The organism is Vibrio sp. 2130-1 (assembly GCF_033339515.1).
This window is the reverse complement of record NZ_JAWOUT010000007.1, coordinates 115,343-230,685: the sequence shown is the minus strand read 5'-3', so window position 1 is coordinate 230,685 and position 115,343 is coordinate 115,343. Positions and strand designations below refer to the sequence as shown.

The following is a 115,343-nucleotide window of genomic DNA, read 5'->3' as shown; positions in this document are numbered from 1 at the left end:
AGAAAAGGCTCAGCCCGAAACGTTGGGCTGAGCAAACTTTAGAGTCCCGATGGGATTAGTTAACTGAGATGTAACCTTTTTGGTCAACTAGCGCTTGCGCTTCGTCAGTTAGCATCCAGTCTAGGAATTTTTGCGTTTCTGTTGATGGCTTGCCTTCTTTGTAAAGAACAAGGAATGGACGCGCTACTTTGTAAGAACCGTTTTTAACGTTAGCTACCGTTGCATCAACGCCGTCGATTGCTAGCGCATTAACAGTGTTGTCTACAGTACCAAGAGAAATGTAGCCGATTGCGTATGGGTTAGATGCAACCATTGTTTTCAGTGCGCCGTTACCGTTTGCAACTTGAGCACGTTGAGAGATAGCTGATACTTTCTTACCAGAAATCTTCATTTTTAGAGACATGATGTCTTCAAATGCGCCACGAGTACCAGAAGCTGTGTCACGAGTAATGGCTACGATTGGCTTGTCTGCACCACCGACTTCTTTCCAGTTTGATACTTCGCCTTTGTAGATTGCAGTCACTTGCTCGGCTGTTAGACCTGGCAGTTTGTTTTGTGGGTTAACAACCACTGCGATACCATCACGAGCAACCACTTCTTCGATTAGTGTTGATTCTTTTTCAGAGTCTTTTAGATTACGAGAAGACATACCAAGGTCTGCTGAACCATTTTTCGCTGCTTTTACACCAGCTGAAGAACCAGGACCTTGAACTTCGATAAATACGTTAGGGTTCTTCTTCATGTACGTTTCAGAGAAAACTTCCATCAGTGGAGTTACGCTGCTAGAACCCACTGCAGAGATAGTTTCTTTAGCAGAAACAGGAGTCACTGCCATTGCGCCTAGAAGTGCGATTGCACCGATTACTGTCTTTTTCATCACAATTTCCTTAAGTGGCTTTATTGCCGTTGTGTTTCACTTGAACGGTGCTCACTTTAGAATTTGAATATGACAGTTGTGTTTCACTTAGTTGAACCCTCTATGACACGTTGTCATTTCTAACTATTAATTCCGCGACTTATCCCTCACTCAATTTGAACGTAACGTTTTTATAACGTTGCCTCATGTTCAAGATGATAACCCCATCGATTTTGGTACATTTCATAACAATTAGATATGAGTAACTCATTGATTTGACAAATATAACAATTAAAATCGAAATGCTTATTTATAAAAAAGATAATAATCAAACCGATAGAGGGTCAATCTCATGCGTCAATTTCTTAGTACGCTTTCTATTAAACTTCAGGTTTTTCTGCCTGTTCTATTCACAGTTATATTACTCATCATTGGACTGAGTGTCGGAATCGGTAAACTCGATCAAGCATTCAATAAGGTTTCGGCTTCCACCCATAAGCTAATCATTCACAAAGAGGAACTTAGCGGCATCGTAGACAACACTTACGCCATGCGCATCAAAGCCATTTATAGTCTATTTAGAGCCGAAGATGTTCAGTCTCTCAACCAAGAGCTTTCTGAGCGACAAAACAAAAACCGCGATTTTCTTAACTCCATCGACAATCTCCCTGGCGTTCAAAATGAAGTCAATGCTATGCGTAAGGCCATGAATCACTATGTTGATTTCACTCGCGTTACCATGACACCTCTGCTCACCACTAAACACACTTCTGATTACACCACCTCTGATTTCAATCAAAAGTACGAATCTGCAATGGCTGAGTATCGATTAGCTGGCGAAGCGATGATCAACGCCATCGACAAACTATCTAAACAATTGAATCAAATCGTCACCGATGAAGTCGAAACGAATGGCGAACAACATTCAACCACGCTAACTTACAGCGCCGTCTCGCTTGCGGTGATCTTGAGTGCCGCTTCACTTATTAGTTGGGTACTCGCCAGCTACATCGTTGCGCCGATTCGTAACCTTCAAGTAACGATGCAGGAAGTCGCGAAGGGAAACCTACTAGTTAAGGCCGAAGCCATCGGGAAAAACGAAGTGTCTCAGCTGGCTCGAGATGTAAACCAGACCATAGAAAAACTACGTGAAACTGTAAGCGCATTGGTTCGCATTAGTGAAGATGTGGCATCAGCATCAACCGAGTTAGCAACTGTTATGACTCAAAGCAGCGTCAACTCGGATCAAGAAAAGCAAGAAGTTGAGCAAGTAGCCTCGGCGATCAATCAGCTAGAGTCGACCGCAGCTGAAGTATCGACCAATGCACAAGAAGCTGATAGTGCATCAAATCAAGCACGTACGTTAACCTCACAAAGTATAAGCATGTTTGGGGAAAGCACTCGCGCAAGTGAAAAGATGGCGGAACAACTTAACGAAGCCGCTGCCGTCGTAACTTCGCTAAAAGATCAATCAGAACACATTGGTCGCGTGATCGAAGTGATTGAAGGTATTTCTGAGCAAACGAATCTACTTGCACTGAATGCAGCGATTGAAGCTGCACGAGCGGGCGAAAGTGGCAGAGGCTTTGCGGTAGTGGCCGATGAAGTACGTATGCTGGCAGCACGAACTCAGGAGTCCACCAAAGAGATCCAAACCATTATAGAAGAGCTACAGCAACAATCTGGTCACGCAAATGAAAGTATGCATTCCAGCTTAGCCATGTTGTCAGACAACCAAGCTCTGACACAAGAAGTTAGCCAATCACTTGCTAATATCAGTAATGCTATCGCCGATCTGAACTCAATCAACACTCAAGTTGCAACCGCATCAGAAGAGCAGAAACAGGTCACGGCTGATATCAACAACAACTTAACGAACATCTATGAACTAGTGAGCCAGAACGTAACTGGTATCACTCAATCCGCCGCGGCAGCGCAAGAGTTGTCTGGTTTAGCAGAAAACCAAAAACATCAGCTTAAGCAGTTCCAAGTTTAAATCTCTGAACAACACGATAAGCTCCAAAGGTCAGAAAAGAAAAAGCTCCGCACTGGCGGAGCTTCTTATAAAGGCAAAGCTATCAACCCTTATTAACGTAATAATTATTATTCATCTGTCACTAACAAGAGAGAACTTTTGAAACTTGAGTTTAACGGATCTCTATTGAAAACCTCACCATTAGTCGTATCAAAAGTTGCAACATGCTTACCGTCGCCATTAGGTGTGTTGCTCCAGACATAACGCCCTAGAACATCATCTCCATCTGTCAGACTATAGCCGCTAGCAAACCCTGTACTATTTATGGCTGGGCTGTGGCAAGCTCGCTCAGTTAGAGATACCAGCTCTTTGATATTTGCTAGTCGCCAATTTTTTTTGTCAGCAAAATTGTGAAGAGGATGGTTGCCGTCCTTATTACGAATTTGTTTGGCTGTGGAGAGAGCGAGTTGCCATGACATTGTAGATCGCGTCCCCTGGCATTCTTGATTTCCTACATTCCATGTCATACCAACTGGACAGCGCATCCATGTAAGACCTGTTTTTAAGTCAGTTACGGTACCGTTATCAGAATATGTATAACGCGTGTTAGGTGCCGTTTTAGCAAAGTCAGTAGAACACTCTTGTGCAGCCATTGCAGTTTGAGAAGCCAAAGCAAGAGATAGTACAGTTATTAATTTCTTCATCTTATTGGCCCTTTACTGCTACTAGACGGATTGGGAATTGGTATGAGTCATCGGCGTCTGCACTTGTGTTGCTTGAGCGAATATCGACGAGTGAAATAGTGCCTCTATCTACGCCCCGAGAGATAATTGCAGGAAAATAAACCTCAGCATCAACGAGCTGTGATGATGTATTCACAAACGTAAAGTCGCTATGCCAAAACGCACCATACTCTAAATAAGGACTGCCTATCGTTTGCTGTGGGAAGTATTTAACATTGAAACCATACACGTTGTGTGGCGCATATTCCTCGTTCGGAGCGAACCGCGTTTGTTCACCAAAATCTAATAAGTCATATGTTTCACGGTAAGTAGGCAAGCGCCAACCATTGATTCCACATAACGATTGTTTGTTTATGTACTCAACATATTGGCTAGTGGTACAAACTTCATCACCAGCGTCTTTACAACCTGCAAGCTCTACATCTTTGCTAAATGGCTTAAATGTTTCAGACTCAAACGCAAATAGGCGATCTTTAAATTGAACCGAGCTCGCATCCGCACTCTTATTTTCCCAAACAAGACCAGTACGTTCGTCCATAGTACAAGCCCACTTAGTCGCATCTGCTGCTAAAGCTGCACCTTGTGAATCTAGCTTAACGAACTTAAAGCCAGCGCCTGTCGACGTTTGCTTGTCCTCTTTGTCGAAGCCGTATTCCGCATCTTGACCAGGGTAAGACGCTTGAACCTCTGCTACGTCTGCTGCTCCTTCAGCAAAATAAAGAACGGCGCCCGTATCGTTACTACCAACCGTTTGTTCAGCAACCGCTACAATTTCTTCAGCAAATGCACTCACTTCCACTTCAGACAGAAGATCAGAGGCCAATGATTTACCCTGGAAGCTAAGGCTTTGAGCAAGCAGCGCTACGCCTTGGGTCATTTGTTGTGGCTGCATTGCAGCTAATAGTGCAACCGTGTTTTGCTCTAGCTTATCTAGCTCGCTGGCTTCTGCGTTAGACATTACCGTTCCAGACAGAGAAACACCGGCATCGGTGAGTTGTGCTTTCACAATCTCCTCAGCTTGAGCAACGGTTTTACCGTCAACCACAAGACCTGCGAGCAACGTTGTTACACCATTGACCGTGTTACCCGTTGCTAAGTTTTGGCCCGGAGCCGCAAGACGCAACGTTTGGTTCGAACCTTGATCAACTTGAGCAAGAATGGTGCTGGTTAGTACGTTTTTGTCGCTTGAAGTCAGGCTAAATTTACCGGCATTATCCGTTTTAGCACTCGGCTCGGTCGTATCACAAACGTAGTTTTGGTTTAAATCGATGCACACTGGCGTATCAAGAAGTGTACCTGCAGAAACGATGGTGCCAGCTACATCATAGGTCGGTGCCGACGTGTCACCACCAGAACCACCGCCACAGCCAGCTAGGGCTAGTGACATAGCAACGAAAGAATATTGAAACTTCATAGATTTTATCTTCTTTTGATTTTAATTAACGAGAGCGAATCACTCTCACCATTGAAAGCAGGACAAGTCCTAACAAGGTCCAAGGCGAACCACTGCCACCTGAATCACCGCCACTGCTTTCTTTAGTGGTATCAGCACTACACTGATACTGAGCAAAGTGACTCACACCCCACTCTTTCAACACCCCAGAATTCCCTGACACGCGGTCAGACACTTCGAGACGCCAAGTACCCCAACTCGGTTGACCGACAAGTGCTCGTAACTCCTCGTCATACTGAGCGGTGAAGTAACCTTTAAGTCCTTTGGTATTGCTTGATTGATGGCTAAGTAGCACGACCGATTTGCCTTGTGGAGACACTAGCGTCACTTGCAGATCTTGCAGTGAGTCATGCTCGATGTTCAGGTAAACCGCAAACGAATCATCAATCGTGCGTGACTTGTCCGATAGCGTCTGAGAGAACAGTCTGTCGCCCTGTTCCGGCAAAGCGGAGTTCACTGGTTGAGGCTGGATATCGAGCTCTGGCGTACCATTAACCAGCATCACCTTATCACTCCACTGGTGAGTCTTTAGGCCTTCAGCAAATTGATAATCCAATGAAATAGAGGAATCGAATTGCGTGCCACATGTTAGACCGCTTGGTAACGCCACCTTCATTGAGGTCGAGTCAGAAAGCGTTTCATCAAAGTCGAAAACAGATGCGTTGTTTAGCTGCCATTGCCCTTTGATGCTCGCTTCGCGACCAGTTTGGCTCAGGCTCACACCAACGTCTTGACCTTGTGCGATGTATCGAGCGTTATAGCGAACGCGAAGAGGCGCTTTGAGTAAGTTGTGTTTGTTGAAGCTGTCCGTCAGGAATTGGGCGTAATCTTTATTTGGGAACAAGGTGTTTGCGGCAAACACGGTCGATTCCGCCAGATCATGCATTTTCACGCCACGACCAATGCCGTACATGCCTTCAAGTACAATGGCGTCAAACTCACGGAACACGTTATCGGTATCATCACCGTATCGTTCAACCGATGCTTTAAGTGCTTGGAACAGTGGCGTTGACCATAGCTCGTCGCCTAGTTCACCGCCCACACTAACGTGCGCTGGATACTCTGAGCCCTCGAAGTAACGCGCTCTTTGGTTCCATAAGCTACGAGTTGTTTTGCGTGTTCCGAACACACCGTCCCAGTTGAACACCGTATCTAACTCGAATTCTTGACCACGACGCGAAGCATCCAAATATTGAGTGCGGTAGCTCGCGCTGCCCGCCCAGTAATCAGCAAAACCTTCTGCGATAGCCCCAGTGTGACCGTACGCCCAATCCGGTACTATTTGGTAATGAATGCCATGCCCAAGCTCGTGTATCACCACATCAGCATCAACTGCATCTGGAGAAACACCACCGACACCTAACATGAGTGCTTTCGGACCGTAATAGTAAGTAGAGTTATCTTTTGATAAACCGCGAGCATCAAAACGAAGCGGTTCATCAAACAAGTCGTAAGTCAGGCTTGTCAGATATTGGATCGAGCTATCAAGATGATAAAAAGCCATCAACTGTGGAAACGCATTGTCACCAAACTCGGTACTTTGCATCTCATCAACACTGTCAAATGCTTGAACCCCTTCTGCGCTGAGAAAATCCAACGTATCAAGTACAGGCGCTTCACCAGGTGTTGGGGCTGCAAATAAGCCCGTCGCATCCACTTGCTTCAATCTTGGGTTAGACAAATAGAACTTACCGCCGGACTGTAAAACCTCAATCGACTTGGTGACGTACTCGATCGGCTGAGGGTAATCGGATAGTGCTGACCACGTCGATTCTGGTGCCGCTTGCTGTTGCATGGTGCGAAGATCTGGGTTGAACAAAGAAACCTCAACATCAACCAGACTTCCAGAGCTCAAAGCAGGTGGCTCTTGTGCTTGCAGTTGGCGAGGTGATTCCAATTCCATTGCAACCGTTGGTTTGCCGTTACGAATGATCGTATCTTCAAGGCTCTTAAACACTCGCACAACGTGATGATTTTTATCGGTTGTTACTACGAGGGTGCGCTGTGCTTGATATTCACCGTTTACCCAAACATCAAAATTGTAATGCTCACCAAGCTGAGACTGGGTTTTGTAACGGAACTTAAACTCGCCCGCTTCCGAGTAGTGGCTGTCTAGATAAGTTTTCGCTTGCGCTTCATTCGTTACCACAGAGTCCGTTGCGGGATAATCCCACTCTGCAGCCTGTGCCGCAGGGGTACAAGCAATAAGCAGCGAAAACGCCAATGGTTTTAGCTTCATGATTTCGTCCTAGAATTCGTATTTTGCATTTAGCGTGAAGTAGCGCCCAGGCTCAGTTGAGTAACGCTTACTTTCCTCAGCGATACCCGCTACGTCTTGGTATCGGATGTATTCTTTGTCGAACAGATTGATGATGTTTGCGCTAACACGAAGGTCTTTGGAAACGTGGTAAGTTGCGCCAATATCAAACGTATTCCACGCACTTGTCTGCGCGCAATCTGTCGCTAGACCAAGCGTGGTCTGGCATTTAGGAACGCGATCCATGGCCGCGGCCCAGTTCCAAGCCACGTAAGCATTGAAGTCTTGGTTGACGTATTTCAGTTGAGCGTTACCTTCGAATGGCGTAATGCTTCGAACGTATTCACCTTCCGCGTCTTTGCCATCTACGTAGCCAAACTTGGTGCTGATGTTCCATCGCTTAGTGATCGCGTAACCCGCAGAAAGCTCTGCACCATACGTCTCAACACCATCGAGGTTTTGGTATTGTTTAATGTAATTACCATTGCTTGAGTCAAAGCCCGTGGTCACAACGTCGATGAAGTTTTCAAACTTGTTGTAGAACAAAGACGCATAGACATACGCACGACCGTTATCGAACTTGTTACCGATTTCAAATGAGTCGGAAGTTTCAGCTTCTAGATCCATGTTTGGTGCAATGACAAACGGCGTGAGCGGCACAAAGTCGTGGCTTACGAAGCCATACGCTTTATCGTATTCCGGAGCACGGTAACCATGGTTATAAGATACATAAGCAATGTTGTTGGCAAATACTTCACGCGAAACCGACAGACTTGGAGATACCTCTGAGCTATCCATGTCTTTTAATGGGAAGCCGCCCACTTCACCCGCACCGTCTGGCGTGAGACGGTGGGCATCAAAGCGTAGGCCACCTGTGATGGTCCATTTATCCAGTTCCACCATGTCTCGAACATACAAGCCAATGTTATAAGCACGAGCAGGAGCGAAAGGTTGTTTGGTCGAAGGTGTTACTCCGTTCCAATCAATCTTGGAGTCGCTATCTGTGCGTTCGTAATAGTCTGTAGAAAGCTCAACACCGTAAGCCAATTGGTGCTCAGCATTTGCTGCATAAATCGTATTGGTGAAATCGCCACGGAAGCCAATTGTTTCGTCAATGAAGGTTTTGTGTTCCAGCTCGCGACGCTTGGTGATCAAACCATTGTGATCCACTTGGCGCATTAAACGGTTGGTGTCTTCCACCACTTCGGTGTGACGCCAGTAAACTTTGGTATCCAACTCTTCGAACCAAGTTGGATTAATCGGTGTCACCTCTGCACCAATGTAAGCGCTGTACTCTTCGGAGGTTTCATCCTCAGCAAAGTCTTCAATATGCCAAATTCCATCAGGTTGAATGGACGGCGAACCCTCCAAACGCTCTTGGTTCTGGGTGTAGAGTTCCGCTTTGGCTTTCAACATCACCTCTTCATTGAAAAAGTGGTTGATCGTATAAGCACCGCTGTAACCATCGAGGTCGCGGTTATACAAATCTTCATCAAAGTTACGTGTTTCTTGTCCTTGCCAGTATGAAACGTTAAACAAACTCTCTGTATCACCGGAACGAAAAGCTAGATTACTCGTGCCTTTGTACTTGTTGCTGATATCGGTGTAAGTACCGGAAACATCGGTGTAGAAGTCTTTGTCTTTTAAGAAATCACCCGGCTGACTGGATTCTAAAATCACCACACCGCCGATCGCGCCAGAGCCATGCACCGAAGAGCTTGCACCCTTAATGATTTGAAGCGATTCAAAATTGGATAAATCAAAAGTATCTCGCCCAACCGCATCATTAATGTCATTCGCACCGAAGCCATCTGCAGAACGAATGCCATCACGAACGATCATAATGCGGTTACCTGTCATACCACGGATGGTAATGTTTTGCGGACGTCCTGCACCGCCCGTCACGCTTACACCAGGTTCGTTACGCAGCACGTCATATAGCTCGGTCTCGCCTCTTTCTTCGATTTGCTCGTTTGTGATAACCGCGACACTACCTGCCACTTTTGACAATGGCTGATCGATTTTATTGGCGGTTACCACCACCTCTTCCATTGAGAAAACCTTAGATTCGGCGTGCACTTGACTGGCAGCAAGTACCGAAAGTACTGCCGCTGACACTGGGGTAAGCTTCATTTACTGCTCCGCTTTAGATATTTTAATGAGTGATAGTAGAAATGCGTATTCTTTTGCTTGTTGTTCTTGCGCTTGTCGTGGGTCCATTTGGTGGCCCGAATTAAAATCAGTTTGCAACAAGTACGGCCCGTTGCGCTCACTTAACGCTGAAACTTTAGCGAGATACTTAGCGCCTTCCCAATATGGCACGCGCTGATCGATTAAACCGACTTGAACAAACATGGGTGGGTAAGCGTCTTTATGGATATTGAGAATCGGATCGTACGCCTTCATTAACGCCAATTGTTCAGGTTTGGTTGGGTTACCCCATTCGCCATACTGCTGTGTGGTAAGCGGAAGTGAGGTATCCGACATACTTGCAACCACATCAACAAAAGGCACTTTAAGTACGACACCTGAAAACAATTTAGGATCTTGATTAACCGATCCGGCCACCAACGTGCCACCAGCACTAGAACCGATGGCGAAAACCTCTCTATTGCCACGTTCGAATGTTTGCAGCGCCTTCGCGGCCGCGACAAAATCACCAATAGAATTGGCTTTTCGCACACCACGGCCTTGCTCGTGCCATTCATCGCCAAAGTACCCACCGCCACGGACATGGGCGATAGCGTAAATCACACCTTGGTCGAGTAAACTGATAACCTGAGGCATAAAGTACGGTTTCATCGTAAAACCATACGCGCCGTAACCGTAAATCATCACAGGAGATTGTGGGTGCAATTTGTCTTTGCGATACGCCAAAGAGACCGGGACAGAAACGCCGTCGTGCTTAATAAAAATACGTTGGGATACATAACGCTGACTATCAAAGTCTTGGTAAGCATCTTGAGAGTACACGGATTTATTCAGCGTTTTTACATCAAACTCTTCCCACTGAGGAGGCGTAGTCATCGACATGCTTCGGATACGAATCTTGTTTGATTCAAAATCGCCCAACGTGCTTAGCCAAGCGACATTACCATCGTGCTCCAATGGCAGTATCACTTTTTCCTGCCCTTGGTAAGAATACACCGTCAATGTCGACAAGTTGTTTGGCTTACTAAGTGCCACAACTCCTGCATCATAAAGGTAGAACTGTTCAAGCGGCTCACGAGGATTGGTAAAGCGTTGCCATGTTGCGCCAAGCGGTGCGAGTTCGGCTTGGTAAAGGGCGAACTTTCCTTCCAGGTTGCTTTTAAGATAAATGTAACCTTTCGCCACATCCGCGTAATATTCCACACCCACTTCAGGCTTTCGCAATGAATCTGAGACAGTGCCCGTTTCTAGATCGACAAGCTTCTGCTCTGTTGTTGACTCGTTGTTGCTTTGCAGCACAGCATAACGGCTATCTGCCGCACGATAGAAAGAAAGTAACCAATCTGACTTGGGTTCATTCCATAGGACTGTTTTTGCCAAAGATTCAGTGGAGATACGTAAGATCTGATGAGGTCGCTGAGTGCGCTTTTCCTTTGCAACGAGGAATGCCACTTTCCCGTTAGGTGACAACAATACGCCACTATCGACGTGCGTCGCCAGTTCCGTAGATTGGCCGGAGAGTAAATCAACAACCACGGCGCGATATTGTTCGCTGCCGTCGATATCTTCCGTGAAAAGTAGCGTGTCACCATTCACTTGCCATTGACCAAGTTGGTAGTACTGATGCGCAGATTGTCGTTCATCGAAATCGAACACCACGTTTTCTGGTGCATGTTGACTCGCACGGGATAATAGTAAGTAACGACCATCGCGACGCGTTAGCGTCCACTCTCTTCCACTCATGATCGGCCATGGCTTATCACCTTTGTCTGCCACCATGGTACCCCACTGGGTGAGTAGGTTTTTTGTCAACGTCTGATAACTTTTTTGGTGCTGTTCAGTTTTGTGGTTTTGTTCTGTTAGGTAGGTAAGAACTCGCTCATCTTTACGAGCATCATCTCGAAGCCAGTTGAAATCATCAGCAGCAAAGCCAGAACTAGAGGTAATTATGAGCCCTAAAAAAACATGAGTAAATTTCATATAGAGAGCGAATTCATTTATAGGATTAATACAATGGCGCGTATTCTGCCCTTAAATAAAAATGAGATCAATTATCATTTTCATAATCATGTAAGGTTTTTATCTAGTGTGTGAGGAAAAACGTTTGCTTTGACCGAGGTAATAAAACTTAATAACTTTCTAAACTAGCGTTCTATGCTGTTTATATACAACCAGACAAATATAAAAGCTGACAAACGAGTGAGTATGGAAAAACGCTATTTCACCTAGCGACAGACATAAAAAAATCCGAGTGCGAACACTCGGATTTTTAAGAACTAAAATCAGTGGGAAACTACAGCAGCTTTTACTCTTCAGAGCTCGGTGCCGCTGGTTTTTTCTTAGGGATGAAGACATCATCACCCACAGATACGTTTTTGTAGAAGCTCTTGTCACGCTTAGCTGGTTTTTTCGCCGATTTTTTCGCTTGAGGGCGAGCTTTCTTTGCGGTCGCTTTCTTATTGCGGAAATCTGGTTTAGGTGGCTTAAGGCCTTTAAACTTACCTTTCAAATCTTCGAACACTGAAAACTCAAGATCTTGTTGTAGGTATGATTCTACACGTTTAAAGCTATCCCAGTCTTTTGGACCAACAAGAGAGATTGCATCCCCTTTGTTTCCAGCACGACCAGTACGACCAACTCGGTGTACGTATTCTTCAGTATGCTTTGGCATATCGAAGTTGATGACGTGTGTCACAGTTGCAATATCCAAACCGCGGGAAGCAACATCAGTCGTTACAAGGATCTTAAATACTGCGCGCTCAAACTGACTCATAATGGTGTTACGTTGAGTCTGGTTCAAGTTACCACTCAGTGCTACAGCCTTCAGTTTCTTTTCATTTAGCTTTTCTGTTAGTCGCTCAGTATCATCACGCGTTGCCGTAAAGATAATAACTTGACGGTATTCAGCCTCAGAAAGAACACGATCTAAAATTGCCTCTTTATGATCCAGGTGATCACACAAGTAAAATTTTTGCGTAATATCTTTATGTTCTTCGTTAGAAACGCCGATAGCAATACGCTTTGGCGCATTGAGCATTTCAGCCGCGATTTCATTGACGTCTGCATGATCTAATGTCGCAGAGAACATCAACGTTTGACGACGACGATGCTTGGCTGCTTTATGAATGCGACGAAGCTCTGGTGCAAAGCCCAAATCCAACATACGGTCTGCTTCGTCAAGAATCAGCGTTTCCAAACCATCCAGATAAAGCGAACGATGATCTAAGTGATCAGCCAAACGTCCTGGTGTCGCCACGATAAATTTCGGGTAACGACGCAGAGCTTTTACCTGATCGTTAAAGTTCTCACCACCCAAAATCAGTGCTGCTTCATAAGATAGGCCAGCTAGCATAGAACGAAGCTCACCATATACTTGTTTCGCTAACTCACGAGTAGGAGCAAGGATAACCGCGCGAGGGTCTTTCGCAGAAAACGATTTTGTCTTTAAAGACTTATGAAGCATTGGCAATACAAACGCCAAAGTCTTGCCCGAACCCGTTTTCGAAGATGCCAATAGATCCTTGCCTGCAATCGCAACAGGAATCGCCTGCTGCTGAATGTCAGTCGCTTTTTTAAAATCGTAGTGTTTTAGGTTCTTCAACAATCGGTTGTCTAGGCCTAGATCTTTAAATTGCAAAGTATTCTCCAATAAATCAGTCAGCGTCTGAGCGCTCTGTAGTGTCGTTTCCGCTCTAACGCAGCAAAAAAATAAAGCTCGGTATAATACCGCAAATCATAGGAGTATAGATAGAGATCACACAAACTAATTCCCTGTGGTGACGGTAAAACATCATTTGTGGCTCAGTTCAGAGTAAACCCTAGCCTTTTTGATGTGCATCTGAACGTGAAGTTTAATGAAAGGCCTTTCAGATATGTCTTCTATTCTTCAACAAAACGACGTAAATAGCAGTTATTTGGGCCAATAAACTTTCATTTGTGTCAATATCGTCTAAATTATTGATATCAGGAACGTGGCAAATACACCTGCTATGAAAACTGTTGTGAGAGCGAGGGAGAAGATAGACTATTCACCTTTGTTAAGCTCAGGTAAAAGTTGACGTCAGGTACTCCATGAAATTCTTGGGTTTTTTTGACTTTTGCTACATCATGTACTGATAAAATGTAACCACATTTAACCTCGCTACTGTATAAAATAATAGTTGGTGGCGAGACTTTCACTATAAGCAAGGAGTTCTTATATGAACAAAACGTTGATCGCAGCTGCAGCAACTTCAGTACTTCTACTAGCCGGTTGTGCTTCTTCTGATGACGCAGCTACAGCAAATGCAGCAAAATTAGACGAACTAAGCAACCAAGTTAGCCAACTAAGCCAAGACGTACAAGCTCTTCAATCTGACGTTCAAAAATCAGGCGCAGCAGCAATGGCTGCTCAAGAAGAAGCTGAGCGTGCTAACGAGCGTATCGATAACATCGCTCAGTCTTACACGAAGTAAGATTTGATACCGCGTCTTAACGCCCGTTAAGGCGCGGTTATTTCGACAGGAACCCCATTCTGTGCAGCGATTGCTGCTTTAGCCTTCACGTTTTTCATACCGAATTCATCCAGCCACCACTTTAACTCTTTCGGCACTTTGAGTTCATCTTTCTCGCCATTACTACGAGTCAAAGGCTCATGTGCTTCTAAGAACACACTTCTGTCAGGTTCAAGTGTCATTTTGATAGGCTGATTAATGATGTTAACGTCTTCGCCGTTACGAACCTTGTCAAATAACCACTCAATGTCACTTGGGTCCATACGAATACAACCCGCGCTGACTCGCATACCAATCCCAAAGTCCTTGTTGGTACCATGAATTAGGTATTCGCCATTCCCGTAAGCTAAACGCAATGCAAACATACCAAGTGGATTATCAGGCCCCGCAGGAACAACGGCTGGTAGGTCAATGCCCTTTGCTTTGTACTCGGCACGAATAGAGGCTGGAGGAGTCCATGTAGGGTTCGGTCGTTTTTGGCTGATACGCGTTGTCATTACTGGGGTATCGCGCCCTATTCGGCCAATTCCGACAGGAAATACATGGACAATATCTTCTCCTTTCGGAAAGTAATACAAGCGCAGCTCGGCTAGATTAATAACGATACCTTTATAAGGTACGTCTGGGAGGATTAGCTGTGTCGGAATAGTAAGAACATGCCCCTCTTCTGGTAAGAAGGGATCCACGCCTTTGTTTGCGGCCATTAAACCTAGCATACCCACATCGTAGAGCTTAGCGATATTTGCCATGGTTTCGCCTTCTTGAACGACGTGGTTTTCAAGGCGACCAATTAAACGGCTTCCATCCTCTGGTAATTCGTACATCTTAGCGAATGATAGACCACTCACTAAAGATAACGACACAGATAGCAGGGTACGTTTTGCGAAACTCATTGATCGCTTTTTGCTAAGCATTTCACTCTATTCCTTGGCACTTTTAAAGAGCTGTAAGGTTATCTCTCTTTCTGTCTTGTGATCAACCATCGGCTTGTGATATTCCAGTAAAGAAAAGCCATCCCAAGTCCAAGGTTTATGGATGTATTTGTTCGGTACACTTTTGATTTCTGGTACCCAGTGGCGCACAAATTCACCATTAGCATCGAACTTTTCGCCTTGGCTTATCGGGTTGAAAATACGAAAGTATGGCTGCCCGTCACAGCCCGTAGAAGCAGACCATTGCCAGCCACCATTGTTCGCTGCAAAATCGCCGTCCACCAGCTTACTCATGAAGTACGCTTCTCCCCATCGCCAATCAATATGTAAGTCCTTGGTAAGAAAGCTCGCGACAATCATACGTAATCGGTTGTGCATCCAGCCTGTTTGATTGAGCTGACGCATTGCTGCATCAACGATTGGGTATCCTGTTGTTCCTGTCTTCCATCGCTCAAAGGCTTTCTCATCATAGGACCACTGGATTTTATCCTCCCAATCGATAAATCCTTTGCCTTTGACGAGTTTTGGTTCGAAAACCAATAGGTGCTGATAAAACTCACGCCAAATGATCTCACTTAACCAAGTTGCTTTCCCCTCTGTAAGGTCATTTTGTTGATTTTCAGCATACAAACGAGCAATACACTGCCTGGGTGATAGCGCGCCAATCGCAAGGTATGGAGACAGTTGGCTAGTGCCATCGATAGCTGGAAAGTCTCGCTCGCTTTGGTACGCGTCACTGCGCTCCCGTGCAAATTCCCTAAGCTGTTTCAAAATATCATTAGTCGAAGCCAGCCAGTCTTCACTGGATTCTCGAGGATAGCTAAATGTGAAGCTTGAATTAAATCGAGCCGACTCTAATTGTTCGAGTACCTTTTTATTGAGTGGCGCTTGCTCGTGAGGTTTTACTACCGTCGGCATATGGAACTGCGTTAACCAAGCACGCTTGAATGGCGTAAATACCTTAAAATATTCGCCTTGCTTATTAAGAACCGTCGTTGGCGCGTGCACACATTTGTCATGAAACAGTTCAAATTCGATATCGTGAGAAGCTAACGCTTCACTTACTTGTGTATCGAGCTCTCGTTCGTTCACCTCATAGTGAATGTTTGCCATGACAGACGTAGCTTCAAGTGTTTCCGCCCACCCACTAATCACATCTGTACAAACGGAAAACGACGGCACCTCTTTGTACAAAAAAGGAATATTAAGGCTTTCAAGCTCCTCGTTAAGACAAGCTAAGCGACGAGCAATGAGGTCTGCCTGCATCGGCGCCATGTGATGCTCCCGCCACTGATCTGGCGTCGCGATAAAGCAAGCGACAACAGGCTGACCTGAATCCAATGCCGCTTTGAGTGCCGTGTGGTCTAACGTACGTAAGTCACGTCGAAACCATACTAAAATCATGGTAGCTCCTATCTTTTGTCTACTAAGTTAGGTGTAATTTCTCTATCACTTCAGAGCACCCCATCCGATCACCTAGTTGTGCGTGAAGTATTTTGATGGATGCCACTTGTTTAGCAGCTAGCGCTTTGTTGGAGAAAAGGTAGATAAACGAACCATTTTCAACGACCTCGTGATCTAGTAGACCAGAAACATCATCAACCTTATCGATCAAAGTCGTGTGATACCCTTGTTCACAAAGCTTCGCTGCTTGAATCCAACTCTCAGATTCTCTGTTTTGTTCAAAGCTAATGAGCAGACACTTTCCTTTGGAAGCGGCTTTGTTTTCAGAATCGATAACAAGGGCAAGTCGAGTGATTAAACAAGTCTGAAATAACCCCACCTGCAAGGATCGCAACGATCCTTTTACCATATCTAGCGCATCAAATACTGGGCTAATAAACTGATCAATAACGAGTTTTAGTGGGTACTCTTTAAGCACAGAGGCAAGTAAACTCTCTGCTTTTCCTCGATTCAGGGTAGACAGCGCAAGCAGCATGTTTTCAACTTCTTCGAGTGTGCGAACCTCGTTTTTGACTTCGACATCGGCGCTTTTTCCTAGCAGCCCCTTCACTTTACCAATCGAAATCCCCTTCGCGAGCCAACTCTGGACTTCGCGAATCGTATCGAGATCTTGCTGGCGATAGAGTCTGTGTCCTTTTTCAGTTCGCTGAGGTTGGATCAAGTTGTATCTTCGTTGCCAAGCTCTCAGCGTAACTGGTTTTACACCCGTGATTTCTGCGACATCTCGGATCGCGTATAGTTTTTCTTCTGAACTACAAACCATAGCGTAATCTCATCTCCTGCGGATACGGTTCTAAAAACTTCTGTTTTGCTAAATACTCGTCTGGGTAAGTATTTAAGTAATGCTTAATCAATGTAAGTGGTGCTAGCAGAGGCAGCATTCCGATGCGGTAGTCGTGAATCACTGTCGCTAACTCTTCTTTTTCTTCTTTAGTTAGTGAGCGTTTGAAGTACCCTTGTAAGTGCATCAACACATTTGTGTTGTTTTTTCGGCTAGCCCGATTCGTTAACGCCTTCATCAGTCCTAAACGATACTCTTGGTAAAAGTCTTCAATTTCATAATTAGCGACATCGGCAACTAAGCGGCCAAGGGAGCGGTATGACTCTGGGTGGTGTGCCATTAACGTCAGTTTGTAGCGCGAATGAAAGTCGATGATTTTGCCACGAGTAGGCTCACCATCCATCGAGTCGTAAAAGTCATTTAGACAAAATACTCGAGTAATAAAATTTTCTTTCAATACAGGGTCGTTAAGTCTGCCATCCTCTTCAACAGGCAACCAAGGCATTTTTTGCATCAATGTTTGTGTATACAAGCCAACACCTTCTTTCGCAGCACTGTTCTTGCTGTAAACCTTGACTCGCTCCATGCCACAAGTTGGTGACTTGGCACAAACGATGTAACCACAAAGCTGCTCGCTTTGAAGTTCATCTACTTTATTGGCCGAGTAAGTGAGCATATTGTCGGTATGATCATTTTCTGGATTTTTGGTTTCAACCAATGCAACACGCTCTTCATTAGAAACAAGACGAATTGTTGGACGGGGTACTGGCATACCTACGCCGACTTCAGGGCATACCGAAACAAAGTCAAAATACGGGCTGAGCTCTTTAGTCACAAAGTTGCTCACCTTATGACCAGAGTCAAAACGCACTCGTTCACCCAAAACACACGAACTGATACCTACTTTGATTGAAGATTCCATGATGACGCATCCCTATACAAAAAGTTTTGTTGTATAACTTATAGCAAGCCTTTCCAGATTGTACAAGAAAATAAGTTGTACAATTTAATCGTTTTACTTCACTCGAAAGTATTTCGATCAACCAGCTGTCAGAAAAAAGTTTGGCCCAAAAACAAAGAATTTGTGCGCGCAATCGACAAACTGCTCAAAAGCAAATCGATTGCTCTTTTGGTTTCAACAGATTTAGTTATCAATAGGGATTGCAGTTTCTAAATGCGTGGTTTTTGTGACTAAGCTCTCAAGGGGCTACTGTACGTCCCGATATTATTGCCTCAACGAAAACGAACAAGTTCAACAGAATTGGTAATAGCGTTCTATAATAGAGGCGTTTTATCAAAACAAAACTTTGGAGAGCACTTATGGCAACCCCACACATTAACGCACAACCAGGTGATTTCGCTGAAACAGTTCTAATGCCAGGCGACCCGTTGCGCGCTAAATACATCGCTGAAACGTTCCTAGAAGATGTGAAACAAGTTTGTGACGTTCGCAACATGTTCGGCTTTACTGGCACTTACAAAGGCAAAAAAGTTTCTGTAATGGGCCACGGCATGGGTATCCCGTCTTGCTGTATCTACGTACACGAGCTAATCGCTGAATACGGCGTGAAAAACGTTATCCGTGTGGGTAGCTGTGGTGCAGTACGTGACGACGTGAAACTAATGGACGTTGTTATCGGTATGGGTGCTTCTACAGACTCTAAAGTTAACCGTATCCGTTTCAACAACCACGATTTCGCAGCAATCGCTGATTACGGTCTTCTAGAAGAAGCAGTTAACCAAGCGCGCGCTCAGGAAGTGCCTGTAAAAGTAGGTAACGTATTCTCTGCTGACCTGTTCTACACACCAGAAGCAGACATCTTCGAGAAGATGGAAAAACTAGGCATCCTAGGTGTAGACATGGAAGCGGCTGGTATCTACGGCGTAGCAGCTGACCTAGGCGCGAAAGCACTGACTATCCTGACAGTTTCTGACCACATCATCCGTGGTGAAAAACTAAGCTCAGAAGAGCGTCAGAAGTCGTTCAACGACATGATGAAAGTTGCACTAGAAACTGCAATCAACATCTAAGAACAAATAGTAAGTAATAATTTGCAGCCAGAGTTATGCTGGCTGCCCGAATTATCCCGAGGGGGCGATTGTGTCTAACGGCGAACTGCCAAAAGACGCAGATGGGTTACAACTCAACTTTTGTAAAACATTGGCGTGTGACAACTTTGGATTGAGTGATGCAAAGCGTTACGTTCTGCAACATGCGAACCCTAAGCGTCCGGCGATGGTATGCCGTGAATGTGGAGCTTTCCCCCCCTTACTTAATAATCGCGATGTCGTGAACGAACTTCATCGCCTGCGGCACGTCCACAGTGACGGGTTGCCTGCTTGCCGTAATGATGATTGCGACAACTTTGGACTTTCTGTCCACACTCACAAACACCTCTATCACGCTTTCGGTTACAGTGGCGATCGCCAACGTTACCGCTGTAAAGTGTGTCAAAGTACCTTTGTCGACAAGTGGTCTGGTGCCAACAAGAAGCTTCAATTTCAAGAGAACTTGATGGGTTTATTGTTTACGGGATATTCCGTACGAGAAATCTGCCGCAAGCTTAGTATTAACCCAAAAACCTTTTACGATCATGTTGACCATATAGCTAGCCGCTGCCGCCGCAAGCTTGCAACCATTGATGCGCGCTGGGTAAACCACGCAACGCATTATGAATTGGCCTCAAACTATATTGCATTGCAACCGAACAGCAATAATGGTGTGTATTGGATTGTTTCTGGCGAAGCGCATTCTGGCTATATTCTTTGCCAGCACGTCAATTATTCCGCTGATGAAGAGCCAATCGCAACTCTCGATCATAATCCTTACGATGAGGTGTCTCGTTTTGTTTCCCAGGAGTACGTAGCGGAAGCAAGTGAGCCGCTTGCGGAACCTTCTCATCACCTCAGAGAGCGAATTGACCAAAAATACCAAACAATTTTGGCTCGCGGTAACGTAGAAGACCCTCTTGGTAATCTATCTGTATTTCATTACCCTTCAAAAGGGGCATTAGTCCGTCCGCCATACACCTCGTATGCACACTATTTGCACGTACTTGATATGTGCTGCCCAAACAAACGTGTATCTCTATACATGCCTCAAGATCCCCTACTACGTTCAGCTGCACTGAGCGTTTGTTTACCTCGTATTAAAGAGAAAAGTGTCGACTTGATGTACGTAGAAGAGGACGCTAGTTGGGACATGAGCACTCCCTTTGGCAAAGTCGATATCGCCTATATGAGTTGGTGGCGCGATCGTTGGGCAATCTCTAGTCAAAACGAAAACCACAAAGGCATTTGCTACCTCGCTGGCGATCAAAATGAGCCTGAAAAATGGTTTAACGTTGCGACAACTCGTCATGTGAAGTTTTATCAAAACCGCTTTCAGATCCTTTTCGAAAGCTTCATTAACGAGCCACGTCGCAAATTACGACCTGCTGGTATTTTACCTCTTTTAGATATATTCAGAGCTTGGCATAATTTGTGCTATCAGGATAAACAAGGTCTTACCGCTGCACAAAGGTTGGAAGTCTCTGATGCACCTTTGACAATCAAACAGCTCCTATCGTAGCTATTCTATTGGTAATTTAGATGTAGTAATTAGGGGTTGTAACGGTATACATTACGGCCCCTGATCGTTTACCAAAACGTTATCCGCATCGCTTTGGTAAAGAAACATGCATCTAACCACTTAATATTAGGTGTGATTTCCAGTTCGATAGTCATGGATGTGAACGTTGGATAAAAACCAAATTCAGCTAGAAGATGATCTCACTAAGCTTAAAGGCCAAATAAAATCGGCCCCTAAACATACCTTTAATGTTGCGCAGCAATATCGTATCCGCGCGGAACAAATTTTATTTGTGGACGGAGAGATCAAAGCCTTACTCATCATGGCGCAATGCTGTTGGTGCCTAATGGATTACCGACAAGGCTTAAAACTCGTCAAAGACGCTTACAGCAAACAAACACAGCTTGAAACCGACGATCATCTCCCGGAAATTCTCCATCTTTTTGCACTCCAATATTGGGGCCAAGCAAAGTATTATTCCGCGCAACAATATTGGATTAATGCGCTCGAACAATCTGCTCTTGTTGATGATGTTGAAATTCAAATCGAATCTCTAATTGGGCTTGGTAATGTATGGCGCATCACTAATGAACACCAACTTGCCGCTTCAACTCATGAGTTAGCCGTTAAAGTGGCAAACAATGTTCGTATTGCTTGGTTAGAAGGCAAAGCGCGCATCCTATTAGCTTGGGACTATTACTTACTAAATAAGTTTGTCGAGATGCTTACGGTACTGGATGGAGCAACCGAAGTATTAAAAGATCATGATGACAGTACATGGCAAGCCGAGATCTGGGACTTTAAAGGGTTAGCACTGCTTGGACTAGAACGCCTTGATGCGGCCGAAGAAGCCACCCAAAAAGCCCACCAGCTCGCCATTGAGCATGACCTCGTTTGGATGAAAGCACACTCTTTTATTAGCCGAGCAAGACTTGAGCTTTTGCGCCAAAATACAGACAGCGCTGCCAAGTTGCTACTTGCAGCAGAAGAGTCTGCACTCAGTTTCGACCACGGTGAGCTACTCAGCCAAATTTGCTTCCAACAATCACGAGTCGCTGAAGAACAAGGTGACTTTGAGTCTGCGTTTAACGCGTTCAAGAAATACCGTAAGCACGCACTCAAAATGCTCAAAGAACAAACTCATCGAATCAGCATGGATAAAGCAAGAGGCTCTAAACGCCAACTAGAGCAGCGAGCACGTAAGCTGATCAATCATATTCGCTCTCAACACGAATACGACCCTGAAAAACAGTTTTCTAATGTCGTTTCTGAGACCTACTGGTGGGAACAGTTAGTTTTGTTTAAAACGGAGCTCAAACGCTCTAACCACGCCATCATTATGATTCAGCATTCAAACCCCGAAGTTCTCGATGTTTGTACCGAGCTCGTTCATGCATTGACAACCTCCAGCGACCTCATCTCGAGAATTTCCAGTAACAGGCTAGCAATGTTAATTGCAGAAAAAGGTCAAGCAGCAGAAGAGGTCTACCGCACTGTCCAAGCGATGTTAGACATCTATCCATGGAAGCGACGCGGAATCAAAGGCCCGAAACCGATACTGTATTTGCAAGATATCCTGACCTTCCCATTCACGTTAGAACAGCTCGAAGAAAGTTATATTGAGGTAATGAAGAATGGAACAACTGCTTAGCAAGGTGACTGACGCAGGTATCGATCCTTCTTCCGTTTCAGGTGAAGAAGCGATTACGCTATGGGAACACATAGGGTTACATATTGCGTCAACAAACCGAGAGAAAGCGCATTGCTATATCATTAGCGCCGAGTATCGAAGAGAGATCAAACAGCTCAACGACAGCATTAGTGAATTGAAACAAGCCCTTGAGTTGCTTGTTTTACCAGAAGATGTGGAAGATATTCTTTCTGTGAAAGCAAGCTTGAGTGAGCGTTTAGTTGAATTAGGTGACTACAATGCGGCATTAACCGAGTATGTTGCTTCAACCAATATCGCCGTCGAGTACGGCTATATTGATGAGTACGTATTGGCCATTATTGGAATGGGTAATTTGTGCGATGCCTATGGGGATCACCAACGTGCATTACGTTATTATCAAAAAATAGATGCTATCGATCACGCTATTGGCAGTCGATCCCTACGCCTTCGTTACAAGCTGTACATGCTTGCCTGTTATATCAGCTTAAACCGTACCGCAGACGCCAAAGAGCTGCTGAGTGAATGTGAAGAACTGAGCATTCTCGTCAGTGATAAAAACCTCGCCGCACAAATTCACCTCTACCGAGCCAAATTACATCGTCTGCAAGAAGACTACCCCAATGCGTTGCTGGCTATTTCGAATGTTCAGTATACAACGGGTAGTGCCACGACATACTGGTTATCCACGATGGTCAAAATTGAGACTGCGTATTGTCTAAACGGTGTAGGGCACACTTCTTTAGCTAATTTAACGTTGGACTCCATCAGTAAAAGGATTCAAAAGCAGCTATCTCCTATCGTTACTCAGCATTTTTATAACGCGATGAGTCAAGTTTACGCCTCTCAAGGATTGTATCAAGAAGCATTAAATTGTGAAAAAAAAGCGCATAGAATCGAATCTGATCTTGTAAAACATATTCCGATCGGTGAGTTAGGATCTGCTCAACTACGCCGACTTTCACGCTTTGAGTTACAACTCAAACTCATTTTGTCAGAGCTAGAAAACAAAGAACTAAAAGAAACCACCAAGCAGCATAAAAATACTGTTGCTCAGCTACAGCAGGACGTCTTTACCGATCCACTTACGTCTTTACACAACCGACGCTGGTTAGAAGTTAAACTAAAAGATCTGCTGCTGCACGACACGCCATTTGCACTTATGGTGATCGACATTGACCACTTCAAATCCATCAATGACGAACTAAGCCACTTGGTTGGCGACAAAGCGATCAAAAGTGTGTCACAGGAACTGGCGTCCTACTTCAAATTTAAAAGCGCATCATGCGTTCGATTTGGTGGTGAAGAGTTCCTCGTGATCCTTGAGAATACCCAACTGGAACGAGCAGAAATGCATGCCGAGAATTATCGTGAACGGATTTATCAATATGGTTGGGACGATATTCTTGGTGAACGGGGGCTGACCGTATCCATAGGGATTACCTTGCATCGAGAAGGCGAGAATACTCAGCGAACTTTTTATCGTGCAGACAAAGCTCTTTATCGCGCCAAAGCCAATGGCAGAAACCAAGTCTGTACCGAACTTTAAACCATGCCCCGGTTGACACCTGGGGCTTTAGTATACTTTTTATTTATCCTTCCTATATCACTTCACTGCTTGTTTAAATAAGTACTCAGCAACACCTTAACTGCCAATAAACATCAGTGGATACTTACATCGCATAAACATAATTCCTACATAAAAACCGCTTGATTCATCTGTAGTTAAGACAAATACTTAAATTGTTAATTTACGTAGATTTTCCATTTCGCAATACGCACAGGTAGGTAAGATGTTTCTAGACTATTTTGCACTTGGGTTACTCATCTTCGTTGCTTTAGTGATCTTTTACGGAATCATTGTCATCCATGATATTCCATATGAAATCGCCAAAGAGAGAGAGCACCCGCACCAAGACGCAATTCACTACGCTGGCTGGGTCAGCCTTTTCACTTTGCATGCGCTGTGGCCATTTTTATGGATCTGGGCAACATTATGGCGCAAGGAACGCGGCTGGGGTTTTAAACAACTAGAACAAGAAACACACGACATTCATCACCGCCTTGAAGAACTCATCGATGAAGTCAACGAACTCAAAAACGAAGTATCGATGTTGAAACAACAAAAGATTCAGCAAAAGCCTTTGCCTGAACAAAGTAAAGAGGACGAATAATGGACTTATTGCTGATTCTGACTTACGCCGCTCTTTGTATTGCCATTTTTAAAATTTTCAATATTCCTCTAAACAAATGGACCGTTCCAACCGCCGTACTTGGCGGCGTAGTGTTAGTGGGCACACTCGTGCTGCTTATGAACTACAACCACCCATTTACTCAATTGGGTAACCAAGTGTTCCCGACTACGCCTATCGTCTCTGGCGTGCGTGGCCGCGTGGTGGAAGTGCCAGTCCAGGCCAACCAACCGCTCAAAACGGGCGATATTCTTTTCAAAATCGATCCTGTGCCTTTTGAAGCAGAAGTTGCTCGCCTTGAAGCGAAAGTCAAAGAAGCAAGCCAAGGTGCCTTGGGTTTAGAGTCTGATCTAAGAGAAGCAGAAGCTGCTGTATTGAAAGCGCAAGCGGACAGAGATAAAGCACAAAGGGAATTTAGCCGATATCAAAGGGGCTTTGATCGTGGCGCGTTTACTGAACAAGATTTGGATACTCGACGCCAAGCGTATAAAGCGGCAGAAGCCATGTTAGACGTTGCGATTTTGCAACAAGAACAAGCGAAAATCGCTCTGGACTCTGAAATCGGAGGCGAAAATACCCAAGTCGCGCAACTTCTTGCCGAGCTGCGTAAAGCAGAGTTTAACCTAGAGCAAACCGTCGTTCGTGCGCCAACCGATGGTTACGTTACGCAATTGGCTTTGCGTCCTGGTGTTATGGCTGTGCCGTTGCCACTTGCCCCGGCAATGACCTTCGTACATACCGAAGACATTACGTACACCGCGGCATTCAGACAGAACTCATTACAACGCTTGAAGCCAGGCTTTGAAGCAGAATTTATGTTCCGCGCAATTCCGGGCAAAGTGTTCCGTGGCGAAGTCATTGACGTGATTCCAGCCATTGGTGAAAGCCAAATTCAAGCGCGAGGCGCTCTGCTTGGGACTGATGCCTTGCGCACGAGCGGACGTGTTTTTGCGAAGCTGAAAATTACCGACGACTTGAGTGGATACCACCTACCAATGGGTACTGCGGTTGAAGTTGCAGTTTATTCAGACAGCTTTACTCACGTATCAGTGATGCGCAAAGTTCTTATTCGTATGAAGAGCTGGCAGAACTATTTATACCTCGACCATTAATGAACATATAGCGCATTCATTTATCGGTAAAAATAACATCAAACAGTGTAATCAGGGGCTGACGATCAGCCCCTGATTCATTCTAGCCATCCAGATAGATAGCATTCCCACTTTTATTAATATTCTGTATAATGCGCGCCTTATTTTTAATGCTTGCTAAAACCAAAGCCAGTCAAAGGGATGCGTGAATCAAATCACACATTTCCTGAAGAAAAATAGAGCAAACAATAAGCAGCTTGGTTGTTTTGAATATATGTTACACAATCAAATAACTAACGCTTTCCGACAAAACAATTAAACGTTCTTTAAAATCGACTATTGAACTGAGGTTATCTATGAATCTTTCCGCTAAAACTGTTGTGGTTATTGCAATCGGTGCTGCTCTTTACGGTATCGGCGGCTTACCTATGTTTGGCATCCCTGTGTTTGCAAACACAACGCTAAAACCAGCAATGGCAGTATTAGCATTGTTCTCAGTACTATTTGGACCACTTGTTGGCTTCTTGGTTGGTTTTATTGGTCACTGGGTTACTGACCTATTTGCAGGTTGGGGCGTATGGCTCACTTGGGTACTTGGTTCAGGTATTGTTGGTTTGATTATCGGTCTATTCCCTTCTCTAACGCGCTACCGTTTGGAGAAAGGTGATTTCAATATGAAAGACTTCGCGTTATTCGTAGTACTTGCGCTATTAGGCAACGTATTTGGTTACGGTTGCTCTGCATTCCTCGACACGATTTTATACGCAGAACCGTTCACTAAAGTGTTTACCCAGCTTTCTATTATCGCGATCGGTAACACCATTCTTATTGCTATTGTTGGCTTCTTCATTCTTAAATCTGTCGCTAAACGTAACAAGCAAAGCCGTAACTTAACAGAGGCTTAATGTCGAATGACAATCGAATTTTCTAACTTCTCTTTTAGATATGAGTCGCTGGACAAACCGACGCTAAAAAATATCAATCTAAGGATAGAGAAAGGAGAGAAAATCGTCATTATCGGTCCAAGTGGTAGTGGTAAATCTACCCTTGGGCAATGTCTTAACGGACTGATCCCACACGCAATCAAAGGGGAAACCAGTGGAACATTGACCATCAATGGTCAAGACACCGCCCCCTTCGACATGCACCAATACACTGAGCAAGTTGGCACCGTACTGCAAGATACGGACAGCCAATTTGTCGGTTTGAGCATTGGCGAAGACATTGCATTTGCGCTGGAGAACCAGCTAACTTCAAATATCGACATGTACCCATTGGTCAAAGCCACGGCCAAAATGGTCGACTTGGAACAGATGCTAGAACGCTCACCCCACGATTTATCTGGCGGGCAGAAACAGCGTGTTTCTTTGGCGGGCATTCTCGTCGATGATGTCGATATCCTTTTGTTTGATGAACCACTAGCTGCGCTTGACCCTAAAACGGGAAAAAAAACCATCGAGATCATCGATGATCTACACCGCGAAACGGGCAAAACCATCGTAATCATTGAGCATCGTCTTGAAGACGTTCTGCATCGCTCAGTTGACCGTATTATCTTGATGGAAAGCGGCGAAATCATTGCCGATACAACGCCAGATGAAATTTTAGCGTCGCCTCTGCTAGAAGATTACGGCATCCGCGAACCGCTTTATATTTCAGCACTGAAAGAAGCAGGCTGCGCGATTGAGGGCGATGCAAAACCTTCTAGCTTAACTACCTTACCGTTGGAGCAATATAAACCGGCAGTACAAGCATGGTTTGATGGTTCAAAAGCACAACCGCCCAAAACGCCAGCCGAGACTTTGCTTGAAGTCCGTGGCCTCACCTATTCTTACGACGGTGAGAAAAACGCGTTAGAAGACGTGAGTTTTGACATCAAGCGTGGCGAGTTTGTCTCTGTACTTGGCAAAAATGGCTCGGGTAAATCGACCATCACCAAACTGATTATGGGCGTTATTGAAGCGGATAGCGGCTCAATGAGCATGAATGGTCAAGATCTTAACGAACTGACCATCTTCGAGCGCAGCCAGAAAGTGGGCGTGGTGATGCAAAACCCGAATCACATGATTTCCCATCACATGATTTTCGACGAAGTGGCCTTCGGCCTCCGTAATCGTGGCGTTGAAGAGAAACAAATCGAAGCTAAAGTACTTGAAGTCCTTGAGCTGTGCGGTTTGAGCAAATACCGTCACTGGCCAATCGAAGCATTGAGCTACGGCCAGAAAAAGCGCGTAACCATTGCGTCAATTTTGGTATTGGAACCAGAGCTTCTGATCCTTGATGAACCGACGGCAGGTCAGGACTATCGAAACTACACGTCTATGCTGAGTTTCATCGAAAAGCTCAATCGCGAGTTGGGCGTAACCGTAATGATCATCTCTCATGACATGCATTTAGTGTTGGAATACACCTCGCGCTCTATCGTGATTGCAGACAGTAAATTAGTCGCGGATGCACCAATGACGCAGGTATTCAGCAGTCCAGAGCTACTAAACCAAGCAAACCTCACTACCACAAGTTTGTTTGAGTTGGCTACGAAAGTTGGTATCGAGGACACCAATGGCTTTATGCAGCACTTTATCAATGTAGAAAAAGCGCACCGCCAACAAAAAAGCGACGAAGTAAACCAACCAGAGAAAGCAGTGGCATGAAAGACAACAAAATGAAGTTTGGTATCAACTACATCGATACCCAATCGCCACTTCATAAGTTGAATGGCATTACTAAGTTCTTGCTTTTCATTGCTTGGGTAACGGTGGTATTGACCACATTTGACTTGCGAATCATCGCGCTGTTGATCGTGCTGGGTTTGGGCTTATTGAAAATGACCAAAGTGCCCTTTCATGTCTACAAACCGCTGTTATTCGGTACAGGCACGGTATTGCTGATCAATGCCCTGTTTATGTTCGCGTTAGCACCGCAACAAGGTACTGAGTTCATGGGTTCATCAACGGTTTTACTCTCGTTACCCGGTAATTACTCTCTCACTCAAGAGACATTGTTTTACCTAGTAACAGTGACGTTGAAGTACTTCAGCATGTTCCCAATCGCGTTGGTGTTTGTATTTACCACTCATCCGACAGAGTTTTCAGCCAGCTTGAACCGTTTAGGTGTGCCTTACAAAATCGCCTATGCTGTGAGCTTAACGCTGCGCTACTTGCCGGAAGTGAAAAAGGACTTTGTTAACATCATGCACGCGCAACAAGCACGCGGAGTAGAACTGAGTAAGAAGGCTCCGTTGCTCACTCGTATGAAGAACGTGGCAAAGATTCTTGGCCCTCTGATTTTCTCTAGTTTGGACAGAGCCGATCAAATCTCAAACGCGATGACGCTACGTGGGTTTGGTCGTCACTCCTCTCGCACTTGGTACAGCTTAAAACCACTGACCAAAGCCGATATGATCTGCATGGCTGGGATTGCGGTGATAGTGATTGCGGCGATCAGCAAGCGTGTTATCGACACACAACTGTTCTGGTATCCGTTCTAAATTCTTAAGTTTCAAACAGAAGATAACGTGCTTAGTATTGCGAACACGTTATCTTCCCGCTTTCCCCTCGATAACTCGCCTGTTGGCTTCTTGCTTGCAAGTATTCAAAAGAAGCGGTAATTTCAGCGGCTCGCTGATGTGCCAGAAAGTTGCTTATTCAAACGACCAACATGAACTAAACTCATCAGTTTTATCAGGGGCTTAATGATCAACTGCGCACTGCCCACGATGAAAAGCCAAGTACCACTTTCAATCAACGAATCATTCAAAAAGAAAAAGCTACCAATTAAAAACCAAATAGCAATGAGTAGGTCGTTTGCAGCACCTAACGCCTCATAGCGGCGCTGAATAACGATGTGACGGCTTCCTAGATCTAAATCCAACTCTCTGCCATGTATCTGCACTGTATAGCTCCCCTCTTATTGTTTCGCGTCAGTTATGCCCAAGTTATTTCGAAATACTTAGTTCTAAACCCTAACGGACGTGGCATGCATTGACAACCATTGGAGGGATTATCTATTTGCAATAAAAAGAAAAGGGCGCATAAGCACCCTTTTTAGCGAGTCTAATTACAGGTATTCGCTTTAACGATTAGATAGTGAGTACCAACTTAACTCCACTTCAACAAGCGAGTTTCGTTGCCTTCTTCCGGCTTCGCTGGAATATTGAGTGACAACAGCAAGCTCACTGCTGCCATACCAGCGCCGATGTAAAATACGCTCGCAGGTGAAACAAGCCAGATGACACCAAACGTAACAGGTATTACAACTGCAGCAATATGGTTAATCGTAAACGCAACGCCTGCGGTCGACGCCATATCGGCAGGATCGGCAATTTTCTGGAAGTAGGTTTTAATCGCAAGCGCTAACGCGAAAAATAAATGATCGACAACATACAATGCTGCCGCCCACTCTGCCGTTTGCACCAAACCGTACCCGACGAACACGAAGATCAAACCGACGTATTCAAACATCAACGCTTTGCGCTCACCAACAACGCCGATAAAACGGCCTATTCGCTTCGCAAACAAGAAGTTAAAGACATAGTTAATCAGGAACAGCAACGTAATATCTGCGGCGGAGTAACCAAACTTTTCTACCATCAAGAAACCAGCGAACACCGTAAAAATTTGACGGCGTGCTCCACTCATAAACGTAAGCGCATAGTATAACCAGTAACGTTTACGCAGGATGAGCTTCTTGTTCTGAGGCACTTTTGTCTTAAATTGTGGGAAGGCAAATGCCATCACCAAAATGAGCACAAAACCTAAACCACCAGCCATTAAATAGACCGTTTTAAAATCAAGTTTGAGCTGTTCGAGCGAAACCCAAATGGCGCCGTAGGTAAACAGAGAAGCCAAAGCTCCAACAGAAATAAACTTACCCAGCATTTCTGGCGCTTCTTCTTTAGATAGCCATTGTAAAGACAAAGACTGCTTGAGTGTTTCAAAGTAATGGAAGCCGGTGGACATTAACAAGGTTGTAAAAAGTAGACCGTACAAAGTGGGAAAATAACCTGTTAATGCCGTACCAAGCGTAAGCATCGCCAAAGAGACGAGCATAAAGCGTTGCTCTCGGATAAACAGCAATACAAACACGGTGGTAAAGGCCAAAAAACCCGGAATTTCACGCACACTTTGCAATAGGCCTATGTCTGCACCATCAAAGTTTGCTTTCTCGATAACAAAGTTGTTCAACAACGCCATCCAGGTAGAAAAAGCAATGGGCACGATAATGGAAATTAACAGGAGGAAATTTTGCGGCGTTCTCCAGCCGTGCGATGAGGTAGTCATGATGTTTCCTTTAAATATGAAGGCATCATCATAGCTTTAAATGTAACAAATTCGCAATATCATTATTATTTTAAGCCCAGAGCAAGCAGATATGGCTGAGGGATATTGTTATGAAGATAAACATCGCGCTTAACTCCTGGCTAAGCGCGATGTTCAAGTATCAAGAGAAATAAAGCATGAGTAAATGTGCTCAGTGGCTTAATCAATGACTTTTACTGATAGGCGATTTTTAAATTCAAACACATGTTCTGGACATACATCCAAACAACGACCACAACTAATGCAGTTTTGATCCATAACTCGACGATCTCCCTCTTTCAAAGGCTGCCGAAGCACTTCTGGTTCTGGGCAAACGTAAAAGCAATCCATGCATTTGGTGCAATCTTCGCGGCGAACAGCAGTAACGCGCAACAGGCTTTTTCGGCCTATCACGCCATAGGTAGCCCCCAGTGGACATAAGTGCCCACACCACCCATGCTCAACCAAGAGTAAATCCAACACGAACACTAGGGCGATCAACACCCAACCTGCGCCCATACCAAACACCAACCCGCGATGCAGTGCCGCCACTGGATCTAACCATGTCCAAAGAATTGCGCCAGACAGCGCACTGCCCAACATCAAAACAGGGATCAGCCAATAACGAATCACGGGAGACCAACGATAGCTCGCTTTAATGTTGAGCTTTCGACGCAACCACGCCGCCAAGTCTGTCACGATGTTCAACGGGCACACCCAAGCACAAAATGCGCGCGGCGCCAAAATCGCGTAAAACACCACGACAATCACTACGCCTAACAACGCATTAAACTCCGGAACATGCCCTGTCGCCAAAGCTTGAAGCACAATTAACGGGTCACTTAACGGCACGGTATCGAGCAACATACTTGATGACAGATTACCAGTTAGAATTCCCAGCGTCGGCCCAGCCATAAATAGCGCAATGATGGTGAACTGACATAGCCGACGTAAAATCAAAAACCGATGCGCGCGCCACCAACCAAGCTTTTCAATCGCTTCTTTGCCAGCATTTTGAGCTAAGTTCTTTGCCATTACTTACCTCCTTTTAGCGATTCAAGCGCACCTTCCGGTACAGGCGTCTCACTAGGGAGGATATTTTCGAGTGGTTTGTCGATCTCTTTCCAACCAAAATTGTAGTGGCTGCCCACTTTGCCTTTCGCCAAATCCGTCGGGACAACTTTAATAGCAGCGACATCCAACACGCACGCTTGTTCACACTTACCGCATCCGGTACACACTTCGGAATTCACTGTAGGGATAAGTTTGGCGTGATAGCCAGTTCGATCGTTGTGAACCATCTCTAACGTGATGGCTTCATCAATCAGCGGACAAACGCGATAACAAACATCGCATCGTAACCCTTGCCAGTTAAGGCAAGTTTCATGGTCTATAAGAACCGCTGTACCCATTCGAGCATCATCAATATCGGTTAATTTCGGATCTAGCGCCCCACTCGGACAAGCGACAACACAAGGAATGTCTTCGCACATTTCGCAGGGAATATCGCGTGCAGTAAAGTAAGGTGAGCCAGTCGCGACAGGTGAAAGTAATGTCGCAAGTTTCAAAGTATCGTAAGGACATGCCTGAACACACAAGCCACATCGAATACAAGCTGATTCGAAATCGCCTTCCGGCAGTGCACCAGGCGGACGAATAGGCACACCTTTGGTTTCTCGAGCTTGGCTTTGTAGCGATTGTAAGCCCAATACACACGCAGCTGCGCCAACACCAGCCGCAGTCCGAGCTGTATCACGCAAAAATCGGCGCCGACTTTGCGATATTTTAGACTGAGAGGATTTCATGCTATTTCCTCAACAAAACTCCCTTATCAAGTTAAGCATAAATAGCCCTAAACGTGTCGTTTCCCTATACCTCATAGGAGGTAACTCCATCCTCTATTGATTCAAGTCAACTGACGCACAGTGCCGTCGTCACAGTTTGACTAAATGCGTTTATTTACTGCGACATGAAATTCACCACGATACTCTGCAGTACGCGCCATTCTCAGTACAATAATTCAACACCTTTGCAATCTACTCGTTCAATTCGATGACAAATCACTACTAAAAATTCAAAAAAACACATCATAACAAGCTAATTTAAAAGGCATTTATCCATTAAACATAAAAAAACACTATCCAAATAAGAAAACTGTGGTTAGATTAAAAATTAAAACTAAAAAGCGAAGGAGAGAGGCATGGAAATTATCGTACGTCCAACGACCGTCGAAGACGCAGCGGCACTCGTAGAAATCTATTCACAACCAAAAGCACAACGTGAAACCCTGCAACTCCCAAAGCCTTCGCTCGCGATGTGGGTGGAAAGGTTGTCAAACATACCTGATGGTGTTTATAGCTATGTCGCTGAAATTGATGGTAAAATCGTCGGAAATATTGGCTTTCACCACTCTCTACGTCCAAGAACGATGCACACGGCATCGTGTGGCATCGGAGTACATGATAGTTTCCATGGACTCGGTATTGGTAGCAAATTGATAGAAACAGTCACTGAACTAGCAGATAACTGGTTAAATGTGAGAAGAATTCAGATAGAGGTCAATGCCGATAACGACGCCGCCATTGGGCTTTATAAAAAGCATGGATTTCAAATTGAAGGTGAAGCGATTGACGGTTCCTTCCGTGATGGTGAATTCATCAATACCTATTATATGGCGCGCATCAGACCAGGCCAAAGATAAAACAAAGCCTCCTACTAATTGGAGGCTTTTCTTTTTAAACTTCGACTCACTTTCGTAAGTAAGCCAACGCTCTGCGAGTCAATGCTTCTGTGTAGGGATTGATCTTCCAGTGGTCGGAACTCCAACCTTTCACAAAGCGCTGAAAGTCTGCCCAAGCCACAGCAAACAAAGGACGCCATTCACGCTCGACTTCATTAGGGTCAAGATTCGGTTGATAGACCATTAGCGCGTGTTGCAACTGAGCAAAATACGTATCCAAAACCCAAACTTCCATCTCTGCACAACGTTCTGGCTTAACGGCGCTACTCATAAACAGTGCCACATCTTTCATTGCACACCCACATCCAACGTATTGAAAGTCAACCGCAGCAACGCTTGATTCTTCTTCATCAAAACAGAAGTTCGCCAATTTGGCATCACCATGTACTAGTGTTTTAAACTTAGCTTGCGAAAGCGTTTGATCAATCAATTGAGCCGCATTTTGTAGCTCAGTGTCTTGCAATGCTTCAAGCTCGTCGGGTCTGGTTGCTAAGTGCCAGTATGTTCCGGTATGCCACAACTTATCCGAACGAACATCGATGTATCGCGCATGAAAGTTCGCCAACCAAGTGAGGCAGGCTTGTAGATGCTCTAGCTGTGCATCTGTGATGACTTTTGGAAAGCCCACCTCGGCGAGATCTTCCATCACAATGAGCCATTCATTCTCCGATTGGAACGTTTTTAGACCTTGTGGTACTCGGCAGCGAGTATCCACCCCTCCGGAAAAATGCTCATACCAATTCACTTCCACCTGATAAGAGTGCAGCTTTCTTTGATGAGAACGGTCCGTATTCCAGCCTCTAGGATGCTCTGAAGGCTTAGGGAGTTTTACATGCTTAATGATCACCGAACGAGTTGAATAAGTAACTCGGACTAACTCTCCATAGCCTCCCCATAGCGATTGTATGACTTCTACAGAGCGGTAATTACCTAGATTGAGTTCCTGGCCAATATTTTGGTAGCGTTGGTGGTTGTTACTCATCATGCGAGCAGATGTGACCACGTTTGGTTCTTCTCCATGTAGTGAATAACATATGGGCAAACTGGTTTGATTTGATAACCGAGTGACTCAATTTCTGGCAACACCGCTTCCATCATCACTTTTCCGTACCCCTTACCTCGCAGTGCTTCAGGAACAACCGTTGATGTAATGTGCATGACATTACCCTTAAGCTGATAAATTAACTTGGCTTTATAGCCCTGCTCTAAATCAACCCAGAATGTACTATTCGTGGCTTCATGAGTTACTTTATGCATATCTTGCTCTCTAATTTTTGTTACAGATTGATTGAATCAAACTATATCACTGAATAAAATCGATACCATGCGAGAGTGCTGCTTCGCCTCACGCGATTACCTTCTTACATCAGGTACGACAATTATAATGAGAAATATGAGCCCAATTGCCAGAGACGGCAAGCTACCTCTGCAAAGCAAGAAGGCACCAGAACGTCAGGCAAGTACATTAAATAGCACCGATGCAATGGCAATGGTCGAACATGGCAGTGAAGTGAGCTTAAACGTCACCACCCCCGTTGGTACAAAGTTTATTACAACCAGCACATTTGTTGGCTGTCACTCAAATAATACTGCATTGATAGAGGTTCCGAACATCTCCGATGAAGACTTGAAGTTCTATTTTCAAGAAGGCTTTTGGATCAATGTAAAAGCCTACTCTCATCGAGGTGAAGGGGCCGTTATCCCATTTCGGGCCCAATTACAGCATCGACTAGGCGATCCGTACCCAATTTTGGTGCTAGACCTACCCAACACTATGCAGGTCTTTCAGCTTCGCAAAGAAGTGCGTTACGAAGTAAATTTGAGAGCGCGTGTTTGTTTAGAAGCCTATCGAACTGAATGCGAAATAAGAGATTTATCTCGTAGTGGCTGTCGTTTTGTAACATCACCAATGAGCCGACCACTTCAGGTTGGTGACCACGTTTCATTGGATCTAACGATGCCCGGAGAAAGTCGTATGCTAGCGCCGTTGCGAGGTCGTATTTGTAATTTACAAAAATCAACGCATTATGCTCGCTACGGAATGGAGTTTGATGAGGTTGGTAAAAACAACGCTAAAAACCTCCTCAGTCACCTCAAATTTGATGGGACTAAGCTCACACTAAAAAGATAGATTTGATAACCCCTATCGCTTATCAAGAAGCTTTGAAGTGCTAGAAAACAAGAAACCCCTTACTTTTCAGTAAGGGGTTTTTATTTACTAAGAATAAGGCAGTATCTTAGATAAGAGTCATGACTTAGAAGTCGTAACGTAGACCTAGCGCTAGCTCATCTTTTTCAGCCGCGCCTTCGTTATCCATTAGATCGAAGTTGTATGATGCGTAGCCACGGAAGTTAGGCTTGAAGTAGTAAGTTACATCAACAGCTAGGTTTTCTACAGTATCTGCGTCTTCTAGTTCACCTTTGTTGAACGTAGAAGTGAATACAGTTTGACCCATAGTGTAAGCAGCGGCTAGTTCGTAGCCTTTGTAATCAAAAGTCTTACCTGCAACATCCATATCCGCGCCAGTGTAGTTACCAGCGAAGTAGAAGTCACCTACAGAGTATGCAGCTACCAGCATGAACTCATCGCTGTCGTTTTGATCTGCGTAACCAGCACCTAGTTCAAAACCAGTGTTAGCAAACGCGTAAACACCAGATAGAGAGAAGCCATCTTCCTCGTTGTCTGTAAAGCCTTGTGCATCTGTTGTGCGATCAGCAAAACGGTAGCTAGCGCGTACAGCTAGTTGCTCGAATTGGCCTTTGTAAGACAGCATGTTATCTGTACGGTCAGAAACAGGCAGTTTAAGTGCTGCTGTGTTACCGTGGTAAGCCATAATGTCAGTAAAGTCAGTAAGAACCACTAGTGCGCCGTCGTTTTTACCGTAAGTTACTTCACCGTATTTGCCACCCAGACCCGCATAAGCGTAACGAGTTTCAAGACTATCTGTCTCACCAACTTTGTTACCTTTAGAATCAAATACATCATAAGTTTTAGTTACAAACTCACCTTCCCAAAAACCAACGCCGTATAGGTTTTCATTGATTTCCTGTTTGCCTAGGAAGTTAAGACGGATGCGAGTACGGTCTTCTGCCTTACCATCCATCATAGAAAGACGCGCTTCAGCGCGACCGCCCATCTCAAGAGAAGTGCCATCTTGGTTGTATAGTTCTGAAGCGACAACTTGAGATCCTGATGCCATTAGCGCCACTGCTACAGCTAAAGTTTTTAATTTCATTGTTATTTTCCATATCATTGTTTTATATGTGTTTTCTCACCAGAAAAACAGGACTTTTCTGTACCAACGAGAAAACTGGCGGCATAGTAGCAGCTGTTATTTTTCACGCAACGTGTTGAATAAACAGCGCTTATAGAAGAAAACACCACTTAAAATGACGATATGAATACCTCTCAACCATCAAGTTATCGGTTGAGTTAAAAAAAATGTTCGCGTCAAAAAAAAATTGACGAAAAAAATGTAAAAACAATATCACAAAACGTGACATTGCCCGCAAAAAAAATCTTGTTAACTGACTGTTTTAGATAGACTTATTGATAATAAATCCGATTATTACAAACAAAAAAATCCCTGAGCATTCACTCAGGGATTTAGAGATTTGATAAGTAGATGATGAATTAAAGCTTAAAGAAACTTAATTGCTCTTTCTGCTTCTCTGCAAGTAATGAAAGCTCAGTACTCGCACTTGCACTCTGGCTGATGCCCGCTACGTTTTGGTTTACAAGCTCCGACATGTTAACCACGTTGCGATTGATATCTTGAGTAACTTGAGACTGCTCTTCGGCTGCGGTTGCTACTTGCGTGTTTGAATCGTTGATGTTGGCGACCGACTCGGTAATTCCAACCAACGCCTCATTCGCTTGTTGCGTCAGCTCGTTGTTGCGGCTAAGCATATCAAGGCTGACTTGCATACTGTCATTCGCAAGCCCAGACTGCGCTTGAAGCTCTTCAATGATCGTTTGGATCTCTTGTGTCGAGTCTTGAGTACGCGCTGCTAGCATGCGTACTTCATCAGCTACTACCGCAAAACCACGACCAGATTCACCAGCTCGCGCCGCTTCAATCGCAGCATTCAATGCTAGCAAGTTGGTCTGCTCAGATACGCCGCGAATCACTTCAATAACATCGTTGATCTGTACAGATTGCTCTTTTAGACGCAAAACAACTTGCGCTGCATCGTTCAATGCTTGAGACATTTGCGCACTTGCTTCCGCACTTTCTTGGAAGATAGCCAAACCTGATTGAGCAAGTCCATCAGCTTCACGCGCGGTTGCGTCAGCAGAGGTCGCGTTATCACTCACATTATTCGCAGTGCTTGCAAGCTCGTTAACCGCAGATGCAACTTGCTCGATCTCCGCTAACTCTTGTTGAGCGTTCGCTTCCGCTTGCGTCATTACCGCAGCTAATTCGGTCGATGCAGATGCAACTTCCTCACTAATACGGGTTAACTGGTCCACAGTGTTGTATAACTGCTCTGCGGTTTGGTTTACATCTTTGCTCAGCTTAGAGATCTCATTGTCCCCATCGACATCTGCACGTACTGATAGATTACCCATTGCTAACTGACGCATCACTTCTTGCAGCTTTTGGATTGGTGTAACAATCATGCCAGATAGGAACCAAGCGCCTATCAATGAGAAAGCAAATACCGCTAAAACCGTCAACATAGCGTTATTTTGCACACGTTCATTTTGCTGATGACTTCTGATAGTAGATTGTTCAGCTTGCTCGTTTACATGCTTTGATAGTGTGTTAATTTGTTGGACCATTTCTCGGCCAACATTGCGATACTCTTTGACAAATGCACGGTACTCGCTATCCGATTTCAAACCTTGATCGTATTGGTTGAAGAAAGCAACTGAGCGCTCTGAATATCGCACATAGGATTCAATTGCTTGGCGAACTTTAACGGCATCGTCACGGAATAGGTTTCGGGCTTCAATTGCGCTTAAATCGGCATCAACTTGCTTTAAGCCTTCTTTCAATTCGGTTAGAAAATTCTCACGACGAGAAGCATCGTAAATAGCGTAAACCGCGCTTATGCGCAGAGGGTAAATTTGGTCGTCAATACTCGCCAATGTGTCTTTGTGAAAAACCAAAGATTCTTGGTTGGAAGCAATAACATCTTGCTCTGCTTGAAGATTGTTTTTAGTAATCCAAAGAGCAATAAACAAAACAATCGCGGTAAATAATACCGGAACCAAAATTTGCGTTCGTACTGACAAATTTTTCAGTGATAACTGCATGACAGGGCCTCAGTTGTATGCGTGATGTCTATATCCAAACAAACTCGAGCAGTGCTTATAACAACGTTACTTTTCGGCAGTTTGAATATCTATGCTTCCTTGCGACGGGATAAATCCCAGACGAATAAACAAGTGGCGAATATTAGAGGTCGATCACACTTTTGTCTAGTACAAAAACTCTCCATTTTCAATCTGTTATTGACAATATCCCGACAGTGGCGTCGGGATATTGTCGTTATGATAAATTATGATCACTTATGATGAGATACATTCACATTTAGGACGGTTTCAGCCTATTTTCTCAACGAATTGAGCTTGGCTTGAGCAAGGCCAAAAATGGTATCGATTGGATAAGAGCCTTCATCGGTTGGCTCACCAGCAACTTTCCCCGTAAACAATTCGATAGCTTCAGTAACATGGTCAATCGCCCAAATATTAAACTCGCCTTTTTCGACTGCTTTCACGATGTCGGAACGAAGCATTAGATTGTGAACATTAGAGCGCGGAATAATGACCCCCTGCCCGTCATGACGACCTTTAATTACACACACATCATAAAATCCTTCGATCTTTTCGTTTACGCCACCAATAGGCTGAGCTTGACCAAATTGATTCATCGACCCTGTTATCGCAATGTCTTGTCGATTTGGTTGCTTTGAAAAAGCAGACACAACCGCACATAACTCAGCCATGCTGGCACTATCACCATCAACACCACCGTAAGATTGCTCAAAGGTAATGGTTGTCGTTAATGGCACTCGTGCCGTTTTACCAAATACGGAAGATAAGTAGGCAGACAAAATCATTACGCCCTTAGAGTGAATACTGCCTCCCAAATCCACGCTTCGCTCGATATCGATAACATCCCCATCACCGTAACACGTCGTCGCTGTGATGCGATTCGGTGCACCAAACATGTAGTCACTAGTGCTCAATACCGAAAGTGCGTTCACTTGGCCTACGGCTTCTCCTTCGGTGCGAATCAGCGTTGTGCCGTTAATAAAGGTTTCCATTACGTTATCGCGTAATCGGCTTACTCGCATTTCTTGGTTATTGAGCGCCTCTTCAACATGCCCAATACGGATCATGTTAGAGTTAGCTTGACGAGCCACGTAGTTCGACTCTCGAAGCAAGTTGGCGATATTAGCCGAATGTAGAGATAGCTTGGATTGGTCGCCAGACAAACGTGAGCTGTATTCGATGATTCGAGCAATGGCTTTGCGATCGCAATGCAGCATATTATTGTCATGCACCACGCTAGAGATAAAGCGCGCGTAATGCAGCTCAGACTCCGGCGTACGTTTCATTTCGTCTTCGAAATCTGCCGTCACGCGGAACAACTCGCTGAACTCTGGATCGTAATGTTGGAGTAATTGGTAAGTTCGGTAATCACCAAATAAGATAATTTTGATATCAAGCGGAATCGGTTCAGGATCGAGTGATACCGCCCCCGTCAATGTGACTTCTTTTTCTAGAGACGTAAAACTCAATTGACGAGCACGCAATGCGCGCTTCAAACCATCCCAAACGTAAGGCTGTTCAAGTACTTTCTGAGCATCCATTAATAGAACGCCGCCATTCGCCTTATGCAAGCTCCCTGCGCGAATCAGCGAGAAGTCGGTAAACACCGTTCCCTTGAAAGTGGCAGTCTCAATCGACCCGAAGAGTGAATGATAGTTGGGATTTTCTTCAACAACGATAGGAAATTCGCTGCTTTTACGGCTTACCAAGACGTTCACTTTATAACGACGTGGCAATTTTTTATCCAAGGATGCCGTCGCAATTTCGCCTTGCTCGCCACTTTGGTCAAGGAAGATATCTGCGTTTTCAACAATATCTTTTTGCAGCTCAGTTAAGTAGGTTTTGATTTCGGAATATTGCGCGTAATCCACTTTGAGTTTTTTGATGAAGTGAGTAATCACATCAAGCGTCACTTCATCATTGAGCTTTTTGATTTTATCGCTGTATGTCTCTTCCCACTCCGTAAGCTCACGAACCATCGAGCGCAATCGCACTTCGAGTTCATCAATAGCATCGCTGAATTGCTCTTGTTCTTTTTTGCTTAGTGCATCAAAAGACTCTTCCGTATGAAGCTCATCACCGTTCATGGCGACAAACTGATAATCCCCCTGTGTAGTCAGTGTTAGGCTGATGCCTTTTTCTTTTGCCTCTCGACTAATACGATCCAGCTCGTTTTGTTGCTTAGCTGCCAATTGATTTTTTAATCGCTCAGCGCGGCTAAAGTACATTTCATTGTCGAATGCTAGGGGTAAAGCATTCAATAATTTGCCCATTAAAGCTTCAATATCAACACGTAGCTTATTTCCGATACCACAAGGCAGCTTTAATACCTTTGGTGTACGGGTATCCTCAAAGTTCGCAACGTAACACCAATCAAACAGGGCTGCTGCATCGTGCTGGTGACGATTCAGATAGCGCAAGATCATGGTGCGTTTACCTAGCCCATTCTGACCAATGGCGTAGATGTTATACCCTTTCTCTTTGATGGACATCGCAAACTCGACCGCTTTTTGCGCGCGCTCTTGGCCCACGATTTCATCAATTGGAGGTAACTCCTTGGTCGACTTACATGGCATATTCTCTAGATCTGCTACAGAATATAGCTGCTTAGCTTCCAATCTTAGTATTGCCATATCCACTTCCTTTTTTCTTATTTTCGTTATTTGAGTGTAGAGATTATTTGCTTAATTTTAAGTGATTTACCTTCCACCCTAGATTGATTGGACATTTTATGAACACATAAGTGATATTAACACGCACTTGCAATTGATAATCAATTTCATTTAATATCTAAACAAATCAAATGTTGTGGAGATGGATATGAATATTGAGCAATGCTGGATGCGCTACTTAAAAGCAGAGCAACTGATGGAACAAGGCCATTGGCCAGAAGCTCATCGTTTATATGACGACGTGCTCAACAATCTACCCAACCACATTCATTTAGCGCTAGAAAATGCACAAACTAAACCTTGCCAGTTTGTATGTCTCATTACGGGGCTTAGAGATGCCAGCGTGACGCAATCAGAGATTCTCAACAAACTCGGCTTACAACATGATGCGTTCTCAATACTCAATCAAACTTACGCGCTATTTCAATTTTTGCAGCTAGAGAGCCATGAACTGATTGAGCGCGTAGCTCACCTACTTGGTCAACAGAGCGAAGACTTATTAGCTCACATGGCGGCATTTTGCTCTGCCCAACGTAATGCTCAATGGATGATAGAACTCGAGCACGTAACGCGCGCGCATGAGCAGTTCTTACATTTGCAAGCCATGAGTTCGGCAAAATCTTCGCCTTCTCACCTGTATAATTAATCTAAAGCTCAAGCATTGAGGACAACTAGGTTTGTGCTGTCCATTACTTGAGTATCATTTGCTTTATCAACCACAAGGATCTGTGATGTCTTCTAAAACCATTCTTTCGGTGAACAACCTATCAGTCAGCTTTACGACAAACGATGGGATCGTCGATGCAGTAAAGAATGTTAGCTTCGATTTAAAAGCAGGCGAGACGCTGTCCATCGTTGGCGAATCTGGCTCTGGCAAGTCAGTATCAACCAATGCACTGATGAAACTACTACCAGACAACGCTATTTTGCATGAAAACTCATCCATCATGTTTGAGGGTAGCTCCATCTTGGATAAAACAGAGCGTGAAATGCAAAGTATTCGCGGTGATCGCATTGGCATGATTTTTCAAGAGCCGATGACCTCACTAAACCCGTACATGCGGGTGGGTATCCAAGTCGCTGAGGCCATCATGTGTCACCGCCCGGTCGACAGACGAACAGCAAAAGCAAAGGTGTTAGAGCTGTTTGAATTGGTTCATATGCCAAACCCAGAAAAAGCGTATAACAAGTACCCACACGAATTTTCTGGTGGTCAATTGCAACGCATCATGATTGCGATGGCACTGATTAACGAGCCCGATATTTTGATCGCCGACGAACCTACAACAGCGTTGGATGTCACGGTTCAAGCAGAAGTGTTGCACCTGATTAAAGAAATTCAGGCTCAGATGGGCATGGCAATCCTATTTATTACTCATGATTTAGGCGTTGTAAAACACTTTGCCGACCGTGTCATTGTGATGTGTAAAGGGGAAGTCGTCGAAGAAGGCGAAACGCAAACACTCTTCGAAGACCCAAAACACGAATACACACGTATGCTGATCAACTCTATTCCAAAAGGCAGTAAGGACCCTATTAGCGAGAGTGCTACACAACTATTAAAAGCTGACTATATACGAGTCAAATTCTTGATAAAGTCGCATTTTATAGCCAGTAAAAATGAGTACTTCGAAGCCGTAAAAGGCATTTCTCTTGAGCTCAAACAAGGAGAGACCCTCGGGATCGTTGGGGAGTCCGGTTCAGGTAAGTCTACACTCGGCCGAGCTTTGATAGGTCTACTGCCCTCAACTGGCAAAATAGAATATAAAGGCCAAGATATGGCCTTGCTGACAAACAAAGAACGTTTTGAGCTGAAAAAAGACGTTCAGATGGTATTCCAAGACCCTTATGGTTCGCTTTCTCCTCGTATGACTATCGGCGAGATCATCACAGAAGGATTAACTGTCCACCAACCAATGTTGAGTAAAAAAGAACGTATGCAGAAAGCGCGCGACGTGCTCCGTGAGGTCCGCTTAGATCCCACGTCCATCAACCGTTATCCGCACGAGTTTTCAGGAGGCCAGCGTCAGCGTATTGCTATCGCGCGAGCACTGATCCTTGAACCTTCGTTTATTCTGCTTGATGAGCCAACCTCTGCATTAGACCGCTCGGTGCAACTGACAGTGATTGACCTTCTGAAAGATTTGCAGAAAAAACACAATATTGGCTACTTGTTTATTAGCCACGATCTATCAGTAGTTAAAGCACTCTCTGATCGTGTTCTAGTCATGCAAAAGGGCGAGGTCATGGAACAAGGTACGGCCGAAAAGATTTTCCAAAACCCTAAAAATGACTACACGAAAAAACTGATAGATGCCTCATTTGATCTTGAAAACAGTGAAAATCAGCACAATGCGGCTTAGGTTCATCACAGTTTCATATTCATAAACTAGGATTAAGAAAAGGTGATAAATTCATCTTGTCTTAAGAATGGCGTAGCTGCCTGTCGGTTTGGCCGCCGAGACTGGTTGGTTCAAGAGTCAGACTTAGTCAACCTGGCTCAAATACTGGCAAACAGTATGAATTGAGTTCCCCCAACCATGAAAAATGCCGCGACACTGTCGCGGCATTTTTTTATTCTCAGAAGCTTCGAACAACTAGGGCATTAAATCGACTCAATCCCCATATTATGTAACGTAAATGCATACACGTCTGTGGTGAGGTCAATTTGCTTACTCAGCGGCATTCCTGCACCATGACCTGCATTGACATCAATGCGTATTAATACTGGATTAGCGCCTTGCTGTTTGCCTTGCAGCTCCGCAATAAATTTGTACGAATGTGCTGGCACAACTCGGTCGTCGTGATCAGCAGTTGTCACCAAGGTAGCAGGATATTGCACGTTTTCTTTTACATTGTGAACAGGAGAGTAGCCAAGCAAGTATTGGAACATCGCTTCGCTTTGCGAAGACGTGCCATAGTCATACTTCCAGCCTTCTCCAGACGTAAACGTGTGGTAACGCAGCATATCAAGCACGCCAACCGCAGGCAGCGCGACTTTGAATAGTTCAGGGCGTTGCGTCATACACGCTCCAACTAACAAACCACCATTAGAACCACCGCGAATCGCTAGGCGATCCGAGCTAGTGTAGTCGTTTTCAATCAGGTATTCCGCCGCCGCAATAAAGTCATCAAACACGTTTTGCTTTTGCTGCTGAGTGCCTGCGTTGTGCCAGGCTTTACCGTATTCACCGCCGCCTCGCATGTTGGCGACAGCGTATATACCACCCAACTCTAGCCAGTTGGCTACATTGCCAGAAAACATTGGAGTGAGGCTGATGTTAAAACCGCCGTAACCATACAACATGGTTGGTGCTCTACCATCAAGTGCAATGCCCTTCTTGTATGAAATGATCATCGGAACTTGCGTGCCGTCTTTTGAGGTGTAAAACACCTGTTTTGATTCATACTCATTACGATCGAACGGTGCCTTTGATTCTTGAAACAGTGTCGATTCACCAGACTCAACATCAAATGAGAAGATCGTCGGAGGCGTCACGTAGTTAGTGAATGTGTAATAAAGTGTGGTTTCTTCTTTTTTACCCGCCAGACCATAAGCCGTGCCTTCTCCCGGCAATTGTACATCTCGAATCCACTCACCTTGGTAGTTAAACTGCTGCACTTTAGAAAGCACATCTACCATATAAGTCGCAAACAGATAACCGCCACCTTTGCTGATTTCTAACGGCTGTTCTTGTTCAGCAATCACGTCAGCCCATTGTTCTGTCTGAGTGTTGTAGCTGACAACTTTGCCATTCGGCGCGTCTAGGTTGGTGTAAAGCAGCAAGGTTGCGTCTTGGCTATCAATTAAGTAGGTGTCGCCTTGCGTTGTATCGCGCAGCGTCACAATTGCTTGGGAGTCAGACTGTAAATCGATATAAAACAGACGATTACCCGATGTAGATTCTGCGCCAGAAATAATGAGGAAGCGATCATCTGTCGTCGTCGTACCAGACACATAACGATGAACTTGCGTATCCAACTCACCAAAAATCACTTTATCTTCAGATTGAGGGGTACCAAGTTCATGATAATAAAGCTTGTGATGCTCAGTTCGAGCAGACAACTCGCTGCCTTGCGGCTTATCGTAGCTTGAGTAATAGAAGCCTTTGCTACCCAGCCAAGAAATCGACGTAAACTTCGCATCAACAATCTCAGGCTCTAACTGTTCTTTGGTTTCCGTATCAATGACAAAGATCTTACGCCAATCACTACCCCCTTCTGAGATGGAATACGCGACCAAACGGTAGTCTTTAGAGAAGCTGACTTCGCCAAGAGAGGTCGTGCCCTCTTCGGAGAAAGTATTTGGATCAAGGAAAACCTCGGCTTCTCCCTCGCCTTTACGTCGATACAATACGCTTTGGTTTTGCAAACCGTCGTTTTTGTAGAAGTAGGTGTAGTCACCACGTACAAATGGCTGGGAATATTTTTCGTAGTTTTGACTGTTCGCCACTAAGTCACGGATTTGTTGGCGGTACGGTATCTGACCAAGGAAATCGAAGGTGACCGAATTTTGACCCGAAACCCATTGTGCGGTTTCTTCACTGCGATCATCTTCTAACCAGCGATAAGGGTCGGCAATGTCGTGACCAAAATAAGTGTCCACGACAGAATCTTTACGTGTTTTTGGGTAATGCATAACGTCCGTGTTACTCCGTTGTTTTTATTAAGTTGTTTATCTTCAATCGTTTTATTGCGGTGATTACCTTAGAGCACCCAATTTTGATTTCAACGACATTGTTTTAAATCTATGAAGAACCTAGAAATAATGAGATATCGTTAAGTACCGGTCACGAATGTGCTCAATAAGCAGCTTCACTTTGTTCGGTGGTTGACGAGTAAACGGATACACCGCGTAGATACCCAACTTTTTACCTACTAATTCAGGAAAAATATCCACCAGTTGACCATTACGAATATCGTGATACACCAAGCAGCGCGGGACGTAAGCAATACCATGGCCGCCCAGAGCGGCTTTACGTAATGCGGTCGCGTTATCAGTAGAAAAGCAGCCCGATACTTTGACGATGTAATTGCCATCTTCTCCTTTAAACTCCCAATCCGTTGCACCTGTGGTTTGGTAAGCGTATTGCAGACAATTGTGCGTGGTGAGATCAATCGGCTCGATCGGTTTCCCATTTTTCGCAATATAAGAAGGTGACGCGCATACCACCCATTGGGAATCGAGAATATGTCGTGCGATCAAACTGGAGTCGGCTAGGTAGCCAGTTCGAATGACTAAATCGTAACCATCAGCCACTAAATCGACAAAGCGATTATCCAATGACATGTCCACGGTCAGACCCGGATGAAGGTTACAAAATTCGGCAACAGCATCAGCAAGTATCAAATCTCCAGAGATACACGGCACGGACATTTTTATATGACCGCTCACATTCTCTCCAAAGCCTGCAACAGCATCCATAGCCTCCTGAGTGGCCTGCTTCACATTTTTAGCACTGTGGAGTAACACCTTACCTGCCTCGGTCAAGGTTAATTTGCGCGTTGTTCGATATAATAGCTGAGCCCCTATTTCTTCCTCCAACCTCGCCATTCTTTTGCTAACTACCGAATTTGTAAGGTTATTTGCCTCTGCAACCTTACTAAAGCTGCCAAGTTCGATTACTTGAGAAAATAGGATTAAGTCGTCTGCTCTCATACCATTATGTCACTTTTGGAATTAATTATTTTCATTATTTCCCTATATCAACAAAAAATAAAGGAGTAAATTCACGCCAAATTAACAAAACCATTACAACAAAAAGTCGCCTCTACAGCGGATTGACACCGTTCGAGAAGTCAGCGTACGAAGGATGTACAAATGAGTGAAACCCTACTTGCCCTAGTGGCATTTTCGCCAATTGTTGTTGCCGCCATCTTATTGGTTGGTCTCAACTGGCCTGCTAAAAAAGCCATGCCTGTTGCGTTCGGTCTAACCGTCGCTATCGCACTAATGTTTTGGGATATGTCAGCCAATCGCGTACTGGCTTCTGTATTCCAAGGGCTAGGCATTACTGTCTCTGTTCTATGGATCGTGTTTGGTGCCATCTTCTTGCTCAACACTTTAAAACACACTGGAGCGATCACCACTATCCGTAATGGATTTACCGATATTTCGGCTGACCGCCGTGTGCAAGCCATCATCATTGCTTGGTGCTTTGGCTCGTTCATTGAGGGCGCATCTGGGTTCGGTACCCCTGCAGCAATCGCTGCACCACTACTGGTTGCAATCGGCTTCCCTGCGCTAGCCGCTGTCCTAATGGGCATGATGATTCAGTCAACGCCTGTTTCATTCGGTGCGGTGGGTACGCCAATCATCGTGGGTGTAAACAAAGGTTTAGACACCCATAACATCAGTGAGTCTTTGGCCGCACAAGGTGCAACGTGGGAAATGTACCTGCAAGATATCACAGCACACGTTGCTGTCATTCACGCAGTCGTAGGTACGATGATCCCGGTATTAATGGCGATGATGTTAACACGTTTCTTCGGCAAGAACAGAAGCTGGAGTGAAGGCCTGGATATTCTACCATTTGCGTTATTCGCTGGTGTCTCTTTCACCGTTCCATACGCGTTAACCGGCGTATTCTTGGGCGCAGAGTTCCCTTCACTTATCGGTGGTTTGGTTGGTCTGTCTATCGTTGTTACCGCAGCGAAAAAAGGCTTCTTAGTACCAAAGACTAAGTGGGATTTCGAAAGCGAAGACAAATGGCCTGCAGAGTGGTTAGGTTCGCTAAAAGTCGATCTAAACGACAATCCGGGCAAGCCAATGAGCATCGTAAAAGCTTGGGTTCCATATGTAATGCTGGCAGTTATTCTCGTCGCAAGCCGCGTAAGCCCCGAGCTGAAAGGCTTTGTACAAAGCGTAAGTTTATCGTTCAGCAACATTCTTGGTGAGACTGGCGTTAGCGCTGCGATTCAGCCGTTATACCTTCCTGGTGGCATTCTGGTGTTTGTCGCACTACTTGCTGCAATGTTACAAAGCGGTAGTGTAAAGCCATTGCGTGAAGCGTTTGGCGAGTCAAGCAAAACACTGATTGGGGCGGGTTTTGTCTTGGTATTTACCATTCCGATGGTTCGTATCTTTATCAACTCAGGCATCAACGGTGCTGACCTAGCAAGTATGCCCGTCACAACCGCAAACTTCGCCTCTGACCTTGTTGGTTCTGCGTTCCCAGCGCTGAGTGCCACCGTTGGTGCACTGGGTGCGTTCATCGCTGGCTCAAACACGGTATCAAATATGATGTTCAGCCAGTTCCAATTCGAAGTGGCACAAACGTTGTCTATTTCGAGTGTGATTGTTGTATCACTCCAGGCCGTCGGTGCTGCTGCAGGTAACATGATTGCGATTCACAACGTTGTTGCCGCATCAGCCACGGTAGGTTTGCTTGGTCGAGAAGGCGCAACATTGCGTAAGACGATTATCCCTACGTTCTACTACATTGTAATGACAGGCATTATTGGATTGGTGCTGATTTATGGCTTCCAAATGACAGATGTCTTAATGAAGTAACGCGAAATGCAGGGTTTACAACCCTGCCTAATTTGACACAGCTGTCTGCACTACTACCCCGACATGTTGATTTAGCTTGCTACATCAATTCCCCCGACAGCTGTGTCACCCTTTCCAGTTTGCATAACTGATTGAGTGATTTAACAAAATTTTTCAACCAATTATGTAAATGGGTTACCAACATCACCGATTCAAACGTAAGTGAACCATAGGTAACTATACTCATTTTGATGTCTTCACTGCTTTGCGATGAAGGCTCAACGAAAGAGCAAATTGCTCCACAACTTTGCTTAGAATAACCGCTAGGACACCATTATGATTATCTCAGCTTCTACTGACTACCGCGCTGCCGCGAAAGCCAAGCTTCCCCCGTTTCTATTCCATTATATTGATGGCGGCTCTTACGACGAACGCACGCTGAAGCGTAATACTGACGATTTAGGTGATGTCGCTCTTCGCCAACGCGTCCTACGCGATATGACAGATTTGAGCCTCGAGACCGAGATCTTCGGTGAGAAACTGGCAATGCCAATCGCGCTAGCTCCTGTTGGTCTAACTGGTATGTACGCGCGCCGAGGCGAGGTACAAGCAGCAAAAGCAGCCGAGAAAAAAGGCATCCCATTTACTATGTCGACTGTTTCGGTTTGTCCGATTGAAGAAGTCGCACCTGCAATTGAACGTCCAATGTGGTTCCAGCTTTACGTGCTTAAAGACCGTGGCTTTATGAAAAACGTACTTGAGCGTGCAAAAGCAGCAGGCGTAACAACGCTGGTGTTTACCGTTGATATGCCAGTTCCTGGCGCACGTTACCGTGACATGCACTCAGGTATGAGTGGTCCTAACGCAGCCATGCGTCGTGTATTCCAGGCGATGCGCCACCCAAGCTGGGCGCTGGATGTGGGTCTACTTGGTAAACCGCACGACTTAGGTAACATCTCAACTTATCGTGGCGAACCAACAAAGCTAGAAGATTACATCGGCTGGTTAGGCGCAAACTTCGACCCTTCTATCTCCTGGAAAGATCTTGAGTGGATTCGTGATTTTTGGGATGGTCCAATGGTTATCAAAGGCATTCTGGATGAAGAAGACGCGAAAGATGCGGTACGTTTCGGCGCAGATGGCATTGTGGTATCTAACCATGGTGGCCGTCAGTTAGATGGCGTACTTTCAAGTGCTAAAGCACTACCAAGCATTGCGGATGCGGTAAAAGGTGATCTTAAGATCTTCGTAGACTCTGGTATTCGTACTGGTCTTGATGTCGTTCGTATGCTCGCACTTGGTGCAGACTGTACGCTTCTTGGCCGTTCATTTGTGTACGCATTGGCAGCACAAGGCGGAGCAGGCGTTGAAAACCTACTGGATCTGTACGATAAAGAAATGCGTGTAGCAATGACGCTGACTGGCGCTAAGTCTATCGCGGATCTTTCACGCGATTCGCTAGTGAAAATCCCATAATCTTTGCAATCGAGCAAAACAGAAACGAAAAAACGAGCCAACAGTGGCTCGTTTTTTTATTGCTCTTCAACCCGATAATTTGACGAGCAAGCTAGCTAACTTGGTGAACGTACTCGATCACAACTTGGTTTCCGTCGATAAACACGTTACTGATATCGCCATCCACCGTCACACGATTTTGTAAATAAACGGTACCAGATGCAGATAGATCACGCTCCGTCAAAGACGGAATCACCTGACCAGGACGTACATGTAGCTGCTCGCATAGCTGTTTTACAAAACCTAGCGTCAGTGGAGAATTACCACGTAACAAGCCAGAAAACTCGTGTAGACTCAAACCAAGGCGCTTCGCCATTTCCATTTGAGTGATGTGCATTTTGGCTTTTTGTGACATCCAGATGTCGTAGAGCGCGTTTCGATCCAGCTCTGTAAATTCCATATCTGCCTCCGCTAATTCAAGAGCCAATACACTCTCACACTTACTTAAGATAAATGTTAGCGATAAGTCAGAGAAGTTATAATTGATCGTCCAAATATCAACCCTCAATCATTGTTAGCATACCTCTGAACGTGCATGAGGCGGTCGCTCAACAGAACATTGAGGTGACTCTCTTGTCATCGGAAGGAAAAGTCCATCTCGGACGGTTTAGACATAAGTAAATGATTTAAAGGAAATCACTGGGGTGAAGGAGTAATATCTGCTACCTTTCCTTCCATGGTTCACTAGAAATAAGTTACATATGCCACAGTGGTTTACCGAATTACAAAGCTACATTGAAACGTCTCATCAAAATTGGAGTGGGAGCGTCCTTTTCATTACGCTCGCTAGCTTTATAGCTTGGATAGCTTGGCGGCTGATCCGCTCTCGCCTCGCTGCGCTCGTAGAGAAAACGCCCTTCCACTGGGATGACATGTTGCTTGATGCGCTAAAAGCGCCCGTCAGTACACTCATTTGGTGTTGGCCAGCAACCGTCTCTATCGGCATCATATTAGAGAGCGAGCTCAACGATAAAATAAACTGGTTAAGTACGCTGAAACTGATTTTAATCATCAGCATCTTCGTATGGACCGTTATGCGGCTCATTACCAATGTTGAAGAGCATGTTCTCGAACAAAAGAACCGAGATGAAACAACGGTACAAGCGATAGCTAAGGTCGCGCGCCTGTTCTTTATTACCGTCGGAATTCTAACCGTAATGCAGGCATTTGGTCTGTCACTATCGGGCCTACTTACCTTCGGTGGTGTTGGTGGTTTGATCGTCGGTTTAGCGGCGAAGGATTTGCTGTCTAACTTTTTTGGAGGTCTTATGATCTACTTCGATCGTCCATTTAAAGTTGGCGATTGGATCCGTTCTCCAGACCGACAAATAGAGGGGACAGTAGAACGCATTGGCTGGCGCATGACCATTATCCGAACTTTCGATAAGCGTCCACTGTATGTACCAAACTCAGTGTTTAGCAGCATTGTCGTAGAAAACCCATCTCGCATGCTGAACCGACGTATCTACGAAAAAATTGGACTTCGTTACGACGATGCAGAAAAAATGCCGCAAATTATCACCGCGGTAAAAGAAATGCTGAAAAATCACAAAGACATTGATGCACGCCAAACACTTATCGTCAACTTCGATACATTCGGTCCATCATCATTGCACTTCTTTATCTATACCTTTACTAAAACCGTGAATTGGGTGAGATACCATGAGGTTAAGCAGGACATACTGCTTAAGGTAATCAACATCATTAAAGAGCACGATGCAGATATCGCGTTCCCTACTCAGACGCTTAAGCTTGATCCTATACAAATGGTAAAAGCGGAAGAGCAAGAAGATCACGGCTTCTAGTTTCACCAATACCCAAATAATCAAGCCCGCTATGTTTAAGCGGGCTTTTTATTTTTCTTCGCATGAAGTGGTTATTGTTGCGTTAACACCATACGTGCATTCAGCGGTTGGATTGGGCGATTGTTTTTCCCCATTACTTCCGAAAAAGATTTTATCTGCTCAGGAGAAATAGTTTGTGCTTCTTTCATCACCAACCAACGCACACCTTCAGAGCATGGTGGTGTCGTTAGTGAGCCGTTAAAGCGGTAGTAGTCTTTATCACTTGGGATAAGGGCATCAGCATCAAATGGAACCTTGATGGTAACATCTTGATCTTTAGTTGGAATGTTAGCTAGCATCTTAGCTAAATCTGGGTTCGCGTCACCCAGTTTAAAGAACACCGCGACAACAGCTAGATGACCTACTTTGTCGGCATGCACAAAGTGTACTTCTAGTGGGTATTCTTTACCATCCACATGGTTTTCAGATGGCGTATGGAAGTGGAACTGTTTCAACGTAAACTCTTTACCATCAATGGTGAGTGTGTTTTTACCTTCTAAACCAGTCTGTAAAGTGTGACCGTTGTTCAGCAGTGAAATTGCCTTACCTTCGTAGTCGAAATTCAATTTTTCTAGCTTCGCTTCGGTCGCCGATTCAATGTTGATTGGGCTCTGGTTTTGACCTTTCGCGCACTCAGATGCAAACTCACCCCAATGAGCTGGCCCATGGTTTCCCTCGTAGCCCCAGCTTGCTGCATAAGCTGTTCCTGTAAATACCAGTGCCAAACCTAATGTTGTTAGTGACTTCTTCATCATTTTCCTTATTTCTGAAAGTTAAATTCCGTGAGAATAAAGCCATACTAATCTCACAAAATTAAGCAGTGACAGAGTGAAAACTATGATTACAAAAGATTTTTGGAATAGAAGCCTCTAATGATGTAATTGACATGATGCTCAAAATTGAACGTCAACGATTATTGAGTCGGTGTAAGTACCTGCAGGAGGGGTCGTTTGGCTGGTTAGTATCTGCGCGCGATAATTATAATTCTGTGGCGTGATACCATCCGGAATGGAGCCGCCAGTATCGACGTCACTGTGTTCACGACGTTCAGAACTGGTTCCTCCCCAGCGCTCCATCGTTGATGACTTATAGATTTCATACTCCAAATAGTGACCACTAGAAATCATTCGCCGCTGACCGCCGGACGCATTTAGGCCGTCATTCAAGCCAATGGAGAAGGAACTATTCTTGGTACAAGTTAACGATATAACCTGACTGACTGGTTCAAAACCGGCCACTAATGGGGACGAACCAAAATCAATATCTGGCGCTGTGATCATACAATCAGGGGTCACTTCCAACTCAACCGTAATCACGCTTTGAGCGCTGCCATTGGCGCGGCCAATGCATACCCCTAGAACCCCGATACCCTTACAGTAATCCCAAATCCAGGATACGGTGATTTGGTCTTTATAAGTCCCAGCGGAAAGATTACTACCCACTCCCGTCCGAGCATAAAGCGGAAACTCGGCTTGAGTGCCAAACAACCCGAGTAAATCGAGTAACCCGATTTCAAAAAAATTGTAAGTTTGGCCGAATACATACTCTTGTGAAAGACCTGGATCGCCAAAAATCTGATAGCTGAGCTCCGAACTCGGATCATCCTCATTTAATAGCAAACCATTATTTATACTGTTAAACGTTGCTGATACGTAGTCGCCACTTAACAAAGACACAAGTGTAGAAAAGTCACACGTAATGCCCGCATGAGGCTGAGCTGAGCTTTGCTGCTGAGAGCTTGAAACAGTAAACGAAGAAACATTGCCAAACAAGATTAAAGGTGTTGCCGCCGTGAGCTGACAAGCCATTGTCGAGAACGAGAAAAAGAGAAGTAGGCTAGCAAACCAGCGGAGCAAAATCATAGTGCGGTCTCTTCTTCGGCTTTGATACAAACCTGCTCAGGCAATGTTTGTATTTTTTGACTGTCACGCTGATACAACCCCTCAATAAACACTTTACATGGCGGCTGTCCTTGAGGATAAAACTGAATGTAGCGGCCTGGGTCAACGCCTTCAAAGTAGGTAAAACCATCCCAACCAATTTGGCTTGTTAAGCCCGTTTCTGAGCGGCCATATGTACCAATCGGAAGGAACAAATGATTTTCGTCTACCACCGTCATGCTCAGTGCAATTTGTAGCTCTATTGGGAACTCTAACAGGTAGCCGTAGCCCGAATGTATCGAAGCAAACTGCTCTGTCGCAGAAAACGCAGCATTGGCTGGTAAATTAAGTGGATCGATTTCATATTTGGCGGTGTAATACGCCGTAGCCCAAGGAACAAGTAGGTAACCTTCATCGTCTGTCACTCCGACAATTTGATTTTCATATTTAACCGGAATACCTTCAAAACCACTGGTGCTCACCACCGCGAAGCTGTCATACACTTCATTCGCCGGGAATATTTCTCCATCCAACGTAGAGACCGAACCTGCCATTTCCGCAAAATAATCATAGTCGCCACTGGTGCCATTTAACCCAGCTCTGAACTGCGCCCATGACGCACGGTAGGTCAAATCGGCCTGTTTACGGTTTTCTGGGTCTTCGTTAATATCATGCGCTAAATTGACGCCCCATCCACCTCGTATTGGCGCGAGGCGGCTGTAACCCACTCGACCTCGCACATCGCCATCGTCCTCTCTTTTCAGCGTTAGCCCCGAACTTCCCCCCAAAGAACTGAAAGGTAGAGAGAATTGCGCCAACGTAACACTCTGACCACCAATACTATGGTTGTAAGAAAGGGACATATTGATATTAAAAGGCAGAGCGTAGCTATAAGTAAGGTTTAGGGTACGTGAATCTGAGTCGGATTGTTGAATATCAAAGTACCCACCAGAAAGTGAGCCCCAATCTCCCAAACGGACTCCCATATTGATTTGTGATAGATGACGCGACGCGAGTGAAGCGTCCTTGCCTTCATCGAGCATTTCGTAATTTGGTAAATGAGATAAGGTATAAAAGTCGGCTTGTTCTACTTGAGTTCGAGCAGCGAAGCTAAACAGCCGAGACTGATAACTATAACCTAGCGCATATGAGGTAGATTGATCCTGAAAATTACTCACACGAAACGAGGCATCCACCGTACCCAAGTTGAAAGCATTGGTGACAAAGCCCAGCCCCGCAACGATCAGGTCATCTTTTGCTTCAGCTTGAGCTTCTAGTGTTAACCAATCAGTCATGCCATGACGCAGAGCGGTAACCACGCCACCGTCTCCATAGTCGTTAGATGCATTACCGAAATTTTCTCTGATCGCACCAATACTCGCACTGTAAGATGTAAATCCGGTCTTGAGTAGATCGGAAGAGAGAAAAAATGGGCTGGTCATGACCGTTTGCTTACCTTGAGCATCCGTTGCAATTACCGTTGCTTCCCCAGCACCAGAGAGCATTGGAATATCGTTAATAATGAAAGGACCGGGCCCAACATTCATTGAGTCAGTTTTAAAGCCATTGATAAACAAATCTAACGTAGTGGGCGCTGTGACCTCACCATAAAATGCAGGTAACGGCGTCGTCACGACATCCGGACGCATAGAGAAATCATGTGACAACTGAATACCCGCCAGTCTTACTGGTTGGCTCCAAGATAAAGGGCGAACAATATAGTCCCCTACCTCCATACGAATTCGCTTCTCTTGATTGACGTACTCGTAACTCGTATCAAAACGAGTGTACTGGCTGCTTTGCTGGGACTGAACATCGCGATGAAAGTTAGATTTAAATATCCCGGTAGTAGAAAAAACGCCAAACTCAGAAAAGGCTCTGACTTCATGATTGATAGAAACCTCCTTTTGTCGGCTTTCGTTCTCGTACACACCAAATACGTTGTAGTTAAGCAGGCCACCACGCCCAAACTGAGCCGGGGAAAATCGCCCCATATCCTGCGCTGATAAATTCTGCATCGGTAACCAATTAGGCGGTACGTCAATTGTAAGTTGCAATGACGATTGCAAGTAACGCACGTTAACTCCTGGGATAGACGTAACCTCAAGTCTCTCTTCAGTTCCAGGCAACGACTTGGCGGTAACCCCAACTGAAATGAGGTCCTCCCGGAGCAAAAAGAACTGATCGCCAACTCGCTCAACTTTCGCAACAAGCCCGGTTGCTCTTTGATTGATCACCAACTCCAGATTGAGGCTAATATTCTCAAACTTTTCTAATGAGAAATTTTCAGGACTCGGTAGCTCAGAGAAGTGGTTTGCTGAATTTGCACAAAGACCAATACTGCTCCACGTTACGCTAAGTAATACCAACCAAAAGAAAGCATTCATTGTATTAAATCTATTCATTATTGCTTCAATGGTATTTGGTAACGTTTACCTCCAATATTCGCGCTCAAACTCAAGGGTCTGACATTACTATGGGGAATAGACCAAACCTTATACTGTTCAGGAAGAATATAGCCAGCTAGTCCATCGGAAATAACGACAGGATCTTTATTTGGTAGATTCAACTGTAAATTCACTAAGCGAACATGGTGTTTTCCTGAATTTTTAATGTGAACAAAACGCTGATTATTTTTCTTAATAAACTGTGCCTGTAAATCACCCCATAATTCACTGTCACGGTTTGGTTTTTGAGTATCAGTCAGCCCTTTCCCGTAAATAAACAAAGGTATCGAGTAACGCATTCGGACTTTGACAGCGAGTTCATTTTCCGTCAATTCTGTTTGAGGGTTTTGAGTTGGCGGTAATTCATCTATGATCACTCGGTATGCATACTCCCTACCCGCAGAGGCCTCATCTTGGTTGATGATGCGGATTAACTGCTTTTCACCTGGTTCAATTTTGACAAACGGAGGAGTTGCAATTAACTGGCTTTGACTTGAATAACTATCTTCTCCTTCGTTTTGTTCCCACTTAAAAATTCTCACCTGTAAATAAGAATCAACACTGCCTTTATTTACCATCCAAAGTGATGTTGCATTACTCTCCTCTGATATTTTGGGGTAAATCGGCCAAATTAATAATGAGTTAGCGTTGGCATTTGAGAAAAAAACAAAAAGGAAGGCTATTAATAATAGTTTTTTGAGTATGAATTCCATTTCACCCCTCCAAAGTTCACTTACCACTCTAATGTCAGCGTAAGCGTATCCATATAAATTCCAGCCATTTCATTCCCATTTATTGTCGCCTTTGCCCAGATAGGAAACTGAATATTATCTGGGTCTTGGTCAGTATCGACGGAATATTGCGTGTCAATATCAAGCACCTGCGTGTAATTTAGATCCTGGAACAAAAAGTAATCTACCGTTGTCGCTTCTTCACTGTGCTTTAGCTTACGTACACCATCCGATGCATTCATCCCGCCATTTACGGAAACATTCATCGTAATACCCGGAGTACAGCTTAATGTGAGTGATGAACTGTAAGTGATGCTGCCTTGTACTTCCGTCGCGTAAACTGAAGAATGCTCACCAAAATCTAACGTGCCTATTTGCCCGGCTTGGGTTGCGCTTTCTTCTTGTACTGCGCCGTTAATCAAACAACCTGTATCTACGGTGGCAGACACCTGAAAAGTTTGTGTCGCATCAGCCAGCACAGTTAAAGAGCACAAACTCATCGCGACAAGTGAAAAGCCCCTAACAACCAGCGTCACGTTTTACCAGCTTAGCGTCACACTGATGGTATCGGAGTATGTGCCGGCAATGCTGCTCGTACCGTAAGCTTTCGCAAAAAGCTCAATAGTTTGCGATGTTGCACTAGTAAATTCAGACAGAGCTACCGTCCCGCCTTGTATAATTTGTGTGCTTCGGTCTGAGTCGGTAAACAACGTATAATCAATAAATTGCGCGCCATTTGACATCGCGTAGGTACCAACGGTCGCACTTGCATCATACAATCCGGTGCCCAATGTAAAGGTCGGTGTCACACCGTTACTACAAAGCACTTCAATACCCGTCGCACTACCACCATTTACCACACCATCTTGTTCACTGAAGATTGCAGGCACGTCTCCAAAGGCAAGTGAGCCAAAGCCAACGCCAGAAGCTGCATCTACCGCATTATTTCCATTAATCACACAACCTTGTACAAGGTTAATTGAAACATCAATCGTACCGCTCACTGACGCTCCATTCGCTTGCCAACTAAATGAGGTTAAGAGCAGAGGCATCATCAGATAAAATCTTTTCATATAAAGCTCCATTTTTACATTCCACTGTATATCGGTAACCTTTTTATTAGTTATAGCTCAATTATAACAAACCAAATGCATATAAAATGTAAAACAATAAAAAGAAGCAGGATAAGGATAAAGACGAACGGAAAATAAAAACATTAAACTTAAAAATGACGACTTTTAAGCATGTAATGCTAAAAAATAACCACCAAAAACAAATGGTTATTATCTTATTCCAAATACAGAATCGACAATGAGTTAGAAGGTAGGGTGAAGTTGAGTGGAAAAATCTAAAAAAAGTAGCAGAACGATACGAGAAGTTTAGAAAAGATTGGCGACCATTTCTTCCCGAAACAAAAATCTTCATGAAACAAAAATGCGCCCCAAAAAGGAGCGCATTTCTTACTTGAATAAGTTATTCCCAATCAAGAATAACCTTGCCTGACATGCCGCTGCGCATTACGTCGAAGCCTTCTTGGAAATCATCAATCTTGTAGTGGTGCGTGATGATTGGCGATAGATCCAGACCAGATTGGATCAGTGAAGCCATCTTGTACCAGGTTTCGAACATTTCGCGACCGTAGATACCTTTGATCACCAAGCCCTTGAAGATAACTTGGTTCCAGTCGATACCCATGTCTGATGGTGGAATACCGAGTAGTGCAATACGACCACCGTGGTTCATTGTGGTTAGCATTGAGTTGAATGCTGCTGGGTTACCAGACATTTCTAGACCTACGTCGAAGCCTTCTGTCATGCCTAGCTCAGACATTACGTCTTCTAGCTTCTCTTCAGCCACGTTTACTGCGCGTGTTACACCCATCTTACGAGCAAGTTCTAGACGGTATTCGTTCACATCCGTGATCACTACGTGACGAGCACCAACGTGCTTTGCTACTGCCGCTGCCATGATACCGATTGGGCCAGCACCTGTGATAAGCACGTCTTCGCCTACTAGGTCGAAAGAAAGTGCTGTGTGTACTGCGTTACCAAACGGGTCAAAGATAGACGCTAGATCGTCAGAGATGCCTTCAGGGATCTTGAACGCGTTGAACGCTGGGATCACTAGGTATTCTGCGAATGCACCTTCGCGGTTAACGCCCACACCAATCGTGTTACGACATAGGTGAGTACGGCCGCCACGACAGTTACGACAATGACCACACGTGATGTGACCTTCGCCAGATACGCGGTCACCGATTTCAAAGCCACGGACTTCCTGACCAATCGCAACCACTTCACCCACGTATTCGTGACCGACAACCATAGGCACTGGAATGGTTTTTTGTGACCATTCGTCCCAGTTATAGATGTGTACGTCTGTACCACAGATAGCGGTTTTCTTAATTTTGATCAGAATATCGTTATGGCCGACTTCAGGTTTATCAACCTCAGTCATCCAGATGCCTTCTTCAGGCTTTAGCTTTGATAATGCTTTAATTTTCATAATGTAACCTTAATTAAAGGCCCTATTGTCTAAGGCCTAGAATCTTAAATAAGACCCATGTCCTTACCAACTTGGATGAACGCGTCGATTGCACGGTCTAGTTGCTCGCGAGAGTGCGCCGCAGACATTTGAGTACGGATACGTGCTTGACCTTTTGGTACTACAGGGAATGAGAAGCCGATTACGTAGATGCCTTTCTCCAGCGCACGCTCTGCAAATTCTGCTGCTACTTTTGCGTCGCCAAGCATGATTGGGATGATTGCGTGGTCAGCACCACCCATTGTGAAACCCGCGTCTTCCATACGAGTACGGAAGTGTGCTGCGTTTTCCCATAGACGATCACGTAGGTCACCGCTCTCTTCTAGTAGATCTAGAACGCGGATAGAAGCGCTTACGATTGCTGGTGCAACAGAGTTAGAGAATAGGTATGGACGAGAACGCTGACGTAGCCAGTCAATCACTTCCGCTTTACCAGATGTGTAACCGCCTGAAGCGCCGCCCATTGCTTTGCCTAGCGTACCAGTGATGATGTCGATACGGTCAACCACGTTGTGGTGCTCGTGCGTACCTGCACCTGTTTTGCCCATGAAGCCAACAGCGTGAGAGTCATCAACCATAGTCAACGCGCCGTACTTCTCTGCTAGGTCACAGATAGCCGGAAGGTTTGCTACTACGCCGTCCATTGAGAACACACCGTCCGTTACGATAAGAATGTGGCGAGCACCTGCTTCTTTCGCAGCGATCAGTTGTTGCTCTAGCTCTTCCATGTTGTTGTTTGAGTAGCGGAAACGCATTGCTTTACATAGACGAACACCATCGATGATTGACGCGTGGTTTAAAGCGTCAGAGATGATTGCGTCTTCTTTGCCTAGAATAGTTTCAAATAGGCCCGCGTTTGCGTCGAAACATGATGTGTAAAGAATCGTATCTTCTTTACCTAGGAACTTAGAAAGCTTCTGCTCAAGCTCTTTGTGGATGTCTTGCGTACCACAGATAAAACGTACTGAAGCCATACCAAAGCCGTGCTCGTCCATGCCTGCTTTACCCGCTTCGATAAGTGCCGGGTGGTTAGCAAGACCAAGGTAGTTGTTCGCACAGAAGTTTAGTACTTCTTCACCAGTAGAGATTTTAACAGCCGCTTGCTGTTGAGACGTGATGACACGCTCTGATTTGTAAAGGCCTTCCGCCTTTACTTCTTCGATTTGCTGCTGAATCTGTTGGTAGAATGCAGAAGACATTTGAAATTCCTTCCTAGTTATTTTGGCGAGTATTTACTCGTTTAGAATTAGGCTTAGCCTTTATGTGACGGGCGTCACGGGCTATCACTCATCAATTAATTGTAGTGTAATTCAAGGAAGGAGGAAGGATTATACCTTAAGGTGGAAAAGCATTAATGAATCCTAGGCACAAATTCAATTAATGCTTTTCTATGAGGTTGTTATAAAAGGAATTATAGCCAGGTAGGCTTAGCCAAAAGTGCTTCAAAGTCCTTAGCAGGTAATGGTCGGCTATAGTGGAAACCTTGTCCGAACTCACAGTTTAGGTTTTTCAGGTAATCCACATGACGCTGTTCTTCGATGCCTTCTGCGACGATCTTAAGATCCAGCGCTTTTGCCATTGCTATGATTACGTTCACAAGCTCGCGGTCTGAGTCGTTCTCGAACATATTTTGCATAAAGCTACGATCAATCTTTAAGCGGTCGAACGGAAACTTCTGCAAGTAACTCAGCGCAGAATAACCAGTACCAAAATCATCAATAGTAAGTTTGGTGCCTAACGCTCGTAAGTTATTAAGCATGTCTAATAGCTCAGAATCGTGATTGAAGAGGAGACTTTCTGTCACTTCAATATCGAACTTATCTGACGGAAGACCAGACTCCTCAAGGCTGTGTTTAATAAACGTAAGTAAGCGCTCGCAGTACCTAAATTGAACACTAGAAAAGTTTACAGAAACAAACAACGGAGTCAGACTCTGCCATTGTGCCGCTTGTCGACACGCTTGTTGAATAGCAAACTCACCAATTTGATGAATTAAACCATTTTTCTCTGCAATAGAGATAAACTCTTCAGGGTTTACGAATCCGTACTTGTCATCATTCCAACGCATTAGCGCTTCTGCCCCTACGATTTTACCACTACTCAGCTCAATAATTGGCTGATAATACAGCTCTAACAACTGATTGGAGATCGCACTTCTCAGACGATTTTCCAGATCTAAGTAGCGTTGCAAGTCTTGGTTCATATTATGGTTATAAAAACAAAAGCCATCACGCCCATCTTGTTTCGCCCGATACATTGCCATATCTGCACATGCAAGAAGCTGCTCAGCGTTGTCTCCGTCATCCGGGAACACAGACATTCCAACGCTGCTACTCAAGAAGAATTCATGGTTGTTCCAAACAAACGGATCGTTAAACGCCGAAAGCACACTTGAAGCAACTCGCTTTGCAGTATCATTATCAGGCAAGTCTGGGATGACGAGTAAAAACTCATCCCCACCAATTCTCGCCAATAAGTCTGTTTTTCTTGCGACTTGATACAGTCGCTGAGCACTGAGTTTAAGGATTTCATCCCCAACAAAGTGTCCCATTGAATCGTTAATCTGCTTAAAGTGGTCTAAGTCGATGAACATCACCAAAACTTTAGACCCACTACGCGATGCCCTAATTAACTCCAAAGCCAATCGCTCGGAACCATAACTACGATTAGGTAAATTGGTTAATGTGTCATATTTAGCTTGGAAGGCGAGTTCTTTTTCAGACGCTTTTCGACGTTCAATTTCGTTCGTTAATTTTTTATTCTGTTGAGAAAGAATATCTTTACGCTTTTTTTCTTCCTCAAGCTTAATTTTCAATTCAATCCTATTATTGTTCGTGATGAATGCATAACATAAAGCAATGACGATCATAACGGCCAGAATACTCAAACCAATAATAAAGAGCCGTGATGTAAATATATCTCGTTCACTCAAAGGCTCGAACCACGCCATCAATTTGAAGTGGTGTTTATCCACAGGCACTTCAAAGTAAATTTTTCCGTCTACAGCCTCAGAAACGAAATAGTTCTCATCCTTATTGTGAGAAGGTGTTTTATTTATGGTATCCCATACAACCATTTCCACGTCTTTTATTTTTAGCACCATTCGGCTATAACTATCTTCGTGTTCTTGGTTAGTAAGTTGGTCAATAACAATATTCTTATTAAGATCGGCAATTAAAAAGGCAACAGGCTTTCCGGAGAACTTAACTTGCTTAATGACTTGAATGCGAACGTCATCATTGTATCGCGTCGCACAAACCTCTTCGGGATGCCCGTGTTGAGTCATTAAGGTTTGTATGTCCATTTTGTGCTCGGCAAGGTTTTCAGATCCAGTGGTGACAATGGTGACTCCATCACTGCCGACCAGCGTGAGCTTTTTATAGATTTGGCTGCTATTAATTAGCTTACTGTCTATCTTCTCATCGAAGCGACGCTTTAAATTAATTAAACTGGCACCTAACCCATACTCCATTGACATGCCAGAAGCTAAATTACCAAAGAATGTTTGTATTGTTTTATCTGTAGCTAGATTATCAACATCTTCACTCGCTATGGTAAATAAATTATCGAGTGTGCTTGCATAACTTTTTACTTTTAAATCTAGTTCTCTGTATTGAGATTCTTTTAATTTATTTTGACCTACGCTAGTCACAGTAATAAGCATAGCTAAGTAAATTGAAACTAATATTGCGCTTATTGTAATAAATCTTTTACTGGAAAATTTTTTAACGGCCTTATTCATCGGACTTTCTTTTTATCTTCTATAAAGTAATCGTTATAAAAGTAGTAAATAGATGGATAGTATTTTTTTACTAGTTTTTCGTATGATCCGTCTTTTTTTATCGAGTCTAAATAACGATCAAATGCTTTGCGTAATTCAGGGGAATTTTTACGGAATGCAACAGCCATTTTTTGATTTTCAGATATAGGGCCAATGACTTTTATTTCACCCGGCCATTTTTCGAGGGCAATTAGCGTATCCGCAACATCTAATAATGTGCTTTCCGCATCATTTTTCATTATCGCTGGAACCATCTCATTAAGGAGACGCGCCCCATCAGGTAATATAACTTTTGCACCTGTGTCATATAAGTCATAAAGGTTAGGATCCAAGCAAGAATGTTCTAAAGCTAACACTTCGCGACCATCGATCAGCTGCTTGACGTTTTTAACATCTTCATCGACCGACCCACTTGGTTTAATCGGGCTCAGACTAGAGTCGGATCTGGAAACCAACCATACACCTGAAGGAAAATAATCTTGTGAAAAATCGACAACCTCAGAGCGCCAATCAAGAATAGTAACGCCATTTGCGATCAAATCGCCTTCAATTGGAACACTTTCTCCGACAACAGCCTGCTTGTTGTGATATTGCACATTTTGCCCTGTCAACTTACCAACCACGTCGCTCCACTGTGCTGGAACATACTGGTACTGAACACCTAACGACTTGGCAAAACCTTTTATTATCTCTACATCCAAGCCAGTCAAAGTTTCCACTTCACCTTGTTCAATATAGGAGACAAAGTTAGCGTACGGGACACCAATATGACGCAGTACACCGCGTTCACGGATTTGTTGTAAATCGTCTGACCAAGCGGCAGACGACGCAACAGAGGTAACCATGAGCGCCACCGTCGCTAAAGTTCTTTTGAATGTTATGACTGACATAATAATATCCTTACCTTTCACAAAGCGCCCAATAATGGGCGCTTGAGTGATAAACAACGATGTTAGAACGACGAGTAATACAAATTCGTCATCGCCACTACGAGCCCTTCCACATCTTGTTCGTCATGGAACAAATGCGTAGAGATACGCAGCGCGTAAGTATCAAAGTCATCATCCTTATGCAGCTTAAAGCTAGTCGTACGGATGATGTAACCATACTCTTCACGTAAACGATCTCGGAATTCCGTCAGTATCTCTTCATTAGTTACATCGGAGAACGGGTTAACCGTCGTTAAGCCACTGGTTAAGCCTTCCACGTTTGGTGAATACATTTTGGCTTGTGGTAAGTACTCTTGAAGCAAGGTTTTACATAAACTACCAAGGCTTACAACTCGCTCTTCGATACGGTCTCGACCAATCTCATCCCACATTTTGCAACTATCAACTAGTGCTTGTTTCGCAGGATAGTTATCGTTACCAATGTATTGCATTTGCAGCTGTTTACCCAGGTAATCAGCATGAGAAAGTGAGGAGTTGATCAACCATAACGGGTTCTCTCGGTCACTCCAATACTCATTCAAACGGTTACCGTTATCACGAACATACAGAATACCCGTCGCGCCCGGACCACACTGCCACTTATGACCAGATCCTGCATAGAAATCACAATCCATATCGTGGAAATCAAGGTCAAACATACCGACCGTATGCGCGCCATCAACAAGAGTAGGTACACCATACTCTTTTGCTAAAGCACAAATGGCTTTTGCTGGTAGCGCGGTTCCTGTTTTGTATGTGATATGAGAGAAAACAATTAGGCGAACGTTTTGATTCGCATCAAGCGCGTCTCGGAACGCTTGAATGTAATCTTGCTCAGAAACGTTTTCGGTACCAGTAAATACTGGTAGTTGAATTTCTACCACATCCACACCAAAACGATGTTTCGCTACGTTCATAGGTGATGTTGCAGCAATATGTTCATGGTGTGTCGTTAGAATCACATCACCTGGTTCAAAGTGTAAGCCATTAATGATCGAGCATAAGCCATCAGTAGTGTTGCGGCTGAGAATGATCTCTTCTGGGTTAGCACCAAAACCTGGTGCGACGTCTTTAACCATCTCAGAAACATACGGCCAAGAGCCAAATTTGCCTTTCATATCCCAAGGGTATTTAGCCACCAGCTTGTTGTTATGCTCGTAATCTTCAAGAACATGTTTTGGCATTGAACCTGTTGTACCAATGTTCATGTAAGTGGTTCGTTTATCCAAAACGAACTGTCTTCGCACTTTACGCCAGAAGCGCTTATCGTGTTTTCTACCTAGCCCGCGGCTGCTCCAATCAATTTTCTGTTCTCGTGCTTGAGCTACGCCTGAGAAAGCGGAAGCACTCACACCAGCAACAACAGCTCCTGTTGCGCCTTTCAGAAAATTACGGCGGCTGCTATTAGTCTGAATAGATTCCTTGTCTTTCATCTTTTTCAATCCTTGTCGGAAATTAGCCATATTATTAATTTTAAGTGCGTAACTATCTGTTACTAAAACATTATTACCCATTACAATCAGAGTTTAATTTTTTCCTCTGCCATTAAGTGACTTTAGTTCCAATTTTTTATCTTATTTGATGATATAAGCAACAGTTTGACCACAAATCTATAAACAACAATGTTCACATTAATATATTCGTTAATTTGATTATTCTTTATTGCGGACAATTCCACCAAATTCTTTATAAAACAATTATGAGCTTTGTTATAAAGTCATTAAAAATTTAACTTTGCGTTAATTTAAAAATATTCAGGCTATTTTAAGATTGGCGTCTATTCTTTTTATATCTTAACGATCTCAACATGTTAAGACTAAATAAAAGAAAGCTGATTTCGGATCGAGATATCAGTTTAAGACCATAAAGTGATACACATCACTCTATGACATAAACTCACCGCTCAACAGACATAAGTAAAACAGGTTTTCACTAATATGTGCTTGAGCGTACACCCTAAAAGAAGGAGGTCCCATGTTAAAAGGATTGCTATGCATTTCAGTTGCATCCGCTCTTGTCGCCGCCCCTAACGCGCTAGCAAAAACGGTAGAAATGACTGCTCTCAACACCAATGAGAGCGCTGGTACCATTGAGATTTCACAAAGTGATTATGGCGTTGTTTTTACGCCTCAATTATCAGGTTTGTCAGCAGGTGTGCACGGTTTCCATGTTCACACTAATCCATCTTGCGATAGCATAGAAAAGGATGACAAAACCGTATTAGGCGGCGCAGCAGGTGGCCATTATGATCCTAACAACACAGGGAAGCATGGCTATCCTTGGACCGATGACAATCATTTAGGCGACTTGCCTCCACTCTATGTGGACATGGACGGCAATGCCAATCAGCCCGTTGTCGCGCCTCGCCTAAAATTATCGGATTTAAAAGGTCGAGCGTTAATGATCCATGCAGGTGGTGACAATCACTCCGATCACCCAAGTAAGCTAGGTGGTGGCGGCGCTCGCGTCGTATGTGGTGTTATTGAATAAACATTAACTTATGTCTCACACTTCTCTTTAGATTGCGAGAAGTGTGAACTTCTGTTGATATTGAGAGGATGTTGCATTGGTCTCAAGGTAGCTGTGGTGAAGCATTAAGATCGATTGGACAATCTTCGTCCCAATCCCCAAAGAACCGCCCTCCGCTTCTTCCTCGATATGATTAACGAAGGTAAAGTGGATACGCGACTTATCCTCACTCAAATGCGCTTGGCAATGCACTTCCGAACCAATTGGGCTGTGGCGTAAAGCATTTTCAAGTAAGTTAAGCACCAACCGCTCCAATAGCCCCTTATCACCCACGGTTTGGATTTCGCTATCGATATCCACTTTCAACACCACTTCTTTACGAGAAAACTGGCTCTGCATCGTTTCGGCACATTCTGCCATCAACGTGCCAAGATCCACGGGGCGGTACTCGTAGTTTGGCATTGGAGCTTCTTTACGCGCTGCGTCTAATAGAGAGTGCAATTGAGTTGAGAGCTTCTCACAATTTCGAAAAGCAACGTCAATCAAAGGATCGGATTCAGGATGTTGCAAACGCCATGTTTCCAAATAGCCAAGCACACTCGATAACGGCGTTTTTAAATCGTGACTGAGCTGCAACAAGCTTTGACGACGATGAGACGATTGATACTCCAACTGTAAAAATTGCTGCTGAATGTGCTTCGCCATCATCTGATAAGAGTGAGCAATCGGCACGAGTTCTGGCACTTGGTGAGTAAAATCAGGTTGCAGGCGGAAATCATGTTCAGCTTGTTGTTGAAGTTGCTTGGTCACACGTTCAATCGGATTCAATAGACTACGTTTGACCAGCACATAAGCCCCGAGGGCAAAGCCTAAAATGGACACTAAGACCAATCCTGCCAGCGCGATGTAAGGAGTATCGACTTGAGCATTGGCAATGGCGTCATGTCGGGTACTGCCAATCACCACGTAGAGATAACCGATCGTAGAGCCTAATTCTTCTATCGCAGCGACAGAAAAGACTTTGTGCTCGCCACGATTACGTGGGTCTTCACCCAAAATAGGAAAAGGCTGGTCATTTAAGAATTGCTTAATGGGATTGAGATCCACCTTCCCCATGATCTCCGCCCCTTCCGGTGCTGCATGAGTGGTGATGTTGCCTTGGCTATCAAGGAAGTAGATTTCAAAATCAGGGCCGATCAGCATGAGCGTGTGAAAAATCGACTTAAGTGCTTTAGGGTTGTAATCCGTCCCGATCATCAGCGGATTATCGTCACGCATATGGCTAGCTAGCTCTTTATGCAGGCTTTGCTTAGTGCGTAACTCAATGGTTTCTTTTTGCCAATTGTAAGTCAGTGCAATCACCACCGCCGCGAGGCAAAACCACAAGCTAGTAAATACTACCAAGCGAGATTTGAAGCTCATCCTATCGCCTCCTTAAACAGCGGTGTTTTTGAAACACCCGTGATGATTGAAAAATGACGGTGAAAACAACTGCCGACTTACTGTCTTGGCTTGATGTTTTGACTTACTTTCTTGCATTAGTGTCTTGGTTGAAACTTATATCCAACACCCCACACGGTTTGAATGAAGTGATGATCAGAATCAGACAACGACAACTTGCTACGTAAACGGTTTATGGTGCTACACACCGTGTGGTGATAACCAGAATGACTGGTGTTCCATACGTGATCGAGCAATTCATCTTTACTGTAGACTCTGCCCGGGCGAGTCGCGAGAAACTGCAGCAAAGTAAACTCTGTCGCGGTAAGAGTGACATCCTTGTCGTTTAGGGATACTTGGTGCAACTCCGGAATGATTCTCAGCGGACCAAAATCCATCGCATCGTCGAGGACTTCATTTGCCACCTTTGCTTCTGCGGTTTGGCTGACTCTGCGTAACACGTTTCGCACTCGTGCTTGGAATTCTAATACGCTAAATGGCTTAGTGATGTAGTCATCAACGCCCGCTTCTAAACCGTCAACCTTGTCCATTTCACCGTCTCTGGCTGTCAGCATGAGCACTGGACTCCAATCTTGTTGCTGACGCAAATAATGACAGATGTCTAGACCATCACCATCTGGTAAACCTCGGTCAAGGATCAATAAATCAAAGGGTTGTTGCTGGTATTGCGTTTTAGCATCGGCGACATTTGTTGCTCGCGACACTTGGTGTCCTTGAAACTTGAGATGCATCTGAACCAGTTCTGCCAAATCATCGTCATCTTCCACCAACAAGATGTTCGCGACTAAATTGATTGCCTGTTGTTCCATGGTCCTTTCCTTGCCTTCGAGTATCCTCACTTTGCACATGACCGGAACAAATTAGAAATTCTTTCAAAAAAGGTTCCGATGACGCCATGAGGGATAAAGCGCTCGGCTACAAGCGCTTTGGAAAGGAGACGTCATCGGAGCCTGTGTTACTCGACTCGAGTGATGGTGACTTTCGCACCTGGGTTCAAGAAACGATGGTTCGCAGAAAGTGCTGAGTTTGCTAATCCGTCATCTTGGCTAACAACACCCGCATGGAATGCAACAACGTCATTGCTGTCATTACGAGCGGCATTGAAACCCTCACCGCCACCTGCTGGGCCCGGAATGGTTGCAGCAAGTTCATCGTTCAGCTCTGTGCCGGAATCCCAAACGTTCATGCTCATTTCGTAGCTTTCACCCACTGCGAGCGATTTGAGCGATAGCCCCGTTTCACCAACAAATGCATCGTTGGTATTCACAAACATAGACGCCACAGACAAGTAACCGTAACGACTAGGGTCAACCGTGATGGTGACTTCGTCCGATGCGCCAGGCAACACCAATCCATTGCCCGAAATACCTTGGTAAACACTGTCATTGCTGTTCATCAACTCAATCAGCTCAGCGTTACTACCGCCTTCGGCAAGATGCTCAAGTTCAACAGATGCCGCTTGTCCAATTTCAAACAGTTGGTAGTCACCATTGTGAGTGAGTACCGCGAGCGGAGACATAGGTTGATTCGCAGTCAAGTTCGCCACGTTGACGGTGTAGCGGTACGATTTCACTACGTCATTATCATCATCGCTTGGACAACCGGCGAGCAAGCCGACTGAAGCTGCTACTAGTAAGATTCTGTATTTCATACATCCCCCTTACTTCACAACGATTGTGATGGTTGCGACTGGGTTTAACCAACGATGGCTACTGCTGTCTAGGTCACTGATGCCGCCAGATGGGTCGCTATCACCAAGGTTACCCGGATGCACGTGAACTTTGTCGTTAGTTACCGTTGCTTCAACGCCTGTGCCGCCAGTACCAAAGGTAATGAAAGGTGGGTTTGGCATGCTAGACGCAAGCTCATCGTTCGCTTCTGTACCAGCATCGTAACTTCTTAGCGTTGCTCGGTATGTACCCGCTTCCGTTGGAATCTTCCAGCTATCTAGACCGACGAAACCGTCATTGGTTGGCAGCAGCATCGCGCTCAAAGAAAGATAACCGTGGTCGCCACTGTCCAAGGTGAAGGTGGTTGCAACACCCGGATTCAAAATGCCACCAGCAGGATTCTCAACCACCGCACCACCAGCGTTACCAATCACACTAGCAAGACCAGAGATATCACCGCCTTCTGCCATTGCTTCTAGTTCTGGCGTTGCTGCTTGACCCGTTCTGAACATTTGAAGATCAGAACCATGTGCAGCGACAATAAGTGGCGTAAAGTAGATGCCTTTGGTTGCGTTTGTCACGGTGATTTCCAATTCCGCCGCATTCACTGATGCAGAGCCTAGTGCCATAGCGACTGAAGTCATGACGAGTCCGAGTTGGGTACGTTTTTTCATTGTGATTCCATCCTTTAATGAGGGTTGAACTACCCAAGCCCATGTATACGGCTTTACTTCTTTGTTCGTGACTTGAGTAGGTTAAGCATTACGTTTCGAACGTTTTGCGTTCATGCCTCTAAGAATGACGAGCAAATCTATCAGCAACTTCATCGAATTCTCATAAAATTCTCACAAGTTCTGTTCGAATTCTGTCAGCAGCACTTTTTTACTCTTAATCAGGTGTTTACACTTCGCGCTTTCCCCTCCTACAATGCGGTATTCCCTGTTTAAATCACGATTCTCACCATGATTCATAACGTTCTGTCTGCCTACTATGGCGAAATCTACGGCATCGCTTTTTTCAACCACTACTTGAGCCATTACGCCCAAAGTGAACAACAAACGCTGTGGCAAACCTTGATTGAAGTGGAAGAACTCACCGCAGAAAAGCTCAAACCTGTACTGCTGACAAATGGCATGGATATCGAAAGTCGATACCAAGAGATGCTGGATAAAGGCTTGGCAGATGCAACCAAGTGGATTGGTTTACCATGGCAAGAGTTGGTGGCGACTCTTCTGAAGTGGGTAGAACCTTATGAGGTCAAATATCGAGAGTGGCATGAAGAAGTGAAAGCTTCACAGCAGTATTCAATCGCTGAGCGAGAAGCTATCGAATTGATTGCAGACCACGAAACGGCCATTTATCACTGTTGGCAGCAATACCATACTGGTGAATCTGGCTTACCTGCACTCAATGCATTTTTGGCAAAATATCGTTAAAGCGAGACGGTGACACTTGAACCTCGTGAAACCGTACCAGACAATATCGTTATTCCGCTGCGCAGAACTGAACAATTATGGTTAATCCAAAACTCATTGCCCTACTTCCTGATCTTGCTTCGTTTATCTTGGTGGTAAACGAAGGCAGTTTTACCGCTGCTGCTAAACAACTCGGCGTAACGCCATCGGCTTTAAGTAAGTTGATCACACGGTTGGAACAAGCCCTCTCGGTCAAACTGTTTGAGCGCACGACTCGTAAGTTGATCATCACTCAAGCTGGGCAAAAGGTTTACGACCAAAGCATCGCAATGGTGAATGCCGCGCAGCAAGCCGTTGAGCTATCTGCGGAAGATCATGCTGAGCCAACAGGCGCACTCACAGTAGCAGCCCCTGAAGCATTTCTTAATTCGGTGCTTCAACCGTTTGTGTTGCCATTCCTAGAACGTTATCCAAACATACAGCTTAAGCTGCGTGCAGCAGATGGTGAGATCGATCTTTTCCGCCAAGGTATTGATGTCGCCTTTAAGCTCACCGACAAACCCGATGAGAATCTGGTCCTCAAAGAGATCAGCAAGACCAATCTCGTTTTATGTGCCTCTCCTGATTACCTAGCCAAACACGGTATGCCTGAGCATCCAACCGAGCTTGAGCAACACGACTGTATTTACCTTGCCGAGAACGACAAAGACAACATCTGGTCGTTCTTTAAAGAGGAAGCCTTTCATTCGATTGCAGTAAGCGGGCGTTACGCCGTCAACCACTCTCAAATGCGCTTGAATGGGGTTAAGTCTGGCTTGGGAATTGGGATCTTCCATGATTTCGTGATCAAAGACGCGTTAGAGCAAGGTGAAGTGGTGGAGGTACTACCGGATTGGATGATCAAGAGTAACTACCACGGCGCTATCGCGATGCAGTATGCGCAAACCAAATACATGCCTGCTCGCCTGCGCGTATTTATCGACTTCGTTAAGGAACATTTAGTCTCCGAGGACACTAACCATGTTTAATGCCATTCATCACGTCGCGATCATTTGCAACGATTACTCAAGGTCAAAACGCTTTTACACTGAAGTGTTGGGATTGAAAGTCATTGCTGAGAACTATCGCGAAGCCAGAGACTCATACAAGCTTGACCTCGCTTTACCTGACGGCAGCCAAGTTGAACTGTTTAGCTTTCCGGGCGCACCAGAGAGACCGAGCTTTCCTGAAGCACAAGGGCTAAGGCATCTCGCTTTTTTGGTTGATGATGTTGAACAGGTGAAAACCTACCTAGAATCGAATGACGTTGAAGTTGAGCCAATTCGTATTGACGAATTCACAGGCAAAGCCTTTACCTTCTTCCAAGACCCAGATGGCTTGCCGCTGGAGATTTACCAGAAATAAAAAGAGCCAGCACTTCGCTGGCTCTTTTACTATTCCACTCTTTTCTGTATTGCTAACGCAACGCCGTTTTTAGCTTCTCAACGCGGTTAAACAGCAGCCAATCCAGAGCAAGAACCGTAACAATCGCCAAACCGCCCATCGGAAACGCCAGACCCAATACCACCAACGTTACTAAACCAAGCTTCCAAATGCCGTCTTGCTGGAACTTAGGTGGCGCCCCCAATGCGGCACTGCGACTTGGTCTACGAATCCACCACATCACCACACCTGTGATTGAGATTAAGATGAACGCCAAACAGAACATTACGTTGAGCACTTTGTTAAGCACACTGACATCGCCTTGGTGCAATGACACACCTGCCGCCATGAACTTGGCAAACAAACTGTAATCTTGCCACGTTACATCCACCAACAAGCGACCGGAATACTGGTCAAAGTGGCTGGTGCGATCTTGTCTTGGGTCGGAGATATCGCCACCCATGGAGTTAGCTGCAACAGTGTAAACGCCCGTCTCAGAGCGTGGCAAAAACAGCTTATAGCCAGTGAAGCCCATCATTTCAGCTTTGAGGACAATATCATCAATGGAGAGCGCATCATGGTTGCCTGCGTATGCCATATCTTCCTTCATATTGGCATGATCATGAGCGGGTTTGTCTTTCGATTCAGGCACAGCAGCAAGCTCTAAGTTCCATGGCATCTCTTCTGATGCACCATGATTCAGGTCTTTGTGTGTCAGTGTCGACTCTGGTTTCTCACCCCATGTGTAATAGGTTGGGAAGGTATTCCAAGCTTGCACCATTTTCGCGCCCCATATCCCAGCCCAAGACAGACCTGAAATCAAAAAGAACAACAGAACAATTGATAGCACACCACCTAAATTCGCATGCAGATCTCGCATCAAAATACGAGTTCCACTGCCAAAACGAATTTTCAAAAAGCCAGCACGGCTTGCGTTGTCTCTTGGTAACCACAGGTACAAACCAGACACCAACAGTAAAATGCCTAAACTGGCGGCGATTTCAATTAAACGGTCGCCTAAGTCTCCGATGAGCAACGTACCGTGAATGCTGTTCATCAGTTCATAGATGCTATCACCACGATTAATGGTGCCTTGTACGTCTCCTGTATAAGGATTTACTGCAACAATCAGTGAGCTGCCTTCTTGGTTTTGAATCGAGAAGCGGTTGGCAATATCGGCCGTTTTAGCAGGTACAAATTGAGTGACATTAAAATCGGGGTAGGCCTGCTTTACGGTTTCTAATTGTACAGAGACGGGAACCATTTGCTCTTGTGGTGAAACTTGTAATGTCGCTTCGTATCGAGCCAATTCGATTTCGTCATCAAACAACATCACCAACCCCGTGAGGGAAAGCATGAGCATAAATGGAATGACGAACAAACCTGCGTAAAAGTGCCATCGCCACGTCATAAAGTAGATGGATTTTAAGCGTGAGGCTTCCTTGAGTTGAGGCTTTGCCGAGTTTCTCAACATGTGTATTTTCCTTTTTTCATTGTTGAACACCCAAATTCAGTCAAACGCATCCTGCACATACACATTCGTATGCGGCGCTAATTGACTTAGATTTGGGAGTACCACTGCTCGAAGTGGCAGTGTTGTTGGCTATATACCCAAGTGACTTCAAGATGCTGGATTCAGAGCGTTGTCATTGATTCGAGTGCAAAGAAAACAACGCTGTGTAATAGACAACTCTTTCCAAGTTGTTTGAAGCAGCAATCGGAGCAATGACACGCTCCCGAAGGGCGAGTTGTCTTGGCTTGTATACTTTGTTGTCGATATCTTGATTTAGACCCACTAGACCTTTAAATCGCCGCCGCGTCTACAAACCAAGTCATTCTCGCTGAACCAAGCATCTCGAGGTTACTTGGGTATCGTGTAATTGTTTTTGTTATGAGAAAAGGGAAACTGGCGGCGCTCTAGGAACTGGTGTTTCAAATCGCACACTTAGAGCCAAATAAGCGTAGCTGTCAGAAGTCACCAAGCTCTGTCTTGAAAGTATCGGTGTCGTTGGAAGTGTATCGTGATGAAAAGTCGAGAAGTGGCTAAACGGACAAGGCTTGCCTTTGTGGCTGACCGAATTGTCGCCCTCTTCTATTTGGACCAACTCAAATCCGTTAAGCGTACATAGCGTCGCCCACACGCCCATGCTGTTACCATGAGCATTGATAACAGGCATCAGCGTCACTAGCACCCAACTGAGAGCACTAGCAAATAACATCGAGCGGTAAAAAGGAATTAATCTACGCATAACGGTGACTTAACAAATTTCACACAGCGTAACCAATTTTGAGTGATAGCTCAAAAAACAGTATCAATAAGTGGTTGCTACCTCACAGGTTTTCTTGAATGCATCGATTGACAGGCGCAAAAAAGCCCGCCGAAATGGCAGGCTGATAATGTGTTCATTCATTACTTAGAGATAACGCGTAACCCACTGCCACGAGCAAATGCTCCGCTCAGTAGATAATTAGCCGAACAACTTGCTCCAAATGCTTGGATTGCGCTTGTCGTGGTACTCTTCACGAAGACTATCGATTTCACGCAGTTGAGCTTTTGCTTCTTGTAGCTTGCCCGCATCAAGATCCGCTTCAATCTTATCTAGCGTTACCGTCAGCTTGTTAAAGCCTTCTAAGTAAGTATCAAACTTCTCTGGTGGGTAATTACCACGCTTAGATTGTTCAACAATCGCTTGCAAGCTATCAATCGCAGATTTCATGGTTTCAACATCAGACGCTTCCGCCGCCTGTTTGAATTCCATCTTCATCTGTTTCATGTTTTGTTTTAAATCAACCGCTTCTGCCATTGCGTATGTTGAGCCAAACGCAATCGCACACCCTAGGACTAAAGGACGTAACATTTTTCACTTCTCCATTCATAGTGCCGAATTCTGTGTCGGCTTTATTGACCCAAATAACCTACGCCATAAGAGGCGAAAAACTAGCTTAGTTGAGTATTTCCGGGTCGCAGTGTAAAGCAATCTGGCGTCGGGTGCATACCTTAAATGTAATCAAGTTTATGCGTTGAGAATGCTGTCATATTCTGCAATTGGTTTACGGCCTCTCAAAGCTAAGAAAGACAAAAACTGCTGAGCGGTGTGAGTAATCACTTTCTTGCTATCAATACCCACTTTGTCCATTAACTCTCCAACCAAATCCAGATTACCAACATCGTGACAGAAATGCGCGTCACTGCCCGTGGTGAAGAAAACACCGAGATCTTTCCCGATTTGTGCAATCTCGTGGCAACGGTCTACGCTGCCTACTCGGCTGTTGCCTTTCAGCGTGGTGTTATTAATTTCAATCGCGACATTGTGCTCTTTCGCGCACGCTAAAACGGTCTGAAAATCAAAGTCGAAATTTGGATTACCAAGATGACCGAGCGCATCAATACGACCACTCTGAATGACATTAACAAGTGCTTCCGTGTGAGTTTGCTTGTTTGCAGGACGAAAAACGGGTTCATGAAAACTCGCGATCACCCAATCTAAGTTGCGGTCTACACTCAGCGGAATATCAATGTCGCCTTCGGTATTCATAATGTTAGATTCAACGCCGCGAATAATCGCAACGCCTTCAAGAAAGCGAGGCAGAATTTTCTGGTTAGAGAAGAACCAGTAATGAGGCGCACCCGGCATTGATTCTGCGTGATCGGTCGTGCAGAACATATCCAGCCCGTTCTCTTTTGCCAACTTTGCATTTTCAATCAAGGTACTGTACGCGTGACCACTGGCGTACGTATGTGTATGGGTATCAACTTTAAATTCCATCATCCACTCTCTAAGGTGCGCTATTTTGCGTGCTATTGTATACCTTCAGGCAACGCATCGTCAGCCCAAGATAAGCAAGAACCCTAAGCTTGCTCTTCACTAATGGCTTTTATCAAGGGTAAGGCTTTTTCCCATCCGTGATTAAACATGGAAACAAAGTCATTGTGAGTATGAATGGTAACATTGAGTAGTAAACGATCGTTGTTGGTATCGATCTGGTAGATCTCTCGCGATCCGATCCACCTAGATGCTAGGTCAGCATCGAGTTGTTGACGATTATCCGGATTAAAAATGGCAACATGATGAAATTCAAGTTTTTGAAGCGGTAGCACCGTATCTATGATCGCCCTTGTCCCGCCCATATCTGGATCAAAAAAAGTGATGCCACCTCCTTCTTCCCAAGCTCCTTCAAATTGAGACTGCGGTGAAAAGGCTTGTGCCCAACGTTTATACAACTCAACATCGGTTAGCACTTCCCACACTCGTTGCGGTGTCGCCGAAATTTCGACGTAATAATTTAGCGTAAGCATGATTTCTCTTCCTGAACCTTTCTTGACGCTAGCCCATACTCAAGAAAAATCAAACCACACGACCAATTTATCTACCTGTCCCCTTCATTTTCCGACAGACTAAGAAGTTCTCGCTTGTAAACCACCACTGCGATGCGCCGTAAAACGAACCCAACATGTGTTCAGTATGATTGCGAGCACTATTAAACTCATCCCAACAATTTGACTTTGACTCATTCGGTCTTCAAAAAACAGGCTCTGCCAAACCGCAGTGAACAATAAGTTAGTAAAAATGAGTGGTGCAAGTTGAGAGCCACTGCTTGCCAGTTTATATGCTTTGGAGCGAAAAACTTGGGTGTTAATGATCATCAGAGACATCATACCGATCCACAGCGTATTTGAAGAAATCTCAGGCGCCATAACACTCATATTAAGTAACACGTCGAAGTCGTTAAACAAAGTTAGCGGCAACAGAAATACGGCAGCAAAACCAAACGCCCAAAAGTTGATTTCTAGCGGCGACATATTTGTTTTACTCACTTTATATAACGTAAGCTGAGAACCAGAATTGAAGAGTCCACCAGCCAAGCCGAGCAATAAATCCGCTCGCCATGTGATCTCACTTCCACCGCCCGCCAACATAACCACACCAGTGAACGCCATTGCTAAAGCCGCCAATGTTGAAACACGAATGCGCCCCCTCATGAACAGCTTTTCAACCAAGGGAATAAATAATGGGCCAGTAGCAAACAAAACGACCCCCTCAACGAGCGTTAACGTTTGTAATGACGCGATAAAGCAAAGTTGTGACAAACCGATACAAAGAGCACGCAATAAAATAGGCTTTAGCGTGCCCGCTTTAGGAAAGGTAAGGTTTTTCACACGAAGTAAGATAAGCAAGATAAGCGCAGGCACCAAAAAACGTAAGAAGCTAAATAGTGTGACGGAAAGTTCGCCTGACAACTGCTTTGCTAACAGTCCAGTAACAGATAAGCTTAACGTAGACATCAACATGAAAAGGATAGATTTATTTACAGCATTCATTCAATACTCCTTAATATATGGAGCATTTTAAAAGACATCACTTATCGTAAATAGCGAGTAATATTAACCATTGATGTAAGAAAAACTTACAGTTTAACTTATCTATCACCAGCTACGGTTTTTAAATTATGCGGAAACTAGTCCCCTTAAAGTCCATCTACGCATTTGTTGCAGTAGCTGAGTCTGGCAGCATGACAGAAGCAGCACAGATATTAAGTGTGAGCCACTCAGCCGTAAGTCAGGCAATTAAATCGCTGGAGAGTCAAGTCAACAAGCCTCTATTTGATCGCATAGGCAGACAAGTTCAACTCAACGCGGACGGTAAAAAGTATTACAGGAAGGTGGCACCCGCTTTAGAGCAAATTGTCGATGCAACGGAAGCACTCATCCAAGATCAGAACTTGCAGCGTGTTACGCTCAATATGGTGAATTCATTGGCTCTTCACTGGTGGATTCCTCGAATGTCAGATTTACAAGGGTTTGCTCCTCAATTAGACGTTCGTTTATCAAACCTGTCTGGCAGATTCAATTTAGAACAAGAAGGTATCGACGCGGCCTTGGTGCATGGAAATCCCGAAGAATGGCAGGATTACTACTGCGAAAAGCTCAGTGAAGATGAACTGGTTTTGGTGTGCAGTCCTGAATTGATAGCGAAGACCAAGGACTCAAACATCACTCAACTCTTAAAGCAGTATCCCATCATTGAAGTTACTAACGAACGAAGAAAAAATGACTGGAACGTGTGGCTGGACGCGACGGGTATCCAGCGACCTAAAAATAAAAAACCAATCACTTTTAACATGTCGATACAAGCCGTCCAGGCCACAACTCGTCGTTTGGGGTTATTGGTCACTCATCGCTTGTTTGTGAAGGATGACATCAAATATGGTCAGCTAATCGAGCTGGGTGAACCCGTCATTAATCCTCATCAACAGCTTTACTTTGTATGCCCGCCACACAAGCTAAAGCTTGAATCGTTTCATCTGTTGCGATCTTGGCTACAACAATCATTCAACTATTAGAAACTTTTGTTAAGCACATTCACTGAAAAACTAGTATAAAGTTAGAGGAGCACTTTTCATCCAAGGATGGTTTATGAAGCAGTATCAAATATGGCTAAGCGCACTCTGTTTTGCAGTATCTTTGAGTGCGACCGCAGAAGCAGAAAATGATAACCGCCTTTCAGAACAAGGGATCTCCACGGCAATTATTGGAGGGCAGCAGGCGACCCAAAACCAACTTCCTTTTTTTGCACGTCTTATTCTACATAAAACTGGCGCTAATCAGTTTGCCAATATTTGTGGGGGAACCATTGTAAACGACCGTTTCATTTTAACTGCGGCTCACTGCGTAGAACCAAGCGTTTTCACTGACGGGTGGACAATCAACGATCTACGAGTGCTAGTCAAAAACCCTACGATGAATGACGTGTTTGTTGAAGAATTCAAAGATGTTCGCTCTATCACGATTCATCCTGATTATGTGCCTAGCGATTTATGGATTAATGACATCGCTGTCCTTGAATTGACTCGCCCTATTACCGATAACGTTCAATCCATCACTTTACCGCAAGACTTTGGAGACTACAGCAGCAAGTCAGTTTATCAGATATTCGGTTTAGGTCAGACCTCAACCAATGATGAAAGCCCCCCTAACTATTTACGCTGGGCAGAAGTAAAACCCCTTACCGACACCCAATGCGCTTCGCTGGTAACAGGGTTTAATGCTCAGGAAAGTTTATGTGCGAATGGATTTCCTGAGCGAAGCTACACTGGTATCTGCCGCGGTGACTCAGGCGGTCCTCTCACTTATCAAGACAATAATGGCATGTATCAGCAAATCGGTATTGTTAGCTATGGTTCTTCTGTTTGTGAATCTGCTGCGATTCCGAGTGTGTTTACTGAGGTTCTAAATTATACAACGTGGATTGAAGCCCAAACCAGTTCGGGAGTGAAAACTCGTTATAACGCCCTCTTAGCAAGTACAGAAGATTATCATAGTGAAGGCGATTCCGGCTTTGAACCAGAAGATACTAACACGTCGGGCTTTGACGATAACGGCAGCGGCGGCGGCGGTGCTCTCGGATCAGGGTTGATCATGCTTGGAGGCTGGTTTGGTTGGCTAAGACACCGCAGAAATGATTCGCGCTCCTAGTTGCGTCAACAAGACATCATAATATCTTGCGCTTAACGCGAGAGTTAATGATGTCTTCAATCATCTTTTGCTCTTTTTTCGCTTTTTCATAGTTCTGCTTAGTACGCCAACGTTCAAGCACTTTTTCTAACCCTTGAACGCGTGCGTGCTTGTGTTCTAGTGTTTTCTGTACAGATGCACATTCCGCTTGCATAACGGCTTGCTCTTGCTCGTGGTGACGAAGCATTCTTTGTAGCATTTGGTCAACACGATTAAAGTTCATCAAAGCCGCGCTCGTCAGCGTCGGGCCGGTTCGGGTTGATTGTCCAGCGTGGCCTTTCAACGCCGATAACTGTTCCAATTGCATTGAAAGATGGGAGTGACGCTGACGCATGGCATCAAGTTGTTGACCCACACGATCACGCTGTTTTTCTTCCATTTGCTGTAACTTGCCTACGGCTTTTAACTTGGATTTCATTTCAGCCTTGTCACTCCCATTTGATTAAGCACTTTGAAAAAGCTGCGCGAGCTCGGTCAAACTGGTTGGGTAATCTACAGACTCATTGGCAGCTTGTTGTAGATATGCACGCAAGTTTGGATACATAGCAACAGATTGATCTAACTCAGGATCTTGTCCTGGTTGATACCCCCCTAATGGCAGTAACTCTTTAACCTGAAGGTAGTTGGAGTACATTTGACGGAAGTTATTCGCAATCGTGCTGTGTGCGTCCTGCGTACAAGTATTCATACAACGGCTAATAGACGCGTTGATATCTATCGCGGGATAATGCCCTTGCTCAGCCAGTTGACGCGATAAAACGACATGCCCATCTAAGATGGCGCGCGCGGAATCCACAACAGGATCTTGTTGGTCGTCTCCTTCTGCCAATACGGTGTAAATTGCCGTTAAGCTACCATGTTGATTTTCACTGTTACCCGCTCGCTCTAGGAGTTGAGGTAACACGCTGAAGACTGAGGGCGGATAACCACGAGAAGCTGGAGGCTCTCCGAGCGAAAGAGCGATTTCGCGCTGTGCCATGGCGTATCGGGTTAGAGAGTCCATCAGAAGTAGAACGTCTTTGCCTTGGTCTCGGAAATACTCTGAAACGCGATGACAAAGTAGTGTCGCTCTTAACCTCATTAGCGGGGATTCATCAGCAGGAGCCGCGATAATGATCGCTTTCTTGCGCGCTTCTGGGGTTAAGTTTCTCTCGATGAACTCACGTACTTCTCTGCCTCGCTCACCAATAAGCCCGACCACAATTACATCGGCCTCCGTGTTTTTGGTGATCATCCCCATTAACACACTTTTACCGACGCCACTGCCAGCCATCAAACCAATACGTTGGCCTTTGCCTACCGTCAATAGTCCATTAATCGCTCGCACGCCTACGTTGAGTGGTGTATCAACTGGGCGTCGCTTCAGTGGGTTAATCGGTTTTGGTTCAAGTGAAACTCGATCTCCCCCCTTAAGCGGTGCCCCGTCATCTAACGGCTCACCTAAACCATTCAGTACGCGTCCTAACCACTGAGAGCTTAGCTGCACGGTACTGTCACCATCAAGAGGGATGACTTTTGCACCTGCAAACAGACCGCCTAAACGGCGGATAGGCATGAGGTAAGCAATAGTGTGTTCAAAGCCCACAACTTGCGCTTCGATCATATCGCCTTCCGCGGTTTCTACGAGACAACGCTGCTCAAGCTTAAACCGACACCCTACGGCTTGTAACATTAAGCCGTTTACTTTTATCAATCGCCCTGTTACGCGAGCAACAGGGATTGAATCGAGCGAAGCCAAGGCTTCGCTCAAACGCTCACTTAATAGTTCATTGCTTAGGGTATTACTCATGCTCAGACTCTACCTGTGGAATACTGACTTCATCCAAAAGGTGTTGCTTTACATTGTCCATACAGGCTTCCAAACGAGAGTCGCAGCTCGCATCCGCTTCTGCGTCATCAGTCACTAACTGACAGCCACCAATAGGAAGCTCCGTATTAGGGACCAGTTTCCAAGATTGCGGCAAATCAGCATTGATGTGAGTAATGCGCTCTAAATCTTGCGGATTTAAATGCACAGTTACTGTTTCCGCTTTACCAGGCATGGCAGACAATGTCTCGTCCACCAAAGCTAGGATCTGCTGAGGCATTAAAGTGAGCTCGGCACGAATCACTTGCTGAGCTACCTTTTGTACCAGTTCACAAATCATATGGCGTTGTTGCTGTTCTTTTTCATCTTGCCAACGAGAAAGGGCGTGAAAAAGTTCATTGACAGGCTTCGCCGCCTCCAAAAAGCCTTGCTTTCCAGACTGTTCACCGGAAACAAAGCCTTTTTGGAAACCTTCTTTTTGGCCTTCCAACAGACCTTGTTGCTTGCCCTGTTCGATACCTTGGCGTAAGCCTTCCTCATGTCCTTGTTGCAAACCTTGTTGAAAACCTTCTTCAAGTTGCTGTTGGATATCTATTTGAGGTTCTTGCCAGCCTTGGTTATCTAGCCCGAATTCGTCTTCGATAGTCTTAGGTTGCGCTAAAGGCGGAAAACGGTGTAAACGATACCCGCTCGGAGGCAATCGCATAGTACTTGATTTTGTCTCTAGCATGACCTTACTCCACCGTTGGCTCTTCATAGAGAAGCAGCTGAACTTCACCAGATTCATCCAGCTCACGTACCATTTGCATGATGTCTTGACGTGCTTTTTGAACTCGACTTAACGCAACAGCGCCGCGTGCGTCCATGTCATCTTCTAGCGCTTTCACCATACGTTGCGGCATTGAACGCTTAATAGCTTGTTGTAAGGTAATATCGGAACCTTTTAGCGCGACTGCCCACAACTCTAGCGGAATCTGCTGCACCAACATGTCCATGGTTTCTTCGCGTTGTCGGCCAAGAACCATAAAGTCGAACATGTTTTCTTCAATTGCATTAACAACATCTTCATCATGCAACTTCAGCATTTCCATCAATGAACCACGGTCACCTTCAAAGCGGTTAATGATATCTGCTGCTTGCTTAACACCTGATAACGGCGTGCTTTGACTTGCGGATACTTTTTCGATGCAACGCTCAACGAGTTCATGCAAATCAACGGCAACTTGATGATCGATATCTTGCAATTGAGCAATACGGAACAAGATTTCGTCATGGTAATCTTGTGGCAAGTGCTTCAATACCGCTGAAGAGCTGTCTGCTGGCAAATACGCTAGAAAAATTGCTTGCATTTGTGGGTGCTCGTTCACAATGAAACGAGCGAGAGTTTCTGCTTCCACCCACTGTAAGCGCTGCATATTGTTGCGAATTTCATCGCCATATAAGGTATTTAATAACCCTTTTGCCAAATCGTTACCCAATGCTTTACGCAATGTATTAGATAGGTATTCCTTAGAGGCTCCTCGAATACCGCTGTGCTCACGGAAATCTTCAAAAAAAGTTTGAATAACACCACGAGCAGAATCGCTCTTAATGCCATTTAACTTCGCCATTGCACGAGTCACACGCTGGGTTTCATCACGGCTAAAGTGTTGCAAAACCTTCGCTGCGGCATCCTCGCCCATGCCTAATAGCACGAGCGCGGTTTGTTCAACATAACTAAGCGTCTGCTTTGATAGAACTGTGTTCATTGATGTTTACCCATTGTTTCAGTATTTCGGCTACGCGCTCTGGCTCTTCATTAGCAATAAGCTGTAGGTGTTTCAATTGAATTTCTAATGGCGAACCTGCTGGTGGTAGCATGTCGCTGTTTACATCTAAACCTGAAGAGGCTGAGATGCCTTTTTCAGATAGGCGGCGATCAAGTACTTCTTCATGCTCGCGCTCTTCACGCGTTTGCAAGTTTTCGTAGTCAGGTTCTTCCTGAGGCTCAGCAAAATTTAGCTCAGGCACAGGTTTATCAACGCCAGTCAGGTGCATGATTAATGGACGCAGTACGAAGAAGATCATCGCCAAGCCTAACAAGCCACCAATAACGTAGCGTATTGGCTGCTGTACTGTAGGGTCTTGCCACCACGGCAGTGCAGGAGGAGCATCAATTTCAATTGGGGTGAAGTTGAAACTCATTAAACTTAAGCTGTCACCACGTGTGGCAGAGATACCAACAGCATCCATGATCATGTTTGAGATTTGCTCTTTATCGGCTTCACTCCACGCCACACCATCTGGCGAAGCTTTGGAGTTCAACAGAACCGATACACTAAGCTTTTCTATTTGGCCTTGTTGGTATTGAGTACGACGAACACTGCTCCCTACAGCGTATTGACGATTCACTTCAGATCGCGCATTCGTGTTTTGGCTATCGTTCGTTTCCACTTCACCAGATCCTGTCACTGGCGGTTGGTTACTTAGAGAACCAGGAACACCCAACGCAATTTGATCAACCGAGTTGTTATGAATGGTGTGCTCATTACGCACAACCGGTGCGTTATCCAAAATTTCTTGTGTTTCTTCAACTTGGCTAAAGTCCAGATCGGCAGCGACTTGTACGCGGAAGTTACTCGGCCCCACAATCGGCGTAAGCATGTCTGCTGCGCGTTGGATGATCTGTTTTTCAACACTCTTCTGGTATTCAAGATATTTCGCGTTTACTTTACCGGCTTCCGCAGAAGCGACATCCGCACTAAGAAGACGGCCATACTGGTCAATGACAGAAACAAATTCTGGCTTCATTGCCGTGACACTGCCGACCACTAGGTTAATGATCGCTTCAACTTGTTCAGGCTTTAAGTCTTCACCAGGTTTGAGCTCAAGCATGACAGATGCTGAAGGATTCTCACTGTTTTGGCGGACGAATAGAGTTTGACGAGGTATTGCTAAATGAACACGCGCGTTCGCTACTGAGTTCAAAGACATGATAGTACGTACTAACTCACCTTCTAAACCATGACGATAACGCGCCGTTTCCATAAATTGGCTCGTACCAAGAGAGCTATCTTCCTTGAGCGAATCCAAACCTGTCGGCAGCTTAGCTTTAACACCTTTTGATGCAAGCAACATGCGTACCTTCGCAACCTCACCTTCTGGTACAAGAACTTGTCCATTTTGCTCTTGCATGCGGTAGCTTACGCCTTCGCTTTCTAATACCGACACAATTTCGCCGATATCAAAACGCTCTTGCTGGCTATATAGCGGACGAAAGCTCTGCGAGGAACTCCATAGTGCAACCACAATAATCGCTGCAACAATCGCAGCTAACACCGCAGATAGCACTAAGTTTCTCTGACTGCTAGACCAGATTTGCTTCAGCTTCGTTGTCACATCGTCCATGCCGTTGGCAGTAGAAAATGTCTGTGCTGTGCCGGTAGCCATAGCTGTGTTTCCGGCGACTTGGGGGGTTAGTTCTGACATGAATTACACCGGCATCTTCATAATATCTTCAAATGAGGTCACGACTTTGTTGCGCACTTGCATCAAAGCATTAAAGGACAAGCTGGCTTTTTGGCTCGCGACCATTGCACCAACTAGGTCATCACTTTTTCCTGTTTCTACGGCCGTCATTTTTTGACTAGCCACTGATTGATGTTGATTCACTGTATCCAACACATTTGTCATCGCTTGTGAGAACGATAAAGGTGCGTTTAGTGATTGTTGATCTAAAGGATTTGCACTCACGATAAACTCTGGCGGCTGCACTTGTGCCTGCATCGCCTGCATTTTTGACAACATAAGTTGCTCTGCCGAGACCGCATGAGTAGGTTGACTTGCCATCTATTTTTTCTCCTATTAGGCAGCCGAGCCTAGTGCCGACTGTAAATCAATACCATGTTCTCGCATTGCTGCGAGCTTGTAGCGTAGCGCTCGAGTAGAGACTCCAAGCGCGTTTGCGGTTTTCGTTCGGTTTCCACCAAACTGACGTAACTTTTCCAAAATAAACTGATATTCAGCTTGCTTCTTCGCTTCTACATGACCAAAACTTGAAGTTGGCTCTGCTGTAGGAACTGACGCGACAAGCTCAATAGGCAGCATCAGGTCATGGGCTGTAATGTAATCACCATGACGCATGACCAAAGCGCGTTGAATGACATTTTCCAACTCACGAATATTGCCCGGCCAGTGATACTGACTCAGCGCACTAATCGCATCTTGGGATAGGTGACAGCGGCTGCTATCTTGATACTTTTCAATAAAGAATTGGCTAATCGGTAGAATGTCCTCTTTTCTTTCACGCAAAGGCGGCCAGTGCAGAGGCAGCACATCTAATCGATAATAAAGATCTTCACGGAACGTGCCTTTTTGAACTTCCTCACGTAAGTCTTTGTTGGTTGCCGCAATAACACGAATATCGAGCTGAACGGCTTTATGGCTACCAACACGTTCTACTTCACGCTCTTGAAGGACGCGTAACAATTTCGCTTGAACCGCAGGTGACATTTCACCAATCTCGTCAAGCAGAATCGTCCCGCCATTTGCTTCTTCAAACTTACCGCTTTGAGAATTTGTCGCTCCGGTGAACGCGCCTTTTACATGACCGAATAGCACAGCCTCTAACATTGACTCTGGAATGGCGGCACAGTTAACCGCCACAAATGGACCATTGATACGCGGAGAGTGCTCATGCACATATCGCGCCAGCACTTCTTTACCCGTTCCCGATTCACCTGTAATAAGCACACTCGCGTTAGTACATGCTGCACGATGCGCCAATTGCAGAACTTGTTTGCTTCTCCAAGACTCCGCAACAATGTTGGCCATTGGCTTACCTAACGCTTCAACACGTTTAAGCAGATTAACCAACTGATTAGATTCAAACGGGCGTAATAGATAATCAGTAGCGCCCGCTTTCATCGTCTCAGCAGCCAAGATGCCTTGTTCTTGGTCGACAATCGCAATAACAACACCCGAATTTCGCTGCTTTTGGTGACACGCGACAAACTCACGAACACACATATCCGGCAGCGTAGAGCTCACTAAAGTGATTTCTGCTCGCTCTTCAAGCAAAGCGCCTCGACCAGTACGAGTGTGTTTCGCGGTGTAACCTGCATTTTGCAACACATCCAATACTGGTTGAGCAAGAGCTTCATTTGGCTCAACCAACAAAATTTTCGTTTTCGTCATCATTGAACCTTAACTTTCGTTTGTTGATTTTGTGATTGTAGATCTGGGTGGTGTTTCGTAGCCGTATACTCGTTGTCCCTCACTAAACGCAGGGTGACACGTCGGTTTTTTGCTTGGCCATTAACCGAGTTATTGCTGGCAATTGGGTAACGTGAACCATGAGCTCGTGTTTCGATCATCGACTCGTCGACCCCAAGCTCAATCAAAGCATTGGTGACTTGCTCTGCTCGAGTACGTGACACAGAAAGGTTCGTTAAACTTGAACCAACGTTATCGGTGTGACCGTCGATGAGGATTTTGGTCACTCGATCATCCACAGATACATAGCTATACAGCGCTTCTAGTGTTGCTTTCTGTCCACGACTTAACGTCTTCTGACCAAACTCAAATGAGAGCGCCATATCCCTTGCCTCTGAAAAAGACAATTTAGGCAATCGCGCGCGACACGCATTAAATGATTTCAATGCGTTTTGAATTTGAAGAGTAGGAATCACAATCTCTGAAACAGAGGAAGCATTACTTCCTTTAAGTGACAGCGTCACCCAACTACCCGAAGCAATTGAATCCATGAATTCTTCAGCGCCTTTATTAAAGATGAAACGCTGAGACGGCTTAGTAAATTCAAGGGAACCAAATTCTTTTCTATAAAGCTCATCACCCCAAGGAGCATTTTGAGTTGTTAAAGCAATCGTTTTCCATTTATTGTTTTCATATTCTATATCGGAAATAAAATAGAATTTATTATTAGGTTCCGCTAGGAAATAAAACTTCCCATAGTCTTTATTTGATTGCAACAAGTTGCATTTGAATTTATTTCCCTCATATGTCCATTTAGAGAGGTCCATAGGGATTGTTAAGACTTCTTCTGAATATGACACTTTTGAAAAAATAAAACTGATAACAATAATTGTGTTACAAATTATCAAACGGACATGATTCATGTATATCTTACATTCCCATGACTTAAACCGTTTAATTAAATATGCCACCAAGCCGAGAGAACTGGCATAGCTAATCATTTTAATTACCTATTCTGAATATTAAAATTGGTTACAAAACGCTCAAGAGAGCACGCTTAGCCTCCAACGGAAGCTTTAAGCATAAAAAACAGTATCTTATAATTTATTTATTTGAAGTTGTTGTTACGCCATAAAGGCAATTTAAAAAATCCATAACAACTAAAACGCTCAACATTGTTATTTTATTTATTAAGCGATTTATAAAGAAAACTAACTCTTTTTAAATTTCATTAAAAGATTATGACTATATGAACAAAGCAACATGTGAACTAAAGTCACAATCTTAGAGTTTGGAGCTAAAAGATCATTAAAATTTCTGTGTAGACTACACGCCATTAAGTTAAAACACTTTCGATTGTTAACGCACGGTAAAATATAAATGGAAAATAGAGTTAGCGAGCCTATTTCTGATAGTCAACTACTTGATGTAGAATTATTAGGCAAACCTATTCATATCATTCGTGAGAAGCTCGATAATTTAATTTCAGAATCTTGCTCAAACCTTACGACTGAATTACAAAATTGGCTCAGCACAGGAAAAGTGGAAGCTAGCTTAACCTCAGTAGACTTGCACCGCTTTACATCGGTTGAGATGGACAAAGAGCAAACGTCGACCTATCAACATCAGGAAGGCGGCATGGTATTCATCCATGGTAACCCCCACACGCTAATAAAGTTGGCTGATAGATTTTATGGTGCAAGTGCAGAGCGCTCAGCCGCTACTCTGACGGCCAGTGACTTACGTTTACAAGAGCGCATCAGTCGAATCATCATCAGTTGGCTTGCTCCTGGTGAAATGTGGGACACGGGTGAGTATGAGACCCCTAGAGGTATTGGCATTAACGTTCAATTAAACATTGCGTTTGACGATCATCAAGGCTCAATTCATCTCAAGCTAGATGGTCATCTTATTCAAACGCTAATCGAGCAGCTTGAACTGCAGCCTGATACCGATTTGTTTCAACCTTTCTGTCGTTCTTTAGAGACGACCCCCGTTCGACTGAACGTTGTTCTAAGTAAAAAGAAGATGCCTTTAAGTGATGTGGTTGGCTTACAACCCAACGATATTTTACCTATTGAGCTTCTTAACACGGTTCCAGTAAGCATTGGCAACCAATCTCTATTTACAGGTCGTATTGCCGAGCAAGACGGCCAACTTGTTTTGATCTTTAACCCTGATAAGGAACCGCAGCGATGAGCGAAGCGCTAGAAACTAATGCATTCGACGCAGAAGAACTGAACTTTGATGATTTTCAATTAGAGGACTTTGAAGCCGAAGATACGCTCCAACAAGAACCAGCCACTGCGGAACGTGACCTTAGCTTTTTCAAAAGCATTCCTGTCACAGTCACGCTGGAAGTTGCGAGTAAGGAGATCCCACTTGGGGACTTAATGAAAGCGGGTGAAGGCACGGTTATCGAGTTGGAAAAGCTCAATGGCGAGCCTTTAGACGTGAAAGTAAACGGTTCTCTTATGGGCCACGCTGAAGTTGTCGTTGTCAATGATAAGTATGGACTTCGTCTGATCGATGTACATGACTCTGCATTGAGTGGCGTTGGTCAATAATCTTAGGTAGGCATCACAATGAAAAATCTGAGCGCTTGGCACCGTTGGTTACCTCTTTTGGTATTGGTGTCACTTTTGTTTGCTTTCCCAACAATGGCGGCTGACAACGGCTTAACTATCTTGTCCGTTTCTGATGGCGACACACAACAAGAATACAGCGTTAAACTGCAAATTCTGTTGTTGATGACGGCGCTCAGTTTTCTTCCAGCATTTATTTTGATGGCGACGAGCTTTACTCGAATTGTCGTTGTCCTTGCAATTTTGCGCCAAGCTCTTGGTCTTCAACAAAGCCCACCTAACAGAGTGTTGGTCGGGATCGCTCTCGCATTGACGTTACTGATTATGCGCCCTGTCTGGAGCGATATTTATGAAAATGCGTTTCAGCCATACGACAACGGCGAAATCACGCTAATACAGGCTTTTTCTGTTGCAGAGAAACCAGTGAGAGAGTTCATGTTGGCACAGACGCACCAAAGCTCTCTTGAACAAATGTTACGTATTGCCAATGAGCCTCTCGACCAAAACGTTGAGGATATTTCATTTGCCGTTGTCTTGCCTGCATTTGTCATTAGTGAACTAAAAACCGCCTTCCAAATTGGTTTTATGCTTTTCATCCCGTTTTTGGTCATCGACTTGGTTGTCGCCAGTGTCCTGATGGCAATGGGTATGATGATGCTATCACCTTTAATTGTCTCACTTCCCTTTAAGTTGGTGGTATTTGTACTCGTGGATGGTTGGGCAATGACAGTTGGCACCTTATCTGCCAGCTTCGGTTAACGAGGAGCAGTTATGACCCCAGAACTAACCGTAACGTTATTTTCCGATGCAGTATGGCTGATCATTTTGATGGTTGCCGTATTGGTTGTTCCAGGCTTAATTGTCGGTTTGTGTATCGCCGTATTTCAGGCTGCCACACAAATCAACGAGCAAACACTCAGCTTTTTGCCACGTTTGCTCGTTACCTTATTAATGGTGATTTTTGCAGGTCACTGGATGCTACGTAAGATCATGGAACTGTTTGATTTCTTGTTCCACAACATACCAGGGATGATTGGCTAATGGCCATCACATTTGCAGAGCTCTCGGCGATACTCGGTCAACTCTGGTGGCCGTTTTTTCGTGTGGGAGCCGTATTTATTTCAATGCCTTTCTTTGGTGATGCGATTATTCCTGTTTGGGTTCGTACTTTACTGGCCCTCTCGATCGTTGTCATTACTGGACCGTTAATGCCACCCATGCCACAAGTCGAGTTATTCTCTATGACTTCCCTGTTCCTTGCTTTTGAGCAAGCTATTTGGGGAGTAATGTTTGGGTTAATTTTGCACATGCTCTTTAACGTTTTCACCATGCTTGGCCAGGTGATTTCTCTGCAAATGGGCTTAGGTATGGCGATGATGAATGATCCTATTAACGGGCTTTCTGTCGCCATTTTGGGACGCATATTTCTGATTTTCTCAACCTTGTTGTTCCTCGCGCTAGAAGGACACTTACTCGTCATAGATATCGTGATTCAAAGCTTTGTTGTTTGGCCGGTCGGATCTGGTATCACATCGCTTTCTCTGCAAGGTGTTGTCAATATTTTCGGTTGGATGTTTGCCTCTTCACTCGCTTTGGCTTTGCCCGCTATTGTTTCCATGCTTCTAGCCAACATCAGTTTTGGTGTAATGAACCGAGCCGCACCATCACTTAATGTCTATGCGTTAGGTTTTCCTATGACGATGCTGCTGGGTCTATTCAGCGTATTAATCTCAGTTTCTGGTGTTCCTGGTCGCTACACGGCGCTCGTTCACGACACCATTAGACACTTGAGTAACTTTATGTTGGGGGGAGCATGAGCGATCAATCTTCTCAAGACAAAACTGAAAAAGCCTCACCGCAGAAGGTAAAGAAAGCCCGCCAGGAAGGACAAATTCCTCGCGCGAAAGAGTTTACTACTGCGGTAATATTTCTAGCGGTGGCGCTCTACTTTTACTCTCAGCTTAATAGTATTTGGGAAAGCATGTCGGGGATCTTTCGCTACAACATGATGCTGACGCGAGCCGACCTAGAAAATCCTAAACAACTTGTCGAGCAATTGGGACAAAGTTTAGCGGTCATCATCGACATGCTATTACCATTGTTTACCGTCATTATTATCGTGACCTGTGGTAGTAGCCTTGTGCTAGGCGGTTGGATGTTCCGTCCCGCGAACGTGATGCCAAAGCTGAGCAAAATTAATCCTTTGAGCGGGATAAAGCGCATTTTTTCGACCCGCTCAGTGGTTGAGCTCTTAAAGTCGACGTTCAAAGTAGCCGTGATCTTCGGCATCTTATATGGCTATTTAGACAACCACTTACAGCCATTACTTGGCATGCAAAATCTCCCGCTCAGCCAAGGTTTTTCTCTAGTAATGTCAATTCTGTTTGAAGGCTTACTCTTGATGGGCTTCGCCTTGTTGTTATTTGGGGTTATCGACATTCCTTATCAGCGTTGGGAACACCTAAAAGAACTCCGCATGACGAAACAAGAATTGAAAGAGGAATTTAAAAATAATGAAGGTCGTCCGGAAGTAAAACAACGTATTCGTCAAATACAGCAACAGTTTGCGCGCCGTAAGATCGATAAAATGGTGCCGACGGCTGACGTGATCATCACAAACCCAACGCACTACGCAGTCGCACTGAAATACGAGCCTTCGCTTTCTGACGCGCCCTTTGTCGTCGCAAAAGGCGTAGACGAAACCGCTATGCACATTCAACGTATCGCCCGAGAAAACAAAGTGGAAATCATTAACTCCCCGCCACTTACCCGTTCGATTTATCACACGACGGCGATTGAACAAGCAATCCCAAGCCAACTGTACATCGCAGTGGCACATATTCTTACTTACGTTTTGCAATTGAAAGCCTTTCGTAAAGGTGAGGGAAAAGAGCCAATTCCTTTACCTCATTTTTCGATTCCAAAACATTTGCAGCACTGATTAACCCGCGTTTATCCAAGGACACGAAAGTATGCTTAACCGGTTAAAACAACTTCAAACATCAACCAAAGGCTACGTTGGCATTCCAATCGTCTTGCTAATGATATTAGCAATGGTGATTCTTCCTTTGCCTCCTCTGCTACTGGATGCGCTGTTTACCTTTAATATCGTCTTAGCAATCCTAGTATTGCTGGTCAGCACAACCGCAAAGCGACCATTAGATTTCTCTGTTTTTCCAACTATTTTGCTGGTCGCAACATTATTACGTCTCACATTGAACGTGGCTTCTACGCGAATTGTACTCCTAGAAGGACATAATGGTGGTGACGCAGCGGGTAAGGTCATTCAAGCATTCGGTGAAGTCGTCATTGGCGGTAACTACGTCGTTGGTATGGTGGTTTTCGTCATCTTGATGATCATCAACTTCGTCGTAATCACCAAAGGTGGTGAACGTATTTCTGAGGTTTCAGCCCGCTTTACGTTGGATGCTTTACCAGGCAAACAAATGGCAATTGATGCCGACTTAAACGCTGGCCTTATCGATCAGGAAACGGCTCGCTTACGCCGTAAAGAAGTCGCCAACGAAGCCGATTTTCATGGTTCGATGGATGGTGCATCAAAGTTTGTGCGTGGCGATGCCATCGCAGGTTTGTTGATTCTGTTTATCAATATCATTGGTGGTATCAGTATTGGTGTCTTCGAGCATGGACTCGCTGCGTCTGACGCCTTTAAAACTTATGCCCTACTCACAATCGGTGATGGTCTAGTTGCTCAAATTCCTTCACTACTATTGGCAACGGCTGCCGCGATTATCGTTACGCGAATTAATGATAGCGATAATGGCATGTCGGAAACCATGCAAAAGCAATTACTGGCAACTCCTGCAACGCTATTTACTGTCGCAGGTATTATGGCGGTAATCGGTATGGTACCGGGTATGCCACACCTAGCCTTTTTTGCGTTTGCTGGCGCATTAGCGTTCGCAGGGTGGCGTCAAACCAAGAAGCCAGTGCAAGACTCCCAGATTGAAGAGGTCGAAGCACTTTCACAAGCAATGCAAGACGATGATACACCGCTGACATGGGATGATATTCCTCACGTCCAAACATTATCACTTGCGCTTGGTTACCGACTCGTCCATCTAGTCAACAAAGAACAAGGGGCTCCTTTATCACAACGTATCCGCGGTGTGCGTCGAAACCTTTCTGAACAAGTTGGCTTTTTATTACCTGAAGTTCGTATTCGTGACAATCTGAGCCTCAAGCCAAACCAATACACAATTTCTCTAAATGGCGAAGTCATTGAGCAAGGTTTTATTGAACCAGAGCGTTTAATGGCGATAGCGGTTGGCGAAACTTACGGTGAGGTAGATGGCATTTTGGGTAGCGATCCTGCTTATCAGTTGCCAGCTGTGTGGATTGAGCATCAAGATAAAGCAAAAGCACTTAATATGGGTTACCAAGTTGTCGATGATGGCACTGTTATTGCCACTCATATTAGTAAAATCATGAAGACAAACCTTGCAGAATTGTTTACGCACGACGATGTGGAAGCAATAACCCAGCGTTTGACACAACAAGCCCCGAAACTAGCAGAAGCATTAGCAGCAGCACTTAATCCAGCGCAGCAGCTGAAAGTATATCGTCAGCTTTTATTAGACCAAGTGCCACTAAAAGATATTCGCACGATTGCCAACACAATGTTGGAATCCGCGGAAAATACAAAGGACCCGATCCTACTTGCATCTGATGTGCGCTGTGCACTAAAGCGTACGCTTGTTAACTTAATTGCAGGGCAAAAGAACGAGTTAAATGTCTACGCACTGTCTGATGAGTTAGAGCAAATGCTACTAACTTCACTGCAACAAGCACAATCTTCTGGTACGGTAACACTAGATAGCTTCCCAATTGAGCCAAACATTCTTGGTCAGTTCCAACAAAACTTGCCATTGATCAGACAACAGCTTAAGCAACAGGGGCTACCTCCGATCCTTCTCGTTATGCCACAGCTGCGCCCTCTTCTAGCGCGTTACGCTCGTACATTTACACAAGGGCTGGCAGTATTGTCTTACAACGAAATCCCAGAAAACAAACAAATCAATGTGGTAGGAAACCTTGGTTAATCTTATTTCAACACATGCGATGTACGAACATTTGGTTGGTCTCGCAGTACAACATATCGTCACGGATGACGATCAATTAGTCTTTGATGCTTTAAAACACAATGATGTCCAACACGCATGCCAAGCAATTAGGGAAGCTCAATCAGGAGAAGTAGAATTCCAACACCTGACGTTGAGATTTGGTATGCGTGGAGAACAAAGTGTCTATCAATTCAAACTCTCTGAACAAATGCAGTACTGCCTGGATTTGTTCAGTCTTTACCTTGCACTAAGACAAACACAATTTCAGTTAGAAGCCTTTCATCACGACTTGATTAGTAATGTTGTCGTGCCGATTCGCGTGGATGCATTACTGTGGGAGCCTGGGGTTTATTTTCTCGAACAGACAATTCAATTCCACTCTTCTGCTTTTCAACATGTGATTCCTTCTCTTCAAGCTGATGAAACGTTATGTGATCGTGATAAAGTCGCCACACTCACCAAAAAGTTAAAAGAGAATGCATATTCACTTTGGTTTGAAGTCGCGACATCGCAAGTGAACTTCGAGCGCGTCGCAGACTTTAGTCCCGATATGATCAAATTGTCAGTCACACTAGAAGATAAAGAAGAAAGACACGCTTTCCTACCTATTGCTAAGTTCTTAAGAAAGCATAAATATACTTGGGTTGCCGGACGTGTAGCGAGTCAAACGGAACTTAACCGTTATCGTTTATTGGGTGCCAGTTATTATTTTGGTTATTTCAGCGATATCCCAACCTCTCTCTCCTTTCAGTCTTTTGATGAGGAATAGTTGAAACTCAACCATTTATATTTAAAACAGCACGATTTATTCGTGCTGTTTTTTTATTTATAACGGATAACCACAAGATCATTGGGCAATAGTTTCTTTAACTTAACTAATAAATTTAGGCTTATATGATGATTTTCCCGGTTTTCATGGAATACAAATCACTAAAAATCATCAATTTTTATCTTTTTTAGAAATTTTTTAATTTTCAAATTAATCATTAAAGCCGACCGACCGCCTCTAGTTAGTGACAAGGGAATATCCCGAGGCCTGAAAGATATAGTGACTAACTAAGGAGACTAAGATGGCTTTATCAATGCACACTAACTACGCTTCGCTTGTAACTCAAAACACAATGAACACAACAAGCGGACTTCTAAACACAGCAATGGAACGTCTAAGCACAGGCTACCGTGTGAACTCAGCTGCTGATGACGCTGCTGGTCTTCAAATTGCTAACCGTCTAGAAGCGCAAACACGCGGCATGTCAGTAGCAATGCGTAACGCACAAGACGGCATCTCTATGATGCAAACTGCTGAAGGTGCGATGGATGAAATGACAAACATCGTTTACCGTATGAACGACCTTGCTACACAATCGTTGAACGGTTCAAACAGTGCAACAGACCGTGCGTCTCTTAACAAAGAGTTCACACAGCTTACTGCAGAACTAAACAACATCGTAGACAACACTAAGTTCGGTGGTCAAAACCTTCTTAAAGGCGGCGGCTTCGGTGCAGGTGACGTAACATTCCAAATCGGTGCATCTTCTGCTGAAACATTGACTGTAAGCGCAAGCGCAGGTATCGGTGAAATCACTACTATTCTTGCTGATGCAGCAATTACAGATGGTATCGATGACGCGACTAAAGCAAAAGCAGCACTAGACAAAATCAGCGGCGCTGACGGTCTAGTAGAAAAAATTGGTAGCTCTCGTGCAGACTTCGGTGCGAACATCAACCGTCTTGAGCACACTATGGCTAACCTTGGTAACATGGTAGAAAACGTTACAGCATCTAAAGGTCGTATCATGGATACAGACTTTGCAGTAGAGTCTTCAAACATGACTAAGAACCAAATGTTGATGCAAGCAGGTACAACTGTTCTGTCTCAAACTAACCAGCTTCCAAGCATGGCAATGTCACTACTACGCTAATTACTTAGTTAATAGTGCGCTTAATTTAAATCGTCTTAATTATAAAGCCTTCCTATGGAAGGCTTTATTTTTATCTACGAATATAAATAGAGCTCGTATTATCTTTGTGAGATTCAGGCACTCTGAATCCGAACTTCAACATAATATTGAATAAAACCTTATTAAACAGTTCTAATTCTATCGTCTCTAATTTACTTCCTATTTTACTATCTCTAAGTTCAGGAAAATTGAACTTAGCTTCCTTTAAGATACTAGCTATCTCATCAGAATTGATGCTCTGTTTACTTAATAGTTTTTTGTTAATGAACTCTTCATATGCACGAGCACATTTCATCAATCGTAACGCAAATTCATTCATAACTGACATTCTTTGAAACGTAAAAAATTTAATTTTTAGTGAGAACACTTGCACATCGCACTATCAAAAATAATATCAGAACGCAATTAATGCACTCTGTAAGAATTATCTGAATCAAGCTGAAGTAAAGGCTGAATATAACGTCTAATTAAAACATCTCTCCTAATTAGAACCGTCAATACAATTAAATATTTTCTTTGTTTAGGTCGCCTTTTCTTATAAGGAAATTACTTTTTCCATGGAGGAAGGCGGAACAAACAAGGTGGAAACACCACTTCCTCCCAAGAAAACAAAATAGCTTTAAACCTTTGTTTTAATTGAATTTAATATACGGCACGCATCTTGCCACTGATAATTAAACTAAGGCGTAGCATTCAAAGTATTCAAGCCAATAAGAGATGAGAGGAGCACACCTCATGAGTTCTTTAGACCCAGTAAAAATGGCAACCCAATTCGCACAATTGGACACAAACCCATTCAAAAACCGTTACCAAGCGCAAGCTAATGTGTACCAGTCACAACTGTCAGCTTTTAATAAAGTTGAAAGCGCACTACGTGATTTTCGTACTGCAATGAAAGAGATGAATAACAGCACAAACAGCATCATCAAAAACAGTGCGACACTCTCTCAAGAAGGTAACTTTACTGCAAACGCGGATGCTAAAGCGCTAACGGGTAACTATCAGATTTTTGTAGAAAAAGTGGCAACGGCGCATCAAGTATCTACAGGTATGCCTGCAGACCTTGAGGCAACGACAGAAGTACCAACAACTGGATCTTTAGAATTCACCATCAACGGTGAAACAATGACTCTAGACTTGTCCTCCGTTGATGTTAATGGTGACGGCACTGCAACGATCAGTGATTTAGCAAGCGCGATTAACAATCACACGGATAACCCTGGCGTTAACGCCACTCTAGTTCGCTCGAATGGTCAAACACACTTTATGCTATCGAGCACTGAGACTGGTGTCGAAAATAAGATCAACGTATCTGCAACGGGTACTGGCCAAGCGTGGTTTGAAGACGCCTTCACCAACCTCAAGCAAATCAATGCTCCGCAAGATGCGGTTATGTGGCTAGGTGCAAAAGACTCAGGCCTGAAACTAACCAACGCAAGTAATACTTTTGAAGGTGTCATCGACGGTGTTGACATTACCGTATCTAAACCGCAAGCCGCGGGAGATTCGCCAATCGGTTTAAAAATTGGAGCTGATAGCGAAGGCACTAAAGAACAACTAGATAAGTTTGTGGAAACCTACAATGTCCTTGTTTCGACTATCGATCAGTACACCCAAATTGGCGGTGAAGATCAGAAACGCGGCGTGCTCGCTAGCGACTCGACATTGCGTTCTATTGAGAGTCAGTTAACGGGGTTAATCCGAGGTGAACACAATGGTATGCGCCTAAGCGAGATCGGCGTGAGCCTAGACCGCAACGGTAAAATGAAAGTTGATCAAGAAAAGTTCAAAGAAGCTCAACAAACAAATAGCGCAGGCTTAGAGGCGTTGTTTAATGGGGATGACGCTTTGCTAGATTCTCTTGACGCGATGGTAGAGCCTTTCTTGAAGTTCTCATCAGGTACCTTCAGCACGCGTAAAGACGCAATACAGTCAAGCTTAGACCGAATCAAAGATAAACAAACCAATTTAGAGCGTAAGTACGAAATGTCGTACAACCGCTATCTCAAACAATTCACTCAAATGAATTCAATTATGACCCAAATGAACCAAACCATGTCCATGTTTAATGCTCAAAAATAAGACATTTGGTTCCAAATTTAGGAGAAATATTCATGCTTATGGATTCTGGTTACGATTCGTACCAACAAGTCGATCTCGACGCTCAAGCGGCAGCAGCAAATCCACACCAATTGGTCATCATGTTAATCGATGGCCTACTCGATGAAGTTGAACGTATTCGCGGCCACCTAGCCGCAAATCGTTTGGCCGAGAAAGGGAATGGAATCAACAAATGCATGAACATCTTGATTGGACTAACAAGTGCTTTAGATGATGAAAACGGCGGTGAAATTGCGGAAAACCTACGCCAGCTGTATGACTTCTGCCAAGTCGAACTTTATTACGCTAGCGTGCAAAACGATGCAAATCGCTTGGTTAACGTTGAGCGTGTAATGGGTAACATTCGTGAAGGTTGGATGAATTTTGGACAACAAGCATAAAGTATCGCCAGAGCGATTCCGTCATTTATCTCAGCTCATCCAGTTCGCCGCAAAAACGGCCGATTGGCATGCGCTCAAGCGGTACGACTTGCAGTTGCGAGAGCTTTTGATCAGTCACAAGCCTTTTTTGAAAGATCCTAAGCTTGCACCTGAAATCCAGCGAGCGAAAACAGTGCACGCTAATGCCTTCGCAGTATTAGAGAAGTCGACCAACGAGTTAAAAAAAGAGATGAACATGGTCAATGACCATCAAGAACGCGCTATGGCCTATCAATTAGCAATGACCATGGAGCTAACTCAATGATCATACCTTCTTCAACTCAGCACTCGGGTAATTCGCCAGCTAACAATGAGGGTCACATCAAGCAAGCGAACTCGGTACACGGCTTTTCTCATGGTTTTAAATCAGGGAACAAGCAGAATGGTGAGCAAGACTTTAACTCTGCGTCAGCGGTACCGAGTTTTCACCTTACGGCCTCTACTTTGAACAGCGCAAACAAAGTACAAAGTCATGGTTTTGATACTGATGACCGCTCAGCTTCAGATCCGGATGCCAACTTGACCAGTACACCAGGGTTAACAGAATCGACTGATCTTGCAGCGCAAGCTCAAGCTTTAACCCAGGGTATGATTACCATGGCAGAGAAGCAGGCTGAGAAACTAGGAAAAGCGTCATCTTTAATGGCTGCGAGCGAAGTTAAATCTGTTGCTCAAGATTCGTCTAACGCTATGTTAAACACATCATCAAAACAAGATGTGAAGCAAAGTCTGCCGACTTCATCGAGTTCGCGTTTGCCTATCTCCGGTGCTGAGTTTCAAACTCTTTTGAATCAACCTGTTCAAGGGCAACCAACCGCCTCTCTACTTCAAGTACAAGCTCCTACAACACAACCTGCACATTCACCGGTTGCGACGAGTCATGTTCAAGCTCAAGGCTCTGAGTGGGCAGCAGTGCGTGTTGATACCACTGCCGGAAAGTGGGGCGAGCAAATGATGCAAGTTTTACATGATCGCGTGACGCTCCAAGCTCAACAAAATGTACAAGAAGCAAAAATCCGCCTAGACCCACCAGACTTAGGGAAATTGGATTTACTTGTACGTGTTGAAGGTGACCGATTGAGTGTCCACATCAACGCCAATGCCGCAGCAACACGAGAAGCTTTAATGCAAGTTTCGGAACGATTGCGTACTGAGTTACAAGAGCAAAACTTCGTTCATGTCGATGTCAATGTTGGCTCTGATCAAAACCAAGGTCGAAATGACCCACATGCAAACGAAGAAGACGCCAATATTTTCGCCGCACGAGAATCTGGTGCATTCCAAACCACGACAACAACTAACTATTCAGAACACTGGCTAAGCACTCAAGCTTAGTGAATCTTCGAGGAAAAAGGTTATGACCAAACAACAAATGATCGCCCTGTTTATCGCCATGATCATCACCAGTGCCCTCGTTTCGGCCGTCACAATTATGGGCGGAATCTGGTACTTAAACAAACACGCTCAAGAGTCACCTGACTCTGGTTCACTGATCGAAGACTCTCCACTGTCTTTTTTGGTCACAGAACAACCGACAAGTAAAGGTCCTAGCTTCCATCCTTTGGACAAAGTCGTTTTGACCGTTAAAGGCAAGAAACAGACTCACTTTGTGATGCTAGAACTGGCAATTGAGACACGCCGTCCAGAGCGTATCAAAGAGATCGATGAATACATGCCTATGGTACAAAACTCTCTATTAAAACTGTTTAGCGACAAAACGTTTGATCAGTTACAGCAAGCGGGTGCCATCGATATTCTGCAAGACGAAGTGAAGCAAACGCTTCTACTCGCTTTTGCTAAAACAGACATCGTCCGAGAAATCGACGATGTTTTGTTGACTAAATATGTTGTGCAATAACGGAGCACAACCATGTTAGACATGAATGTACAAGACACTTACACCACAGAAGAGGAAGTGACAACACCGTCACGACCAATTGATGAAAACGCATTGCTACAACGTCATCAGGTCATGGTAAAACGCGTAGTTAACCAGCTGCGCGTTCATGCCACTTCTCACTGTAGTATTGAAGATATGCAGCAGATAGGCCTTATCGCTCTAGTCGAGGCTGGACGCCGATATGGCGATGTTGACGATCCTCACTTTCCTGCTTTCGCCGTTTGTCGAGTTCGGGGAGCTATTTTAGACGAATTACGCCGACTAGATTGGCGTTCACGTAAGACTCGTCAACAAGCCCACGAGCTCAACGACGTGACTCGAGATCTCACTCGAACGTTAGGTCGAATGCCAACGGATGCCGAAATCATCCAGGCTTTAGGGACGAATGAGCAAGATTATTACAACCGCCAAAATGCCGCTCTCGCAGGCGAGATGCAAAGCCTTGACCAACTGATGGAGAGCAGCGGTGATAGCTACATTGGCGGGCAATACGATGGCATGGAACATGAACATATTCGTCGTAGTTTAGACAGTGCTTTGGGTAAATTACCTAAGCGCGATCAACTGCTCCTGACTCTGTTCTATCAACATGAACTCAACTTACACGAAATAGCTCTGGTATTGGATCTGACACCACCTCGTATATGTCAGCTTCACAAACAAGCGCTGAAACAACTCAACCAATTAATGTCCTCTTAGGAGTCACAAGATGCAAAAGTTTTTTGGAGTGCTCACTATCCTGGTGTGCGTCTTCGGTGGATATATGTGGGCCGGTGGTAGCTTAGGTGCTATCTGGCAGCCAGCCGAATTCCTTATCATTATTGGCGCCGCTGCTGGTTCTTTGATCATCGGTAATCCGCCTCATGTACTGAAAGAAATGCGTCGCCAAGTGCCAGCGACCATTAAAGGTCCAACAGAAGAGCATGAGTACTACATGGAATTAATGGCACTACTCAACAACTTGCTAGAGACAGCGAGAAATCGCGGATACAAGTTTCTGGATTCTCATATTGAGGCTCCGGAGCAAAGCTCTATGTTCCTCGCTTACCCGACGATCGCAGAAGATCATCGCCTAATTTCTTTCATTACTGACAATTTACGTTTAATGGCAATGGGACAGATGTCGCCTCATGAATTAGAGGGACTGCTAGAGCAAGAAATCGAAGCAATACAGAACGAAATGCTTTTACCTTCACGCTCACTACAGCGTACAGCAGAAGCACTACCTGGCTTCGGTATTCTTGCAGCAGTTGGTGGCATCATTATCACCATGCAAGCTATTGATGGCTCAATCGCTATGATTGGTTATCACGTTGCGGCAGCTCTCGTTGGTACATTCATTGGTATTTTCGGTTGTTACTGTGGCTTAGATCCACTAAGTAACGCCATGGCTCAGCGAGTAAAACGTAATATGACTGCTTTTGAGTGCGTTCGTGCAACCTTGGTTGCCTACGTAGCGAAAAAGCCGACATTGCTCGCCATTGACGCTGGTCGTAAACATATTCAGCTAGACATCAAACCAACATTCAACCAAATGGAGAAGTGGTTAGCTGAACAGGAGGGATAATGCAAAAACAAGAGCATGTAGTGTTCAAACGTGCCAAAGTATACAGCCATGATGAGTCGTCTCATGGCGGCGCGTGGAAAGTCGCGTTTGCTGACTTCATGATCGCCCTAATGGCGCTGTTTCTTGTACTTTGGGTTATGCAGGTGGTAGACAAAGAAGAGCGTAAAGCGATTGTTGCCCACTTGCATAGTTCAAGCGTATTCGACAAGAGTTACGGCAACCCATTTGATACGTCACAAAGTATTTCTCCTATCGACTTGGCACAGGACTCTTCTGTGCCAAGTAAACACAACTCCAACCATGTGGTAAGCTCTTACTTCAAAGGTGATGGGGATGGACCAGAAATTGATTCTTTGATTCCTGGTAACTTCGATACTCAAGAGCAACTTGCCGCACTAGCGAAAGTAATTGAGCAAATGACTGCCCAAATTAATGCGCAGGGAAATGTAAACGTCACGGTGACACCACAAGGTTTGCGTATCGTCCTTCAAGATGATTACAAACAGCATATGTTCAGCCGTGGTGGTGCAGAACTTACTCCTTTTTTTGAAGATTTACTGCTCGCACTAGCACCTGTATTTCATCGTGTTAACAACCCTCTGATCATCAGCGGACACACAGATGCAATTCCATTTAAAAAGCGTTTTGGTCGTCAATCTAACTGGGCGTTATCAGCCTCTCGAGCAGACGTAGCAAGAAATACGTTAGTTGAAGGCGGTATGCCGGATGATAGAGTAATGCAGGTAACGGGTATGTCAGATAGAGCGCTGCTTAATCCTGATGAGCCAGATTCTAGCGAAAACCGTCGTATTGAGCTGTTTGTTTTAACGACTCCTGCCGCTAAAGTGCTTGAGACCCTTTTTGGCAACCACCAAGAAAGCGAACTGCAAAAAGCGAAAGATAAGGCTGAATTCAACCAACCAGTCATTCGTCAAGAAGTCATCAATTACTCCGGCGATACCGCCACCAGCGAAGTAAAAATTCAAGAATTATAATCTTAAAAGGTCACCACTCTGATGGTGACCTCTCTAACCAAAGCCTCTGTTACTGTGACTTTTTAGTTGAGTTCTATATGCACATAACATCATCCGAAAAAAGAAAAAGCGACTTACTAAAGAAAGCCTTTTTATGGCTCATTGTCTTCGATTACCTTTTATTGGCGTTTTTCTTAACTCAGCTATCAAGTATGACACTAAACAGCGGAACCATGATCAGCTTGTTACTTGTTGTTTATAACGTCTTACTTGTTTCGCTATGTTTTCAACGAACCAACAAGCAGGACTCTTACATTATCTACCCTGTTTTGTCCGCAACGTTATTAGCATTTGTCTGCTTTCTTTACTTCTTTTTTTTAATTTAGCTCCCCGACTCGACCATTGATTTTATTTTTACTGCTTTTTCGAAGTGGTCGAGCTGATGAGTCTGAATCCACCACGTAGCCGCTTCCATCAACAGCTCTGGGTCGTCATTTTTATTAGCGAAAAACGCATAAAATGAGAGACCAACCAATTCACCTTTACTCGCGATCTTTTTGTCACAGACCTCTATAATTTTGTCTCTCAGCGAAGCCCTCATTTCTAATCCCTTAACCTAGTACATACTCACTAACCATACGGTTGAAAGAAATCAAATCAAACGAGCCTTTAATTTCAAAACGCACTCTTCCCACCTCACTCATGAAGAACTCGATTTCACAATCCAAATCAAAAGTACCAGAGGTCTCGATAGAAAATGCATTGATCTTACTGTAAGGCAAAGAAGTGTAATCCACTTTTGAGCCGGTAATCCCTTGCACATTTGCCGCTATCACTCGCTTGTTCGTAAACACCACTTGGTCACGAACTGTTTTAAAAGCAGCGAAAATAGTCTCACCATCAATCAAGAACTTAAGGAAGTCTTCTCTGGCACTAGAAACGTCAATCGGCTTAAGCTTAAATACAGAGGAATTGTCGAAATCAATCATAATTAATCCTTTGAGTGGGCGTTAGAACGAATTATCAACGTATCAGATAGCACCACTTTTGCCTACTCGCAACGCACGTTTCTGCTTGATTCGCCCAACAACGAAGCGTCACTCACTTCCACCCTTGCATCCATTGCTCAGAGTCTTTTAGGTCTTGCCAGTTCATCTCTCGGTCGCGTTTACTCATAACTGCCTCGATGACACATCTCACAACGTTACCATCTTCATCTAGTTCCATTTCCGTCACAACAAAATGCTTCTCTTTGTTTTTAGGTGAAATTGCCGTCCATTTACTGTGCAATAGTTTCTTAGGGTGGATTCTGTTCATCGCATTGTACCAATTTAACTACCATGTTGATGTATACGACTGAATACCAAGAGAGAATCAGATTTTGTTTTTGCAAACCTACAAAAGATAAAACCGCAAAAGAGATCACTCCCTTTCGCGGCCCTAACTACAATCCGACTAGGTCTTCTGACCATTCAATCGAGGGTTTAAGTACTGACTTTGTAGCAACTGTAACCCTTTACCGACCAGAACAATCACTATCGCGCCAATCAGGACAGGCGTGAAGAGAAAACTCCATCCCTGCCCAGACGCCATGATCAAAATTGGATTTGCACCCGCAGGTGGATGAGTGGTCTTCGTAATCAGCATCGCAGACACACCTAGCCCCGTCGCAATCGCTAGCGTGACCGGCGTGACGTCAACATACTGGCTAAACGCAATACCGATAGATGCCGTAATGAAGTGACCAATGATAACGTTTTTTGGTTGAGCGAGAGGGCTGCTAGGCACCCCAAACACCAACACCGCCGTAGCACCAAATGGCGCCATGAGAAGTACTACCTCAGTAAGAGATACCTCGGCGTAGGACAATACGCCAATAGCCAACGTAGCGCCAAGCCCGGCAACCAACGATAAAATTAAATTATTCATAAACACCTCAAAAGTAGACCGAATTGTCTACAAAATAAAATAGACAAATCTGTCTACCTTTGTCAATATGTATTTATGGAACTTTTTGAGGACGTAGTTATGAACAAAAAGAAACAGTTATTGATCGACACAGCTTTGTCACTGTTTTATAAACAAGGCATCAACTCTATTGGCATCAATGAAGTCCTCAATGTTTCCGGCGTGGCTAAACGCACGCTATATAACCATTTTGAGAGCAAAGAAGCGCTTATCATCGCCGCATTAGAACAACGCCACCAAGTATTTATGGAATGGTTGGAGGAAAAGCTTTCTTCAGCACAAACGTGCGCGGAGGTGATCGATCAGTTATTTACAGCACTCAACGGCTGGTTTCATGGCTCTGAAGAAAAGTTGGGCGAGTTTCGCGGTTGCTTTTTCATCAATACGTCCGCGGAATTCAGTGACGACAGTGGCGAGATCGCAACGTATTGCCGCTACCATAAACAGCAAGTCAGAGAGCTAATTCAACGCTATCTCAAATCAGACAACGCTTCATTACTCGATGCCATTTGCATCATGAAAGAGGGCGCGATCACTACCGCTTACATGACGAAAGAGTACGACAACGTCACGAAGAAATGCGTGACCATTTTGCACAAGCTTTAATGCGTTCAGGTATAGTCATTTGCGGATTAAGTATTCAAACCAAAGGCACCAATCGGTGCCTTTGGTTTTAGTTAGTGAGTGTACTTACAGCTCGTGCTCAGTACGTGCGATGATGTCCTCTTGCGCATCTGGTGATAGCGCGGTGAAGAAGGCTGAGTAACCTGCAACTCGCACGACAAGATCACGATATTGCTCTGGGTTCTTCTTCGCGGCTAACAAGGTCTCACGAGAGACGATGTTGTACTGCACGTGCCAACCTTTGTGGTGGTTGAAGAAGGTACGAATCAACATAGAAAGCTTGAGCTTATCCCCTTCAGACTCAACCGCTGCCGGGCTTAACTTCTGGTTAAGCAGCACGCCACCAAGGATCTTGTTCGCTTGGATCTTACCGACCGAGTTGTACACAGCCGTTGGACCTAAACGGTCTGAGCCAGATGACGGGCTTGCACCTTCAGCTAACGGCGTTTTCGCTTTACGACCATCTGGCGTTGCCATGGTTGAAGCACCGAATGGGACGTTTGCCGAAATACTTGATGTACCTGCGTAGTAACCGCCGCCAATTGGACCACGACCATGACGCGTATTAACGAACTGCTCTAGCTCATCAATGTACACTTGGTACGCGTCTGCCAGTAGTTGGTCTACTGCGTCATCATCGTTACCGTATTTTGGTGCAAAGTTGATAAGACGTTGGCGAAGCTGTTCGTTCTCCATGCCATCGAAATCTTCTGCCAATGCTTTTGCTAGCTGTTGTTGTGAGATAAGGGGCTGAGTGATTTGCGCATCATCGAAAACAAGATGTTTGATTGCCGCTAGGCTGTTACCCAAGTTGGCGATACCGACTTGCAAGCCAGATACCCAGTCGTATTTCGCACCGCCTTCTTTCACAGTTTTACCACGAGCCAAACAGTCATCCACCAGCGTTGAACAGAAGATGTCTTGTGCTTGCTGTTCAAGTACGCTGTCGACTACCGTATCAATCTCAATCGATTTACGGGTGTAGTAGCGGATTTGCTCTGCCCAAGAAGCTGTCACTTGCTCAAAGTTCTCAAAGTTGCCTTTTGCTAATGACTTATCGTGCCGCAAGAAAGCTTTACCTGTTGTTGCATCCACACCTTCGTTAAGTGCCGCCAGCAGGATACGAGCGAAGTTAATAAAGCTCATGCCCGTACAACGGTAACCCCATTTGCCCGGAACCGCCGTCTCGATACAGCCGATAGATGCGTAGTTGTACGCGTCTTCTTTCTCGACGCCAAGTTTGATGAATTCAGGAATGACAATCTCATCGTTGTTAAACGCAGGCATACCGAAGCCACATTTAATCACTTCAACACAGCCCATCAGGAATTCTTGGTTTAAACCTTCATGGTAACGCACACTCAAGTTAGGTTGCGTCGAACGTAACTGACCACAAGATTCCAGAATCGCCCAGGAAAGAGGATTCACTGCTTCTTCAGGCTCACCCTTTTCATTCAACTTCTGACCGCCGATACACACGTTTTGGTACAGCGGAGAACCAGCCGATGCTTTTGAGTGTGCACCAGAGCGAATCTTGTTTACTTCAAGCAACTTCAACCAGCAGCTTTGTAAAAGCTCCAGTGCGAAGTCTTTCTCAATCGTGCCGTTTTCGATATCGCGAACATAAAATTCGTTGAGGAATTGGTCCATACGACCGAAAGAAACCGAGTGACCGTTCGATTCGATTTGTAACATCAACTGAACGAAGTAGCTCAATTGCAGTGCTTGCCAGAAGTTTTCTGGAGCGTGGCTCGCGACATGACGACAGTTTGCCGCAATGCTTTCTAACTCAGCTTTGCGCAGCGGGCGCGTCTCTTCAAGCGCCATTTTCGCCGCCAATTCAGCGTAGCTCACCATGTGGTCTTGAATGGCAAGCAGTACAATTTCGACCGATTTGTAGAACTGCTCTTTCTTCAAGCCTTCAAAGGTCGAAACATCATTGTTAGCACGGTGCTGACGAACATCCTCTAACAAGCCGTTCATGCCTAGCTTCAAGATTTTCTCGTTATCCACCGCAAGGTGCGCGTCACCCGAAGTCATGTTGCCTTCGGCTTTAATGATGGTGCTGGCTAAGATTTCTTGCTGCTCATCAGTAAACAAGCCATAACAACGGTCTTGAACGGTTTTGCCACGCCAGTACGGTGTGATGCTGTGGATGCTTTGTTTATCTTCTTCAGTGACCGCAAAGCCTGCACCAGGACGGTCGGCTAGCTCATCAATTTCCGCTTCAATCCAACGTACAGTGTATTCCGGGAAAATAGGCGCAGCGCGTGCTTTGCTCGCTTGGTTACCGACGATTAACTCATCATGCTTAATCCAAATCGTACGAGTGCGTAAGTGCTCTTGCAGTGCTAGCGCACGTTGGACAATTACAGGTTTGTCTTCGTTCGCTTGATAAGCACGAGTGTATGCCTCTGCACGCTCGATACAGACAGGTGGCGTTACGATATTTACCAGTGCCGATTTGTGCGCTTTGATACGCTCAGGAAGGTAATTCAGGTCCATAGTTAACCTCTTACAATCACGTTAAGTTGGGTGTTTTCGCTTGCGTATTGCATGGCGCTTTCTAGCAGTTCTGGTTTGTTTAATGGCTTGTCAGAACACTCGTAAGGCATATCGAGCAAACGGTATTTATTGATGCCGAGCGTGTGGTACGGCAGCAAGTGAAGTTCTTGGCAGCTCTCTAGTGAAGCCGCAAAATCGATGATGTCTTTCAACTCTTCGATGGTGTCATTGAACCCCGGCACAACGGGAACGCGAATCACAATGCGTTTCGCGATAGGTGCCAGTTTTCGGAAATTGTCTTTGATGCGTTTTAGTGAACCTTTCGCCCAGCTAAGAAACTTTTCTTCATCGGTATGTTTTAAATCCGCCAACCAGCAATCAATATGCGGCGCGGCTTTTTCGACGTACTTCCACGGCACATGCATGCACGATTCAATAGCGGTAGAGACTTGGTTGTCATGCAGACGCTGCGCGAGTTCTGCCACCAAATCCGCTTGCATGAGAGGCTCACCACCGGAGAAGGTCACGCCACCTTGGCTTTGGTCGTAGAAAGGTTTGTCCTTCATCAAGGTGTCGAACAGCATGTCTGATTTTGCTTTTTCACCGCAGACGGTCAGTGCTTGCGTAGGACAGACGTTTCGCAGCGCGATCAGTTGGTCTTCTTTGATGGCTTTGCGATTGATGATGATCTGGTTGTCGATGCGTTGAATACCATCGTTCACCGTTTCACTACCCGCAGTAGATTGAGTTGTAGCTTGATAAGCAGAAACGCACAGCTGGCAATCTTCCATGCAGCTTCGCTGATCAAACAACAGTGAATGCTTTTCGCTGCGGCTTTCTGGGTTTTGACACCAAGGGCAAGACAAGCTGCATCCTTTAAGAAAAAGAATGGAACGAATGCCATCGCCATCATGGGTAGAGAATCGTTGGATATTGAAATACATCTCTGCTTGCCTCTTGGTCTGTGCTACCGCTGTGTACTTAATCCGTTTCTTGCTGGTTAAGTTTTATCAGCGGCTTTTCTTTGTTCGAACTGAAAGCTTCATTTGAGCGTTTACAAGTTTCACTTAACTTTCATTTAATGAAATTATTATAGTTTCAAATGAAATTTCAATTGATCAAAATCAAGATCTCGTTCGATTGTCAGATCTATAGTGATCCCATCATCAAAACGAAGATTTTGTTTAAGGTAGAAACCATGATCGAACTTTATTTAGATACTGCTGATGTGGCAGAAGTAAAACGCTTTAACCAGTGCCTACCGCTAAAAGGCGTGACGACAAACCCAAGCATTTTGGCGAAGTCAAAACAGGGACTGAATGAAACCCTAGCAGGCATGCAAGAAGCACTTGGTGGTACACCTCGCTTTCACGCTCAAGTCGTGAGTTCAACCGTCGAAGGTATGGTGGCAGAAGCGCGCCAACTGAATGAATTGCCTTACGATATGGTGGTAAAAGTGCCAGCAACAGAAACCGGCTTAGCTGCAATTAAGCTAATGAAAAAAGAGGGAATTCAGGTTCTTGCTACCGCTATCTATTCAGCTCAACAGGGTTTCCTTGCGGCACTGTGCGGTGCAGACTACCTAGCACCTTACGTAAACCGCATCGATGCGATGAACGGCAACGGTGTTGAAGTGGTCGCGGATCTTCAATTGTTGCTCGATCAGAACCAACTACCAGCGAAGATTTTGGCAGCCAGCTTCAAGAACACTCAACAAGCGATGGAGGTGATGAAACTGGGCATCGAAGCCATTACATTACCAACCGATGTGGCGGCACAAATGTTCGCTCACCCAGCAGTAAAACCGGCGGTTGAACAGTTCGATAAAGACTGGAAAGAGACGTTCGGCGATAAACTTTCATTTGAAAGCTAATTAAAAGTAAGAACTCAATATCTTAGTCAATAGTAAGGGAATCTTAACTCACCCTGTGCGTCGGTGAGTTTAAGATTCCCTTTTGTATTTCATATAAAGAGGTGAGGTTTACAGCAGTTCTCTATTAGTCAGTGACCAAAGGTACACGCGCTTGAGTAAACTGATTTTGATCCTCTTACGAATACCTCGTTTGGAATGTCGACGTCGGTTTGGTGGCACAATGGCTTTCATCTCGGTTTTCATTTCTTTTCCATCCACCAACACAGTAGACCCCCGATGCAGTAAGCCAGCATATCTTTCCAACCAAATGTGGCGCCCAAAATTACAGCCAGAGGAGATGAAGATTCGATACCAAGCCAAACCGCGACCTGTAAAAATTGCCCTAACTCAACAGCAAACGCAATCAAAACCACCAGTGAAACCAGCCAGTTAACGGGCATGGAGAACAAGCTTGCAAGAAAGTAGTAGAGCCAAACCACAACCAGAACATCACCAAATGTCGGGCGAATAAAGTTGTCTCGAACATAGAGCGCAATAACGACCAATGTGATAAAACACACCAAGCTTTTGAGTCCATTTTCTGCAGAAAATCGCAGGTGGATAGCGGACGTCTCTTCCACCATATCGCTTGGCTGACCAGTGAGAGTTGCTCGTTTAACCATCTTCATGATTCGCCTTTGCACTTTCTTCTGCTTTCTTATTTCGTGCGTACCAGTCGATGTTGCGTGTAATGACCATAGTGAAGCTCAAAATCGTGAAACACAGTAATGTCCCCATCACCAATGCGTAGCTTTCTGCTTGTAGCAAGCCAAACAGTAATCCGTAGAGGGTAAGTAAACACGCTCCGAATATCGCGCCGTGTTTGGTGTTGCTCAACATACCGCTCACGTACACACTTAAAAGCCCCGTCGATGCGACTGCTGACACCACATATGCCCAGTTAAAGCCGAGGTGTTCACTCATCGAAATCAGCAATAGATAGAAAAGCGCTAAAGCCAGACCAATAAAGCCGTATTGCACTGGGTGCACCGGACGCGATTGGAACAGCTCCAGTAAGAAGAAACTCGCAAATACTAATGTGATAACCAACAGTGAATAGTTCACAGCTCGGTGGGATTTCAAATAGTGGTCCACGGGGTCAATCAAATCGACGCCCATTTGTCGCTGTTCAAGCTCGTGACAAGCGTGATTCGATGACAAACAGCTTTGGAACAGCTGCGCGATATTGGTTGAGAAGTTGTTGCTCGCCCATCGCGCGTTAAATCCATCTTCAGATACCTCTGATGACACCGGTAAGTAATCACCAATAAAGCTCGGATGTGCCCAAGTTGAAGAGAGTTCAACCGTTGTTTGACTGCCGATTGGTGTGACTTGAAGCTGTCCCATCCCTTGCAGTAAGAAGTTAAGATCGAATGCCAAAGGTTGTTCTGCGTTTAGGTCTGCAAGTGTCAGATCACTGTGGAAGCCTTGTGGTAACTGATTTAACCCCGTTCCCGGTGCGACTTCGATGGCAGAGCTCGCCATGGTCATGTCATCCAAACGAATCAATCCACGGCTGTCTTCAATGCCAACGACTAGGCTCATGTTTTCAATATCAAGCCCCTGCAATGCCGCGAGATCGTCTGCATCAAAAGCACCTTTCAGTGCCACTTGTGCTTTGTATAAACGCGCACGGTAAATGCCTCGGTACTTTTCAAAACTGTCTAGATTTGCGCTCATATCAAAAGTGCTAGGTAGGAGGAATTTATGACGCTCTTTAATCTGTACTTTGTCATCTCGGTAACTGGTTTCGGTGTAGTTAACCATGATGAATGGACCAATGATGCGCTGTTCGCCGCTGCTGCTGCGTGCGATGTCGTTTCTGACTTCATCTTGGCGATATGAGCGTTCTGAGATCAGTCCTGTGACCATTGAAAGCGGGATTTGCAGTAAGACAAACAAAAACAGCACGAAGGCGAACTTCGTACCGAGTTGGTTATTGAGGATCTTTTTCATATTTCATTCTCCATTTGCTGATGGAAGTAATCTAAATCAGCAATTTGGAGAACGAATGGAGCTAATGTGGAGTTTCTATGGAGTTGGTAAAATCAAGGTCACTTTCACACCAGAATCGACGTTTTCGACTTGCAACTTACCTTTGTGCAGCTTGGTCACTTGCTCAACAAAATTTAGCCCAAGCCCAGTACTCTTAACGCCATTTTCCCGAGCGAGGGAGTAGAAGCGCTCGGTCAAACGAGGCATGGCGTAGTCGGGAATGTGAGGACCTGAATTGAAAATCGACAGGCGCACTTTCTCTTTTGTGACCTCAGCTTTCCACTCAATGCGTCCCTCTAAATCAACAAAATCCAGCGCATTGTCCATCAGGTTAAAAACGGCTTGTTTCAGTAAGAAGGCATCACCAAGCACGGCTTGGTGGTCATCAATTTGGATGTTGGCAATCACCGACTTTGCACTCAAACGCGCATCCGCCGATTCAACCACTTCATTGACCATTTGTTTTAGCGAGATAGCTTCGACTTGTTCTAGCTCGGGGCGCTTTTCAAGACGAGCAAGTTCTAGCAACTTATCAATCAATGACTGCATGCGGTCGCTTTCTCGCTCAATGTTGCCAGCAAAGCGCGTGACCTTTTCTTCAGGCAATGGCATTTGCAATATTTCACTCGCGCCTTTAATCGCTGATAACGGACTTTTCAGCTCATGAGTCAGCGTCTGTACGTACTCTTCCACATATTGTTTGCCGTCGAGTTGGTTGCGCATTTTCTCCAATGCGTCGCTTAGCGTGCCGTACTCATAGAAGATACGAAATGTTGGCTTAGAGACCTTTTCACCCTCACCCATTTTGGTCGCGTAGTCTTCTAGCTTGTTCAGTGCCGAGTGAATTCGCCAAGCAAACAATGCCCCTGCCAATAGCACTAAACCACTCATCCACACCATCCAAAACAATACATTGCGTTTAGAAAGATCGATGAAGGGTTGTACTGAGCGATTAGATTTTGCCACCGTCACGCTGCCAATGATTTCGCCTTTGTGGTAGATGGGCGCAGCAACGTGCATGACGGTTGAAAGCGGATCTTTCGGGTCTTCGATGGTACTGCGCGCGCCGTATTGACCGCGCAACGTGAGATACACATCATTCCATTGTGAGTAGTCTTTGCCAACGTCTTGCTGCCAAGAATCCGCAATCACAATCCCTTGTTTATCGGTGATGTAAATTCGATGATTAATCGCTTTTTTGCCAATTTCCCAAATGCGCGCTTGAGGTTCTCGCTGCCCATAAGCCGCTAGCAGTTTGGAGAAGCGACTCTCAGACAACTTTCCGTTTGCAACGTCCTCTTCTGCCAATACCGCGAGCAAGTTCGCCATATCCACCAGCGTCTCTTCAGTGGTTTGACGCACGGTTGGCTTAAGTTCTTGGACAACGGTTTTGCTCACCATGTAAGCCGTCATTCCGACTAAGATGAAGTAGAGAAAAAACAGTCTGAGTCCAAGCGGGATCTTCGGCCAGCGATTCATCATTCACCTTTAATGCAGTAAAAGTAACCAAAGCCACGTTTGGTACAGATGCGTTCAGACATCTCAAACGGCTTCAACTTATGGCGAATGGCTTTGATGTGGGTATCGATATTGCGCTCGTATGCAGCCTCTGGCGCCATGCCTGCCGCGACCATGAGCTGCTCTCGGCTCAATACATTGGAAGAGACGGAAATCAGCTTATCGAGAATCTTAAATTCGACCGCAGTTAACCCAAGCATTTGCCCGCCAACACCGTAGTCAAAGTTTTGCGCAACCAAATCATGGCTCAATTGAGATTGTTCTGGAACAGCAACAGGCTCTGGTTTGTGCTCCATCATTGGCGCTTTAGCTTTGATTCGAAGTTTAATGCGCGCCAGCATTTCTCGCGGGCTAAATGGCTTAGTTACGTAATCATCTGCGCCAATCTCCAAGCCCACTACACGGTCAATTTCATCGCTTCTTGCGGTGAGAAAGATAATGGGAATATCAGAAAACTCACGGATGGTTTTGCACAA

At 44.8% G+C, this 115,343-nt stretch carries 108 protein-coding genes (1 of these 108 cut by a window edge); 44 read left to right on the top strand and 64 right to left on the bottom strand.

The window, feature by feature from the left end:
* Window positions 1-55: 55 nt before the first annotated feature.
* A complete protein-coding gene (locus R7Q09_RS13110) occupies window positions 56-877 on the bottom strand; it encodes a phosphate ABC transporter substrate-binding protein (protein ID WP_005375153.1) in 822 nt (273 codons plus the stop codon).
* A 331-nt stretch (window positions 878-1,208) separates the two neighbouring features.
* On the opposite strand from R7Q09_RS13110, the gene R7Q09_RS13105 reads away from it, so the two are divergent.
* Window positions 1,209-2,852 (top strand): methyl-accepting chemotaxis protein, encoded by a 1,644-nt coding sequence (locus R7Q09_RS13105; protein WP_054574928.1) that lies wholly within the window; start codon window positions 1,209-1,211, stop codon window positions 2,850-2,852.
* Window positions 2,853-2,959: 107 nt separating this feature from the next.
* On the opposite strand, the gene R7Q09_RS13100 is transcribed toward R7Q09_RS13105, so the two are convergent.
* The 6 genes from R7Q09_RS13100 to R7Q09_RS13075 all read right to left on the bottom strand — a co-directional run bounded on the left by R7Q09_RS13100 (window position 2,960) and on the right by R7Q09_RS13075 (window position 13,084).
* Window positions 2,960-3,535, bottom strand: coding sequence for a DUF1566 domain-containing protein (locus R7Q09_RS13100; protein WP_053307911.1), 576 nt, complete (start codon window positions 3,533-3,535; stop codon window positions 2,960-2,962).
* A gap of 1 nt (window position 3,536) precedes the next feature.
* Window positions 3,537-4,988, bottom strand: a complete 1,452-nt coding sequence (locus R7Q09_RS13095; protein ID WP_262646073.1) for a DUF1566 domain-containing protein — start codon at window positions 4,986-4,988, stop codon at window positions 3,537-3,539.
* A gap of 25 nt (window positions 4,989-5,013) precedes the next feature.
* Window positions 5,014-7,266 (bottom strand): proprotein convertase P-domain-containing protein, encoded by a 2,253-nt coding sequence (locus R7Q09_RS13090; RefSeq protein ID WP_262687366.1) that lies wholly within the window; start codon window positions 7,264-7,266, stop codon window positions 5,014-5,016.
* 9 nt (window positions 7,267-7,275) lie between these two features.
* Window positions 7,276-9,417, bottom strand: a complete 2,142-nt coding sequence (locus R7Q09_RS13085; RefSeq protein ID WP_262687368.1) for a TonB-dependent hemoglobin/transferrin/lactoferrin family receptor — start codon at window positions 9,415-9,417, stop codon at window positions 7,276-7,278.
* Window positions 9,418-11,415, bottom strand: coding sequence for a prolyl oligopeptidase family serine peptidase (locus R7Q09_RS13080; RefSeq protein ID WP_262646076.1), 1,998 nt, complete (start codon window positions 11,413-11,415; stop codon window positions 9,418-9,420).
* A 325-nt stretch (window positions 11,416-11,740) separates the two neighbouring features.
* A complete protein-coding gene (locus tag R7Q09_RS13075; protein ID WP_044129603.1) occupies window positions 11,741-13,084 on the bottom strand; it encodes a DEAD/DEAH box helicase in 1,344 nt (447 codons plus the stop codon).
* 550 nt (window positions 13,085-13,634) lie between these two features.
* Here R7Q09_RS13075 and R7Q09_RS13070 point away from each other — a divergent pair.
* A complete protein-coding gene (locus R7Q09_RS13070) occupies window positions 13,635-13,889 on the top strand; it encodes an Lpp/OprI family alanine-zipper lipoprotein (protein ID WP_005375145.1) in 255 nt (84 codons plus the stop codon).
* A gap of 26 nt (window positions 13,890-13,915) precedes the next feature.
* On the opposite strand, the gene R7Q09_RS13065 is transcribed toward R7Q09_RS13070, so the two are convergent.
* From R7Q09_RS13065 to R7Q09_RS13050, 4 genes are read right to left on the bottom strand one after another with little or no spacing between them, the layout of a single operon-like run.
* Entirely contained in the window at window positions 13,916-14,842 is a 927-nt protein-coding gene (locus R7Q09_RS13065) for a L,D-transpeptidase family protein (protein WP_005383933.1), read from the bottom strand.
* A gap of 6 nt (window positions 14,843-14,848) precedes the next feature.
* On the bottom strand, window positions 14,849-16,264 hold the full coding sequence (phrB, locus tag R7Q09_RS13060) for a deoxyribodipyrimidine photo-lyase (protein WP_213970647.1): 1,416 nt from the start codon (window positions 16,262-16,264) through the stop codon (window positions 14,849-14,851).
* A gap of 22 nt (window positions 16,265-16,286) precedes the next feature.
* Window positions 16,287-17,087, bottom strand: coding sequence for a MerR family transcriptional regulator (locus tag R7Q09_RS13055; protein WP_213970648.1), 801 nt, complete (start codon window positions 17,085-17,087; stop codon window positions 16,287-16,289).
* Window positions 17,077-18,027 carry a YbgA family protein gene (locus R7Q09_RS13050; protein ID WP_005375141.1) on the bottom strand — a complete coding sequence of 317 codons (951 nt, stop codon included), beginning with the start codon at window positions 18,025-18,027 and terminating at the stop codon, window positions 17,077-17,079. Before R7Q09_RS13050 ends, R7Q09_RS13055 begins: the two co-directional genes overlap by 11 nt.
* Window positions 18,028-18,425: 398 nt before the next feature.
* Between R7Q09_RS13050 and deoD the strand changes: the two genes are divergently transcribed.
* From deoD to R7Q09_RS13005, 9 genes are all read left to right on the top strand, one after another.
* Window positions 18,426-19,136: a purine-nucleoside phosphorylase gene (gene deoD / locus R7Q09_RS13045; protein ID WP_005375140.1), complete on the top strand. Its 711-nt coding sequence runs from the start codon at window positions 18,426-18,428 to the stop codon at window positions 19,134-19,136.
* Window positions 19,137-19,206: 70 nt separating this feature from the next.
* Window positions 19,207-20,676 (top strand): hypothetical protein, encoded by a 1,470-nt coding sequence (locus tag R7Q09_RS13040; protein WP_005383936.1) that lies wholly within the window; start codon window positions 19,207-19,209, stop codon window positions 20,674-20,676.
* A 166-nt stretch (window positions 20,677-20,842) separates the two neighbouring features.
* Window positions 20,843-22,327 carry a hypothetical protein gene (locus R7Q09_RS13035; protein WP_054729922.1) on the top strand — a complete coding sequence of 495 codons (1,485 nt, stop codon included), beginning with the start codon at window positions 20,843-20,845 and terminating at the stop codon, window positions 22,325-22,327.
* Window positions 22,311-23,894 (top strand): GGDEF domain-containing protein, encoded by a 1,584-nt coding sequence (locus R7Q09_RS13030; RefSeq protein ID WP_213970649.1) that lies wholly within the window; start codon window positions 22,311-22,313, stop codon window positions 23,892-23,894. The genes R7Q09_RS13035 and R7Q09_RS13030 overlap by 17 nt, the downstream gene beginning before the upstream one ends.
* Before the next feature lie 244 nt (window positions 23,895-24,138).
* On the top strand, window positions 24,139-24,519 hold the full coding sequence (locus R7Q09_RS13025) for a DUF3302 domain-containing protein (RefSeq protein WP_005375135.1): 381 nt from the start codon (window positions 24,139-24,141) through the stop codon (window positions 24,517-24,519).
* Complete coding sequence (locus R7Q09_RS13020) at window positions 24,519-25,649, top strand: HlyD family secretion protein (RefSeq protein ID WP_005383940.1); 1,131 nt, start codon at window positions 24,519-24,521, stop codon at window positions 25,647-25,649. The genes R7Q09_RS13025 and R7Q09_RS13020 overlap by 1 nt, the downstream gene beginning before the upstream one ends.
* Before the next feature lie 335 nt (window positions 25,650-25,984).
* Window positions 25,985-26,533 carry an ECF-type riboflavin transporter substrate-binding protein gene (locus R7Q09_RS13015; RefSeq protein ID WP_005375133.1) on the top strand — a complete coding sequence of 183 codons (549 nt, stop codon included), beginning with the start codon at window positions 25,985-25,987 and terminating at the stop codon, window positions 26,531-26,533.
* A 6-nt stretch (window positions 26,534-26,539) separates the two neighbouring features.
* Entirely contained in the window at window positions 26,540-28,279 is a 1,740-nt protein-coding gene (locus R7Q09_RS13010; RefSeq protein ID WP_262687379.1) for an ABC transporter ATP-binding protein, read from the top strand.
* Window positions 28,276-29,115 (top strand): energy-coupling factor transporter transmembrane component T family protein, encoded by an 840-nt coding sequence (locus R7Q09_RS13005; RefSeq protein WP_136976847.1) that lies wholly within the window; start codon window positions 28,276-28,278, stop codon window positions 29,113-29,115. The genes R7Q09_RS13010 and R7Q09_RS13005 overlap by 4 nt, the downstream gene beginning before the upstream one ends.
* A 122-nt stretch (window positions 29,116-29,237) precedes the next feature.
* Here R7Q09_RS13005 and R7Q09_RS13000 read toward each other — a convergent pair whose 3' ends face one another.
* From R7Q09_RS13000 to napG, 4 genes are all read right to left on the bottom strand, one after another.
* Complete coding sequence (locus tag R7Q09_RS13000) at window positions 29,238-29,519, bottom strand: YrhK family protein (RefSeq protein ID WP_025768568.1); 282 nt, start codon at window positions 29,517-29,519, stop codon at window positions 29,238-29,240.
* Window positions 29,520-29,725: 206 nt separating this feature from the next.
* Complete coding sequence (locus R7Q09_RS12995; protein ID WP_238843706.1) at window positions 29,726-30,907, bottom strand: MFS transporter; 1,182 nt, start codon at window positions 30,905-30,907, stop codon at window positions 29,726-29,728.
* 198 nt (window positions 30,908-31,105) lie between these two features.
* Window positions 31,106-31,960, bottom strand: a complete 855-nt coding sequence (napH, locus tag R7Q09_RS12990) for a quinol dehydrogenase ferredoxin subunit NapH (protein ID WP_256896023.1) — start codon at window positions 31,958-31,960, stop codon at window positions 31,106-31,108.
* Window positions 31,960-32,730, bottom strand: a complete 771-nt coding sequence (gene napG, locus R7Q09_RS12985; protein WP_005383947.1) for a ferredoxin-type protein NapG — start codon at window positions 32,728-32,730, stop codon at window positions 31,960-31,962. The genes napH and napG overlap by 1 nt, the downstream gene beginning before the upstream one ends.
* A gap of 395 nt (window positions 32,731-33,125) precedes the next feature.
* Between napG and R7Q09_RS12980 the strand changes: the two genes are divergently transcribed.
* On the top strand, window positions 33,126-33,626 hold the full coding sequence (locus tag R7Q09_RS12980) for a GNAT family N-acetyltransferase (RefSeq protein WP_318070884.1): 501 nt from the start codon (window positions 33,126-33,128) through the stop codon (window positions 33,624-33,626).
* Window positions 33,627-33,672: 46 nt separating this feature from the next.
* Here R7Q09_RS12980 and R7Q09_RS12975 read toward each other — a convergent pair whose 3' ends face one another.
* Both R7Q09_RS12975 and R7Q09_RS12970 read right to left on the bottom strand, forming a co-directional pair.
* Window positions 33,673-34,650 carry an ecdysteroid 22-kinase family protein gene (locus R7Q09_RS12975; RefSeq protein ID WP_225491646.1) on the bottom strand — a complete coding sequence of 326 codons (978 nt, stop codon included), beginning with the start codon at window positions 34,648-34,650 and terminating at the stop codon, window positions 33,673-33,675.
* Entirely contained in the window at window positions 34,647-34,922 is a 276-nt protein-coding gene (locus R7Q09_RS12970) for a GNAT family N-acetyltransferase (RefSeq protein WP_104976440.1), read from the bottom strand. The genes R7Q09_RS12975 and R7Q09_RS12970 overlap by 4 nt, the downstream gene beginning before the upstream one ends.
* A gap of 127 nt (window positions 34,923-35,049) precedes the next feature.
* Between R7Q09_RS12970 and R7Q09_RS12965 the strand changes: the two genes are divergently transcribed.
* The gene (locus R7Q09_RS12965) at window positions 35,050-35,796 is read left to right on the top strand and encodes a flagellar brake protein (RefSeq protein ID WP_042521645.1); all 747 of its coding nucleotides are present in this window, start codon (window positions 35,050-35,052) and stop codon (window positions 35,794-35,796) included.
* Window positions 35,797-35,920: 124 nt separating this feature from the next.
* On the opposite strand, the gene R7Q09_RS12960 is transcribed toward R7Q09_RS12965, so the two are convergent.
* The 3 genes from R7Q09_RS12960 to R7Q09_RS12950 form a co-directional block, all read right to left on the bottom strand.
* Window positions 35,921-36,901, bottom strand: a complete 981-nt coding sequence (locus tag R7Q09_RS12960; RefSeq protein ID WP_025768571.1) for a porin — start codon at window positions 36,899-36,901, stop codon at window positions 35,921-35,923.
* Between the two features lie 398 nt (window positions 36,902-37,299).
* The gene (locus R7Q09_RS12955; protein WP_005375120.1) at window positions 37,300-38,928 is read right to left on the bottom strand and encodes a methyl-accepting chemotaxis protein; all 1,629 of its coding nucleotides are present in this window, start codon (window positions 38,926-38,928) and stop codon (window positions 37,300-37,302) included.
* Window positions 38,929-39,221: 293 nt separating this feature from the next.
* Window positions 39,222-41,582 (bottom strand): Lon protease family protein, encoded by a 2,361-nt coding sequence (locus tag R7Q09_RS12950; RefSeq protein ID WP_136976844.1) that lies wholly within the window; start codon window positions 41,580-41,582, stop codon window positions 39,222-39,224.
* Window positions 41,583-41,769: 187 nt separating this feature from the next.
* Here R7Q09_RS12950 and R7Q09_RS12945 point away from each other — a divergent pair, with 187 nt between their 5' ends.
* Both R7Q09_RS12945 and R7Q09_RS12940 read left to right on the top strand, forming a co-directional pair.
* Window positions 41,770-42,267, top strand: a complete 498-nt coding sequence (locus R7Q09_RS12945; RefSeq protein ID WP_258634140.1) for a hypothetical protein — start codon at window positions 41,770-41,772, stop codon at window positions 42,265-42,267.
* A gap of 85 nt (window positions 42,268-42,352) precedes the next feature.
* A complete protein-coding gene (locus R7Q09_RS12940; protein WP_318070885.1) occupies window positions 42,353-43,984 on the top strand; it encodes an ABC transporter ATP-binding protein in 1,632 nt (543 codons plus the stop codon).
* 242 nt (window positions 43,985-44,226) lie between these two features.
* Here the strand turns inward: R7Q09_RS12940 and R7Q09_RS12935 are convergent, their stop codons facing one another.
* Window positions 44,227-46,260 carry a prolyl oligopeptidase family serine peptidase gene (locus R7Q09_RS12935; RefSeq protein WP_262638530.1) on the bottom strand — a complete coding sequence of 678 codons (2,034 nt, stop codon included), beginning with the start codon at window positions 46,258-46,260 and terminating at the stop codon, window positions 44,227-44,229.
* Between the two features lie 120 nt (window positions 46,261-46,380).
* Window positions 46,381-47,280 (bottom strand): LysR family transcriptional regulator, encoded by a 900-nt coding sequence (locus R7Q09_RS12930; protein WP_005375112.1) that lies wholly within the window; start codon window positions 47,278-47,280, stop codon window positions 46,381-46,383.
* Between the two features lie 162 nt (window positions 47,281-47,442).
* On the opposite strand from R7Q09_RS12930, the gene R7Q09_RS12925 reads away from it, so the two are divergent.
* Both R7Q09_RS12925 and lldD read left to right on the top strand, forming a co-directional pair.
* Window positions 47,443-49,134, top strand: coding sequence for an L-lactate permease (locus R7Q09_RS12925; protein WP_005375111.1), 1,692 nt, complete (start codon window positions 47,443-47,445; stop codon window positions 49,132-49,134).
* Between the two features lie 315 nt (window positions 49,135-49,449).
* Window positions 49,450-50,589: an FMN-dependent L-lactate dehydrogenase LldD gene (gene lldD / locus R7Q09_RS12920; RefSeq protein ID WP_005383962.1), complete on the top strand. Its 1,140-nt coding sequence runs from the start codon at window positions 49,450-49,452 to the stop codon at window positions 50,587-50,589.
* 91 nt (window positions 50,590-50,680) lie between these two features.
* Here the strand turns inward: lldD and R7Q09_RS12915 are convergent, their stop codons facing one another.
* Window positions 50,681-51,028, bottom strand: coding sequence for a helix-turn-helix domain-containing protein (locus R7Q09_RS12915; RefSeq protein ID WP_005375109.1), 348 nt, complete (start codon window positions 51,026-51,028; stop codon window positions 50,681-50,683).
* Between the two features lie 301 nt (window positions 51,029-51,329).
* On the opposite strand from R7Q09_RS12915, the gene R7Q09_RS12910 reads away from it, so the two are divergent.
* Complete coding sequence (locus R7Q09_RS12910; RefSeq protein ID WP_005375107.1) at window positions 51,330-52,433, top strand: mechanosensitive ion channel family protein; 1,104 nt, start codon at window positions 51,330-51,332, stop codon at window positions 52,431-52,433.
* Between the two features lie 71 nt (window positions 52,434-52,504).
* Here the strand turns inward: R7Q09_RS12910 and R7Q09_RS12905 are convergent, their stop codons facing one another.
* From R7Q09_RS12905 to R7Q09_RS12855, 11 genes are all read right to left on the bottom strand, one after another.
* A complete protein-coding gene (locus R7Q09_RS12905) occupies window positions 52,505-53,224 on the bottom strand; it encodes a carbonic anhydrase (RefSeq protein ID WP_213885291.1) in 720 nt (239 codons plus the stop codon).
* Window positions 53,225-53,365: 141 nt separating this feature from the next.
* Window positions 53,366-54,334: a spore coat protein U domain-containing protein gene (locus R7Q09_RS12900; RefSeq protein WP_318070886.1), complete on the bottom strand. Its 969-nt coding sequence runs from the start codon at window positions 54,332-54,334 to the stop codon at window positions 53,366-53,368.
* On the bottom strand, window positions 54,331-56,757 hold the full coding sequence (locus R7Q09_RS12895; protein WP_411913107.1) for a fimbria/pilus outer membrane usher protein: 2,427 nt from the start codon (window positions 56,755-56,757) through the stop codon (window positions 54,331-54,333). The genes R7Q09_RS12900 and R7Q09_RS12895 overlap by 4 nt, the downstream gene beginning before the upstream one ends.
* Window positions 56,757-57,512, bottom strand: coding sequence for a molecular chaperone (locus R7Q09_RS12890; RefSeq protein WP_318070887.1), 756 nt, complete (start codon window positions 57,510-57,512; stop codon window positions 56,757-56,759). The genes R7Q09_RS12895 and R7Q09_RS12890 overlap by 1 nt, the downstream gene beginning before the upstream one ends.
* Before the next feature lie 20 nt (window positions 57,513-57,532).
* Window positions 57,533-58,030, bottom strand: a complete 498-nt coding sequence (locus tag R7Q09_RS12885) for a spore coat U domain-containing protein (protein ID WP_017820521.1) — start codon at window positions 58,028-58,030, stop codon at window positions 57,533-57,535.
* Between the two features lie 39 nt (window positions 58,031-58,069).
* On the bottom strand, window positions 58,070-58,615 hold the full coding sequence (locus R7Q09_RS12880; protein ID WP_021035866.1) for a spore coat U domain-containing protein: 546 nt from the start codon (window positions 58,613-58,615) through the stop codon (window positions 58,070-58,072).
* A 388-nt stretch (window positions 58,616-59,003) separates the two neighbouring features.
* Window positions 59,004-60,035, bottom strand: coding sequence for an L-threonine 3-dehydrogenase (gene tdh / locus R7Q09_RS12875; protein ID WP_033906709.1), 1,032 nt, complete (start codon window positions 60,033-60,035; stop codon window positions 59,004-59,006).
* 44 nt (window positions 60,036-60,079) lie between these two features.
* Complete coding sequence (locus tag R7Q09_RS12870) at window positions 60,080-61,273, bottom strand: glycine C-acetyltransferase (RefSeq protein ID WP_005375095.1); 1,194 nt, start codon at window positions 61,271-61,273, stop codon at window positions 60,080-60,082.
* Between the two features lie 212 nt (window positions 61,274-61,485).
* Window positions 61,486-63,816 carry a putative bifunctional diguanylate cyclase/phosphodiesterase gene (locus R7Q09_RS12865; RefSeq protein ID WP_005375094.1) on the bottom strand — a complete coding sequence of 777 codons (2,331 nt, stop codon included), beginning with the start codon at window positions 63,814-63,816 and terminating at the stop codon, window positions 61,486-61,488.
* Window positions 63,813-64,745: a transporter substrate-binding domain-containing protein gene (locus R7Q09_RS12860; RefSeq protein WP_005375093.1), complete on the bottom strand. Its 933-nt coding sequence runs from the start codon at window positions 64,743-64,745 to the stop codon at window positions 63,813-63,815. The genes R7Q09_RS12865 and R7Q09_RS12860 overlap by 4 nt, the downstream gene beginning before the upstream one ends.
* 62 nt (window positions 64,746-64,807) lie before the next feature.
* Window positions 64,808-66,217, bottom strand: coding sequence for an aminotransferase class V-fold PLP-dependent enzyme (locus R7Q09_RS12855; RefSeq protein WP_005375092.1), 1,410 nt, complete (start codon window positions 66,215-66,217; stop codon window positions 64,808-64,810).
* 541 nt (window positions 66,218-66,758) lie between these two features.
* Here R7Q09_RS12855 and R7Q09_RS12850 point away from each other — a divergent pair.
* Entirely contained in the window at window positions 66,759-67,274 is a 516-nt protein-coding gene (locus tag R7Q09_RS12850; protein ID WP_005375091.1) for a superoxide dismutase family protein, read from the top strand.
* Window positions 67,275-67,301: 27 nt separating this feature from the next.
* On the opposite strand, the gene R7Q09_RS12845 is transcribed toward R7Q09_RS12850, so the two are convergent.
* From R7Q09_RS12845 to R7Q09_RS12830, 4 genes are all read right to left on the bottom strand, one after another.
* Entirely contained in the window at window positions 67,302-68,675 is a 1,374-nt protein-coding gene (locus R7Q09_RS12845) for a sensor histidine kinase (protein WP_167415870.1), read from the bottom strand.
* Window positions 68,676-68,791: 116 nt separating this feature from the next.
* Entirely contained in the window at window positions 68,792-69,523 is a 732-nt protein-coding gene (locus tag R7Q09_RS12840) for a response regulator transcription factor (protein WP_041053947.1), read from the bottom strand.
* 146 nt (window positions 69,524-69,669) lie between these two features.
* Window positions 69,670-70,365: a spondin domain-containing protein gene (locus R7Q09_RS12835; RefSeq protein WP_005383999.1), complete on the bottom strand. Its 696-nt coding sequence runs from the start codon at window positions 70,363-70,365 to the stop codon at window positions 69,670-69,672.
* 9 nt (window positions 70,366-70,374) lie between these two features.
* A complete protein-coding gene (locus tag R7Q09_RS12830; protein ID WP_151515308.1) occupies window positions 70,375-71,058 on the bottom strand; it encodes a spondin domain-containing protein in 684 nt (227 codons plus the stop codon).
* 288 nt (window positions 71,059-71,346) lie between these two features.
* On the opposite strand from R7Q09_RS12830, the gene R7Q09_RS12825 reads away from it, so the two are divergent.
* The 3 genes from R7Q09_RS12825 (at window position 71,347) to R7Q09_RS12815 (ending at window position 73,203) form a co-directional block, all read left to right on the top strand.
* Window positions 71,347-71,820, top strand: a complete 474-nt coding sequence (locus tag R7Q09_RS12825; RefSeq protein WP_151515307.1) for a hypothetical protein — start codon at window positions 71,347-71,349, stop codon at window positions 71,818-71,820.
* A 77-nt stretch (window positions 71,821-71,897) separates the two neighbouring features.
* Entirely contained in the window at window positions 71,898-72,827 is a 930-nt protein-coding gene (locus R7Q09_RS12820; protein ID WP_061008228.1) for a LysR family transcriptional regulator, read from the top strand.
* Window positions 72,820-73,203 carry a VOC family protein gene (locus R7Q09_RS12815; RefSeq protein ID WP_132936283.1) on the top strand — a complete coding sequence of 128 codons (384 nt, stop codon included), beginning with the start codon at window positions 72,820-72,822 and terminating at the stop codon, window positions 73,201-73,203. Before R7Q09_RS12820 ends, R7Q09_RS12815 begins: the two co-directional genes overlap by 8 nt.
* Window positions 73,204-73,255: 52 nt before the next feature.
* Here the strand turns inward: R7Q09_RS12815 and R7Q09_RS12810 are convergent, their stop codons facing one another.
* The 6 genes from R7Q09_RS12810 to R7Q09_RS12785 form a co-directional block, all read right to left on the bottom strand.
* Window positions 73,256-74,695, bottom strand: coding sequence for a PepSY-associated TM helix domain-containing protein (locus tag R7Q09_RS12810; RefSeq protein ID WP_132936282.1), 1,440 nt, complete (start codon window positions 74,693-74,695; stop codon window positions 73,256-73,258).
* Window positions 74,696-75,110: 415 nt separating this feature from the next.
* Window positions 75,111-75,470: a hypothetical protein gene (locus R7Q09_RS12805; protein ID WP_080276971.1), complete on the bottom strand. Its 360-nt coding sequence runs from the start codon at window positions 75,468-75,470 to the stop codon at window positions 75,111-75,113.
* A 219-nt stretch (window positions 75,471-75,689) separates the two neighbouring features.
* Complete coding sequence (locus R7Q09_RS12800) at window positions 75,690-76,079, bottom strand: cytochrome b562 (protein WP_021035869.1); 390 nt, start codon at window positions 76,077-76,079, stop codon at window positions 75,690-75,692.
* Between the two features lie 156 nt (window positions 76,080-76,235).
* A complete protein-coding gene (locus R7Q09_RS12795) occupies window positions 76,236-76,988 on the bottom strand; it encodes a phosphatase (RefSeq protein WP_005375066.1) in 753 nt (250 codons plus the stop codon).
* Between the two features lie 83 nt (window positions 76,989-77,071).
* Window positions 77,072-77,518 (bottom strand): SRPBCC family protein, encoded by a 447-nt coding sequence (locus R7Q09_RS12790; protein ID WP_005375065.1) that lies wholly within the window; start codon window positions 77,516-77,518, stop codon window positions 77,072-77,074.
* Between the two features lie 99 nt (window positions 77,519-77,617).
* Window positions 77,618-78,541, bottom strand: coding sequence for a DMT family transporter (locus tag R7Q09_RS12785; protein ID WP_025768592.1), 924 nt, complete (start codon window positions 78,539-78,541; stop codon window positions 77,618-77,620).
* A gap of 128 nt (window positions 78,542-78,669) precedes the next feature.
* Here R7Q09_RS12785 and R7Q09_RS12780 point away from each other — a divergent pair, with 128 nt between their 5' ends.
* Both R7Q09_RS12780 and R7Q09_RS12775 read left to right on the top strand, forming a co-directional pair.
* Window positions 78,670-79,563, top strand: a complete 894-nt coding sequence (locus tag R7Q09_RS12780) for a LysR substrate-binding domain-containing protein (protein ID WP_033906699.1) — start codon at window positions 78,670-78,672, stop codon at window positions 79,561-79,563.
* A 73-nt stretch (window positions 79,564-79,636) separates the two neighbouring features.
* Complete coding sequence (locus R7Q09_RS12775) at window positions 79,637-80,695, top strand: serine protease (RefSeq protein WP_318070889.1); 1,059 nt, start codon at window positions 79,637-79,639, stop codon at window positions 80,693-80,695.
* Between the two features lie 16 nt (window positions 80,696-80,711).
* Here the strand turns inward: R7Q09_RS12775 and fliJ are convergent, their stop codons facing one another.
* The 8 genes from fliJ to R7Q09_RS12735 are packed head-to-tail and all read right to left on the bottom strand — an operon-like array spanning window position 80,712 to window position 88,735.
* Window positions 80,712-81,152, bottom strand: coding sequence for a flagellar export protein FliJ (gene fliJ / locus R7Q09_RS12770; RefSeq protein WP_005384016.1), 441 nt, complete (start codon window positions 81,150-81,152; stop codon window positions 80,712-80,714).
* 24 nt (window positions 81,153-81,176) lie between these two features.
* The gene (gene fliI / locus R7Q09_RS12765; protein WP_213886450.1) at window positions 81,177-82,523 is read right to left on the bottom strand and encodes a flagellar protein export ATPase FliI; all 1,347 of its coding nucleotides are present in this window, start codon (window positions 82,521-82,523) and stop codon (window positions 81,177-81,179) included.
* Window positions 82,516-83,271: a flagellar assembly protein FliH gene (gene fliH, locus R7Q09_RS12760; protein ID WP_005375050.1), complete on the bottom strand. Its 756-nt coding sequence runs from the start codon at window positions 83,269-83,271 to the stop codon at window positions 82,516-82,518. Before fliH ends, fliI begins: the two co-directional genes overlap by 8 nt.
* Window positions 83,272-83,275: 4 nt before the next feature.
* Window positions 83,276-84,289, bottom strand: coding sequence for a flagellar motor switch protein FliG (locus tag R7Q09_RS12755; RefSeq protein ID WP_005375048.1), 1,014 nt, complete (start codon window positions 84,287-84,289; stop codon window positions 83,276-83,278).
* Window positions 84,258-86,009 carry a flagellar basal-body MS-ring/collar protein FliF gene (gene fliF, locus R7Q09_RS12750; protein WP_005384024.1) on the bottom strand — a complete coding sequence of 584 codons (1,752 nt, stop codon included), beginning with the start codon at window positions 86,007-86,009 and terminating at the stop codon, window positions 84,258-84,260. The genes R7Q09_RS12755 and fliF overlap by 32 nt, the downstream gene beginning before the upstream one ends.
* Window positions 86,010-86,012: 3 nt before the next feature.
* Window positions 86,013-86,369 (bottom strand): flagellar hook-basal body complex protein FliE, encoded by a 357-nt coding sequence (fliE, locus tag R7Q09_RS12745; protein ID WP_005375045.1) that lies wholly within the window; start codon window positions 86,367-86,369, stop codon window positions 86,013-86,015.
* 15 nt (window positions 86,370-86,384) lie between these two features.
* On the bottom strand, window positions 86,385-87,716 hold the full coding sequence (locus R7Q09_RS12740) for a sigma-54 interaction domain-containing protein (protein WP_031778880.1): 1,332 nt from the start codon (window positions 87,714-87,716) through the stop codon (window positions 86,385-86,387).
* Complete coding sequence (locus R7Q09_RS12735; RefSeq protein WP_021707593.1) at window positions 87,716-88,735, bottom strand: OmpA family protein; 1,020 nt, start codon at window positions 88,733-88,735, stop codon at window positions 87,716-87,718. The genes R7Q09_RS12740 and R7Q09_RS12735 overlap by 1 nt, the downstream gene beginning before the upstream one ends.
* 379 nt (window positions 88,736-89,114) lie before the next feature.
* On the opposite strand from R7Q09_RS12735, the gene R7Q09_RS12730 reads away from it, so the two are divergent.
* From R7Q09_RS12730 to lafA, 9 genes are all read left to right on the top strand, one after another.
* Window positions 89,115-89,933 (top strand): FliM/FliN family flagellar motor switch protein, encoded by an 819-nt coding sequence (locus R7Q09_RS12730; RefSeq protein WP_318070890.1) that lies wholly within the window; start codon window positions 89,115-89,117, stop codon window positions 89,931-89,933.
* On the top strand, window positions 89,930-90,301 hold the full coding sequence (gene fliN, locus R7Q09_RS12725; protein ID WP_005375038.1) for a flagellar motor switch protein FliN: 372 nt from the start codon (window positions 89,930-89,932) through the stop codon (window positions 90,299-90,301). Before R7Q09_RS12730 ends, fliN begins: the two co-directional genes overlap by 4 nt.
* 18 nt (window positions 90,302-90,319) lie before the next feature.
* Complete coding sequence (gene fliP / locus R7Q09_RS12720) at window positions 90,320-91,078, top strand: flagellar type III secretion system pore protein FliP (RefSeq protein ID WP_005375037.1); 759 nt, start codon at window positions 90,320-90,322, stop codon at window positions 91,076-91,078.
* 12 nt (window positions 91,079-91,090) lie between these two features.
* A complete protein-coding gene (gene fliQ, locus R7Q09_RS12715; RefSeq protein ID WP_005375036.1) occupies window positions 91,091-91,360 on the top strand; it encodes a flagellar biosynthesis protein FliQ in 270 nt (89 codons plus the stop codon).
* Window positions 91,360-92,136 carry a flagellar biosynthetic protein FliR gene (gene fliR, locus R7Q09_RS12710; RefSeq protein WP_005375027.1) on the top strand — a complete coding sequence of 259 codons (777 nt, stop codon included), beginning with the start codon at window positions 91,360-91,362 and terminating at the stop codon, window positions 92,134-92,136. Before fliQ ends, fliR begins: the two co-directional genes overlap by 1 nt.
* The gene (gene flhB, locus R7Q09_RS12705) at window positions 92,133-93,260 is read left to right on the top strand and encodes a flagellar biosynthesis protein FlhB (protein WP_005375025.1); all 1,128 of its coding nucleotides are present in this window, start codon (window positions 92,133-92,135) and stop codon (window positions 93,258-93,260) included. Before fliR ends, flhB begins: the two co-directional genes overlap by 4 nt.
* A gap of 31 nt (window positions 93,261-93,291) precedes the next feature.
* Window positions 93,292-95,382 (top strand): flagellar biosynthesis protein FlhA, encoded by a 2,091-nt coding sequence (flhA, locus tag R7Q09_RS12700; RefSeq protein ID WP_005375024.1) that lies wholly within the window; start codon window positions 93,292-93,294, stop codon window positions 95,380-95,382.
* A gap of 19 nt (window positions 95,383-95,401) precedes the next feature.
* Window positions 95,402-96,172, top strand: a complete 771-nt coding sequence (locus R7Q09_RS12695) for an EAL domain-containing protein (RefSeq protein WP_005375023.1) — start codon at window positions 95,402-95,404, stop codon at window positions 96,170-96,172.
* A 301-nt stretch (window positions 96,173-96,473) separates the two neighbouring features.
* Entirely contained in the window at window positions 96,474-97,325 is an 852-nt protein-coding gene (gene lafA / locus R7Q09_RS12690) for a lateral flagellin LafA (protein ID WP_005375019.1), read from the top strand.
* Window positions 97,326-97,395: 70 nt separating this feature from the next.
* On the opposite strand, the gene R7Q09_RS12685 is transcribed toward lafA, so the two are convergent.
* The gene (locus R7Q09_RS12685; protein WP_005375016.1) at window positions 97,396-97,683 is read right to left on the bottom strand and encodes a hypothetical protein; all 288 of its coding nucleotides are present in this window, start codon (window positions 97,681-97,683) and stop codon (window positions 97,396-97,398) included.
* A gap of 416 nt (window positions 97,684-98,099) precedes the next feature.
* Here R7Q09_RS12685 and fliD point away from each other — a divergent pair, with 416 nt between their 5' ends.
* The 9 genes from fliD to R7Q09_RS12640 all read left to right on the top strand — a co-directional run bounded on the left by fliD (window position 98,100) and on the right by R7Q09_RS12640 (window position 104,731).
* Window positions 98,100-99,446, top strand: a complete 1,347-nt coding sequence (gene fliD / locus R7Q09_RS12680) for a flagellar filament capping protein FliD (RefSeq protein ID WP_318070891.1) — start codon at window positions 98,100-98,102, stop codon at window positions 99,444-99,446.
* A 32-nt stretch (window positions 99,447-99,478) separates the two neighbouring features.
* On the top strand, window positions 99,479-99,865 hold the full coding sequence (fliS, locus tag R7Q09_RS12675; RefSeq protein WP_005375014.1) for a flagellar export chaperone FliS: 387 nt from the start codon (window positions 99,479-99,481) through the stop codon (window positions 99,863-99,865).
* Entirely contained in the window at window positions 99,849-100,169 is a 321-nt protein-coding gene (locus R7Q09_RS12670) for a hypothetical protein (protein WP_005375013.1), read from the top strand. Before fliS ends, R7Q09_RS12670 begins: the two co-directional genes overlap by 17 nt.
* Window positions 100,166-101,239, top strand: coding sequence for a flagellar hook-length control protein FliK (locus tag R7Q09_RS12665; RefSeq protein WP_262631739.1), 1,074 nt, complete (start codon window positions 100,166-100,168; stop codon window positions 101,237-101,239). The genes R7Q09_RS12670 and R7Q09_RS12665 overlap by 4 nt, the downstream gene beginning before the upstream one ends.
* 22 nt (window positions 101,240-101,261) lie before the next feature.
* Entirely contained in the window at window positions 101,262-101,762 is a 501-nt protein-coding gene (gene fliL, locus R7Q09_RS12660; protein WP_005375011.1) for a flagellar basal body-associated protein FliL, read from the top strand.
* Between the two features lie 12 nt (window positions 101,763-101,774).
* Window positions 101,775-102,503 carry a FliA/WhiG family RNA polymerase sigma factor gene (locus tag R7Q09_RS12655; protein WP_005375008.1) on the top strand — a complete coding sequence of 243 codons (729 nt, stop codon included), beginning with the start codon at window positions 101,775-101,777 and terminating at the stop codon, window positions 102,501-102,503.
* A 10-nt stretch (window positions 102,504-102,513) separates the two neighbouring features.
* Entirely contained in the window at window positions 102,514-103,371 is an 858-nt protein-coding gene (motA, locus tag R7Q09_RS12650; protein ID WP_005375006.1) for a flagellar motor stator protein MotA, read from the top strand.
* Window positions 103,371-104,366, top strand: a complete 996-nt coding sequence (locus R7Q09_RS12645) for a flagellar motor protein MotB (protein WP_005375003.1) — start codon at window positions 103,371-103,373, stop codon at window positions 104,364-104,366. Before motA ends, R7Q09_RS12645 begins: the two co-directional genes overlap by 1 nt.
* Window positions 104,367-104,443: 77 nt before the next feature.
* A complete protein-coding gene (locus R7Q09_RS12640; RefSeq protein ID WP_005375002.1) occupies window positions 104,444-104,731 on the top strand; it encodes a hypothetical protein in 288 nt (95 codons plus the stop codon).
* On the opposite strand, the gene R7Q09_RS12635 is transcribed toward R7Q09_RS12640, so the two are convergent.
* The 4 genes from R7Q09_RS12635 to R7Q09_RS12620 all read right to left on the bottom strand — a co-directional run bounded on the left by R7Q09_RS12635 (window position 104,728) and on the right by R7Q09_RS12620 (window position 106,274).
* Complete coding sequence (locus tag R7Q09_RS12635) at window positions 104,728-104,946, bottom strand: DUF6500 family protein (protein ID WP_017634431.1); 219 nt, start codon at window positions 104,944-104,946, stop codon at window positions 104,728-104,730. The genes R7Q09_RS12640 and R7Q09_RS12635 overlap by 4 nt on opposite strands.
* Window positions 104,947-104,956: 10 nt before the next feature.
* A complete protein-coding gene (locus R7Q09_RS12630) occupies window positions 104,957-105,334 on the bottom strand; it encodes a PH domain-containing protein (RefSeq protein ID WP_086047234.1) in 378 nt (125 codons plus the stop codon).
* Window positions 105,335-105,446: 112 nt separating this feature from the next.
* The gene (locus tag R7Q09_RS12625) at window positions 105,447-105,662 is read right to left on the bottom strand and encodes a TIGR02450 family Trp-rich protein (protein WP_005374999.1); all 216 of its coding nucleotides are present in this window, start codon (window positions 105,660-105,662) and stop codon (window positions 105,447-105,449) included.
* 138 nt (window positions 105,663-105,800) lie between these two features.
* The gene (locus tag R7Q09_RS12620) at window positions 105,801-106,274 is read right to left on the bottom strand and encodes an HPP family protein (RefSeq protein ID WP_017634430.1); all 474 of its coding nucleotides are present in this window, start codon (window positions 106,272-106,274) and stop codon (window positions 105,801-105,803) included.
* 99 nt (window positions 106,275-106,373) lie between these two features.
* On the opposite strand from R7Q09_RS12620, the gene R7Q09_RS12615 reads away from it, so the two are divergent.
* Window positions 106,374-106,919, top strand: coding sequence for a TetR/AcrR family transcriptional regulator (locus R7Q09_RS12615; protein WP_054574902.1), 546 nt, complete (start codon window positions 106,374-106,376; stop codon window positions 106,917-106,919).
* Window positions 106,920-107,003: 84 nt separating this feature from the next.
* On the opposite strand, the gene R7Q09_RS12610 is transcribed toward R7Q09_RS12615, so the two are convergent.
* A complete protein-coding gene (locus R7Q09_RS12610; RefSeq protein WP_318070892.1) occupies window positions 107,004-109,442 on the bottom strand; it encodes a formate C-acetyltransferase/glycerol dehydratase family glycyl radical enzyme in 2,439 nt (812 codons plus the stop codon).
* Between the two features lie 2 nt (window positions 109,443-109,444).
* A complete protein-coding gene (locus R7Q09_RS12605) occupies window positions 109,445-110,386 on the bottom strand; it encodes a glycyl-radical enzyme activating protein (protein WP_318070893.1) in 942 nt (313 codons plus the stop codon).
* A gap of 254 nt (window positions 110,387-110,640) precedes the next feature.
* Here R7Q09_RS12605 and R7Q09_RS12600 point away from each other — a divergent pair, with 254 nt between their 5' ends.
* Window positions 110,641-111,315, top strand: a complete 675-nt coding sequence (locus tag R7Q09_RS12600) for a fructose-6-phosphate aldolase (protein WP_021707589.1) — start codon at window positions 110,641-110,643, stop codon at window positions 111,313-111,315.
* A gap of 108 nt (window positions 111,316-111,423) precedes the next feature.
* Here R7Q09_RS12600 and R7Q09_RS12595 read toward each other — a convergent pair whose 3' ends face one another.
* From R7Q09_RS12595 to R7Q09_RS12575, 5 genes are all read right to left on the bottom strand, one after another.
* Window positions 111,424-111,558, bottom strand: a complete 135-nt coding sequence (locus R7Q09_RS12595) for a hypothetical protein (protein WP_262643694.1) — start codon at window positions 111,556-111,558, stop codon at window positions 111,424-111,426.
* Window positions 111,555-111,983 carry a DUF2809 domain-containing protein gene (locus tag R7Q09_RS12590; protein WP_262643695.1) on the bottom strand — a complete coding sequence of 143 codons (429 nt, stop codon included), beginning with the start codon at window positions 111,981-111,983 and terminating at the stop codon, window positions 111,555-111,557. Before R7Q09_RS12590 ends, R7Q09_RS12595 begins: the two co-directional genes overlap by 4 nt.
* Window positions 111,970-113,310: a cell envelope integrity protein CreD gene (gene creD, locus R7Q09_RS12585; protein WP_318070894.1), complete on the bottom strand. Its 1,341-nt coding sequence runs from the start codon at window positions 113,308-113,310 to the stop codon at window positions 111,970-111,972. The genes R7Q09_RS12590 and creD overlap by 14 nt, the downstream gene beginning before the upstream one ends.
* 75 nt (window positions 113,311-113,385) lie before the next feature.
* Window positions 113,386-114,828 (bottom strand): two-component system sensor histidine kinase CreC, encoded by a 1,443-nt coding sequence (creC, locus tag R7Q09_RS12580; protein WP_262643720.1) that lies wholly within the window; start codon window positions 114,826-114,828, stop codon window positions 113,386-113,388.
* Window positions 114,828-115,343, bottom strand: partial view of a response regulator gene (locus tag R7Q09_RS12575; protein ID WP_086047228.1) — the 3' portion only. Its footprint extends 195 nt past the window's final position; only the last 516 of its 711 coding nucleotides appear in the window; the start codon falls outside the window, past its right edge — the gene reads right to left on this strand; it ends in the stop codon at window positions 114,828-114,830. The genes creC and R7Q09_RS12575 overlap by 1 nt, the downstream gene beginning before the upstream one ends.

Bases quoted from the DNA above. Each gene is read 5' to 3' on its own strand.
- R7Q09_RS12880 (WP_021035866.1), bottom strand. From the start codon at position 58,615: ATGGAGCTTTATATGAAAAGATTTTATCTGATGATGCCTCTGCTCTTA.
- R7Q09_RS12980 (WP_318070884.1), top strand. From the start codon at position 33,126: ATGGAAATTATCGTACGTCCAACGACCGTCGAAGACGCAGCGGCACTC.
- motA (WP_005375006.1), top strand. From the start codon at position 102,514: ATGCAAAAGTTTTTTGGAGTGCTCACTATCCTGGTGTGCGTCTTCGGT.
- R7Q09_RS12935 (WP_262638530.1), bottom strand. From the start codon at position 46,260: ATGCATTACCCAAAAACACGTAAAGATTCTGTCGTGGACACTTATTTT.
- R7Q09_RS12795 (WP_005375066.1), bottom strand. From the start codon at position 76,988: ATGGAATTTAAAGTTGATACCCATACACATACGTACGCCAGTGGTCAC.
- R7Q09_RS12890 (WP_318070887.1), bottom strand. From the start codon at position 57,512: ATGGAATTCATACTCAAAAAACTATTATTAATAGCCTTCCTTTTTGTT.
- R7Q09_RS12965 (WP_042521645.1), top strand. From the start codon at position 35,050: ATGAGAAATATGAGCCCAATTGCCAGAGACGGCAAGCTACCTCTGCAA.
- R7Q09_RS12930 (WP_005375112.1), bottom strand. From the start codon at position 47,280: ATGAGAGCAGACGACTTAATCCTATTTTCTCAAGTAATCGAACTTGGC.
- R7Q09_RS12800 (WP_021035869.1), bottom strand. From the start codon at position 76,079: ATGTTACGTCCTTTAGTCCTAGGGTGTGCGATTGCGTTTGGCTCAACA.
- R7Q09_RS12695 (WP_005375023.1), top strand. From the start codon at position 95,402: ATGTACGAACATTTGGTTGGTCTCGCAGTACAACATATCGTCACGGAT.
- R7Q09_RS12615 (WP_054574902.1), top strand. From the start codon at position 106,374: ATGAACAAAAAGAAACAGTTATTGATCGACACAGCTTTGTCACTGTTT.
- R7Q09_RS12835 (WP_005383999.1), bottom strand. From the start codon at position 70,365: ATGAAATACAGAATCTTACTAGTAGCAGCTTCAGTCGGCTTGCTCGCC.
- R7Q09_RS12645 (WP_005375003.1), top strand. From the start codon at position 103,371: ATGCAAAAACAAGAGCATGTAGTGTTCAAACGTGCCAAAGTATACAGC.
- R7Q09_RS13065 (WP_005383933.1), bottom strand. From the start codon at position 14,842: ATGCTTAGCAAAAAGCGATCAATGAGTTTCGCAAAACGTACCCTGCTA.
- R7Q09_RS12960 (WP_025768571.1), bottom strand. From the start codon at position 36,901: ATGAAATTAAAAACTTTAGCTGTAGCAGTGGCGCTAATGGCATCAGGA.
- R7Q09_RS12970 (WP_104976440.1), bottom strand. From the start codon at position 34,922: ATGCATAAAGTAACTCATGAAGCCACGAATAGTACATTCTGGGTTGAT.
- fliR (WP_005375027.1), top strand. From the start codon at position 91,360: ATGGCCATCACATTTGCAGAGCTCTCGGCGATACTCGGTCAACTCTGG.
- R7Q09_RS12975 (WP_225491646.1), bottom strand. From the start codon at position 34,650: ATGATGAGTAACAACCACCAACGCTACCAAAATATTGGCCAGGAACTC.
- R7Q09_RS12995 (WP_238843706.1), bottom strand. From the start codon at position 30,907: ATGACTACCTCATCGCACGGCTGGAGAACGCCGCAAAATTTCCTCCTG.
- R7Q09_RS12820 (WP_061008228.1), top strand. From the start codon at position 71,898: ATGGTTAATCCAAAACTCATTGCCCTACTTCCTGATCTTGCTTCGTTT.
- R7Q09_RS12915 (WP_005375109.1), bottom strand. From the start codon at position 51,028: ATGGAATTTACAGAGCTGGATCGAAACGCGCTCTACGACATCTGGATG.
- R7Q09_RS12945 (WP_258634140.1), top strand. From the start codon at position 41,770: ATGAATATTGAGCAATGCTGGATGCGCTACTTAAAAGCAGAGCAACTG.
- R7Q09_RS12940 (WP_318070885.1), top strand. From the start codon at position 42,353: ATGTCTTCTAAAACCATTCTTTCGGTGAACAACCTATCAGTCAGCTTT.
- R7Q09_RS12685 (WP_005375016.1), bottom strand. From the start codon at position 97,683: ATGAATGAATTTGCGTTACGATTGATGAAATGTGCTCGTGCATATGAA.
- R7Q09_RS13005 (WP_136976847.1), top strand. From the start codon at position 28,276: ATGAAAGACAACAAAATGAAGTTTGGTATCAACTACATCGATACCCAA.
- R7Q09_RS12865 (WP_005375094.1), bottom strand. From the start codon at position 63,816: ATGAATAAGGCCGTTAAAAAATTTTCCAGTAAAAGATTTATTACAATA.
- R7Q09_RS12740 (WP_031778880.1), bottom strand. From the start codon at position 87,716: ATGACGAAAACGAAAATTTTGTTGGTTGAGCCAAATGAAGCTCTTGCT.
- R7Q09_RS13100 (WP_053307911.1), bottom strand. From the start codon at position 3,535: ATGAAGAAATTAATAACTGTACTATCTCTTGCTTTGGCTTCTCAAACT.
- R7Q09_RS13110 (WP_005375153.1), bottom strand. From the start codon at position 877: ATGAAAAAGACAGTAATCGGTGCAATCGCACTTCTAGGCGCAATGGCA.
- R7Q09_RS12635 (WP_017634431.1), bottom strand. From the start codon at position 104,946: ATGAGGGCTTCGCTGAGAGACAAAATTATAGAGGTCTGTGACAAAAAG.
- R7Q09_RS12590 (WP_262643695.1), bottom strand. From the start codon at position 111,983: ATGAAGATGGTTAAACGAGCAACTCTCACTGGTCAGCCAAGCGATATG.
- fliS (WP_005375014.1), top strand. From the start codon at position 99,479: ATGCTTATGGATTCTGGTTACGATTCGTACCAACAAGTCGATCTCGAC.
- R7Q09_RS12840 (WP_041053947.1), bottom strand. From the start codon at position 69,523: ATGGAACAACAGGCAATCAATTTAGTCGCGAACATCTTGTTGGTGGAA.
- fliD (WP_318070891.1), top strand. From the start codon at position 98,100: ATGAGTTCTTTAGACCCAGTAAAAATGGCAACCCAATTCGCACAATTG.
- fliJ (WP_005384016.1), bottom strand. From the start codon at position 81,152: ATGAAATCCAAGTTAAAAGCCGTAGGCAAGTTACAGCAAATGGAAGAA.
- napG (WP_005383947.1), bottom strand. From the start codon at position 32,730: ATGAAATCCTCTCAGTCTAAAATATCGCAAAGTCGGCGCCGATTTTTG.
- fliL (WP_005375011.1), top strand. From the start codon at position 101,262: ATGACCAAACAACAAATGATCGCCCTGTTTATCGCCATGATCATCACC.
- tdh (WP_033906709.1), bottom strand. From the start codon at position 60,035: ATGAAAATTAAAGCATTATCAAAGCTAAAGCCTGAAGAAGGCATCTGG.
- R7Q09_RS12755 (WP_005375048.1), bottom strand. From the start codon at position 84,289: ATGAACACAGTTCTATCAAAGCAGACGCTTAGTTATGTTGAACAAACC.
- R7Q09_RS12735 (WP_021707593.1), bottom strand. From the start codon at position 88,735: ATGATTAGCTATGCCAGTTCTCTCGGCTTGGTGGCATATTTAATTAAA.
- flhA (WP_005375024.1), top strand. From the start codon at position 93,292: ATGCTTAACCGGTTAAAACAACTTCAAACATCAACCAAAGGCTACGTT.
- R7Q09_RS12845 (WP_167415870.1), bottom strand. From the start codon at position 68,675: ATGAGCTTCAAATCTCGCTTGGTAGTATTTACTAGCTTGTGGTTTTGC.
- R7Q09_RS12785 (WP_025768592.1), bottom strand. From the start codon at position 78,541: ATGAATGCTGTAAATAAATCTATCCTTTTCATGTTGATGTCTACGTTA.
- R7Q09_RS13055 (WP_213970648.1), bottom strand. From the start codon at position 17,087: ATGGTTTGTAGTTCAGAAGAAAAACTATACGCGATCCGAGATGTCGCA.
- R7Q09_RS12790 (WP_005375065.1), bottom strand. From the start codon at position 77,518: ATGCTTACGCTAAATTATTACGTCGAAATTTCGGCGACACCGCAACGA.
- R7Q09_RS12950 (WP_136976844.1), bottom strand. From the start codon at position 41,582: ATGGCAATACTAAGATTGGAAGCTAAGCAGCTATATTCTGTAGCAGAT.
- R7Q09_RS12655 (WP_005375008.1), top strand. From the start codon at position 101,775: ATGTTAGACATGAATGTACAAGACACTTACACCACAGAAGAGGAAGTG.
- R7Q09_RS13020 (WP_005383940.1), top strand. From the start codon at position 24,519: ATGGACTTATTGCTGATTCTGACTTACGCCGCTCTTTGTATTGCCATT.
- R7Q09_RS12810 (WP_132936282.1), bottom strand. From the start codon at position 74,695: ATGTTGAGAAACTCGGCAAAGCCTCAACTCAAGGAAGCCTCACGCTTA.
- R7Q09_RS12730 (WP_318070890.1), top strand. From the start codon at position 89,115: ATGGAAAATAGAGTTAGCGAGCCTATTTCTGATAGTCAACTACTTGAT.
- fliQ (WP_005375036.1), top strand. From the start codon at position 91,091: ATGACCCCAGAACTAACCGTAACGTTATTTTCCGATGCAGTATGGCTG.
- creC (WP_262643720.1), bottom strand. From the start codon at position 114,828: ATGAATCGCTGGCCGAAGATCCCGCTTGGACTCAGACTGTTTTTTCTC.
- R7Q09_RS12885 (WP_017820521.1), bottom strand. From the start codon at position 58,030: ATGAGTTTGTGCTCTTTAACTGTGCTGGCTGATGCGACACAAACTTTT.
- R7Q09_RS13095 (WP_262646073.1), bottom strand. From the start codon at position 4,988: ATGAAGTTTCAATATTCTTTCGTTGCTATGTCACTAGCCCTAGCTGGC.
- R7Q09_RS12780 (WP_033906699.1), top strand. From the start codon at position 78,670: ATGCGGAAACTAGTCCCCTTAAAGTCCATCTACGCATTTGTTGCAGTA.
- R7Q09_RS12900 (WP_318070886.1), bottom strand. From the start codon at position 54,334: ATGATTTTGCTCCGCTGGTTTGCTAGCCTACTTCTCTTTTTCTCGTTC.
- R7Q09_RS12620 (WP_017634430.1), bottom strand. From the start codon at position 106,274: ATGAATAATTTAATTTTATCGTTGGTTGCCGGGCTTGGCGCTACGTTG.
- R7Q09_RS12825 (WP_151515307.1), top strand. From the start codon at position 71,347: ATGATTCATAACGTTCTGTCTGCCTACTATGGCGAAATCTACGGCATC.
- fliP (WP_005375037.1), top strand. From the start codon at position 90,320: ATGAAAAATCTGAGCGCTTGGCACCGTTGGTTACCTCTTTTGGTATTG.
- R7Q09_RS13085 (WP_262687368.1), bottom strand. From the start codon at position 9,417: ATGAAGCTTACCCCAGTGTCAGCGGCAGTACTTTCGGTACTTGCTGCC.
- R7Q09_RS12905 (WP_213885291.1), bottom strand. From the start codon at position 53,224: ATGAAGAAGTCACTAACAACATTAGGTTTGGCACTGGTATTTACAGGA.
- R7Q09_RS12925 (WP_005375111.1), top strand. From the start codon at position 47,443: ATGAGTGAAACCCTACTTGCCCTAGTGGCATTTTCGCCAATTGTTGTT.
- R7Q09_RS12625 (WP_005374999.1), bottom strand. From the start codon at position 105,662: ATGAACAGAATCCACCCTAAGAAACTATTGCACAGTAAATGGACGGCA.
- R7Q09_RS12775 (WP_318070889.1), top strand. From the start codon at position 79,637: ATGAAGCAGTATCAAATATGGCTAAGCGCACTCTGTTTTGCAGTATCT.
- R7Q09_RS13080 (WP_262646076.1), bottom strand. From the start codon at position 11,415: ATGAAATTTACTCATGTTTTTTTAGGGCTCATAATTACCTCTAGTTCT.
- R7Q09_RS12910 (WP_005375107.1), top strand. From the start codon at position 51,330: ATGCCACAGTGGTTTACCGAATTACAAAGCTACATTGAAACGTCTCAT.
- R7Q09_RS12860 (WP_005375093.1), bottom strand. From the start codon at position 64,745: ATGTCAGTCATAACATTCAAAAGAACTTTAGCGACGGTGGCGCTCATG.
- R7Q09_RS13105 (WP_054574928.1), top strand. From the start codon at position 1,209: ATGCGTCAATTTCTTAGTACGCTTTCTATTAAACTTCAGGTTTTTCTG.
- R7Q09_RS12640 (WP_005375002.1), top strand. From the start codon at position 104,444: ATGCACATAACATCATCCGAAAAAAGAAAAAGCGACTTACTAAAGAAA.
- napH (WP_256896023.1), bottom strand. From the start codon at position 31,960: ATGGCAAAGAACTTAGCTCAAAATGCTGGCAAAGAAGCGATTGAAAAG.
- R7Q09_RS12855 (WP_005375092.1), bottom strand. From the start codon at position 66,217: ATGAAAGACAAGGAATCTATTCAGACTAATAGCAGCCGCCGTAATTTT.
- lldD (WP_005383962.1), top strand. From the start codon at position 49,450: ATGATTATCTCAGCTTCTACTGACTACCGCGCTGCCGCGAAAGCCAAG.
- fliF (WP_005384024.1), bottom strand. From the start codon at position 86,009: ATGTCAGAACTAACCCCCCAAGTCGCCGGAAACACAGCTATGGCTACC.
- R7Q09_RS13070 (WP_005375145.1), top strand. From the start codon at position 13,635: ATGAACAAAACGTTGATCGCAGCTGCAGCAACTTCAGTACTTCTACTA.
- R7Q09_RS12895 (WP_411913107.1), bottom strand. From the start codon at position 56,757: ATGAATAGATTTAATACAATGAATGCTTTCTTTTGGTTGGTATTACTT.
- R7Q09_RS12630 (WP_086047234.1), bottom strand. From the start codon at position 105,334: ATGATTGATTTCGACAATTCCTCTGTATTTAAGCTTAAGCCGATTGAC.
- fliI (WP_213886450.1), bottom strand. From the start codon at position 82,523: ATGAGTAATACCCTAAGCAATGAACTATTAAGTGAGCGTTTGAGCGAA.
- fliE (WP_005375045.1), bottom strand. From the start codon at position 86,369: ATGGCAAGTCAACCTACTCATGCGGTCTCGGCAGAGCAACTTATGTTG.
- R7Q09_RS12605 (WP_318070893.1), bottom strand. From the start codon at position 110,386: ATGTATTTCAATATCCAACGATTCTCTACCCATGATGGCGATGGCATT.
- deoD (WP_005375140.1), top strand. From the start codon at position 18,426: ATGGCAACCCCACACATTAACGCACAACCAGGTGATTTCGCTGAAACA.
- R7Q09_RS13090 (WP_262687366.1), bottom strand. From the start codon at position 7,266: ATGAAGCTAAAACCATTGGCGTTTTCGCTGCTTATTGCTTGTACCCCT.
- lafA (WP_005375019.1), top strand. From the start codon at position 96,474: ATGGCTTTATCAATGCACACTAACTACGCTTCGCTTGTAACTCAAAAC.
- R7Q09_RS12870 (WP_005375095.1), bottom strand. From the start codon at position 61,273: ATGTCTTCTGCATTCTACCAACAGATTCAGCAGCAAATCGAAGAAGTA.
- creD (WP_318070894.1), bottom strand. From the start codon at position 113,310: ATGAAAAAGATCCTCAATAACCAACTCGGTACGAAGTTCGCCTTCGTG.
- fliH (WP_005375050.1), bottom strand. From the start codon at position 83,271: ATGCTAGAGACAAAATCAAGTACTATGCGATTGCCTCCGAGCGGGTAT.
- R7Q09_RS13010 (WP_262687379.1), top strand. From the start codon at position 26,540: ATGACAATCGAATTTTCTAACTTCTCTTTTAGATATGAGTCGCTGGAC.
- phrB (WP_213970647.1), bottom strand. From the start codon at position 16,264: ATGATTTTAGTATGGTTTCGACGTGACTTACGTACGTTAGACCACACG.
- fliN (WP_005375038.1), top strand. From the start codon at position 89,930: ATGAGCGAAGCGCTAGAAACTAATGCATTCGACGCAGAAGAACTGAAC.
- R7Q09_RS12850 (WP_005375091.1), top strand. From the start codon at position 66,759: ATGTTAAAAGGATTGCTATGCATTTCAGTTGCATCCGCTCTTGTCGCC.
- R7Q09_RS13025 (WP_005375135.1), top strand. From the start codon at position 24,139: ATGTTTCTAGACTATTTTGCACTTGGGTTACTCATCTTCGTTGCTTTA.
- R7Q09_RS13030 (WP_213970649.1), top strand. From the start codon at position 22,311: ATGGAACAACTGCTTAGCAAGGTGACTGACGCAGGTATCGATCCTTCT.
- R7Q09_RS13015 (WP_005375133.1), top strand. From the start codon at position 25,985: ATGAATCTTTCCGCTAAAACTGTTGTGGTTATTGCAATCGGTGCTGCT.
- flhB (WP_005375025.1), top strand. From the start codon at position 92,133: ATGAGCGATCAATCTTCTCAAGACAAAACTGAAAAAGCCTCACCGCAG.
- R7Q09_RS12595 (WP_262643694.1), bottom strand. From the start codon at position 111,558: ATGAAAACCGAGATGAAAGCCATTGTGCCACCAAACCGACGTCGACAT.
- R7Q09_RS12610 (WP_318070892.1), bottom strand. From the start codon at position 109,442: ATGGACCTGAATTACCTTCCTGAGCGTATCAAAGCGCACAAATCGGCA.
- R7Q09_RS12805 (WP_080276971.1), bottom strand. From the start codon at position 75,470: ATGCGTAGATTAATTCCTTTTTACCGCTCGATGTTATTTGCTAGTGCT.
- R7Q09_RS13050 (WP_005375141.1), bottom strand. From the start codon at position 18,027: ATGGAATCTTCAATCAAAGTAGGTATCAGTTCGTGTGTTTTGGGTGAA.
- R7Q09_RS12830 (WP_151515308.1), bottom strand. From the start codon at position 71,058: ATGAAAAAACGTACCCAACTCGGACTCGTCATGACTTCAGTCGCTATG.
- R7Q09_RS12665 (WP_262631739.1), top strand. From the start codon at position 100,166: ATGATCATACCTTCTTCAACTCAGCACTCGGGTAATTCGCCAGCTAAC.
- R7Q09_RS12600 (WP_021707589.1), top strand. From the start codon at position 110,641: ATGATCGAACTTTATTTAGATACTGCTGATGTGGCAGAAGTAAAACGC.
- R7Q09_RS12815 (WP_132936283.1), top strand. From the start codon at position 72,820: ATGTTTAATGCCATTCATCACGTCGCGATCATTTGCAACGATTACTCA.
- R7Q09_RS12955 (WP_005375120.1), bottom strand. From the start codon at position 38,928: ATGCAGTTATCACTGAAAAATTTGTCAGTACGAACGCAAATTTTGGTT.